This window comes from Blautia sp. 1001283B150304_161114_C9, assembly GCF_015668165.1.
Lineage (GTDB): Bacteria > Bacillota > Clostridia > Lachnospirales > Lachnospiraceae > Blautia_A > Blautia_A wexlerae.
Genome location: NZ_JADPGO010000005.1, coordinates 1 through 110,202, shown reverse-complemented (window position 1 = coordinate 110,202; position 110,202 = coordinate 1). Strand labels below are relative to the sequence as shown.

Annotated in this window: 99 protein-coding genes, 1 tRNA gene, 4 pseudogenes and 1 riboswitch; of the genes and pseudogenes, 95 read left to right on the top strand and 9 right to left on the bottom strand. The window is 41.6% G+C overall.

The window, feature by feature from the left end; translation table 11 throughout:
* The 11 genes and pseudogenes from I4V44_RS18105 to I4V44_RS04200 all read left to right on the top strand — a co-directional run.
* Positions 1-272, top strand: a pseudogene (locus I4V44_RS18105) (recombinase family protein); the annotation flags it as partial.
* Positions 273-950: 678 nt separating this feature from the next.
* On the top strand, positions 951-1,505 hold the full coding sequence (locus I4V44_RS04245; RefSeq protein WP_008705613.1) for a manganese efflux pump MntP: 555 nt from the start codon (positions 951-953) through the stop codon (positions 1,503-1,505).
* Between the two features lie 112 nt (positions 1,506-1,617).
* Positions 1,618-3,213, top strand: coding sequence for a DUF1002 domain-containing protein (locus I4V44_RS04240; protein WP_243280201.1), 1,596 nt, complete (start codon positions 1,618-1,620; stop codon positions 3,211-3,213).
* A complete protein-coding gene (locus I4V44_RS04235; protein ID WP_243280199.1) occupies positions 3,203-3,817 on the top strand; it encodes a GNAT family N-acetyltransferase in 615 nt (204 codons plus the stop codon). The genes I4V44_RS04240 and I4V44_RS04235 overlap by 11 nt, the downstream gene beginning before the upstream one ends.
* A 457-nt stretch (positions 3,818-4,274) precedes the next feature.
* Positions 4,275-5,477 (top strand): class I SAM-dependent rRNA methyltransferase, encoded by a 1,203-nt coding sequence (locus I4V44_RS04230; protein ID WP_196002380.1) that lies wholly within the window; start codon positions 4,275-4,277, stop codon positions 5,475-5,477.
* A gap of 125 nt (positions 5,478-5,602) precedes the next feature.
* Positions 5,603-6,112 carry a flavin reductase family protein gene (locus I4V44_RS04225; protein ID WP_119253864.1) on the top strand — a complete coding sequence of 170 codons (510 nt, stop codon included), beginning with the start codon at positions 5,603-5,605 and terminating at the stop codon, positions 6,110-6,112.
* Positions 6,113-6,148: 36 nt separating this feature from the next.
* Positions 6,149-6,559, top strand: a complete 411-nt coding sequence (locus I4V44_RS04220) for a hypothetical protein (RefSeq protein WP_022381070.1) — start codon at positions 6,149-6,151, stop codon at positions 6,557-6,559.
* A gap of 53 nt (positions 6,560-6,612) precedes the next feature.
* Positions 6,613-7,458, top strand: a complete 846-nt coding sequence (locus I4V44_RS04215; RefSeq protein WP_026648621.1) for a DUF5685 family protein — start codon at positions 6,613-6,615, stop codon at positions 7,456-7,458.
* A complete protein-coding gene (locus tag I4V44_RS04210) occupies positions 7,451-8,098 on the top strand; it encodes a DnaJ domain-containing protein (RefSeq protein ID WP_022381072.1) in 648 nt (215 codons plus the stop codon). The genes I4V44_RS04215 and I4V44_RS04210 overlap by 8 nt, the downstream gene beginning before the upstream one ends.
* Before the next feature lie 192 nt (positions 8,099-8,290).
* The gene (locus I4V44_RS04205) at positions 8,291-9,277 is read left to right on the top strand and encodes a diaminopimelate dehydrogenase (protein ID WP_196002379.1); all 987 of its coding nucleotides are present in this window, start codon (positions 8,291-8,293) and stop codon (positions 9,275-9,277) included.
* Between the two features lie 351 nt (positions 9,278-9,628).
* Positions 9,629-11,101 (top strand): N-acetylmuramoyl-L-alanine amidase family protein, encoded by a 1,473-nt coding sequence (locus tag I4V44_RS04200; protein WP_196002378.1) that lies wholly within the window; start codon positions 9,629-9,631, stop codon positions 11,099-11,101.
* Here the strand turns inward: I4V44_RS04200 and I4V44_RS04195 are convergent.
* Positions 11,094-11,267: a hypothetical protein gene (locus I4V44_RS04195; RefSeq protein WP_196002377.1), complete on the bottom strand. Its 174-nt coding sequence runs from the start codon at positions 11,265-11,267 to the stop codon at positions 11,094-11,096. The two genes, I4V44_RS04200 and I4V44_RS04195, sit on opposite strands and share 8 nt — an antisense overlap.
* 306 nt (positions 11,268-11,573) lie before the next feature.
* Between I4V44_RS04195 and I4V44_RS04190 the strand changes: the two genes are divergently transcribed.
* From I4V44_RS04190 to I4V44_RS04075, 24 genes are all read left to right on the top strand, one after another.
* A complete protein-coding gene (locus tag I4V44_RS04190) occupies positions 11,574-13,010 on the top strand; it encodes a C40 family peptidase (protein WP_196002376.1) in 1,437 nt (478 codons plus the stop codon).
* Between the two features lie 402 nt (positions 13,011-13,412).
* Positions 13,413-13,778 carry a BMC domain-containing protein gene (locus I4V44_RS04185; RefSeq protein ID WP_008705595.1) on the top strand — a complete coding sequence of 122 codons (366 nt, stop codon included), beginning with the start codon at positions 13,413-13,415 and terminating at the stop codon, positions 13,776-13,778.
* Between the two features lie 11 nt (positions 13,779-13,789).
* A complete protein-coding gene (locus I4V44_RS04180; RefSeq protein ID WP_008705594.1) occupies positions 13,790-14,218 on the top strand; it encodes a BMC domain-containing protein in 429 nt (142 codons plus the stop codon).
* An 88-nt stretch (positions 14,219-14,306) separates the two neighbouring features.
* On the top strand, positions 14,307-14,822 hold the full coding sequence (locus I4V44_RS04175; RefSeq protein ID WP_008705593.1) for a EutP/PduV family microcompartment system protein: 516 nt from the start codon (positions 14,307-14,309) through the stop codon (positions 14,820-14,822).
* 62 nt (positions 14,823-14,884) lie between these two features.
* A riboswitch (cobalamin riboswitch) is annotated at positions 14,885-15,079 on the top strand.
* Between the two features lie 413 nt (positions 15,080-15,492).
* On the top strand, positions 15,493-15,789 hold the full coding sequence (locus tag I4V44_RS04170) for a cysteine-rich small domain-containing protein (RefSeq protein ID WP_008705592.1): 297 nt from the start codon (positions 15,493-15,495) through the stop codon (positions 15,787-15,789).
* A 410-nt stretch (positions 15,790-16,199) separates the two neighbouring features.
* Positions 16,200-18,491, top strand: coding sequence for a C1 family peptidase (locus I4V44_RS04165; RefSeq protein ID WP_243280198.1), 2,292 nt, complete (start codon positions 16,200-16,202; stop codon positions 18,489-18,491).
* 19 nt (positions 18,492-18,510) lie between these two features.
* The gene (locus tag I4V44_RS04160) at positions 18,511-19,485 is read left to right on the top strand and encodes a hypothetical protein (protein WP_118758848.1); all 975 of its coding nucleotides are present in this window, start codon (positions 18,511-18,513) and stop codon (positions 19,483-19,485) included.
* Positions 19,486-19,977: 492 nt separating this feature from the next.
* Positions 19,978-20,361 carry a hypothetical protein gene (locus I4V44_RS04155; RefSeq protein ID WP_008705589.1) on the top strand — a complete coding sequence of 128 codons (384 nt, stop codon included), beginning with the start codon at positions 19,978-19,980 and terminating at the stop codon, positions 20,359-20,361.
* 383 nt (positions 20,362-20,744) lie between these two features.
* Positions 20,745-23,270 carry a glycyl radical protein gene (locus I4V44_RS04150; RefSeq protein ID WP_008705588.1) on the top strand — a complete coding sequence of 842 codons (2,526 nt, stop codon included), beginning with the start codon at positions 20,745-20,747 and terminating at the stop codon, positions 23,268-23,270.
* Between the two features lie 73 nt (positions 23,271-23,343).
* Complete coding sequence (locus I4V44_RS04145; RefSeq protein WP_118569393.1) at positions 23,344-24,135, top strand: glycyl-radical enzyme activating protein; 792 nt, start codon at positions 23,344-23,346, stop codon at positions 24,133-24,135.
* A 185-nt stretch (positions 24,136-24,320) separates the two neighbouring features.
* Entirely contained in the window at positions 24,321-25,184 is an 864-nt protein-coding gene (locus tag I4V44_RS04140) for a class II aldolase/adducin family protein (protein WP_008705585.1), read from the top strand.
* Between the two features lie 29 nt (positions 25,185-25,213).
* Positions 25,214-26,602, top strand: coding sequence for an aldehyde dehydrogenase family protein (locus tag I4V44_RS04135; RefSeq protein WP_008705584.1), 1,389 nt, complete (start codon positions 25,214-25,216; stop codon positions 26,600-26,602).
* A 27-nt stretch (positions 26,603-26,629) separates the two neighbouring features.
* Entirely contained in the window at positions 26,630-27,853 is a 1,224-nt protein-coding gene (locus tag I4V44_RS04130) for a zinc-binding dehydrogenase (protein ID WP_020993375.1), read from the top strand.
* Between the two features lie 95 nt (positions 27,854-27,948).
* The gene (locus I4V44_RS04125; protein ID WP_008705582.1) at positions 27,949-28,263 is read left to right on the top strand and encodes a BMC domain-containing protein; all 315 of its coding nucleotides are present in this window, start codon (positions 27,949-27,951) and stop codon (positions 28,261-28,263) included.
* 72 nt (positions 28,264-28,335) lie between these two features.
* The gene (locus I4V44_RS04120; protein ID WP_008705581.1) at positions 28,336-28,611 is read left to right on the top strand and encodes a BMC domain-containing protein; all 276 of its coding nucleotides are present in this window, start codon (positions 28,336-28,338) and stop codon (positions 28,609-28,611) included.
* 36 nt (positions 28,612-28,647) lie between these two features.
* A complete protein-coding gene (locus I4V44_RS04115; protein ID WP_008705580.1) occupies positions 28,648-28,950 on the top strand; it encodes a BMC domain-containing protein in 303 nt (100 codons plus the stop codon).
* Positions 28,951-29,147: 197 nt separating this feature from the next.
* A complete protein-coding gene (locus I4V44_RS04110; RefSeq protein ID WP_005427721.1) occupies positions 29,148-29,426 on the top strand; it encodes a BMC domain-containing protein in 279 nt (92 codons plus the stop codon).
* Between the two features lie 118 nt (positions 29,427-29,544).
* Positions 29,545-30,156, top strand: coding sequence for a phosphate propanoyltransferase (locus tag I4V44_RS04105; RefSeq protein ID WP_370792859.1), 612 nt, complete (start codon positions 29,545-29,547; stop codon positions 30,154-30,156).
* Between the two features lie 132 nt (positions 30,157-30,288).
* Complete coding sequence (locus I4V44_RS04100) at positions 30,289-30,555, top strand: EutN/CcmL family microcompartment protein (RefSeq protein WP_008705576.1); 267 nt, start codon at positions 30,289-30,291, stop codon at positions 30,553-30,555.
* 4 nt (positions 30,556-30,559) lie between these two features.
* Positions 30,560-31,888, top strand: coding sequence for a 4Fe-4S dicluster domain-containing protein (locus I4V44_RS04095; RefSeq protein WP_118569392.1), 1,329 nt, complete (start codon positions 30,560-30,562; stop codon positions 31,886-31,888).
* 16 nt (positions 31,889-31,904) lie between these two features.
* Positions 31,905-32,453 carry a BMC domain-containing protein gene (locus tag I4V44_RS04090; RefSeq protein ID WP_008705571.1) on the top strand — a complete coding sequence of 183 codons (549 nt, stop codon included), beginning with the start codon at positions 31,905-31,907 and terminating at the stop codon, positions 32,451-32,453.
* Positions 32,454-32,520: 67 nt separating this feature from the next.
* Positions 32,521-33,285 (top strand): DeoR/GlpR family DNA-binding transcription regulator, encoded by a 765-nt coding sequence (locus I4V44_RS04085; RefSeq protein ID WP_118569391.1) that lies wholly within the window; start codon positions 32,521-32,523, stop codon positions 33,283-33,285.
* 24 nt (positions 33,286-33,309) lie between these two features.
* A complete protein-coding gene (locus tag I4V44_RS04080) occupies positions 33,310-34,461 on the top strand; it encodes a 1-propanol dehydrogenase PduQ (RefSeq protein ID WP_118569390.1) in 1,152 nt (383 codons plus the stop codon).
* A gap of 68 nt (positions 34,462-34,529) precedes the next feature.
* Positions 34,530-35,612 carry a cob(I)yrinic acid a,c-diamide adenosyltransferase gene (locus tag I4V44_RS04075; RefSeq protein ID WP_055053737.1) on the top strand — a complete coding sequence of 361 codons (1,083 nt, stop codon included), beginning with the start codon at positions 34,530-34,532 and terminating at the stop codon, positions 35,610-35,612.
* A 119-nt stretch (positions 35,613-35,731) separates the two neighbouring features.
* On the opposite strand, the gene I4V44_RS04070 is transcribed toward I4V44_RS04075, so the two are convergent.
* A complete protein-coding gene (locus I4V44_RS04070) occupies positions 35,732-36,580 on the bottom strand; it encodes an AraC family transcriptional regulator (RefSeq protein ID WP_161233885.1) in 849 nt (282 codons plus the stop codon).
* Between the two features lie 229 nt (positions 36,581-36,809).
* Positions 36,810-36,962 (bottom strand): annotated as a pseudogene (locus I4V44_RS18100) (DUF6783 domain-containing protein).
* Here I4V44_RS18100 and I4V44_RS18095 point away from each other — a divergent pair.
* Together I4V44_RS18095 and I4V44_RS04065 are read left to right on the top strand one after the other, a co-directional pair.
* Positions 36,921-37,025 (top strand): annotated as a pseudogene (locus tag I4V44_RS18095) (DUF6783 domain-containing protein); the annotation flags it as partial. The pseudogenes I4V44_RS18100 and I4V44_RS18095 overlap by 42 nt on opposite strands.
* A gap of 43 nt (positions 37,026-37,068) precedes the next feature.
* Positions 37,069-38,865, top strand: a complete 1,797-nt coding sequence (locus I4V44_RS04065) for an L-fucose isomerase (RefSeq protein WP_022381348.1) — start codon at positions 37,069-37,071, stop codon at positions 38,863-38,865.
* A gap of 297 nt (positions 38,866-39,162) precedes the next feature.
* Here the strand turns inward: I4V44_RS04065 and I4V44_RS04060 are convergent, their stop codons facing one another.
* Positions 39,163-39,606: an RbsD/FucU family protein gene (locus I4V44_RS04060; RefSeq protein ID WP_196002375.1), complete on the bottom strand. Its 444-nt coding sequence runs from the start codon at positions 39,604-39,606 to the stop codon at positions 39,163-39,165.
* Positions 39,607-40,061: 455 nt separating this feature from the next.
* Between I4V44_RS04060 and I4V44_RS04055 the strand changes: the two genes are divergently transcribed.
* The 15 genes and pseudogenes from I4V44_RS04055 (at position 40,062) to I4V44_RS03985 (ending at position 59,405) form a co-directional block, all read left to right on the top strand.
* Complete coding sequence (locus I4V44_RS04055) at positions 40,062-41,681, top strand: response regulator (protein WP_118592774.1); 1,620 nt, start codon at positions 40,062-40,064, stop codon at positions 41,679-41,681.
* Positions 41,678-43,483, top strand: a complete 1,806-nt coding sequence (locus I4V44_RS04050) for a sensor histidine kinase (RefSeq protein WP_196002374.1) — start codon at positions 41,678-41,680, stop codon at positions 43,481-43,483. Before I4V44_RS04055 ends, I4V44_RS04050 begins: the two co-directional genes overlap by 4 nt.
* Positions 43,470-44,447, top strand: a complete 978-nt coding sequence (locus tag I4V44_RS04045) for a substrate-binding domain-containing protein (protein ID WP_022380185.1) — start codon at positions 43,470-43,472, stop codon at positions 44,445-44,447. Before I4V44_RS04050 ends, I4V44_RS04045 begins: the two co-directional genes overlap by 14 nt.
* A gap of 182 nt (positions 44,448-44,629) precedes the next feature.
* The gene (locus tag I4V44_RS04040; protein ID WP_008705559.1) at positions 44,630-45,607 is read left to right on the top strand and encodes an ABC transporter permease; all 978 of its coding nucleotides are present in this window, start codon (positions 44,630-44,632) and stop codon (positions 45,605-45,607) included.
* A 20-nt stretch (positions 45,608-45,627) separates the two neighbouring features.
* Positions 45,628-47,139: a sugar ABC transporter ATP-binding protein gene (locus I4V44_RS04035; RefSeq protein WP_008705558.1), complete on the top strand. Its 1,512-nt coding sequence runs from the start codon at positions 45,628-45,630 to the stop codon at positions 47,137-47,139.
* A gap of 11 nt (positions 47,140-47,150) precedes the next feature.
* Positions 47,151-48,131 carry an ABC transporter permease gene (locus tag I4V44_RS04030; protein WP_008705556.1) on the top strand — a complete coding sequence of 327 codons (981 nt, stop codon included), beginning with the start codon at positions 47,151-47,153 and terminating at the stop codon, positions 48,129-48,131.
* A 206-nt stretch (positions 48,132-48,337) separates the two neighbouring features.
* On the top strand, positions 48,338-49,453 hold the full coding sequence (locus I4V44_RS04025) for a substrate-binding domain-containing protein (RefSeq protein WP_118571276.1): 1,116 nt from the start codon (positions 48,338-48,340) through the stop codon (positions 49,451-49,453).
* Positions 49,454-49,755: 302 nt separating this feature from the next.
* Entirely contained in the window at positions 49,756-51,156 is a 1,401-nt protein-coding gene (gene rhaB, locus I4V44_RS04020; protein ID WP_025580508.1) for a rhamnulokinase, read from the top strand.
* Positions 51,157-51,372: 216 nt separating this feature from the next.
* Positions 51,373-52,557, top strand: a complete 1,185-nt coding sequence (locus tag I4V44_RS04015; RefSeq protein ID WP_118614478.1) for an ATP-binding protein — start codon at positions 51,373-51,375, stop codon at positions 52,555-52,557.
* A gap of 12 nt (positions 52,558-52,569) precedes the next feature.
* A pseudogene (locus tag I4V44_RS18090) lies at positions 52,570-52,653 on the top strand (AzlD domain-containing protein); the annotation flags it as partial.
* 12 nt (positions 52,654-52,665) lie between these two features.
* Positions 52,666-53,427 carry a nickel pincer cofactor biosynthesis protein LarB gene (gene larB, locus I4V44_RS04005; protein ID WP_020993373.1) on the top strand — a complete coding sequence of 254 codons (762 nt, stop codon included), beginning with the start codon at positions 52,666-52,668 and terminating at the stop codon, positions 53,425-53,427.
* A 2-nt stretch (positions 53,428-53,429) separates the two neighbouring features.
* Positions 53,430-54,782: a nickel pincer cofactor biosynthesis protein LarC gene (gene larC, locus I4V44_RS04000; RefSeq protein WP_144136936.1), complete on the top strand. Its 1,353-nt coding sequence runs from the start codon at positions 53,430-53,432 to the stop codon at positions 54,780-54,782.
* A 121-nt stretch (positions 54,783-54,903) separates the two neighbouring features.
* A complete protein-coding gene (locus tag I4V44_RS03995) occupies positions 54,904-55,626 on the top strand; it encodes a LytR/AlgR family response regulator transcription factor (RefSeq protein WP_055200685.1) in 723 nt (240 codons plus the stop codon).
* Positions 55,627-55,860: 234 nt separating this feature from the next.
* Entirely contained in the window at positions 55,861-56,868 is a 1,008-nt protein-coding gene (locus I4V44_RS03990; protein WP_182437841.1) for a sensor histidine kinase, read from the top strand.
* Positions 56,869-57,173: 305 nt separating this feature from the next.
* Positions 57,174-59,405, top strand: a complete 2,232-nt coding sequence (locus I4V44_RS03985) for a DUF2298 domain-containing protein (RefSeq protein ID WP_196002373.1) — start codon at positions 57,174-57,176, stop codon at positions 59,403-59,405.
* Between the two features lie 173 nt (positions 59,406-59,578).
* On the opposite strand, the gene I4V44_RS03980 is transcribed toward I4V44_RS03985, so the two are convergent.
* Complete coding sequence (locus I4V44_RS03980; protein ID WP_118521602.1) at positions 59,579-61,531, bottom strand: glycoside hydrolase family 31 protein; 1,953 nt, start codon at positions 61,529-61,531, stop codon at positions 59,579-59,581.
* A 344-nt stretch (positions 61,532-61,875) separates the two neighbouring features.
* Here I4V44_RS03980 and I4V44_RS03975 point away from each other — a divergent pair, with 344 nt between their 5' ends.
* The 12 genes from I4V44_RS03975 (at position 61,876) to I4V44_RS03920 (ending at position 75,447) form a co-directional block, all read left to right on the top strand.
* The gene (locus tag I4V44_RS03975) at positions 61,876-63,264 is read left to right on the top strand and encodes an alanine/glycine:cation symporter family protein (RefSeq protein ID WP_196002372.1); all 1,389 of its coding nucleotides are present in this window, start codon (positions 61,876-61,878) and stop codon (positions 63,262-63,264) included.
* Positions 63,265-63,421: 157 nt separating this feature from the next.
* Entirely contained in the window at positions 63,422-64,132 is a 711-nt protein-coding gene (tsaA, locus tag I4V44_RS03970) for a tRNA (N6-threonylcarbamoyladenosine(37)-N6)-methyltransferase TrmO (protein WP_173681782.1), read from the top strand.
* A 145-nt stretch (positions 64,133-64,277) separates the two neighbouring features.
* Positions 64,278-65,597, top strand: a complete 1,320-nt coding sequence (locus tag I4V44_RS03965; protein ID WP_008705535.1) for an aspartate kinase — start codon at positions 64,278-64,280, stop codon at positions 65,595-65,597.
* 357 nt (positions 65,598-65,954) lie between these two features.
* Positions 65,955-68,312 carry an ATP-dependent DNA helicase gene (locus I4V44_RS03960; protein WP_118574925.1) on the top strand — a complete coding sequence of 786 codons (2,358 nt, stop codon included), beginning with the start codon at positions 65,955-65,957 and terminating at the stop codon, positions 68,310-68,312.
* A 125-nt stretch (positions 68,313-68,437) separates the two neighbouring features.
* Complete coding sequence (locus tag I4V44_RS03955; RefSeq protein ID WP_243100265.1) at positions 68,438-69,931, top strand: serine hydrolase; 1,494 nt, start codon at positions 68,438-68,440, stop codon at positions 69,929-69,931.
* A 181-nt stretch (positions 69,932-70,112) separates the two neighbouring features.
* Complete coding sequence (locus I4V44_RS03950; protein WP_118574927.1) at positions 70,113-71,387, top strand: sn-glycerol-1-phosphate dehydrogenase; 1,275 nt, start codon at positions 70,113-70,115, stop codon at positions 71,385-71,387.
* Positions 71,388-71,389: 2 nt separating this feature from the next.
* A complete protein-coding gene (gene ispF / locus I4V44_RS03945; protein ID WP_008705528.1) occupies positions 71,390-71,872 on the top strand; it encodes a 2-C-methyl-D-erythritol 2,4-cyclodiphosphate synthase in 483 nt (160 codons plus the stop codon).
* Between the two features lie 27 nt (positions 71,873-71,899).
* Entirely contained in the window at positions 71,900-73,309 is a 1,410-nt protein-coding gene (gene cysS, locus I4V44_RS03940) for a cysteine--tRNA ligase (RefSeq protein ID WP_062807221.1), read from the top strand.
* On the top strand, positions 73,294-73,773 hold the full coding sequence (locus I4V44_RS03935; RefSeq protein WP_022380425.1) for a Mini-ribonuclease 3: 480 nt from the start codon (positions 73,294-73,296) through the stop codon (positions 73,771-73,773). The genes cysS and I4V44_RS03935 overlap by 16 nt, the downstream gene beginning before the upstream one ends.
* Positions 73,770-74,507, top strand: coding sequence for a 23S rRNA (guanosine(2251)-2'-O)-methyltransferase RlmB (gene rlmB, locus I4V44_RS03930; protein ID WP_019161073.1), 738 nt, complete (start codon positions 73,770-73,772; stop codon positions 74,505-74,507). Before I4V44_RS03935 ends, rlmB begins: the two co-directional genes overlap by 4 nt.
* A gap of 152 nt (positions 74,508-74,659) precedes the next feature.
* Positions 74,660-75,262, top strand: coding sequence for an RNA polymerase sporulation sigma factor SigH (gene sigH, locus I4V44_RS03925; protein WP_049947391.1), 603 nt, complete (start codon positions 74,660-74,662; stop codon positions 75,260-75,262).
* 113 nt (positions 75,263-75,375) lie between these two features.
* A tRNA-Thr gene (locus tag I4V44_RS03920) sits at positions 75,376-75,447 on the top strand.
* 495 nt (positions 75,448-75,942) lie between these two features.
* On the opposite strand, the gene I4V44_RS03915 is transcribed toward I4V44_RS03920, so the two are convergent.
* Positions 75,943-76,452, bottom strand: a complete 510-nt coding sequence (locus I4V44_RS03915) for a Uma2 family endonuclease (protein ID WP_118330050.1) — start codon at positions 76,450-76,452, stop codon at positions 75,943-75,945.
* A 402-nt stretch (positions 76,453-76,854) separates the two neighbouring features.
* On the opposite strand from I4V44_RS03915, the gene I4V44_RS03910 reads away from it, so the two are divergent.
* The gene (locus I4V44_RS03910) at positions 76,855-78,522 is read left to right on the top strand and encodes a glutamine--tRNA ligase/YqeY domain fusion protein (RefSeq protein WP_008705518.1); all 1,668 of its coding nucleotides are present in this window, start codon (positions 76,855-76,857) and stop codon (positions 78,520-78,522) included.
* A 109-nt stretch (positions 78,523-78,631) separates the two neighbouring features.
* Here I4V44_RS03910 and I4V44_RS03905 read toward each other — a convergent pair whose 3' ends face one another.
* On the bottom strand, positions 78,632-79,036 hold the full coding sequence (locus tag I4V44_RS03905; RefSeq protein WP_044956000.1) for a hypothetical protein: 405 nt from the start codon (positions 79,034-79,036) through the stop codon (positions 78,632-78,634).
* A gap of 219 nt (positions 79,037-79,255) precedes the next feature.
* On the opposite strand from I4V44_RS03905, the gene I4V44_RS03900 reads away from it, so the two are divergent.
* The 7 genes from I4V44_RS03900 (at position 79,256) to I4V44_RS03870 (ending at position 87,600) form a co-directional block, all read left to right on the top strand.
* On the top strand, positions 79,256-79,849 hold the full coding sequence (locus tag I4V44_RS03900) for a Maf family protein (protein ID WP_055057254.1): 594 nt from the start codon (positions 79,256-79,258) through the stop codon (positions 79,847-79,849).
* Positions 79,850-79,855: 6 nt separating this feature from the next.
* Entirely contained in the window at positions 79,856-80,521 is a 666-nt protein-coding gene (locus I4V44_RS03895; RefSeq protein ID WP_196002371.1) for an HAD family hydrolase, read from the top strand.
* Positions 80,514-81,317 carry an HAD family hydrolase gene (locus tag I4V44_RS03890; RefSeq protein ID WP_118521596.1) on the top strand — a complete coding sequence of 268 codons (804 nt, stop codon included), beginning with the start codon at positions 80,514-80,516 and terminating at the stop codon, positions 81,315-81,317. The genes I4V44_RS03895 and I4V44_RS03890 overlap by 8 nt, the downstream gene beginning before the upstream one ends.
* Position 81,318: 1 nt before the next feature.
* On the top strand, positions 81,319-81,576 hold the full coding sequence (locus I4V44_RS03885; protein ID WP_008705512.1) for a glyoxalase: 258 nt from the start codon (positions 81,319-81,321) through the stop codon (positions 81,574-81,576).
* A gap of 322 nt (positions 81,577-81,898) precedes the next feature.
* Positions 81,899-84,577, top strand: coding sequence for a COG1470 family protein (locus I4V44_RS17530; protein ID WP_243280197.1), 2,679 nt, complete (start codon positions 81,899-81,901; stop codon positions 84,575-84,577).
* Between the two features lie 267 nt (positions 84,578-84,844).
* Positions 84,845-86,917 carry a molecular chaperone HtpG gene (gene htpG, locus I4V44_RS03875; protein WP_062807214.1) on the top strand — a complete coding sequence of 691 codons (2,073 nt, stop codon included), beginning with the start codon at positions 84,845-84,847 and terminating at the stop codon, positions 86,915-86,917.
* Positions 86,918-87,270: 353 nt separating this feature from the next.
* Entirely contained in the window at positions 87,271-87,600 is a 330-nt protein-coding gene (locus I4V44_RS03870; RefSeq protein ID WP_008705507.1) for a sporulation initiation factor Spo0A C-terminal domain-containing protein, read from the top strand.
* A 13-nt stretch (positions 87,601-87,613) separates the two neighbouring features.
* On the opposite strand, the gene I4V44_RS03865 is transcribed toward I4V44_RS03870, so the two are convergent.
* Complete coding sequence (locus I4V44_RS03865; RefSeq protein ID WP_227227054.1) at positions 87,614-88,114, bottom strand: DUF5721 family protein; 501 nt, start codon at positions 88,112-88,114, stop codon at positions 87,614-87,616.
* 254 nt (positions 88,115-88,368) lie between these two features.
* Between I4V44_RS03865 and I4V44_RS03860 the strand changes: the two genes are divergently transcribed.
* Both I4V44_RS03860 and I4V44_RS03855 read left to right on the top strand, forming a co-directional pair.
* Positions 88,369-89,208 carry a DegV family protein gene (locus tag I4V44_RS03860; protein WP_008705503.1) on the top strand — a complete coding sequence of 280 codons (840 nt, stop codon included), beginning with the start codon at positions 88,369-88,371 and terminating at the stop codon, positions 89,206-89,208.
* Positions 89,209-89,282: 74 nt separating this feature from the next.
* Positions 89,283-89,756 (top strand): hypothetical protein, encoded by a 474-nt coding sequence (locus I4V44_RS03855; protein WP_020993366.1) that lies wholly within the window; start codon positions 89,283-89,285, stop codon positions 89,754-89,756.
* A gap of 132 nt (positions 89,757-89,888) precedes the next feature.
* On the opposite strand, the gene I4V44_RS03850 is transcribed toward I4V44_RS03855, so the two are convergent.
* Positions 89,889-90,089, bottom strand: coding sequence for a cold-shock protein (locus I4V44_RS03850; protein ID WP_008705499.1), 201 nt, complete (start codon positions 90,087-90,089; stop codon positions 89,889-89,891).
* A gap of 274 nt (positions 90,090-90,363) precedes the next feature.
* Here I4V44_RS03850 and I4V44_RS03845 point away from each other — a divergent pair, with 274 nt between their 5' ends.
* The 21 genes from I4V44_RS03845 to I4V44_RS03745 all read left to right on the top strand — a co-directional run bounded on the left by I4V44_RS03845 (position 90,364) and on the right by I4V44_RS03745 (position 109,407).
* The gene (locus I4V44_RS03845) at positions 90,364-91,650 is read left to right on the top strand and encodes a dihydroorotase (RefSeq protein ID WP_173700854.1); all 1,287 of its coding nucleotides are present in this window, start codon (positions 90,364-90,366) and stop codon (positions 91,648-91,650) included.
* Between the two features lie 33 nt (positions 91,651-91,683).
* Positions 91,684-92,610 carry an orotidine-5'-phosphate decarboxylase gene (pyrF, locus tag I4V44_RS03840; protein WP_008705494.1) on the top strand — a complete coding sequence of 309 codons (927 nt, stop codon included), beginning with the start codon at positions 91,684-91,686 and terminating at the stop codon, positions 92,608-92,610.
* 10 nt (positions 92,611-92,620) lie between these two features.
* Positions 92,621-93,409 (top strand): dihydroorotate dehydrogenase electron transfer subunit, encoded by a 789-nt coding sequence (locus tag I4V44_RS03835; RefSeq protein ID WP_008705492.1) that lies wholly within the window; start codon positions 92,621-92,623, stop codon positions 93,407-93,409.
* A complete protein-coding gene (locus tag I4V44_RS03830; protein ID WP_118409570.1) occupies positions 93,409-94,311 on the top strand; it encodes a dihydroorotate dehydrogenase in 903 nt (300 codons plus the stop codon). The genes I4V44_RS03835 and I4V44_RS03830 overlap by 1 nt, the downstream gene beginning before the upstream one ends.
* A 26-nt stretch (positions 94,312-94,337) precedes the next feature.
* Complete coding sequence (pyrE, locus tag I4V44_RS03825; protein ID WP_025579488.1) at positions 94,338-95,018, top strand: orotate phosphoribosyltransferase; 681 nt, start codon at positions 94,338-94,340, stop codon at positions 95,016-95,018.
* 78 nt (positions 95,019-95,096) lie between these two features.
* Complete coding sequence (locus I4V44_RS03820) at positions 95,097-95,249, top strand: hypothetical protein (RefSeq protein ID WP_022380872.1); 153 nt, start codon at positions 95,097-95,099, stop codon at positions 95,247-95,249.
* 25 nt (positions 95,250-95,274) lie between these two features.
* Positions 95,275-95,748: a VanZ family protein gene (locus I4V44_RS03815; protein ID WP_055053756.1), complete on the top strand. Its 474-nt coding sequence runs from the start codon at positions 95,275-95,277 to the stop codon at positions 95,746-95,748.
* Complete coding sequence (locus I4V44_RS03810) at positions 95,732-96,052, top strand: DUF6142 family protein (RefSeq protein ID WP_008705486.1); 321 nt, start codon at positions 95,732-95,734, stop codon at positions 96,050-96,052. Before I4V44_RS03815 ends, I4V44_RS03810 begins: the two co-directional genes overlap by 17 nt.
* Before the next feature lie 53 nt (positions 96,053-96,105).
* Complete coding sequence (locus tag I4V44_RS03805) at positions 96,106-98,124, top strand: aminopeptidase (RefSeq protein WP_044955998.1); 2,019 nt, start codon at positions 96,106-96,108, stop codon at positions 98,122-98,124.
* A 233-nt stretch (positions 98,125-98,357) separates the two neighbouring features.
* Positions 98,358-98,858 carry a 5-(carboxyamino)imidazole ribonucleotide mutase gene (gene purE / locus I4V44_RS03800; RefSeq protein ID WP_008705484.1) on the top strand — a complete coding sequence of 167 codons (501 nt, stop codon included), beginning with the start codon at positions 98,358-98,360 and terminating at the stop codon, positions 98,856-98,858.
* A 49-nt stretch (positions 98,859-98,907) separates the two neighbouring features.
* A complete protein-coding gene (gene purM, locus I4V44_RS03795) occupies positions 98,908-99,933 on the top strand; it encodes a phosphoribosylformylglycinamidine cyclo-ligase (RefSeq protein ID WP_008705483.1) in 1,026 nt (341 codons plus the stop codon).
* A complete protein-coding gene (gene purN, locus I4V44_RS03790) occupies positions 99,927-100,568 on the top strand; it encodes a phosphoribosylglycinamide formyltransferase (protein ID WP_025579492.1) in 642 nt (213 codons plus the stop codon). The genes purM and purN overlap by 7 nt, the downstream gene beginning before the upstream one ends.
* A gap of 19 nt (positions 100,569-100,587) precedes the next feature.
* On the top strand, positions 100,588-101,862 hold the full coding sequence (gene purD, locus I4V44_RS03785; RefSeq protein WP_055057206.1) for a phosphoribosylamine--glycine ligase: 1,275 nt from the start codon (positions 100,588-100,590) through the stop codon (positions 101,860-101,862).
* Positions 101,863-102,165: 303 nt separating this feature from the next.
* On the top strand, positions 102,166-102,936 hold the full coding sequence (locus I4V44_RS03780; RefSeq protein WP_118586948.1) for an SseB family protein: 771 nt from the start codon (positions 102,166-102,168) through the stop codon (positions 102,934-102,936).
* Between the two features lie 179 nt (positions 102,937-103,115).
* A complete protein-coding gene (locus I4V44_RS03775; RefSeq protein ID WP_020993363.1) occupies positions 103,116-103,493 on the top strand; it encodes a GntR family transcriptional regulator in 378 nt (125 codons plus the stop codon).
* Between the two features lie 8 nt (positions 103,494-103,501).
* Positions 103,502-105,964, top strand: a complete 2,463-nt coding sequence (locus tag I4V44_RS03770; RefSeq protein WP_118758866.1) for an ATP-dependent Clp protease ATP-binding subunit — start codon at positions 103,502-103,504, stop codon at positions 105,962-105,964.
* Positions 105,965-106,193: 229 nt separating this feature from the next.
* A complete protein-coding gene (locus I4V44_RS03765; RefSeq protein WP_008705473.1) occupies positions 106,194-106,607 on the top strand; it encodes a hypothetical protein in 414 nt (137 codons plus the stop codon).
* Entirely contained in the window at positions 106,601-107,977 is a 1,377-nt protein-coding gene (radA, locus tag I4V44_RS03760; protein ID WP_026650099.1) for a DNA repair protein RadA, read from the top strand. Before I4V44_RS03765 ends, radA begins: the two co-directional genes overlap by 7 nt.
* A gap of 114 nt (positions 107,978-108,091) precedes the next feature.
* Positions 108,092-108,745, top strand: coding sequence for an HAD family hydrolase (locus tag I4V44_RS03755; RefSeq protein WP_118586942.1), 654 nt, complete (start codon positions 108,092-108,094; stop codon positions 108,743-108,745).
* 109 nt (positions 108,746-108,854) lie between these two features.
* Positions 108,855-109,130, top strand: a complete 276-nt coding sequence (locus I4V44_RS03750; protein WP_118586939.1) for a BrnT family toxin — start codon at positions 108,855-108,857, stop codon at positions 109,128-109,130.
* Positions 109,117-109,407 carry a hypothetical protein gene (locus I4V44_RS03745; protein ID WP_118586936.1) on the top strand — a complete coding sequence of 97 codons (291 nt, stop codon included), beginning with the start codon at positions 109,117-109,119 and terminating at the stop codon, positions 109,405-109,407. The genes I4V44_RS03750 and I4V44_RS03745 overlap by 14 nt, the downstream gene beginning before the upstream one ends.
* Positions 109,408-110,202 lie beyond the last annotated feature (795 nt).

The window sequence follows — 110,202 nt, the reverse complement described above, 5'->3', positions numbered from 1 at the left end:
GGCAACAGAAAATATCAGAAGAAAACGTCTATCAATTTCTTTTATATTTTGATAAACTATATGATAAGTTCACCGACCTGGAGAAGAAAGAATTTCTTAACAGCTTTGTGGAACAGGTGGACATTTACGAGCAGGAGCAGCCAGATGGCAGATTCCTGAAGCACATAAAGTTCTGTTTTCCAGTGTATTTTGGAGACAGGGAGACACAGGAACTTTGTTGGGACAACGAAAGTACCGTTGAAAGTTGCGCTTTATTGTCTAAACTAGAATAAAAACTGGATGAGAAGGTGACTAGAATTCGAAGAATCGCCATATAAGTCAACAAATGCCGGGTAAACTGATGACTAGAATTCGAAGAATTGCCATATAAGTCAACGAATGCCGGGAAAGCAGATGACTGGAATTCGAAGAATCGCCATATAAGTCAACGAATATCGGGAAAGCATATGACTGGAATTCGAAGAATCGCCATATAAGTCAACGTATGTCAGGGAAACTGATGACTGGAATTTAAAGAATCATCATTTGAGTCAATACATGATTGATATTTGTTGACAAGGAGGTGCATATTTTTGGCATCGTGAAGCGTGTTGCTGTGAACAGTAACGAGGTGGTGCTTATGAGCTCCAGACTGACAAAAAATCTACTTGATAAATATAGATCAATATGATAAAATAAGGTCATTCTCCGCGAGGGAGTAATCGGCATATTCCGGAACATTTTTCAGATATGTTTTGAAGAGTGTGTAGTACTATCGACATAATGGTGCCATATGCACCCGGTATTACAGTAAACGATGAGACTCATGGACAGTTAAAACAGCTGTCTGTGTGTCTCTTTTTTTATGCTGTAGGAATATTATAGCAGTTCAGATAACATAAAAAAGTCTTCAGGGAAGGGTTCTATGTTACTGAAAAATTATTTTATACAGGAAAAGGAGCAAAAAACACATGAATATTTTTGAACTTTTTATACTGGCGATAGGCCTGTCTATGGATGCATTTGCAGTATCTGTCTGTAAGGGCCTTTCCCTGGGCAGAATCAATGCAAAGCATATGTGTATCGCAGGCGCATGGTTCGGGGGATTTCAGGCATTAATGCCCCTTGTGGGATATTTTGGCGGACGATTCTTTGCAGATAAGGTTACTCGATACAGTCACTGGGTAGCTTTTGTCCTTCTGGTGTTCATTGGTGCCGGCATGATCAAAGAATCGAAAGAGGAAGAACATGTAAATGCTGATATGGATATAAAATCCATGTTCATCCTTGCAGTGGCTACCAGTATTGATGCACTGGCAGTGGGAGTGACATTTGCTTTTCTGAAAGTAGAGATCGTATCAGCAGTATCCTTTATCGGTGTGATCACCTTTGTCTGTTCAGCAGCAGGGGTAAAGATAGGCAGTCTTTTCGGAATGAAATACAAATCCAAAGCGGAATTATGCGGAGGTATTATCCTTATCCTCATAGGTACAAAAATCCTGCTGGAAGGACTGGGAATGATATAAATAATAATTACAAATCTCAACGCAAACGTGTTATAATACTACTATCAATGAACAGGCATGAAATGATTATCCGCCTGAATAATTTAAATAACATATCAGGGAGGTTTCTATTATGAAAAAAGTAAAAACAGCAGCAGCACTTTTATGCAGTGCATGTCTGGTACTTTCAGGAACTGCTGTACCGACAATGGCAGATTCAGTGAAGGTTGTGACGCTGGGAGCTGATCTTACTCAGGACCAGAAGAATACAATGATGAAATATTTTAATGTAGACAGTAACCAGGTACAGATTCTCACTATCACTAATCAGGATGAGAGAGATCATCTGAGTGCTTATGTACCGTTAGAGCAGATCGGAACCAGAACAGTGAGCTGTGCATATGTAAAGCCGACTCAGTCAGGCGGTATCAAAGTAAGGACAGCCAATCTTAACTGGGTAACATGTAACATGATCGCAACGTCACTTTCCACATCAGGTGTCAAGAACTGTGAAGTGGTAGCAGCCTGCCCGTTTGAGGTATCCGGAACCGGAGCGCTTACAGGTATTCAGATGGCGTATGAGACAGCTACAGGGGAGCAGCTTGACAGCACGAAGAAAGAACTTGCTACAGAGGAAATGGTAGTAACAGGAAATCTGGCTGATGAGGTTGGAAAGAATGATGCAACTACTGTTATGAATAACTCCAAGATACAGGTTATCAAAGATAATGTCCAGAATGTGGATGATATCTATAATATCGTAGTAAATGTTGCTCAGCAGAATAATGTAAATCTGGATTCTGACCAGATTAATAAGATCGTAGAGCTTCTGGAACAGATTGCACAGCAGGAGTACAATTATGATGATGTAAAAGCAACACTGGAGCAGGTAGAACAGAATACATCCGGTGATAATGATGAGCTTGGTGATATTGATGATGAAGAGGATGACACTGTAAATGCAGGTGATTCCGCGGATGGTGATGATATCCTGAACAATGTGGATAACAGTGCTTTAGGCGGAGATATCGTAGAGAGTTCCACAGAGAATCCATCGCTGGAGGAGGATTCAGGTCTGATTGAGGACGACGGGGACGATCAGAGTGACGGAGACCTCAGCGAAACAGAGGAACCGCAGGAGCCGGATGGTGATGAAACTACAGATGACAGTACGCTTGGAAATACAGATGAAGGTGATACAGACTCCGATGAAGGAACAGATGATACAGAAAATGATACCACATCAGATGAATTGGATACTTCTGCACTGACAGAAGATCAGAAGGCCATGTTTGATAAAGCTGAGAATTTCTGCAAGGGAGAATATGAAGGCGATACCACTGCTCTTACAACAGCTATGGAAGATGAAACAGCAACAGCTTCCGTAACTCTTGATGCTGAAAATGGTGCAACTCTTGCTAAGAATGTGGAGAAGGCATATCTGAAAATTCTTACAGAAGGCACAGCTTCTTATCAGGCAGATGGAACAGAGATTTACATGAGCACAGAGCTCAATATGGTAGATAAGTCCATGAAGGAAATCTTCGGATTAAGTGCAGATGCACAGGCAAGTCCGGAACTTGGAGAACTTTCAGATGATGACAGACAGACCTTATATAATGAAACAATGAAATTCTTTGAGAAACTCTACGGAGAAAGCACAGAGACTTATGATACAACGGATGCAGATTCCACAGAGACTGCAGGCGGCGAGGAAAATGCAGAATAATCAAAGCATCATGCAGATTTCAGAGAATAAGGATGGTTCTGCAAAGGTATTGTTCAGGATACGAAAAGCAGAGATGACAGATGTGGATGAGATCATGGCTGTTATGCATGAAGCGAAGAATGATAAAGAGCATCCGGACTGGTTTGTATCTGATGATGAGGAATATGTCAGGACACATATAGAAAAACAGGGATTTGTGATCGTGGCACAGACAGCAAATGGTTCTGTTGCGGGTTTCTTCCTTATTAAATATCCTGAAAACAGGGAAGATAATCTGGGAACTTATCTTGATTTTGATGAGGAACAGCTTTCCCATGTTGCAGTCATGGATTCGGCAGTTGTGTGTTGTGCATACAGGGGAAACGGGCTGCAGGGGCATATGCTGGAAGAAGCGGAGAGATTGCTGGATACAGACCAATATTATTATCTGATGTGCACCATACATCCGGATAATCAGTTCAGCAGACATAATATGGAAAGCCATGGATATGAAGTTAAGAGAACGGCACTCTGTTACGGAGGTCTGCCAAGATGTATCCTTCTTAAGGATTTAACCGAATCAGGGAAGTCCCCTGCACAGGTTGTGAAAAGCAGCAAACAATAATAGCAATGGAAAGCAGTTGGTGAAATTTTTGTGATTTTGCCGGCTGCTTTTTGTTATGTATGGAAAAAATGAGATGAATGTGATAAAATGATGTGATTATAGCAATCCTCGTAAATAATGAATCTTAATCCGGCCCATCAGAGTGTGAAATCTGAAACTGTCTTAAATGCATTATTTATGTTACTGTTCACTGGTAGTATCCCGCGAGGTGTTTTTTGTGAGCGAAGGTCACAGAAAACCCGAGACATACTGCGCGAATTTATGCGATTAGCATAAATTAAGTTTGCGAAGCAAACGATACTCCTTGGGCATTGCACAAGGAGGTTCATATTTCCTGCATCGCGAAGCGTGTTGCTGGGAACGGAGTGAACAGTAACTTATTTATGAGGGCTGCTATAGAAAACAGAGTCATATAATTGACAAAAGATAAACATAAAAAATACAAGGAGAAATACGAATGGGAATGGCAGTAGTAACTCTGAAAAAGGGAGAGGGAAAACTTCTGAAATCCGGCGGAATGTGGATTTTTGATAATGAGATAGATACAGTCATGGGAAATTTCGAGAACGGTGATATTGTACTTGTCCATGATTTTGACGGATATCCTATGGGAAGAGGGTTCATTAATACTAATTCTAAGATTACGGTACGTCTTATGACAAGAGATGAAAATGTTGATATTAATGAAGAACTTTTGGAGAAGCGTGTACGTGATGCATGGGAATATCGTAAGAAAGTGGTAGATACAGGATGCTGTCGTCTGATTTTTGCAGAGGCAGATTTCCTTCCGGGAATTGTGGTGGATAAATTTTCGGATGTACTGGTAGTTCAGTCACTGGCTCTGGGGATCGATCGTTTTAAAGAAACAATCGTAGAACTCCTCAGGAAAGTCCTGGCAGAAGATGGGATCACTATTCGCGGTGTTTACGAAAGAAGCGATGTGAAGGTGCGCAAACAGGAAGGAATGGAAATGGTTAAGGGTTTTATAGGACCAGAGTTTCCAACACTTGTGCAGATTGAAGAAAATGGTGTAAAATATGAAGTTGACGTAAAAGACGGGCAGAAAACAGGATTTTTCCTGGATCAGAAATATAACAGGCTTGCAATTCAGAAGCTCTGTAAGAATGCGAAAGTTCTGGATTGCTTTACACATACAGGTTCTTTTGCACTGAATGCGGGAATTGCAGGAGCTGCGAGCGTAACCGGTGTGGACGCCTCTCAGCTGGCAGTAGATCAGGCAACCGCTAATGCGACATTGAATGGTTTATCCGACAATGTGAAATTTATTTGCGAGGATGTTTTTGAACTGCTCCCTGAGCTGGAAGAGAAAGGTGAGAAATTTGATGTTGTAATTCTTGATCCTCCTGCATTTACCAAGTCCAGAAATTCTATTAAAAATGCAGTAAAAGGATACAGAGAGATTAATCTGCGTGCCATGAAACTGGTAAAAGACGGAGGTTTTCTTGCAACCTGTTCCTGTTCTCATTTTATGGACTATGAATTATTTACCAAAACCATCGGACAGGCAGCAAAGAATGTACATAAAAGACTTCGCCAGGTAGAATACAGGACACAGGCACCGGATCATCCAATCCTGTGGGCGGCAGATGAGTCTTATTATCTGAAGTTCTATATCTTCCAGGTATGCAATGACAGATAATTATATAATATGATATCAGAGCCAGAGTGTACTTGCACGATAAGATTTTTGAGAAAACAGGGATTTCTGTAACAGAGCAGAGGATTCCGGATATTTGAGAATAAAGAAAGAGAGGAAATAATATTATGAGTTTCAGAGAAGTAAAAGCAGAAGAACTGACAATGAATCCATTTACCAAGATTGGAAAGGAATGGCTGCTGATCACAGCCGGAAATGAAGAAAAATGCAATACCATGACAGCAAGCTGGGGTGCAATGGGTGTTATGTGGGGAAAGAACGCAGTGACAGTGTATATCCGTCCTCAGAGATACACCAAGGAATTTGTGGACAGGGAAGATACATTTACAATTTCTGTTCTGGGAGAAGAGTATCGCAAGGCATTAAATTATTGCGGAAAGGTTTCCGGAAAAAATGCGGATAACAAGATTAAAGAAGCAGGACTGACTCCTTACTTTACAGACGGAACAGCCGGAATTGAAGAAGCTGACATGATCATGATCTGCAAAAAAATGTATCATGATGAGATTAAACCGGAATGCTTTGATGCCGGGGAAAACGACGGTAAGTGGTATCCGCAGAAAGACTACCATACCATGTATATTGCAGAGATCCTGAAAGTTCTTGTCAGAGAGTAAAAAATGCATTACAAACAGTAAAAAAGAGGTAGTTTAATGAAAGACAAATTAAACAGATTCATGCAGGGGCGTTATGGAGTGGATAATTTTGCAAGATTCACTCTCGGTGTGGCACTTTTCGTCATTGTTGTAGGTTCTTTTATGAGACAAAACGCAGCCGGAGGCGTTCTGGATACAGTTGGATTTATTCTTATCATTTATACATATTTCAGAATCCTTTCCAGAAATATCTCTGCACGATATGCGGAAAACCAGAAATATCTGGGATATACTCAGAAAATCCGCAGCCGGTTTACCAGAGAGAAAAATATGATGGAGCAGAGAAAAACACATCATATCTATACCTGCCCGGGTTGTGGACAGAAAATTCGTATTCCCAGAGGAAAAGGACAGAAGGTAGAGATTGAATGTCCGAAATGTCATGAGAAGTTTATCAAAAGACGTTGATTTGCTGCAAACACGCTCTGGCAGATCATCATAAGTTATGGGCTGGAGGAATTATGTTTGGTTATATAGTAATGAATAAGCCTGAAATCAAGTTTAAAGATTTTGATCTGTACAGATCCTTTTACTGTGGATTGTGCAGAGAACTCAAAAGTAAATATGGAATATCAGGACAGATTTCTCTGACTTATGATATGACATTTGTGGTGATTCTTCTCAGTGCGCTTTATGAGCCGCCCACACAAAAGGGAAGCACAAGATGTATCATTCATCCGGTCTGTAAACAGCCGGTCAGAAGAAATACAGTGACAGAATATGCGGCAGATATGAATGTACTTCTTACTTATTATAAATGCCGGGACGACTGGGAGGATGAAAAAAAAGTAACTGCTCTTGGTTATTCAAAAGTTCTTCAGGGAAAAGTGAAAAAACTGGATCAGAAATATCCGGATAAATCCCGAAGAATACAGAAGCTTCTCAGTGAATTGTCTGAGATGGAGAAATCCGGAGAAAAAGACATTGACAAAATGGCGGGCTGTTTCGGAAAAATTATGGAAGAGATTTTTGCATGGAAGCAGGATGTATGGGAAGATACTCTGCGCAGAATGGGATTTTTTCTTGGCAAATTTATTTATCTTCTGGATGCATACGATGATGTGGAAGAGGATATAAAAAATAAAAATTACAATCCTTTTTCAGAACAATATATAATAGAAGGGTTCGATGAGCAGGTACGCCGGATTCTGATTATGATGATGGCGCAGACCTGCAGGGAGTTTGAGAAACTTCCTATTATAAAATACACTGATATTTTGAGAAATATTCTTTACTCAGGGGTATGGTGTCGGTTTGAGGTGATACATAAGAAGAGAAAAGAAGCAGGAGAGAAAGATAATGATTGATCCGTACAGTATACTGGGGATTTCCAGAGATGCATCCGATGAGGAAGTGAAGAAGGCATATCGTAAGATGAGCAGAAAGTATCATCCGGATGCCAATATTGACAATCCGAATAAAGAACAGGCTGAGGAGAAATTTAAGCAGGTTCAGCAGGCTTATGAGCAGATTATGAAGGAAAGAGAGCAGGGAATCGATTACGGGAATTATGGCAGCAATAATTACGGTGGTTTTGGCGGATTTTCCGGACAGGCAGACTCTGGCTATCAGGATGAAGAGTCTATGCGCAGGCAGGCGGCAGCCAATTATATCCAGAGCGGTCATTATCGTGAGGCTATGAATGTTCTGCAGTCACTTTCACAGAGGAACGGACAGTGGTATTATCTGTCTTCCATGGCAAACATGGGACTTGGAAATAACGTAAATGCATTGAATGATATTAAGCAGGCTATCCGTCTGGAACCGGATAATGTACAGTATCAGATGGTTTTGCAGCAGATGGAAGGCGGAGGAAACTGGTATCAGGAGATGCAGAATCCTTTTGGAGGTATGCCGACAGGCGGTGATGATTATTGTATGAAGCTGTGCCTGGCAAATATGGCATGCAGTTTGTGTTGCCCGGGAAGCGGCATATTTTGCTGCTAAAACGTTATTGTTCACTCCGTTCTCAGCAACGTAGTCAAAATTCATTCCAGATTGCCTGCGGCAATGGAATTTTGGTAATAATTGGATTGACAATTAAAAGTGAAAATATTACTATAGTAAAGTGATAATGTGCAACTGTAATGATATGCAACAGTTGCGAACATATAATTAAGGTTACAGGAGGAAATCATAATGAGTATTCGTATTGGTATTTTAGGCTACGGCAATCTTGGCCGCGGTGTAGAGTGCGCAATCAAACATAATCCGGATTTGGAGCTTGTTGTTGTATTTACACGTCGTGCTCCGGAAACTGTTAAAATCCTTACAGAGACAGCAGCGGTATATTCTGTCAATGATGCCGAAAAAATGAAAGATAAGATCGATGTACTTATCATCTGTGGCGGAAGTGCAACAGATCTCCCGAAACAGACACCGGAATATGCGAAGATGTTTAATGTAATTGACAGCTTTGATACACATGCAAGAATTCCTGAGCATTTTGATTCAGTAGATGCAGCTGCAAAAGAAAGCGGTCATATCGGAATTATTTCAGTGGGCTGGGATCCGGGAATGTTCTCACTGAACCGTCTCTATGCAAATGCAATCCTTACAAACGGAAAGGATTATACATTCTGGGGCAAGGGTGTAAGCCAGGGACACTCAGATGCAGTACGCCGTATCAAAGGTGTAAAAGATGCAAAACAGTATACAATTCCTGTTGAAGCAGCACTGGAAGCAGTGAGAAACGGAGAAAATCCGGATCTTACAACAAGACAGAAACATACAAGAGAATGCTTTGTAGTTGCAGAGGAAGGTGCGGATCTGGCACAGATTGAGAATGATATCAAGACTATGCCTAACTATTTCTCTGACTATGACACAACTGTACATTTTATTTCTGAAGAAGAACTGAAGCGAGATCACAGTGGAATCCCACATGGCGGTTTCGTGATCCGATCCGGAAAAACGGGCTGGAATGATGAGAACAATCATGTGATCGAATATAGTCTGAAGCTGGATTCCAATCCGGAGTTTACATCTTCTGTACTTGTTGCATATGCAAGAGCTGCATATCGTATGAATAAAGAAGGACAGAGTGGTGCGAAGACCGTATTTGATGTGGCACCTGCTTATTTATGTGCTGCTGATGGTGCTGAATTAAGAAAGCATCTGTTGTGATCAGGGATATAAGATAATATTCTGTCTGTTGAAAAAATAAAGAGAAAACAGGTATACAGGTTATATTTCACAGTGTTATCTTGTGAAAAGAGACAAAGTATTTGTGTACTTTGTCTCTTTTTTTATGGAACAGACTGTGAAAAATTAGTGAATGTTTAACAGAATTTTACTTGTCTGTTGACGGGATATTTAAAGTGTAATATAATAGAGTCATAGAAACGTAATAACATTGTAAAAAACTTTGTTAAACTTTAGAGCGTATCTGAGAAGTATGTGAGATATCAGAGCGATACCCACGATTCATACTTTTCAGACACGCTCTGATAATGAAAAAAGAAAAGGAAGGTATGTATGCAAAACGTAAACAGGAAGTTTAAAATCTGGGGGGCACTTCTGTTTCTGCTGTTTTTTGCTGTGGGAGTTTCCATGTATTTTACTGCGGCAAATGTACAGGCTGCAACGAAAACAGGTTTTGTAACTATTAACGGAGATTCATACTACATAAATGAAGATGGCTCTAAACAGAAGGGTTGGCTGGAACTTGAAGGAAAGAAATATTACTTTAACACAAAGACCGGTGTTCAGGTAAAGGGCTGGGTTACTGACAGTAAAGGACGAAAGAGATATTTCAGTAAACAGGCTGGTATCATGATGACAGGCTGGGTCACTGATTCAAAGGATCAGAAAAGATATTTTAATCCATCTACTGGATTCATGCAGACGAAATGGCTGACACTGAAGGGAAAGAGATATTATTTCTACAGTAACAGTGGAGTGGCTGCCTGCAAGACATTCCTTACAGACAGTAAGAAAAATACCAGGTATTTTACAAGTGCATGTTATATGCTTACCGGCTGGACAAAGAATTCCAGCAATGAATACAGATATTTTGAAACTGAAGACGGAATTATGGCAAAAGGTTTCCAGACACTCGACGGAAAAAAATATTATTTTAATACAGGCAGCGGCAAGATGGCTGTAGGCTGGACGACAATTGATGGAAATAAGTATTATTTTGATAAGGAAACCGGTGTGATGGCTACCGGAGATGTAACAATTGATGGACAGAAATACCATTTTAATTCCAATGGTATATTGAGCAATACTACAAGTCCGACCGGTTCCAGAACAATCAAGAATTATCTGGCAGGTGCATTACAGCCTGTTGGTCAGGCTCTGTACGTATGGGGTGGCGGATGGAATGATTCCACCAGAAAAGGAACAAGTCAGACAATGATTGATTTCTATAACAGTCAGAGCAGCAGTTATGATTACAATAACTACAGAGATCTCAGCACAGCCAACAGAGCAAAAGGTTTTGACTGTTCCGGTTTCGTAGGATGGTCAGCTTATCAGGTAATGCAGAGTAAGTCCGGTGTAGGAAGCGGATATACAGTAGTTTCCGGTGAGATTGGTTCTTATTATAAGTCCATGGGCTGGGGAAGTATTCTCACTCAGGCGAATCTGGCAAGTGATGACTGGACAGTATATCCCGGAGATGTGGGATATGACAGTGGACATACATGGATCATTCTCGGACAGTGTGCTGATAAGAGTGCAGTGATCGTGCATTCTACCCCGAATGCAGGTGTTCAGATTGCAGGTACACCTACTCCGTCCGGTGGTTATTCCAGTCAGGCGATTGCACTGGCACAGAAGTATATGTCAAGATATCCGGGATATACCAAATATGATTATCATACTTCATCTGGTAACTATATCAGAAGAGGTAATTATCTGAGATGGAACAGAAGTACGCTTTCTGATCCGGATGGATATATGAATATGACCGCAGACCAGATCCTTGCAGATCTGTTTAGCTGAGAAATGAATAGTTAAGAAAATGGAAGCAGCTTTCGAATGAGGAGGCTGCTTCTTTTTTGCGTTCTGTAGTAATTTCATAAATAATGCAAACAATCCAGTCCACTATAGCGTGAAGTCCTGCTACGTTGCTGTCCACTCCGTTCACAGTAACGTAGCCAAAATTCATTCCAGATTGCCTGCGGCAATGGAATTTTGGCTTGTATGTCTCGGGATAGTGGTGTGTGAACAGTAACCCTGCATCAGATATCTTTGTCCTGTGTCAAATTATTACAAACATGAAATGGAATATGTTTGAATTGTAGAAAGAAATGCGAAGAATAACAAAAAGATTAATAAATGTTACAGAAATATAAAATTTATGGTAATTAATCCTTGCGTTTTTGAGTGCAGTGTGTTAATATGTATAAGAATTAACTTAGATATTGCAAAAACATTAAGATATAGAAAGAAAATGTTACGAGGGTGAGAATTCATGAAGAAAAGAATTGTATGTCTTACATTAGCACTCCTGATGAGCGCAACACAGGTTGTTAGTGTAAGTGCTTCAAGAGAGGATGAATTGAGAGAAGAGCAGGCGATCACAAGTCAGCAGCTGGATGCGACATATTCCAGAATGGATGAGCTTGCATATGCGAAATCACAGCTTGAGAATGAGATTTCCGAACTGGATTCCAATCTTGTAAGTGTTATGGTTTCTATTGATACTCTTAAAGGAGATATCGATAATAAAGAAGTAGATATTATTAAGACAAAACAGGATCTGGCTAAGGCTCAGAAGGCGAGAGATAAGCAGTATGAGAGCATGAAGCTTCGTATTCAGGCACTGTATGAACAGGGTGGGGATGCAGCGTGGTTTCAGATGATGCTTAATTCAGAAGATTTAAGTGAACTTCTGACACGTGCTGAGAATACACAGCAGATGTATGAGCAGGACAGAAAGAATCTTGATAAATATGTGAATACTATTAATGAGGTGAATAATCTAAAGATTCAGTATGAATCTGACAAAGCAGAACTGGAAGAGATGAAGGCTTCTTATGAACAGCAGTCTTATGATCTTCAGTGCCAGATCGATCAGAAGAAATCTGAATCAGCCGATTATGAGAATGAAATTGCATATGCACAGCAGCAGGCGACAGAATATGCAAATCTGTTAGCGGAACAGACAGCTGAAATTCAGAGATTGGAAGCTGAAAGAATCGCAGCAGAAGAAGAGGCAAGACGACAGGCTGAGGAAGAGGCTGCAAGACAGGCGGCAGAAGAAGAGGCAGCAGCAAAAGCTGCAGAGCAGGAACAGGACTACGAATCAGAAGAGGAAGAAAATGTAGAGTATGATGAAGACGGAAATGAGATTGAGAATACTGATGATGCGGATGATGAGTCTGAATCAGATGATGGTGTAGAATATGATGAAAATGGTGATCCTGTTGACAATGCAGGAGCTTCTGATGATGTAGAGTACGATGAGTATGGCAATGTGATTGATTCTGATAATACAGTTTCACCAGATGATTATGAGAGTGAACAGTCATCTGATTCAGATAGTTCTTCATCTTCAGGTTCAGGATCAGGATCTTCTGTAGTAGACTTTGCAACACAGTTTGTTGGCAATCCATATGTATGGGGCGGTACAAGCCTTACAGGTGGAGCTGACTGTTCAGGATTTACACAGAGTGTATATGCAAACTTCGGAGTAAGTCTTCCGAGAACTTCTTATGAACAGCAGAATGCCGGTACAGAAGTATCTTATGCTGATGCACAGCCGGGTGATTTAATCTGCTACGGTGGACACGTTGCAATCTATATGGGGAATGGACGTATCGTTCATGCATCGAACTCTGTAGATGGAATTAAGATCAGTGATAACGCAGCGTACAGAACAATTGTTTCTGTAAGAAGACTGGTATAATTAAATAAGTATAAATAATTAAATTTATAGGGGTTGAAAAGGAGCATCGCTAAGGGGGCTGATGCTCCTTTTCTTTATGTATAAGTTACCATTATTCCGCGAGGTGTTTTGGCATGAATATGCCAAAATTCCGAGACATACCGTGCGAATTTATGCGATTAGCATAAATTCTATGCATCGCGAAGCGTGTTGCTGTGAACGGAGTGAACCGTAACCATGTATAATATTTTACCGATTTTCAGGTGGATTTTACCTTGACATAAAATTGGATGGATAGTACAGTTTATGTAATTGAAGAGATACATATAAAATTTTAAATCTGTTTTTGGAGACATCAGTGGGAAAGAATATTCTCATGAATTATCCGGATTATAGTTGAATAGTGAAAGCGAGGAATGATAAATGGCAAATGACCATGTAGAACACATAAGAATTGTACAGGAAACAGTTGCTGGCAAGGAGATTACTTTTGCACATGTAATGGGAGGGCCGGCTCCGGTCATATACCAGAAGCTTGGACTGAATCCGCAGGTGGATTACCGTTCATCTGCAATCGGAATTATGAATATGACACCGCCTGAATCTGCAGTGATCGCATCTGATATTGCGGTAAAAAGCGGAAATGTTTATCTGGGATTTGCAGATCGATTTACAGGCACACTGATCATTACGGGAGAGATTTCCGATGTAATGTCAGCGATGACTGAGGTTGTGGATTATTTCAGAGACACTCTGGGTTATGTAGTCTGCAAGATTACCAAAAGATAGGAAGTGTTGGGATGGCAGGGATGACAACCAGAGAATTACTGGAAAAGCTTTATAACCAGGATTATGAGAAACTAAAGGGAAAAAAGCTGCGTATGACCAGGGTAAGGGTTCCGGGAAAGGAAGTGTGCCTAGCGCATGTGATCAATCCTTCACAGAGCTGTATTTATCAGAATCTTGGTCTGCATATTGGAGTCCATGAGGGAGAAGACCACACAGGAGAAGCAATCGGAATGATTCGTTTTACCCCATGGGAAGCAGTGGTTGTAGCTGCTGATATTGCAGTGAAAAGTGCAAATGTGGAGATTGGTTTCATGGATCGCTTCAGCGGATCATTGATCCTTACGGGAGGTCTGACGGAAGTTCAGACTGCAGTGGAAGAAGTGGTGAAATTTTTTAGAGAGGTGCTTGGCTTTAAGACTTGTGCAGTTCACAAAAGTTAAAACATACGAAAAGTCAGTTATTCTGTACCGATGGTGCTTATGTAATTGCCGGAATAGCTGAGAGAAGTGAAAGGGACAGACATTAAATATGAAGAAAATATTTCTGATGGGCAGAAGTGAAGCAGGTAAGACTTCATTAACGCAGGCATTAAAAGGCGAAAAACTTCATTATGTAAAAACGCAGTATACGAATACGGATGATGATACCATTGATTCGCCGGGAGAGTATGCAGAGTCCAAGCATTTCAGCGTAGGGCTGGCCTGTTTTTCTTTTGAAGCAGATGTGGTGGCAATGGTACAGTCAGCAGATGAACCTTTCAGTTTGTTTGGCTATGGCAGTAATGCATTTATTCTGAGACCACTGATAGGAATCATTACGAAAATAGATTCTCCTTATGCGAATGTTCCAATGGTGCGTCAGTGGATGCTGAATGCAGGATGTGAAAGAATTTTTCTGGTAAACAATGTGACCGGAGAGGGGATTGATGAGCTGAGAGCGTTTTTGAATGAGGATGTTCCAAAGCTGAGTCTGGAAGAAGCAAAATTCAGACAGAGTCTTGGTCTGAATGAATGGGATCCGCTGCCGGAAGGTGTGGAATATTGAAAAATATATTGATAAATAGTTGACAAGCTTGTTGCAGGGTGTTATTATAATGACAGTATAATTCCATACAGAACATATTAAGTGCTGATACTGTGAGAAAGAGCAGTACAGAAAGAGGGAATCAGGTGAGAAACCTGAGCGATCCGGTCACTGTAACAGAGGAGCAAATCTCAGAATGTCCATTGTGCCATAGCATGAGAAGGAGAGAGGAGCGATGAGCCTGGAGCCAGGAAACCTGCTTGGTATGGCGAGGTTAAACTTCCGTGTAAAGTGTAACAACCAACTCCGTTGAATCCGCAGCTTCGGAGTGTTGTCTGCTTTTATCGAAGGCAGACATTTTTTATGGAATGCGCCTGTTCTTTATGAATTATACATGATTAAATGGCAGGCGATACTACTTCGGATTTATTCGTTCCCTCCGCGCACTCATGAACGGATTTTTTTCTACCCCGGGGTAGCATCGCTCCCTCTTATTAATTTTAAATGTATGATCTGTGAAAAATACTGTAATGAATTTTCAATGCTTTGTTATGTGAAGAGAAATTGATAATTTATTAGAGTATTTTTTTTATTTCGTCCTCTGTCCTCTGATGGGTGGGATTGATGGAGACTGAGAAAACGGAATTATTCTGGAAAGATAAAAACTTGCAACAGGAGAGGAGAGGTAGCAATGGAGAAACCTTATTGGGAAGGGAAAGAATATTCTTATTTCAGCCATAAGAAATGTGAATTTTTTCCGTGTCATAAGAATGCAGATCCGGATGATTTTAACTGTCTGTTCTGTTATTGCCCGCTATATGCCCTGGGTGAGAAATGCGGTGGGAATTTCCGGTATACGGAAAAGGGAATTAAAGACTGCACAAACTGTATGCTTCCGCATAAGCGAAAAAACTATGGATATGTCACAGGAAAATACCAGGAACTGGCTGATATGATGAAAAGAGCAAAGGAAAGTATCAGCAAATAAGAGGAGAATGCGTTGCTGCTTAGAACGGAGTGAACAGTAACAATGTGTCAGATTAGCACAAATAAGAAAGAACGATTTTCATTGTAATACAATGCTTGTTCTGCTAGAATAAGGATAGCAAAAGAGAAGAGTCTGTAAGATTTTCAAGTCTGTTCTGAGTTAGTATATAAAGCATTTCACACACATTTTCCACACTTTTCACATGCACAGAAGAAAATGCATCACAGGCATTTGACGTCTTTTCCTGGCGACATTTTCTTGTCGGCAGAGCTCTGCATTTCTACATAGAGCCGTCGGAAAACAGGGAAAATTTACTGTTTTCCGACGGTTTTTGTCATTGATCATGGTTGAAAAACAAAAAAGATACTGATATAATAATATTATATTTACGCAAGGGAGTTAACTACTACATGAAAAAAAGAAATACAGCGATACGCGCATTGTCAGTTTTTCTGGCTTATGCAATGGTTTGTACATCGGTACCCGTTGCGGGTCAGGAAATGTTTGGATCCGGAGTCAACAGAGAGACAGAAGAAAATACATCAGATCTGAAAGAATTTCAAAGTTCACAGGCAGATGAATTTGGAACAGATACGGAATCTGATGCAGAACTGTTCGGAAGCGATGATGCAAAACAGGAGTTCCAGGATGGAGAAGCAACGGAAGAAAATACAGATGGAATTCGATATATCAAAGGTCGTCCGTTGACAGAAGAGGAAAGAAAAGAAGAGTTAGAACCTTTTAAAAATTTAAAACCGATAGATCCGGGACCTGAAGTAGAGAGTGATCTGACATCAGTTTACGCTGCATATGGAAGCAGAGAAACAGCATTTCCATCCTCCTATGATTCCAGAAAAGAAGGACTGGTTACTTCTGTAAAAAATCAGAATCCATTTGGAACCTGCTGGGCTTTTGGGATGGCGGCAATTATGGAAACTTCACTTCTGGCACAGAATAAAGGAACTTATGATCTGTCAGAGGAACACTTATCATACTTTTTTTCAAACAGACAGAATGATCCGTTGGAAAATACTCCCGATGATGTGAACTCGGTACTGGGAGATTATCATGAGATAGGAGGCAATGATTATCTGGCGGCTATCTATCTCAGCACCTGGTCGGGAATGACTACAGAAGATGATGTGCCGTTTCCTACGGATTCTTTGCATCAGCAGAATCTGAGTGTACAGATTCCGGAGAGTAAGGCTTATAATTCTGTGGCATATCTGAAAAATGCATCTTTTTCCAAATACAGTGAGGAACGTATGAAGGAAATGCTGCTGAATGATCATGCAGTATCCATAATGCTTTATATGAAAGATAATTATGCAAATCCAGATACGGCTGCATATTGTTATCCTGTTGGAAAATCGAGTTCGACTGTGATTAATCATATTGTAACAGTCGTAGGATGGGATGATAATTATTCAAAGAATAATTTCCTGCCTGTTTCCAATGTGACATCAGATGGTGCCTGGATCATAAAAAACAGTTGGGGAGAGAACAAGGGAGATGGGGGATATTACTATCTTTCCTATCAGGATCCCAATATCAGTAATCTTGTAAGTGCAGAGGCAGTGACTGTTTCTGATCAGAAATATAATAATAACTATTTTTATGATGGTTCTTCAGCTATTTCTTCTATAAAAGTACAGCCTGGACAGTCAGTATCAGTTGTTTATGAAACGAAGGCAGGGAATGGAAACGAAGAGGCTCTGGGAGAAATCAATGTAGTTACCATGAATGATAATGCTTCATATAAAATACAGGTATATACAGATCTTACAGATCTTTCAGATCCGGAAAGTGGAACTGCTGCGTATACGCAGCCCTGTGAAGTTGAACAGCCAGTGGCAGGGGTGCAGACAGTTACTGTACCGGAAGTAATGCTGAAGCAGGGGAGCAGGTATTCGGTAGTGATTACTAACAGTGGAATCAGTTATATCAGTTTTGGTGTGGAAGCAAATGCCGGTTATAAGACATCAGGTGGAAGCAAATGGTTTACTTCCACAGCAGGGATAGAGTCAGGACAGACTTTTCATAAGGGTGCATTAGCAACAGCAGAATGGTCAGATGGAAAGACAAAAAACTGGACTGTAAGGATCAAGGCACATACGAGAACTTTAAATCAGTCATGGGTGCCGGATACGCCGGTATTTCAGGTGAAGGCTTATAATTCCGGGTATAATCTTGTTTCATGGAAAAAGGTTTCGAAAGCTACTGGATATTATGTGTACAGAAAACCTGCTGCAGGAGGAAAATGGTCAAAAATCGCAGATGTCGGGACTTCCACATTAAAATATAAGGACAGTAAAGTTAAAGCCAATGCTTCATACCGTTATACGGTAAAGGCATATTATGAAGCATCCGGAAAAAGATACTACAGTAAATATACAACCGGCGATGTGGTTAAGGCGGCACCTTCGTTGCAGAAGATTTCCTCTGTGAAGTCTGAAAAGAAGGGAATCAGAATCAGATGGAATCCACAGAAAAAATGTAACGGATATTATATATACAGAAAGAAAAAAGGAGGTTCTTATCAGTTGATAAAGAGAATTTCCGGTGGAAATCTTTCTTCATATCTGGACAAAAAAGCACAAAAAGGTGTATCATACTACTATGTAGTAAAAGCATACGTGAAAGAGCCTTATGGGAACACATACAGCAAATACAAAAGTTCATCTGCTGTAAAAAGAAAATGAGAAATGAAGGAAAGAGATTATGAAGAGAAGGTTGGGAACAGTATTGGCAATATTGCTGTGCATTATTGTGACAGCGGTTTCTGTTTATGCTGATGATGGAAAGAGCCAGAATCCGGATTATGCAACAGATTATTACATGATCGTACAGAGTGCACAGGGTGGAGCAGATATTTATGATGAAGCGGATCCGAAGGGAATTAAACTGAATGACGGTCAGATTCCGAATGGAACTGCAATCCATGTTCTGGGTGAGAAAGATGGAACGGACGGCAAAAAGTGGGCATATACCCAGTATCATGGGATGAACGGATACATTCCTATGGATGATCTGGATCCGGCTTCCAGGGCAGACGCAGTGAATGAAGAGTATCGTACTTTTGGCGGAAAAGATGTGGATTTTGAAGTAAAGATTCAGGGAAATGGCGGAAATGTACCGGTTTATAACGGACCTGGAGAGAAATTTGATGAAGTTTCAGGAGCAGACGGAATTGCGGATGGGACAAGCGTACATATTTCTCAGTATATGCGGGGAGAAGACGGAACAAACTGGGGGAAAACAGACACAGATGGTGTGACACAGGGATGGCTGAATCTTGACAGGGATACAGATTATGTGAATGAAAATGTATCCGGAGATGCACCGGAGGCTGCAGGTACCTCAGGAAATGTCCCGGCTGCTGCTGATATTGTTACACCGACACCGGAAGCAACTCCAACTCCGAAAACAACACCGACACCGGAGGCAACACCTACAGAAGAAGCAACACCGACACCGGAGGCAACACCTACAGAAGACGCAACGCCAACACCGGAAGAAACAGAGACGCCTGCTTCGACAGAAGACAAGGAATCCGATGATAAGCAGAGTCAGAAAACATCAGGAAAGAATGTAAAAGCAGATTCAGGAATGAAGAATCCTGTAATCTGGATTAGTGGTATCGGGATTATTGTTATCATAATTTTACTTATTTATTTCCTGAAGAAGAAAAAGTAAGAGTTAAAATCATTAAAGAATGCCGTCGACGGCAGAGAACAGTTACAAAATAAACAGTGGAACTAAAAGAGCAGCGCATCGGATGATGCAGCTGCTCTTTTTAGAAAATGTGTGTGTATAATTGAGACGTTATGAGGAAACCTCAAATCAGTCTTAATTAACAAAAACTATTAATGTGTGTGCATATATAGTCTACAATTTTTTTGCAATTTAATCAAGATGGAATTTTATAGAACGTGATATATTTTTGAGGAAAGGTTACTGTTCACACACCACTATCCCGCGAGGTGTTTTGGCATGAATATGCCAAAATCCCGAGACATACGAGCCAAAATTCCATTGCCGCAGGCAATCTGGAATGAATTTTGGCTACGTTACTGTGAACGGAGTGAACAGTAACGAGGAAAGAGGCTATTCAGACTTTTTACTTGCGTAACTCTGGCGGGAAACGTATAATAGGAAAAAGCAATACTCGAGGGTGAGGAAAAGAGGATGAAGATAACAGAAGAACTGTTAAATGAGATGAAAATTAAGGATGAGAACTTTTCTGACGGTCTGATCAAGCCGGACGGCGATTACGTAAGAATACCCAGAGGACATCTTCATGGAATGATGGAATTGCTTCCATGGACAGAGAACGAAATCTGGAAAATGATCCCGGATGATGATTCTCCGCTGTTCTGGCTGATTGAGAAAACAGGATGCGTTCTTACGGATTATAATAATTCTATTGGCATGAAGATGACACCTGCTCAGCAGACTGTGTTTGATATGATGCGAAAACATGGGGTTCTTACAGATGATTATTACGATCTGACGAAACAGAGGGAGAAAGTAAGAGAAGCCAGAGAACAAAAAGAGAACAGGAAACAATAGTTAAGTGTATATGAATATATGGGAGTGCAGCGATGGAAAAGCATGCTCATTAAAGCCATCCGATGCAGAAAAAACAATATACGATATTAAAAAGCAGCATATCAGAGTTATGGATCATAACCTGATATGCTGCTTTTAACGTGTCTGAAGAAAAATGAAATGTCAATCATAAAAACAAAACAAAAACAACCAGAACGGAAGAAAAAACAAATAAAAAACAACATAAAAGTTCAGGATACACATGTTGATTTATGTTGACTTCGCGATAGCCATAAGGTATAATGAATCTATATGAAAACATGGAGGATATTGCTGTCAGAATGATACCGGAATGTATTGGGGTCTGGTATGGGTGCAGCTTTTATTCATGAGAAAGGAGTAACATGGAAAAATTTCAAACATCAGATATTCCTAAGTCTCCCAGAATTCAGAAACTGGTAGATGCATTGTATGAACATATGCCGGTGATCGAATCAGCCAGAGCAAAGCTGATCACAGAATCTTATAAGGAAACAGAAGGAGAACCGATCATCACACGCAGAGCAAAGGCTTTTGCGCATATTCTTCATAACATTCCGATCATTATCCGTGACAATGAACTGATTGTCGGAAGCAGTACGATTGCGCCGAGGGGATGTCAGACATTTCCGGAGTTCTCTTATGAGTGGCTGGAAGCTGAACTGGATACAGTTGCGACCAGAACTGCGGATCCTTTTGAGATTGCTGAGGAGACCAAAGCCGAACTTAAGGAGGCAGATAAGTACTGGAAAGGGAAAACAACCAGTGAACTTGCAACTTCCTATATGGCACCGGAAGCAATCAAGGCAATTGAACACAATATTTTTACACCTGGGAACTATTTTTACAATGGTGTAGGACATGTAACAGTTAAATACTGGGAAGTACTGGAAACCGGTTTTGAGGGAATCATGGAGAAGGCTCAGAAAGAGCTGGATGGATGCAGTGTCGGTGACGGTAATTATGCAAGAAAGTCTCACTTCCTTGAGGCAGTGATTTTAAGCTGTAAGGCGGTGATCGATTATGCAGGCAGATATGCAAAACTTGCGCAGGAAATGGCGGCACAGACAAGTGATCCGGTAAGAAAACAGGAACTTTTTGTTATCGCAGAGAACTGCAGCAGGGTACCGGCAAAGGGTGCACAGAATTTCTATGAGGCATGTCAGTCATTCTGGTTTGTACAGCAGCTTCTTCAGATGGAATCCAGTGGACATTCTATTTCACCGGGTCGCTTTGATCAGTATATGTATCCATATTATAAGAAGGATATGGAAGCAGGAACAATTACCCGAGAGTTCGCACAGGAATTGATGGATTGCATCTGGGTTAAATTAAATGACCTGAATAAATGTCGTGATGCGGCTTCAGCGGAAGGATTTGCAGGATACAGCCTTTTCCAGAATCTGATCGCAGGTGGTCAGAATAAAGAGGGAGAGGATGTAACTAACGATCTTTCTGTTATGTGTATTCAGGCATCTATGCATGTGCATCTTCCGGCTCCATCACTTTCTGTGAGAGTATGGAATGGTTCTCCGCATGAATTCCTGATAAAGGCAGCCGAGCTTACGAGAACAGGAATCGGACTTCCTGCATATTACAATGATGAGGTGATTATTCCGGCACTGCAGAACAGAGGCTTATCTCTGGAGGATGCCAGAGAGTACAATATTATCGGATGTGTGGAACCGCAGAAAGCCGGTAAGACAGAAGGGTGGCATGATGCCGCATTCTTTAATATGTGCAGACCTCTGGAACTTGTTTTTTCGAATGGTATGGATAAAGGTGAGATGGTGGGAATCCCTACCGGCGATGTCACTCAGATGAAGACCTTTGATGAATTCTTTGACGCATATAAGAAACAGATGGAATACTGCATTTCTCTGCTGGTGAATGCAGATAATGCTATTGATGTAGCTCATGCGGAACGCTGTCCGTTACCATTCCTTTCCTGTATGATAGATGACTGTCTGAAAGAAGGCAAGTCTGTCCAGGAAGGTGGAGCTGTTTACAACTTTACAGGTCCTCAGGGATTTGGAATCGCCAATATGGCAGATGGACTTTTTGCAATCCGCAAACTGGTCTATGAGGATAAGAAAGTATCTATGAAAGAACTTAAGGAAGCTCTTGCATGGAACTATGATAAAGGACTGGATGCGCAGTCCGCCGGTGATATGACAGAGATGATCATGAAGGCAATGCAGAAAGCAGGCAGAAATGTGGATGCTTCCACTGCAGAAGGACTTCTGAAAACTTTCATGGGAATGAAACCGGGTGAACAGAAGACACAGAGATTCAAAGAAATCCACGATATGATCGATGAAGTTCCGAAATTTGGAAATGATATTCCGGAAGTTGATTATTTTGCAAGAGAAGTTGCCTATACATATTCCAAACCGCTTCAGAAGTATAACAATCCAAGAGGCGGAAAGTTCCAGGCAGGTCTGTATCCTGTATCTGCAAATGTACCGCTGGGCGGACAGACTGGAGCAACACCGGATGGAAGATATGCACACACACCTGTTGCAGACGGCGTTTCGCCATCTGCGGGCAAGGATGTAAAGGGACCTACGGCAGCGGCAACTTCCGTATCCAGACTGGATCATTTTATTGTATCCAACGGAACACTCTTTAATCAGAAATTTCACCCATCCGCACTTTCAGGAAGAGAGGGACTGGAGAAATTCGTTGCACTAATCCGCGGATACTTTGACCAGAAGGGAATGCACATGCAGTTTAATGTAGTTGACAGGCAGACACTGCTGGATGCACAGGAACATCCTGAGAAATACAAACATCTGGTAGTACGCGTGGCAGGCTACAGTGCACTGTTTACGACACTTTCCCGTTCCCTTCAGGATGACATCATCCGTCGTACAGAACAGGGCTTCTGATCCAGACGTTTTTTGCAGGAAGTAAAAGTGACAGGCAAAGGATGTATGGATAACAGAATAAGAAAGGAAAAGCATGGACTATTTGGATACAAAGGGCAGAGTGTTTGATGTCCAGAAATATTCTATTCATGATGGACCGGGTATAAGGACGATCGTATTTCTGAAAGGTTGTGTCCTGCGGTGCAAATGGTGCTGCAATCCGGAATCTCAGGAATATAAGATCCAGACAATGAAAGTGCAGGGAGAAGACAAGGTCATCGGACGTGATGTGACAGTCAGGGAGATGATTGAAGAAGTTGAGAAAGACAGGGTATACTATTACCGCTCGGGCGGAGGTATGACTCTTTCCGGCGGAGAATGTCTCTGTCAGCCGGAATTTTCAGGAGCACTTCTGAGAGCTGCCAAAGAGAGAGGGATTTCTACTGCGATCGAGAGTATGGCATGTGCAAAATGGGAGACGATTGAGACAATCTTACCGTATCTGGATACTTATTTAATGGATATTAAACATATAAATCCTGCGAAACATAAAGAATTTACAGGACGTTCCAATGAACTGATGATGGAAAATGCCAGAAAAGTGGCGCTTTCCGGTAAAACCAGGCTGGTAATCCGTGTACCGGTGATACCCACATTTAATGATACAGTGGAGGAAATCCAGGGGATTGCAAGGTTTGCAGACACACTTCCCGGAGTGGACAAGATTCATCTTCTTCCGTATCACAGACTTGGACAGGATAAATATGAGGGACTTGGCAGACCATATCTGATGGGAAATGTGGAACCACCGTCCAAAGAACATATGGAAACATTAAAAAAGGCAGTACATGCGGTCTGCGGTCTGGACTGTCAGATCGGTGGATGAGGCATTTTTTGCATCTGATACGATTATTGGAATAAAAAAAGAAAAAAACAAACAAAAACAACACAATAAAACCCGTAAAAACAACATAAAACAACGGAAATGTATTGACTTTTTATGACCGATAGTGTAAAATCACAGGTAGAAACGTCAAAAACTATATCAATGCCTTAAGGAGGAAAATGAGCATGGTAAACGAATATGAAATCAAAAAACAGATCTGCGACATCGGAAGAAGAATCTACAGCCGCAACATGGTAGCTGCAAACGATGGTAACATCTCTGTAAAACTGAACGACAACGAATTTCTTTGCACACCTACAGGTGTATCCAAAGGTTTTATGACACCGGAGTATATCTGTAAAGTAGACAGAGAAGGAAATGTGATCCAGGCTAACCCGGGATTCAAACCATCCTCTGAAATCAAAATGCATATGAGAGTTTATGAGAAGAGACCGGACGTAGGTTCTGTTGTGCATGCTCATCCGATTTATGCAACATCTTTTGCAATTGCAGGTATTCCGCTGACACAGCCGATCATGCCTGAAGCAGTTATCTCACTTGGATGCGTTCCGATCGCTGAATACGGTACACCATCTACAATGGAGATTCCGGATAATCTTGAGAAATACCTTCCATATTTCGATGCAGTTCTTCTTGAGAACCATGGAGCACTGACATGGAGCACAGACTTAAACGCAGCTTACATGAAGATGGAATCTGTTGAGTTCTACGCACAGCTTCTGTATCAGTCAAAAGTTCTTGGCGGACCTAAGGAATTTGATGAGAAGAACATTGAGAAACTTTATGAAATTCGTCGTAAATTCGGTATGGCTGGTAAACATCCGGCAAACCTCTGCCTGAACAAAGACGGCAAGAACTGTCATAACTGCGGTGGAGCATGTCAGGACGGAGAATTCAAGAAATTCCCTGGATATCAGTATGATTTCGTAGGTGGAGATTCAAAACCGGCAGAGAATAATGCTGCATCTGATGCACAGTTAGTTGCTGAGATTACAAAACAAGTAATGGCTCAGTTAGGAATGAAATAAGAGCATAGATAATCAAGGAGGACAGTCTCATGCCAATTAATGAGAATATGGTACAGGAAATTGTACAGGAAGTTATGGCAAAAATGCAGATAGCAGACGCTCCGACTGGCAAACATGGCATTTTTAAAGAAATGAATGATGCAATTGAAGCTGCCAAGAAATCACAGCTTATTGTAAAGAAAATGTCCATGGATCAGAGAGAAAAAATTATTACCTGCATTCGTAAGAAAATAAAAGAAAATGCAGAAGTAATGGCACGCATGGGTGTGGAAGAGACCGGTATGGGAAATGTAGGAGATAAGATTCTCAAACATCATCTCGTAGCTGATAAGACACCGGGAACAGAAGTTATTACAACAACTGCATGGTCAGGAGACAGAGGATTAACTCTTATTGAAATGGGACCTTTCGGTGTGATCGGTGCTATTACTCCATGTACCAATCCAAGTGAAACAATTTTATGTAATACAATGGGAATGCTTGCAGGAGGAAATACAGTTGTATTTAATCCTCATCCGGCAGCAATCAAGACTTCCATTTATGCGATCAATCTTCTGAATGAAGCATCATTAGAGTCCGGCGGACCGGATAATATTGCGGTTACTGTAGAGAAACCTACTCTTGAAACCAGCAATGTAATGATGAAACATAAAGACATCCCGCTTATTGCAGCAACCGGGGGACCTGGAGTTGTAACTGCAGTTCTTTCTTCCGGCAAACGTGGCATTGGTGCAGGTGCAGGAAACCCTCCGGCACTTGTTGATGAAACAGCTGACATCCGTAAAGCGGCAACAGACATTGTAAACGGATGTACATTTGATAACAATCTTCCATGTATCGCAGAGAAAGAGATCGTAGCAGTTTCTTCTATCGTAGATGAGTTGATGCATTATCTTGTAACTGAGAATGATTGTTATCTTGCATCTAAAGAAGAACAGGATAAACTTACAGAAGTAGTTCTGGCAGGCGGAAAACTGAACCGTAAATGTGTCGGACGTGACGCAAGAACACTTCTTTCCATGATCGGTGTCAATGCACCGGCAAATATCCGCTGTATCGTATTTGAAGGACCGAAGGAACATCCGCTGATCACAACAGAGCTTATGATGCCGATCCTTGGTGTAGTAAGAGCAAGAGATTTTGATGATGCAGTGGAACAGGCAGTATGGTTAGAACACGGAAATCGCCATTCTGCACATATCCATTCAAAGAATATTGATAATATTACAAAATATGCGAAAGCAATTGATACAGCAATCCTTGTAAAGAATGCACCATCCTATGCTGCATTAGGATTTGGCGGTGAAGGCTATTGTACATTTACAATCGCAAGCCGTACAGGTGAAGGTCTTACCTGCGCAAGTACATTTACCAAGAGAAGACGCTGCGTAATGGCAGACAGCCTTTGCATTCGTTAAAGATGATGAGTTAAGGAGAGAAAGAACATGGACATGAATAATGTAAATATAGAAGAAATCGTGAAACAGGTTCTCTCCGGCATGACAGGAAATGCACCGGCAGCAGCAACAGTTTCTGCACCGGCAGCAACAACTGGAATCCCGAAGACAGCCAGAGTAGCTGTATTAACTGAAAAGGAACATTTCGAACTGAAAGAATATCCGATTCCTCCGATTGGAGATGACGATATCCTGGTTAAAGTTGAAGGATGCGGTGTGTGTGGTACAGATGCACATGAATTTAAAAGAGATCCATTTGGCCTGATCCCGGTAGCACTTGGACATGAAGGTACAGGTGAAATCGTGGCTATGGGTAAGAATGTTAAAGTAGATACTGCAGGAAAACCTGTAAAGGTTGGCGATAAAGTCGTTACTTGTATGATCTTTAAAGATGATCCGGAAATCACAATGTTCGACCTGAACAAGAAGAACGTAGGCGGAGCTGATGTATACGGACTTCTTCCTGACGATGATGTACATCTCAACGGATGGTTCTCTGATTACATCTTCTTAAGAGGCGGAAACTTCGGAACTACATTCTTTAATGTAAGTGATCTGGATCTGGATTCCCGAATTCTCATTGAGCCATGTGCAGTGCTTGTACATGCAGTAGAGAGAGCAAAAACAACCGGAATCCTTCGTTTCAACAGCAGAGTTGTAGTTCAGGGCTGCGGACCAATCGGTCTGATCTGCATTGCAGTACTTCGTACTATGGGCGTAGAACATATCTGCGCAGTAGACGGAAATGAGAAACGTCTTGAATTTGCGAAGAGAATGGGAGCAGATACAAGCGTTAACTTCATGAACTTCAAAGGAATCGAAGCACTGACAGAGGCTGTAAAAGAAGCACAGGGTGGACACCTTGCAGATTTTGCATTCCAGTGTACAGGAAATCCAAAAGCTCATGCAAATATTTATAAATTTATCCGTAACGGCGGCGGCCTTTGCGAACTTGGTTTCTTCATCAATGGTGGAGATGCTACAATTAACCCGCACTTTGATCTTTGCTCCAAAGAAATCAATCTGGTTGGTTCCTGGGTTTACACTCTCAGAGATTATGTTACAACATTTGATTTCCTTAAGAGAGCAAATGCAATCGGTCTTCCAATGTCTGAGTTAATTACAGACAAATTCCCGTTAGAGCAGATCAACGAAGCTCTTCAGACAAACTTGGCAATGACAGGTCTTAAGATCGCAGTTGTAAACAAATAGTTACTGTTCACCGGTAATATCCCGCAAAGAGTATTGCTGTGAACGGAGTGAACAGTAGCAACAAATAATAAGCCTGGCAATAGAGGAGAAAAGAAATGGCAGAAGCTGTAGGAATTTTAGAGGTATTCGGGCTGGCGACAGCCTTTGTAGCAGGCGATGCCGGATGTAAGGCAGCAAATGTCCGCCTGGAGGTTTTTGATAAAAACAAACCAGCCAATGCTGACAGCCTGCCGGTACCGCTCCTTGTCTGCATTAAATTCAGAGGAAGTGTAACTGATGTTACAGCGGCTGTGGAAGCAGGCATGGAAGTTGCAAACAGAATGACTGGTGTGGTACAGCATTATGTGATCCCGAACCCGGAAGAGGGAACGGAAAAAATGCTGAAGATCAGCGCCCTGGATAAGGATTAGCAGTTGCATATCCATTGGGCATCAGTTAAAATATAATCAGATATTTATTTGTAGATTCAGGAGGAAGCAGAAATGGCACAGGAAGCATTAGGAATGGTAGAAACCAGAGGACTTACAGCAGCAATTGAAGCAGCTGATGCAATGACAAAAGCAGCTGAAGTAGCATTAGTAGGAACAGAGAAGATCGGATCCGGACTTGTAACAGTTATGGTACGCGGAGACGTAGGAGCTGTTAAGGCAGCAGTAGAAAGCGGAAGCGCAGCAGCATCCAGACTTGGCGAATTAGTTGCTACTCATGTAATTCCGAGACCTCATACAGACGTAGAGAAAATCCTTCCAAGCATCTGACCAGCAGATTGAGAAGTGTAAAAAAGGAGTTCGCTCATGAGTAAATCATATGGATTTATAGAAATCACTGGTGTCGTTGCAGCAATCGATGCACTGGACATCATGTGCAAAACTGCAGACGTTGAGCTGGCGTCATGGGAACGTAAGCTGGGCGGACGACTGGTTACTATTATAGTTGAAGGCGATGTATCTGCCGTTACAGAAGCAGTAAATGCAGCAGCGACAGGTGCGATCAAGAAACCGGTAAGTTATGCAGTAATTGCACGTCCCCATGAAGAAATCGTCAGAATGGTGGAATTAAGTGCAAGTCGCTGGAAGAACAATCAGGGGGATGAATAATGGCTGAAGAGAAGAAACCGGAAGCAGATAAAAATGCCCCTAAAAAGGCAGCCGCTCCAAGAAGAACGAAAGCAAAAACTTCTTCAAAACCGGAAGTAAAAGCTCAGACGGCAGATACGGCGGCAGAAACAGCAAATAAAACAGAATCCCAGAAAGAACAGATAAAGGAAACAGTATCTCATAAGGAGGAGAAAGTTATGACACAGGAAGCATTAGGAATGGTAGAAACCAGAGGACTTACAGCAGCAATCGAAGCAGCAGACCAGATGTGCAAGGCTGCTAACGTAGCATTAGTAGGAACAGAGAAGATCGGATCCGGACTTGTAACAGTTATGGTACGTGGAGATGTAGGAGCTGTTAAATCAGCAGTAGAAAGCGGAAGCGCAGCAGCATCCAGACTTGGTGAATTAGTTGCTACACACGTAATCCCAAGACCACATACAGATGTAGAGAAAATCCTGCCTGTATTAAAATAGTAATCCATCGTAACTGTCCGGTATCTGCACAGCAGACTGCCGGATGGTTATAATCCGTCATATTTGACAGAAAGCAGGTGTATTCTTGGAATCTAATAATATTGAACTGATTACCAGAATGGTCATTCAGGCAATCAATCAGAATGAAAAAAAAGGCGATGGATTCATGGTTCCCATCGGGGTTTCCGCAAGACACATTCACCTGACACAGGAACATGTAGAAGCATTGTTCGGACCCGGATATCAGCTTACGAAGAAGAAAGAGCTGATGGGAGGTCAGTTTGCTTCTAATGAAACAGTTACCATTGTGGGACTGAAACTTCGTGCCATTGAGAATGTAAGAATCCTTGGACCGGTGCGTAAAGCTTCACAGGTTGAGGTATCTGCGACAGATGCCATTAAGCTTGGAATGAATGTTCCGGTTCGCGAATCCGGAGACGTTGCAGGAAGTGCACCAATCGCAATCGTAGGTCCAAAAGGAGCCGTTTATCTGAAAGAGGGATGTATCGTGGCAATGCGCCATATACATATGTCTCCGAAAGATGCACAGGCTGCAGGTGTGAAGGACGGTGATATCGTATCAGTAAAGGCAGATAATGAGAGAGGAACCATCTTCAATCAGGTCAAGATCCGTGTAGACGACAGCTTTACACTGGAAATGCATATTGATACAGATGAAGCAAATGCAGCAAAGATTGCTACAGGCACTACCGTAACAATAATTAAATAATATCGGGGGCCAAAGGTCAAAAAGCCGTTCGTGCCTGCACGATAAGGTTTTTGAACAGAAACCCTTAAGCGTTAATTGGGGGCAGAAGTATTTGCCCCCAATATTATTATCAGAAATAATTTGGAGGCTCATATGATCGTAGGCAAAGTTGTAGGAAGTGTGGTATCCACACGAAAGAGTGAGAAGTTGATTGGAAGTAAATTTATGATTATCGAGCCTGTGCATCATATGAAAGGCGACCTGAGCCAGCTGGTTGCGATCGATATGATCGGAGCCGGAGTTGGTGAATATGTATTGGTGGCACAGGGAAGCGCAGCAAGAATAGGCTGCGGCGTAGAAACAGCACCGGTAGATGCCGCAATTGTCGGTATCATTGATGACGGTGCAGGATTGGAGTAACGCCATGGAAATCAAAGAATTACAGGATATTATACAGCAGAATGGTGTGGTAGGTGCCGGCGGAGCCGGATTCCCTACTTATATGAAGCTTACAGACAAGGCCAATACCATTCTTATGAACTGTGCAGAGTGTGAACCATTACTGAAATTACACAGACAGTTATTGGAAAAACACGCATATGAAATTATGAAAACATTCCATATGATCCAGGAGACGGTTGGTGCTTCTGAAGCAATTATTGGAATTAAGAAGTCTTATGTACAGACAATTCATGCATTAAATCAGCATATTGAAGAATTTCCTGGCATGAGGCTGCATCTTCTGGACGAAGTTTATCCGATGGGAGATGAGGTTGTACTTATTTATGAGGCAACCGGAAGAGTAGTACGGCCGGGAGGACTGCCGATCGAGCAGGGAGTAGCCGTATTTAACGTTGAAACTGTATACAATGTATATCGTGCTGTGGAAGAGAAGCAGCCGGTTACAGACAAATATGTATCTGTTGTTGCAGAAGTAAGTGATCCTGTTACAGTGAGAGTTCCCCTGGGATGTACTCTGGAGGAAGTGGTAGCACAGGCAGGCAGCACAACAGTGAAGGATCCTGTCTATTTCGTAGGCGGCCCGATGATGGGGCGTATCGGAAATGGTTCAGATCCGGTGACAAAGACAACAAATGCGATTTTGGTCCTTCCAAAAGACCATCTTATTGTAGCGAAGAAGCAGCGGACTTCTTCCATAGATTTAAAACGTGCAGCATCTATCTGCTGCCAGTGCAATACCTGCACAGATTTATGTCCGAGACATAATCTGGGACATCCGATCGATCCGGCGAAATTTATGAGAGCTGCATCAAATAATGATTTCAGAGACCTGAATCCATATATAGATGCTTCCTTCTGCAGTTCCTGCGGTGTATGTGAGATGTACTCATGTCCGCAGAGTCTTGCACCGAGAAGTCTTCTCGCAGATATGAAGGGCGGTCTGAGAAAAGCAGGTATCCGTCCTCCGCAGGGTGTACAGCCGAAACCGGTACAGGAATCCAGAGAATACCGTAAGGTTCCGGAAGAACGTCTGATGGCGCGACTTGGTCTTACGAGATATGACAAGGATGCTCCTCTGAAAGAAGAACTTGTACAGGTTAAGAAAGTAAGGATATTATTGAGCCAGCACATCGGAGCACCTGCACAGGCAGTGGTCAAAGCCGGTGATGAGGTAATAAGAGGGCAGATGATCGCACAGCCGGCACAGGGCTTAAGCGTTGGTATTCATGCTTCTGTCAGCGGTAAAGTAACAGAAGTAACAGACCGTTACATTATTATTGCAGTAAAGTAGAAAGGACGTGCACAAAATGAGTAAAGCAATCGGAATGATTGAATTTAAAACCACATCTACAGGCGTTACTGCAGCAGATGCTATGGTAAAAACATCTGAGGTAGAGATCGTCGAGGCACAGACCGTATGTCCTGGTAAATATATTGCAATTATTACCGGTGACTTAAGTGCGGTAAAGGCCGCCGTTGATACGGCAGTAACTACATATGAGGATAAATGCATTGACAGCTTTGTGCTGGGCAATCCGCATGAATCCATTTTCCCGGCAATTTACGGAACTACTCAGGTAGAAGATATCAGTGCGCTGGGAATTCTTGAAACTTATGATGCAGCTTCCATTATCGAAGCAGCAGACCAGGCAGCTAAGACTGCGATCGTAGATCTGATAGAACTTCGTATTGCCAAAGGTATGTGCGGAAAATCATATATGATGATCACCGGTGAAGTTTCTGCGGTAGAGGCTTCCATTGACAGGGCAAAAGAACTTGTAGCTGCCAAGGGTATGTACCTGGATTCTTCCGTTATCGCACATCCTGACAGAAGAATGATCGACAGTATTTTATAATATCTGGGGTAAGAAGTTTCTGCCCCTGACACTTATAAAAAATTTCTCGAAAAAAGGAGGCAAAGATATGCTTGCACTGGAGAGAAGAAATCTGATTCTCGAAAAATTACAGGCAGAAAAGCGAGTGGTGGTCAGCGAGCTGAGCCAGCTTTATGACGTCTCTGAAGAGACCATACGCCGTGATCTGGATAAACTTGAAAAGGAAGGACTTGCGATAAAAAGTTATGGCGGTGCTGTGATCAATGAGGATGTAAGCATTGATTTGCCTTTCAATGTACGTAAGAACCAGAATGTTACAGGAAAGCAGAAAATGGCTGAACTTGCAGCTTCCCTTGTGAAAGACGGAGATCATATTTTCCTGGATGCGAGTACTACGGCAGTTTTTGTGGCGAAAGCATTAAAGGAAAAAGAACGTCTTACCGTAATTACCAATTCCATGGAAATACTTCTGGAGTTAGCTGATGTATCCGGGTGGAACATTATCTCCACCGGAGGCGTAATGAAAGAAGGATATCTGGCTTTTCTTGGATCAAAGACAGACGAATCCATACGTTCTTATTATGTAGATAAGGTTATCTTTTCGTGTAAGGCACTGGATCTGGAATGGGGGATTATGGAATCTCAGGAAGCTTTTGGATCTACCAAGAGAGCGATGATCGGTTCCGGACGAAAGAAAATTCTGGTTGTTGACAGTTCTAAATTTGATCAGACAGCGTTTTCCGTAGCAGGAAGCATGAAAGAAGTAGATATTATAGTGACGGACAAAGAACCGACAGAACGCTGGAAGAAGCACTTTGAGAAATATAATGTAAAATGCCTATATCCTGTCTGACAAAGAAAATAGGAGTATGATACAATGAATACTTTTGAGATGAAAACCGCGATCCATTTTGGGGATAACGCGTTAGACAGATTAAAAGAGATCCCGTATAAAAGGGTTCTCATTATAACAGATCCATTTGTGGTACAAAGTAAAATGATCGATCTGATCACTGCTCCTTTAAACAGTGCAGGTATTGAATACGATATTTTCCATGACGTTGTGCCGGATGCACCTGTGGACAAGATTGCAGAAGGGGTAAAGAAGTTCCTGGAATATCAGCCGGAAGCAGTTGTTGCAGTCGGTGGTGGTTCTGCGATTGATTCTTCCAAGGCAATCAGAGAATTTGCACTGAAGATCAACAATTACGGAAAAGTAGGTCTGATCGCAATTCCGACTACAAGTGGTACCGGATCAGAAGTTACTTCTTTTGCAGTAGTAAACGATACTGCAGCACATGTAAAATATCCGCTGATCTCAGAGAGCCTTACAGCAGATGAAGCAATTCTGGATGCAGAGCTTGTAAAGAGTGTTCCGCCGGCCATCACAGCAGATACTGGTATGGACGTGTTTACACATGCGCTGGAATCATACGTAAGTACTGCACATAATGAATTCTCTTCTGCACTTGCGGAGAAAGCCATTGAAATTTGCGGAGTATTCCTGCTGAGAGCATATCTGGACGGCAGTGATATGCATGCGCGTAAAAAAATGCATGTAGCTTCCTGTCTGGCTGGTTTATCCTTTAATACAGCAGGTCTTGGAATCACTCACAGCATGGCTCATCAGCTGGGAGCAATGTTCCATATTCCGCATGGAAGGGCAAATGCTATGCTGCTTCCGCATATCGTAGAATTTAATTCTGATATCAATAAGCACAGTAAGAGCCAGAAAGAGTATCTTCCGGCTGTAAAGAGATACGCCAATGTTGCGCACATTCTCGGACTGAGCAATTATAATAAAGTAATGACGGTCCGTTCTCTGGTAAACTGGATTCAGTTTATGCAGAAAGAGATGAATATTCCGCTGACGATTCAGGAACTGGGAACAATTGCACCGGAAGAATATTTTGCAGCAATTGACAAGATGGCAGACGCAGCACTTGCAGATGCCTGCACAGTGAATAATCCGAGAGTTCCGACTAAAGAAGATATTATAAAGATTTATACGAAATTATGGTCATTCTGAAAATGAAGACAATAATTTCCGGCAGATGCTGACTGCCGCTGAAATCAGATACAGGAGATGGAGAAGAGATGAGTATTTATACAAAAAGAGGAGACAGAGGAATTACAGATATGGCTCATGCCGGTAATATTTCCAAGTCTGATGACCGTATCCGCCTTATGGGTGAGGCTGATGAACTGAATAGTCATATTGAACTTGTAAAAAGTATGCTCCGTCAGTCAGAAATACTTCAGCTTCTTGAACGTATTCAAAAGAATCTTGATCTGATCGCAGCGGGAGTCAGTAACCCATATGATCGTGACTGTAAAGTCAGTGAAAAGGAAACAGCAGTGTTGGAGGCGGAAACAGATAAACTGGAAGCACTGTGCGAAAAGCCTGTTCCGGAGAAGCTTACAGGAAAGAGCCGACTGGCTGCAGAGATAGATATTGCACGTACTGTTGCCAGAAGAACAGAGCGCTGCCTTGCACAGGTCAGCGTGAAGTTTGGCGCAGATACAGAGAGTAAGAGATTTCTTAACCGCCTTTCGGATTATCTGTATATTTTGGCGAGATATATAGAGTATTACTCTGATCTTTCAGTGGAACTGTCTGATGATCATGCGGGTGCATTGGCGAAAACGTCTGATAATAATACAGATGCATTGCCGGAACCGTCCGACAGTAATACAGATGTATTAAAAAAGACGGCAGATATCAATGAAGCCGTCATCCAGGAGGTTCTTAAACGAATGGGAATTCAGAGCAGGATAACATTGGATACAGCGAAGAAACTGATCGAGAGACTGGAGCAGGAAGCTGTGCGCAGAGGGCAGCGTGCGGTAATCGCGGTCTGCAATCCGGAAGGAAATCCGGTTGCGGTCCATGTGATGGATGGAGCATTCCTTGTAAGCTTCGATGTTGCAATGAAGAAAGCCTATACTGCAGTGGCAGTGAAGATGTCTACAATGGAACTTTCGAAGATCGCACAGCCCGGAGGAACCTTTTATGGCGTTGACAAGCTGGATGGTGGAAAAATCGTTATTTTCGGCGGCGGTATTCCGCTGAAGTCCGGAAATACAATTATCGGTGGACTTGGAATCAGTGGCGGTACAGGAGAAGAAGACCATAGTCTGGCAGAGTATGGTCAGTCTGTGTTAAATGAAATATTGTAAGATGGATGACAACTATTTGGCAGTCCGCTGTTGAAGGCACCAGACAGTTGCGAAGGAGTATTAAAAAGATCAGAACAGTTCTGAAGAGAGCTGTTCTGGTCTTTTTGCGATGTACTGATTTATCTTCGCTTATATTTCCCGGGAGTCATGCCTTTGTATTTCTTAAAAGTACGTATAAAATAACTCAGATCATTAAATCCGTTCCTGTAAGCAATTTCTGTGATTGAATCATCAGTAGCCGCCAGTTGTAAACAGGCTTCTTCAATTCTCTGTCTGTTCAGATAATCCACAGGAGTCTGATGGGTCATTTCCGAAAAGAACCTGCAGAAATATTTCGGTGACATAGAGACAGAAGCAGACAGTTCCTGAAGTGTGATAGGATTGGCATAATTTTTTTCGATAAATTCCAGAACCTGCTTCAACTGGAGAATACGTTTATAGTCTCTGCGCGTTCGGGTAGGATTTTCGATAAAGTAATGATTACTGAAAATCAAACCAAAAAAGTGGTAAAATTGTCCAAATACAGTCAGCTCATATCCGGTATCTTTTTCATACATGGCATCAAACAGAACAGAAATACAGTTCAGAATCTGTGGATGCTCATCTGAAAAATGTGGAAAAAGCATTGTTTCCTGATGCAGGATTTTCTGGATATATTCTCCGCATACAGGATTGTTTTTCAAAAAAGTGTTCATATCAAAAACAATGCACTGATATACACAATCATGGGGAATTCCTGAATGAAGGATTCCACTATGTACAAAAATGACATCATTCTTAACTGCTGTAAAACTTTTTTCGTCTAAAGTGACGGTAAGAGAACCTTCCAGAATACGAATTATTTCATATTCCACATGCCAGTGATAAGACATGACATATCTGGGATGTGTATGATCGATGTGATGAAACTCAAATGGAAACTCATAAGTGCCTCTTGGACGGTCTTCATTATGGTTTAAATCATGCAAAAGAACTTTCCTCCTTACAAAATTTACAGAAATTTTATGATTAAAACAGAAAAAGTGAATATTGTACTGTTTTTTGCTATTATAACACAAGTAATTTTCTGAATGCAATTATATAATAGATATCAGTAACAAAGTTGAGTGGTCAGGCTGCTGTGAACGGAGTGAACAGTGGTTATCGGGCTACTTGGCACAACAGGTGTAGAGGTTATTATTTTTGTTATATTTGCAGTCAGAAGATGCTGCGAAAAGTGAAAATGTAATCTTGGGGGTTAGAGCGTGTCTGAAAAATCATTCCCGCAATCTGCACGCCCCACTTTGCGGGATATTTCACCCGAATTCAGTTGCCGTAGCCCGCTACGGCGCCCTCATCCGGGCAAAATATCCCACAAATTGTGACGCACATCTTGCAGAAAGCCTTTTTCAGACACGCTCTAGCAGGAAATGATCCTGCGGGAATATTACAATAATTTATCAGGAGGTATTTTATTATGGCAAAGAGCAGATTAATTGGCAGCTATCCGGTAATTGGTATCAGACCTACTATCGATGGTCGTAGAGGAGCACTGGATGTTCGTGGATCTCTGGAAGATCAGACAATGAATATGGCGAAATCAGCTGCTAAATTATTTGAAGAGAATTTAAGATATTCCAACGGTGAACCGGTTAAAGTTGTAATCGCTGATACAACCATCGGACGTGTTGGAGAGAGCGCTGCATGTGCAGATAAATTCCGTAAAGAAGGCGTAGATATCACTCTTACAGTTACACCATGCTGGTGCTACGGCGCTGAGACAATGGATATGGATCCACAGACGATCAAAGCTGTATGGGGATTCAACGGAACAGAAAGACCTGGTGCTGTATACCTTGCATCTGTACTTGCAACACATGCACAGAAAGGACTTCCGGCATTCGGTATCTATGGACATGATGTTCAGGAAGCTGATGACACATCTATTCCGGAAGATGTTAAAGAAAAACTGTTAAGATTCGGCCGCGCAGCAGTTGCAGCAGCATCCATGAGAGGAAAATCCTATCTGCAGATCGGTTCTGTAACAATGGGTATCGGCGGATCTATCATTGATTCCGATTTCATCGAATCTTATCTTGGAATGAGAGTTGAGTCTGTTGATGAGGTAGAGATCATCCGTCGTATGACAGAAGGTATCTATGATCACGCAGAATTTGAGAAAGCTCTGAAATGGGCAAAAGAAACCTGTAAGATTGGCTGGGATAAGAACCCTGAAGAACTTCAGTTCTCAGCTGAAAAGAAAGAAGAGCAGTTCGAGTTTGTTGTTAAGATGGCAGTTATCATCAAAGAACTGATGAACGGCTGTGACAACCTTGATCCTAAATTCTCTGAAGAAGCAATCGGACACAATGCTCTGGCAGCCGGTTTCCAGGGACAGAGACAGTGGACAGATTTCTATCCGAACGGTGACTTTGCAGAAGCTATGCTGAACACCTCCTTTGACTGGAACGGAGCACGTGAACCATACATCCTGGCTACAGAGAACGATGTTCTTAACGGACTTGGAATGCTGTTCATGAAACTTCTTACAAACAGAGCACAGATTTTCGCTGATGTTCGTACATACTGGAGCCCGGAGGCTGTTAAGAAAGCTACAGGATATGACCTTGAGGGCGTAGCAAAAGAAGCCGGCGGTTTCCTTCACCTGATCAACTCCGGTGCTGCCTGCCTTGATGCTAACGGAGAAGCAAAAGAAGCTGATGGAACAGCTGTTATGAAACAGTGGTGGGATATCACAGAAGAAGACCAGAAAGCAATCATGGAAAACACAGAATGGTGTATGGCTGACAACGGATATTTCCGTGGAGGCGGATACTCCAGCCGTTATGAAACACGTGCCCAGATGCCTGCAACAATGATCCGTCTGAACCTTGTAAAAGGACTTGGACCGGTTCTGCAGATCGCTGAAGGATGGACAGTAGCTCTTCCTGAAGAAGTATCTGACAAGCTGTGGAAACGTACAGACTATACATGGCCATGTACATGGTTTGCTCCAAGATGCGATGGCAAAGAAGGACCGTTCAAGACAGCTTATGATGTAATGAACAACTGGGGTGCAAACCATGGAGCAATCTCCTACGGACACATTGGTGCAGATCTTATCACAATGTGCTCTATGCTGAGAATTCCTGTATCCATGCACAATGTTCCTGAGAAAGATATCTATCGTCCGGCAGCATGGAATGCATTTGGAATGGATAAAGAAGGTGCAGATTTCAGAGCATGCAAGAATTATGGACCTCTTTACAAATAATAAATAAAACCGATATGTAAGAATGTATATCGGCCGCCCGGAGTTGGAGATGATCTGACTTTGGGCGGCTGTTTGTATCAGGGGGAATCAAAAAAAAACAAACTGATATCTGTGTGTACAGATACCAGCCTGTTGTATATATATGTATGTGTGATGTGTGTATAATGTGTAAAAATGATATTTGGCATGAATATGCCAAAATCCCGAGACATACAAGTCAAAATTCCATTGCCGCAGGCAATCTGGAATGAATTTTGGCTACGTTACTGTGAACAGTAACGAAAAGATAAAGCAAAATCAGTTGTTGATTACAACACCTTTCTGAAGCATTATATTTGCATACAGAGCTTTTTCGCTTGTGGAAATAATGCAATATGCAGTTTTGGCTTCTTCATAGAAAGCGAAACGTTCAATATTTCCAACCGCTTTATCGCCGCGCTCGTCATATTTGGCAACGATTTCTTTATATGTATCCCAGATTGGTGTTTCTACATTATCGCCAGGCATAACTTCCATGAGATTTATAGGATGCTCTACATAAGTATCCAGTGGAAACAGTTTGAGGATCGCATCCAGGATTTCCGGTACACCATGTCCGTCACAGCGGATAGTGATGGCATTCTTTCCCATAGATTCAACAGGGAAGTTACCGTCTGCGATAACAAGACGATCGCTGTGGCCCATTTCACATAAAACTTTTAATAATTCCGGTGATAAAATTTCAGGAATTCCCTTTAACATAATTTGTATTCTCCTTTCAAAATTCTGAAAATCATTGTAAACAGTTTAATGAAAAAAATCAGATTATTCAAGGCAATATTTTACGCAAAAAGAGTAAATTTTTATAGTTTACAGCGGAGGAAACAGTAACACACAGAGTTGTATGAAATGCACAAAAATATATTGAAAAAATTGAAAAAATAGTATAAATATGCTATTATCATTATAGCGAATCAAGCGGATATTTGAAATTTACTTTGCTGTTTGCTCATAACCGAATAGCTGCCTGGCAGAGGACTTACCTGATTCGGTTAAATAAGTAAAAGGATGTAGTAGTTTTAAGCCAAAATTCCATTGCCGCAGGCAATCTGGAATGAATTTTGGCTAAGTTAGTGTGAACGGAGTGAACAGTAACATTTTTATTTGGGTTATCAGGCAGGGGATGATGCCTGATCTTATGGGGGATAAAACTTAATATGTACAAAATATTATTGGTAGACGACGAAATCCTGGTCAGGGATGCAATCAGGGAGAACATTGACTGGAAAAGCCTGGACTGTGAGCTTGTGGGGGATTGTGAGAATGGCAGACAGGCAGTGGAATTTGTGCAGAGCCACAAGGTGGATGTTGTATTGACAGATATCTGTATGCCTTATATGGATGGTATGGAACTGAGCGAGTTTCTTCATGATAATTATCCGGATATTCTTATTGTTATATTCAGCGGTTTTGGGGAATTTGAATATGCGAAGAAAGCAATCCGTTATAATGTAAGTGAATATATGCTCAAACCTGTCACAGCAATGGAACTGACAAAAGTGCTCCGGAATATGAAAGAGAAACTGGATTCCAGAAAAAAAGAACAGAAAAAAATGGAATCCCTGTCGCAGACTTCAAAGGATTACCACAAGAATGTGGATGTCATCCGGTCGAAAGCACTGGAGACTCTTGTAAATTGTACCAGAGATGTACAGGTAAGTCTTCTGGAACTGAAAAAGCTGGGGATCAGCTTTGACTGTTCGAGCTACAGAGTAGCTGTTTTTGATATGGACACTTACTCAGAAATGTATCAGGTAGATATGCATAAACAGCAGGAAAGCGCACTGATGTCCTTTGTACTTTTTAATATAAGCAATGAAATTGTGACCAGAGAGAACGCAGGTGTTGCTTATCAGGAAGGCAGCAATCGGGTATGCATTATATTTACAGGATGCAGATCCAGAGAATTCGGAGACAAAATACATAGTATCTGTCAGGAAATCCAGCAGAAAGTAAAAGAAGTGATCGGGATTGAAACTTCTATAGGAATCGGAAGCTGGGTGAGATCACCTCAGGAACTGGTCTATTCCTATAAGCTTGCTGAGAAAGCCATTGGCTATCGGTATCTGCTGGGAGGCAGCCTCCTTTTGGATATGGAAGAAAAGAAAACGGACAACAGTATTAATCTTATAAAATCTCTGGAAACACTGACAGAAGAGATAAAGGTCGGAAACAGGCAGAAAGTGACAGAAATCCTGGAGCAGATCGAGCATGAGATCAAAGGGGCACTGGTGGAGAAAAGCTATGCCTGCATTTATCTTCAGCAGGTGATACGTGCCATCGGAAATACCTGCCAGTCCCTGAGTGATGATCCGGAAAAGATCATTGCTCAGAGAGAGAAGCTTCTGAAAGAAGTTTCTCAGGCAAAAACCTTTGATAAAGCAGTGACATTGGTGAAGAAGTATGCTGAAGGAGTTTTTGAATCACTTCAGGATCTGAATAGTTCCAGCGGCCAGAGGCAGGGAATGATGGCTATGGATTATATCCGGAAAAATTATATGGATCCGGATCTGAGTCTGAACAGTATCTGTTCTTATCTGAATATCAGTACCAGCTATTTCAGTACTATTTTTAAGGAGATGACAGGGGAAACATTTATCGAATCACTTACCAGGATCAGAATGGAGAAGGCGAAGGAACTCCTGGAGAATACAACTCTGAAGAATTATGAGATTGCGGAAAAAGTAGGATTTTCAGATCCACACTATTTCGGAATTTCATTTAAGAAGATGACAGGAAAAACACCTACCGAATATGCAAGGGAGAAACGCCGATGAAGATTTCTTCAAAATTTAAGAGTATTCAGAGTTCTATTTTCTGTGCGGTGTCGATCCTGGTATTAAGTGCTGTGCTGGTTGTGACAGTGGTATCTCTGAGATATACGAATTCATCTATTTATGAAAATTCTGTCATGTATACACAGACGATCATCAAACAGCTGAATCAGAATATAGATTCGTATATCAGTTATATGGATAATATTGCGTCAGTGATCGCGCAAAGCGGTGATGCTTATAAATATCTGTACAGTGAAAAAGGACATGGAGCCACAAAGGATGAAAATTACAGTGAATACAGACAGCGTCTTGTGGAACAGTTTAAAACGATCCTGAAGGGCAGGGCGGATATCAGAAATATCGGGATTGTCAGAGAGGATAAGAATACTCCATCTCTGTTTGACAATGGATTATCTGTGAGAAATACATATGTAGATCTTAATACACAGCCATGGTATGCAGATGCAGTCGGAAAATATGACCGGTATAATCTGACATCATCTCATGTGCAGAATGTGATAAAGGGAGAAAGACCATGGGTCATCACACTCAGCAGAGGAATCCGCAATTATACAGGAACAGAAGCAGAGGATGGAGTAGTTTTTCTGGATCTGAATTACAGTGCGATCAGTGAACTCTGTGCGCAGAGCAGCATGGGAGATAAAGGATATGTTTTTATTCTTGATCAGAATGGAAATATCGTTTATCATCCACAACAGCAGCAGTTATATAATGAACTGCAGACAGAGAACATTTCACTTGTTATGAATGCAAAATCAGATATTGTTACTGTCGGAAAGGGAGATGACGAGAAAATTTATGCACTGTCCCATTCTGATATCACAGGATGGACTATTGTGGGATGCATGAATATGTCTGAACTTTTACGAAACAGCAGACAGACAAGAAGTATTTATGTGCTGGTAGCAGTGGGGTTGATCATAGTTGCTCTTCTGATTTCCAGCCTGATTGCCAGGAATATTACGCTGCCGATCCAGAAGCTTCGTGATTCCATGAAAAGTGTGCAGAAAGGAAATTTTGATATTGAAGATATAGAGGTGATTTCCGACAATGAAATAGGAAGTCTTACCAGATCTTTTAATGTGATGACGCACAGGATATGGGAATTAATGGAGCAGAATGTAAAGGAGCAGGAGCAGAAGAGAAAAATAGAACTGAAAGCCCTGCAGTCGCAGATCAATCCACATTTTCTGTATAATACGCTGGATTCTATTATCTGGATGGCTGAAGGAAAGAAGAATGAGGAAGTGGTGATAATGACGGCTTCTCTGGCGCGACTGCTCAGACAGAGTATCAGCAATGAGGATGAGCTTGTAACAGTCGGACAGGAGATTGAATATGTCAGAAGTTACCTCACGATCCAGAAGATGCGCTACAAGGATAAGCTGGAATTTGAGATAAAGGCAGATCCATCCATTACACAGGTACCTATCATTCGTCTGGTATTGCAGCCGCTCGTGGAGAATGCAATTTATCATGGCTTAAAATATAAAGACAGTAAAGGACTGTTGACAGTACATGGATATATGAAAGGTGAGAATGCAGTAATCGATATTACGGACGATGGTGTGGGAATGGATGAGGAAACCCTGAAACATATTTATGATAAGCATAAGGTGAATTACCGTTCCAATGGAGTTGGGGTGTACAATGTGCAGCAGCGTCTGGTTTTATATTATGGAAAAGATTATGGCATTATCTATCACAGTGAAAAAGGAAAGGGAACCACAGCATCTGTTGTAATTCCCGGAATACAGGAGGAATCCCATGAAAAGTCATAAAAAAGAGATTATAACAGTTGCAATCCTTATGGCGGCAGCAGTGGTGATTTTTGCCGGAATCCTGAAACCGGAGGCAACACAGACGAAAAAATGCTCCCTCATTTATATTCCAAAGATCAGGGATAATACCAATGATTTCTGGACTTCGGTAATATCCGGCTGTAAGATGGCGGCAGAGGAATATGAATCTGACCTTGAAATCCTGGCTCCGGATAAAGAAGAGAATATAGAAGAACAGAATAAACTTCTGAAAAAAGCCATTGAGCAGAAACCGGATGCGATTCTGTTTTCCCCTTCCAGCATGGATGCATCAGATGAACTTCTGAAGGAAGCAAAAGAAAAAGGAATCCGTATTACCTATATTGATTCCTATACAAAAGAAGAATTGCAGGATCTTACAGTTGCCACAGATAATGTGAATGCAGGCAGGATGTTAGGAGAGTATGCCAGAAAATTAATCGATAAAGATTCAAAGATAGCCATTGTCAGCCATGTAAAAGGTGTTTCCACGGCTGTGGAGAGAGAACAGGGATTCAGGGAAGGTCTTGGTGACTATGCTGATAACATAGTAGATATTGTCTACTGTAACTCACTCTATGAGAAATCCTATGAACTGGCGCAGGAACTGATGAGGAAATATCCGGATCTGGAACTGATTGCAGGAATGAACGAATATTCTGCAGTTGGTGTGGGAAGAGCAGTCAGTGATGCAGGAGCGAAAGATAAGATCGCAGTAGTTGGTGTGGACTGTTCTCAGGAGGCCATCAATCTTATGGAAATGGGCGTTTATAAGGGAATTATTGTGCAGAAAGCATTCCGGATGGGGTATATCGGAGTGGAAGAAACCATTCATATGCTTAACGGGGATGCAGTAGAGAAGAATATTGATTCAGGATGCGAGCTGGTTACGCCGGAGAATATGTATAACAGTGATATTGAACGGCTGATCTTCCCGTTTAGCTGACTGACGCGTTGAAACGACTGCATAATATAAGGATAAAAGAAGCAAAAAGGTTAAATATTTCCGGATGAAAAAAAGGAAATATTTAACCTTTTTTTGGAAGATATTTCATTACAATTATCCGACAGGTAAGGTAAGATATAGAAAACAAAGAGATACGAAATAACGTAAGGAGGGTGAAAAACTTGGAAAAGTTGAAACAAAATCCAATTGTGAAGAAACTCGGTCTGAACAGAATCCTGTTAGCATGTATTCTGGTTCTTATGTTCGTAGTCTTCAAAGTAGTTCTGGGAAGTAAGTTCCCTGTAGGTGACAGTATCAAATCTACTTTGAACTATGTATACTTCCTGGGCTTTCTGTCACTTGGAGTAACATTTGTAATTGCCACTGGAGGAATCGATTTCTCCATTGGACCTGTAATGTTCTGCTGTGCCCTGATCTCAGGTTACTGCATGACATCTTATCATGTACCTTGTGCAGCAGCAATGGTGATCTGCATTCTGATCGGATTTGCATTTGGCGTGTTTAATGGCTGGATGGTATCTTATATGTCAGTTCCGCCATTTATCATTTCCATGGCATCTATGAACATTGCAAAAGGTATTGCATCTGTATTTACAAAGACACAGTCCGTCAGCTGGCCACTGGGAAGTGATCCTGTAAACGGATGGTTCAGAAATCTTATCTCCTATAAGGGATTCCCTGTAGGACTTGTGATTTTCCTGGCAGCAGCAGTGATCTGTGGAATTATTCTTTATAACACAAAACCGGGACGTTATATCCTTTGTCTTGGTTCTAACAGCGAAGCAGTAAGACTCAGCGGTGTTAATACAAAAAAATGGAGAATGCTTGCTTATGTGATCTGCGGTGTTCTTGTAGGAATCGGAGCAATTTTCTTTGTTGGTGCTTATACAACTGTTCAGCCTGGATACGGCGATCAGTACAACAATGAAGCGATTGCAGGCTGTGTAATGGGTGGTACATCCATGGTTGGCGGACTTGCTTCTATCGGCGGTACAGTCATCGGTGTATTTATCATTTCTCTTCTTCAGCAGGGTATCATGGCATTTGGTCTTGGTAAAGGTCAGCAGATGATCATCACAGGACTTATCGTAATTGTAGCAGTTTATGTCGACGTTTCTGCAAGACGCAGAAAGAACTGATCGGAAGGGAGGATGTAACAATGGGTGAAGTTATTTTGACTATGAAGGACATTGATAAGTCCTTTCCTGGAGTTCATGCTCTGGATCACGTTAATTTTGAAGTGAAACGCGGCGAAGTACATGCTCTTATGGGAGAAAACGGTGCCGGAAAGTCTACATTGATGAAAGTTCTTACCGGTATTTATCAGAAAGATTCAGGATCCATTACCTATAAAGGAAAGGAAACTGAATTCCATAACACAAGAGAAGCGCAGGATGCAGGTGTTGTAATCGTGCATCAGGAGCTGAACATGGTAGGTGATCTTACCGTAGCTCAGAATATTTTTATCGGACGTGAACCAAAGAAAGGGTTCAGCATTGATGATAAGAAAATGATCGAAGATTCCAAAAAACTCTTTCAGGAACTGAACATTGAAATCAATCCAAAAGAAAAGATGAACAATCTTACCGTCGGAAAACAGCAGATGTGTGAGATCGCAAAGGCTATTTCCCACAAAGCAGAGGTTATTATCTTTGATGAGCCGTCAGCAGCACTGACAGAGAAAGAGATTGCAGACTTATTCGAGATTATCCGTGATCTTCGTAAGAAAGGTCTTGGAATCGTTTATATTTCCCACCGTATGGATGAGATCAAAACGATCACTGACAGAGTAACAGTCATGCGAGATGGTGGTTATGTAGGAACGCTGATCACAGCAGACAGTACAAAAGAAGACATCATCAACATGATGGTTGGACGTGTCATTTATGAAGATCCTAAGGAACACAGCATGGTTGCACCGGATGCACCTGTTGTTCTTAAGGTAGAGAACCTGAATGCAGGTAAGATGGTTCAGAATGTAAGCTTTGAACTTCGCAAAGGTGAGATTCTTGGTTTCTCAGGACTGATGGGAGCCGGACGTACTGAGACAGCAAGAGCACTGTTTGGTGCTGACCCGAAACAGAGTGGAAAGATCTCTATAAGGGGAAAAGACGGACAGCTTCGCGAGGTAACTATCAACAGTCCTCAGGATGCAGTTAAATATGGTATTGGTTATCTGTCAGAGGACAGAAGAAGATATGGTTGTGTCGTACAGAAATCTGTAACAGAGAATACTACGCTGGCAACCATGGAAGAATTTACCAGTGGTATCTTCATTAATAAATCAAAAGAAAAAGAAGTTTCAGAGAAATACGTTAAAGAGCTGGCAACCAAAACTCCAAACTGCGAGCAGCTGGTAGTCAATCTTTCCGGTGGTAACCAGCAGAAGGTCGTTATCGCAAAATGGCTGACACGAGACAGTGAGATTCTTATTTTTGATGAGCCGACCAGAGGTATTGATGTTGGTGCCAAGAATGAAATTTACAAGTTAATGAACAGACTGGCTGCAGAAGGTAAATCTATTATCATGATTTCTTCTGAAATGACAGAAGTTCTCCGTATGAGTGACCGTATTATCGTTATGTGTGAAGGTAAGATTACAGGAAATATTGATATTTCCGAAGCTACACAGGAACACATTATGAATCATGCAACACGGAACATCAATTAAGGAGGAAAGTCATGACTAAGAAGAAAAAAAGTATTTTAAGTGATCAGAGATTTATTGTATTACTGGTTATTATTGTACTGTTTGCAATTTTCTCCTTTAAGAGCAGGGAGTTCAGACAGTATACCACAATCCTGAGTATGCTGGATTTCTCATATTATGATCTTCTGATGGCAATCGGTGTTACATTCCCTCTTATTACAGGAGGTGTAGACCTGTCAATCGGAACAGGTATGGTATGTTACGCATTGATCGCAGGATCTCTGGTAAGAAATAATAATCTTCCGGTTGTACTTGCAATGTTACTTTGCATTGTACTTGGAATTATTGTAGGAGCAGCAAATGGTGTGCTGATCGGTATTATGAACCTGCCGCCATTCCTTGCAACACTTTGTACCTGTATGATTACCCGAGGTGCAGGATCCCTGTGCAGTGCCACTCCCTGGCCGGGACTTACACAGGAGGGCGGATGGTTCCATTCAATCTTTAAGATTACAGTTGGAACAGGAAGAAGTGCTTCCCGTTATCCTATCGGTTTCTTATGGATGATCATTCTGGTCCTTGTAATGGAATATGTTCTGAATCATACAAAATTCGGTCGTTATACGATCGCGATCGGTTCCAATAAAGAAGCAGCAGCTCTTTCGGGAATCAACGTTAAATTCTATCATGTTATGGTATATGTAGTATGCGGACTCTTCACAGGTCTTGCAGCTATCGCATATGCGGCAGTTACACCAACTGTACAGCCTGGTACCGGTGCTGGACTTGAAATGGATGCCATCGGTGGAGTATTCGTAGGTGGTGTTGCAGCAACAGGTGGTTATGGATCAGTAATCGGTACTTTAGCCGGTATCTTCGTTATCATGCTTCTGAAAACCGGTCTTCCATATATCGGACTTCAGGCAAACTGGCAGCAGATCATTACAGGTGCAGTTCTTATCATTGCAGTACTGATCGATATCATGAAAGAAAAGAAAGCAGCAGCAAAATAATTTTCAAAACTGAATAAAGAAAAATGCATCTTACGACAGATGCAAAACAGCAGGATATGAAACAACGGAGGGCTTCCAGGGGATGTTCGGCGACAGTATTGTCATATGTGTATTTTGGGGAAGGCGGAACGAGAGAGGAAGCCTCCGGGGTATCATTTATAAAAAAACTATATTAAAAATGTATATTTAAAAGGAGGAAATTTTAAATGAAAGCAAAAAAAGTGATCGCATTAGTTATGTGTGCAGCAATGGTAGCAGGAATGTCCGCATCAAGCGTTATGGCAGCCGATATGCCGGAACAGTTCAAAGATCTGAAAGCTAATGAAGCTTATGATTTCCCGATGATGGTTAAATCTTTCCAGTCTACATACTGGGATGCAGCTCAGGAAGGTATGAAGAAAGCTGCTGATGAACTTGGTGTTACATACAAGGCACAGGGACCAAACAGTGAATCTGATATCGCTGACCAGGTTAACATGATCAACACAGCAATCGCTGCAAAGCCGGCAGGTTTAGGTCTTGCTGCATGCGATACTTCTTCCGTTCTTGATGCACTTCAGGAATGCGTTGACAAAGGAATCCCGGTAGTAACATTTGATACAGGTATCGCTGACGCTCCGGAAGGCTCTGTAGTATGTGAAGTTTGTACAGACAACGCACAGGCTGGTTCTGTTGCAGCTGAAAACATGTACAATGCGATCAAAGATGTTGTAGCTAATGCAGATGGACAGGTTATCATCGGTGAAGTTAACCAGGATGCTACAGGTCAGAATATTCAGCAGCGTGGCGGCGGATTTATTGACAAAATGATCGAACTGCTTCAGGCTGACGGAAAAACAGTTGCAGTTAAAGGTAACGAGTTCTATGTAAACGCAGCTAAAGGTGCAGATGCAAAAGAAGCAGACGCAGACGTTGTTATCCAGGTCGCTGTTCCTGCACAGACAACTGTAGAGCTTTGCTCAACAGAGGCTCAGGCAATCCTTTCTCAGGAAAACTGCATCGCTATCTTCGGTTCCAACCAGACAGCAGCAGAAGGTGTTCTTGCAGCTAATGCTAACCTGAACGTTCTTGGTTCTGACGCAGGAGCAGGCGATGTTATCGGTGTTGGTTTCGATGCTGGTTCTATCATTAAAGCCGCTGTACAGGATGGAACATTCATCGGTGCTGTTACACAGTCTCCTCTGATGATGGGTTACTATGCAATCTACGCTCTGACAGCAGCAGCTAACGGACAGGAACTTGAAGATGTTCCTACAGATGGATACTGGTATGATTCCACAAACATGGACAGCGAAGAAATCGCTCCTAACCTTTATGACTAATCGATAAGTAAATATCGAGAGGAAATGAATCCTTAGAATTAAGTATTAATTATTAATACAAATACAGACGCCGCACTGCCGTATGGCAAGTGCGGCGTTGTTGTTCAAACAATAAAACAATGATTGGAAATGATGATTTTATTAAGTTGTAAAGATACTTATTTCGACGATAGATTTCAAAATAGCAAATAAGGACACTTTTTCAGACAAACAAGGTTCTTATTTTGGGGGAGTAAGTTGAGATAAAATGAAATCATCAGATATGAAGAGCGTATAAATTCATATATTGAGGAGGTTTTGCAATGGCAGCATATTATTTAGCAGTAGATATCGGAGCATCCAGCGGACGTCATATCCTTGGACATATGGAAAACGGAAAAATGGTTCTGGAAGAAATTTATCGTTTTGAGAATGGAATGGTAAAGAAAGACGGAGAACTCTGCTGGGAATTTGACCGTCTTTTCAAAGAGGTAGTAAATGGTCTGAAGAAATGTAAAGAAATCGGCAAGATTCCGGTAAGTATGGGCGTGGACACATGGGGCGTTGACTTCGTACTTCTGGACAAAAATGACAATGTTCTTGGAAATACAGTAGGATATCGTGACCACCGTACAGAGGGAATGGATAAAGAAGTTTATAAGGCAATTTCCCTGAAAGATCTCTATGCAAGAACAGGTATCCAGAAAGCTGATTATAATACGATCTATCAGCTGATGGCAGTGAAAAAGAAACATCCGGAATATCTGGAACAGGCGGAGACACTTCTTCATGTGCCGGATTATTTCCATTTCCTTCTTACAGGACAGAAAACCTGTGAGTACACAGAAGCTACGACAGGACAGCTTGTAAGCCCGATTACTAAGGACTGGGATTATGAACTGATCGATATGCTCGGTTATCCGAGAAAAATGTTTCAGAAGCTGATCATGCCCGGAACAGGCATCGGACATTTGTCAGATAAGATCAGAGAAGAAGTGGGCTTTGATCTGGAAGTGGTTGCACCTGCAACACATGATACAGGATCCGCTGTACTGGCAGTTCCTGCAAATGACGATGATTTTATCTACATCAGCTCCGGAACATGGTCACTGATGGGAATTGAGAGAAAAGAAGCTGACTGCTCTGAGAAGAGCTGTGAGATGAACTTCACAAATGAAGGCGGTTATGCAGGCCGTTTCCGTTACCTGAAGAATATCATGGGACTCTGGATGATCCAGTCTGTGCGTCATGAAGTAAATGATGCATACAGCTTTGCAGAAATCTGCGCAATGGCAGAGGAAGCAAAGGATTTCCCGTCAAGAGTAGACGCAAATGATGAGTGTTTCCTTTCTCCTGACAATATGACAGAGGAAGTTAAGGATTACTGCCGCAGAACAGGACAGAAGGTTCCGGAAACTCTGGGAGAGATTGCAACAGTTATCTACACAAGTCTTGCGGAATGCTATGCAAAGACAGCAAAAGAGCTGGAAGAGATGACAGGCAGGACTTACAGCCGTATTCATATCGTGGGCGGCGGTTCCAACGCAGGATATCTCAATGAGCTGACTGCAAAGGCAACAAAGAAAGAAATCCATGCAGGTCCAGGAGAGGCAACTGCAATCGGAAATATCACAGCACAGATGCTGAAAGCAGAAGAGTTTAAAACCATTGAAGAGGCTCGTACTATCATTCATGAATCCTTTGGTGTAAAAGTTTATAAATAATAAAAGGGGAACAGGGCATTGGCTCTGTTCCTTTTGTGTTACTGTTCACTCCGTTCACACAGTAACGAAACAGGGACTGTTACGAGTCAACGGCAAGGGAATATGTTGACTATTATGGGGTTTCAAAGTATAATGATGGCTGGTGAATTGGGCGGAAATACAGGGTGATTCATCAGAGGTAAGTGATTGATTTTAATAGATAAAGGCAGGTTATATATGAATACAATTAGTGTGGAAGAGCTGGAGAAGATTGATTCTTCTAAGATTACGATCGTGGATGTGCGGCCGGCGGATCAGTACAGCAGGGGATCTTTTCCGGGGGCAGTGAATATTCCGCTGGATGAGTTTGAGGAAAGAATGGAGTCTGTGGACAGGGAGAAGATGGTGTATGTTCTCTGTCATACGGGGGACAGAAGCCGGGACTGTGTGGAGAAGCTGAGTGATGCAGGGTATGAGGCTGTGAATATTGAAGGTGGATATCGTGCCTATCTGAGACTTTCTCTGAGCCGTTTTATGGAGAATGATGCTAAGGAGCAGAAGGAACTGAAGACGAAAGAGATTGAGCACAGTATTATCAAGACGTTCAGAAAGACAGTCTGGAGACCGTTTACCAAGGCTTTGAATCAGTATCAGCTGATTCAGGAGGGAGATAAGATTGCTGTCTGTATTTCAGGTGGTAAGGACTCTATGCTGATGGCGAAGCTGCTTCAGGAGCTGAAGCGTCATGGGAAGATTCATTTTGAACTGGTGTTTCTGGTAATGAATCCGGGCTATAATGCGGATAACTGGAAGATTATTCAGGATAATGCAGAGCTTCTGGGAATTCCTCTTACGGTTTTTGAAAGTGATATTTTTGATACAGTGGCAGAAATTGAGAATAATCCCTGTTACCTGTGTGCGAGAATGAGACGTGGTTATCTGTATTCTCATGCCAAGGAGCTGGGATGTAATAAGATTGCGCTGGGACATCATTTTGATGATGTGATCGAGACAATCCTCATGGGTATGCTGTACAGTGGTAAGGTGGAGACTATGATGCCGAAGCTGCACAGTCAGAATTTTGAGGGAATGGAACTGATCCGTCCTATGTATCTGATCAAGGAATCTGCGATCAAGGCATGGAGAGATACTAATGGGCTGCACTTCATTCAGTGTGCATGCCGTTTTACTGAGAACTGTGTAAGCTGTGGGGGCGGACGTGGTTCCAAGCGTGATGAGATGAAAGAGTTGGTTGCACAGTTTAGAAATACAAGCAGTGTGATCGAGACGAATATCTTTAACAGTGTGCGGGATATTAATCTTCGTACTGTTATGGGATATCATAAAGATGGAGAATACTACAATTTCCTGGATGACTACGATCAGCGTGGAAATAAGGGCGCTGATAAGGAAAAAGAATGATAACAGCAAAATCTTCATTTGTGGAAGAGAAATACACTGCTCAGTATTATAGTGGGAACGGTTGTCTATATGTTTCTGGTGCAGGTGGTGTTCTAAAAGGAGGAATCCATGACCTTACAGGAGATTCTTGAAAGTGTAAAAAGTGGTTCTGTATCTGTGGAGGAGGCAGAGCGAATCCTTAAGAAAGAAAGTTATGAAGAAATGGGATATGCGAAGCTGGATACAAGCCGCAAGGCAAGAACCGGTTTCGCAGAAGTAATCTACTGCAGTAATAAGGCAGATGAACATCTTCTGAATATTTTTGAAAGATTATACAGAGAAGACGGTGAGGTATTCGGAACCAGAGCTTCCCAACATCAGTATGAACTGGTGAAGGAGAAGTTTCCGGAGACAGAATATGATCCGATCTCGCGTATCTTAAAGGTTGAAAAGAAAGATAAGAAGCGTATTGGTAAGATTGCGGTGTGTTCAGCAGGAACTGCAGATATTCCGGTTGCTGAGGAAGCTGCACAGACAGCGGAATATTTTGGCACAAATGTTGAACGGATTTATGATGTGGGAGTCAGCGGAATGCATCGTTTATTCTCCAGACTGGAGACGATCCAGAGTGCGAACTGTGTAATTGCAGTTGCGGGAATGGAGGGAGCTCTTGCCAGTGTGATGGGCGGTCTGGTGAGCAGACCGGTGATCGCAGTACCGACATCTGTGGGTTATGGTGCAAGTATGCATGGTCTTTCGGCACTTCTTACTATGATCAATTCCTGTGCGAATGGGATTGCTGTGGTGAATATTGATAACGGCTACGGTGCCGGCTATCTGGCAACGCAGATCAACCGTCTGGCAGCAGGTACAGATGAGAAAGGAAATTGATTATGGGAAAAACATTATATCTGGAATGTTATTCAGGGATAAGTGGTGATATGACGGTTGCGGCGCTTCTTGATCTGGGGGCTGACCGTTTAGTGCTGGACAGGGTGCTGAAGAGTCTTAAGGTATCAGGATTTGAGACAAAGATCAGCAGAGTTGTGAAGTCCGGAATAGATGCATGTGATTTTGATGTTGTGCTGGATAAAGAGCATGAAAATCATGACCATGATATGGAATATCTGCATGGACATCATCATGAAGGCCATGAGAGCAATCACGCCCATGGCACAGGAACAGCGCAAGACCATCACCATCACGAACACCGTGGAATAAAAGAAATTACCTATATTATAGAGCATAGCGCAATGACTGAGAATGCAAAGAAGATCGCATTGCGTATATTTGAAATTCTTGCAGAGGCAGAGAGTAAAGCACACAATGTGCCTGTGGATCAGGTGCATTTTCATGAGGTGGGAGCAGTGGACTCTATTGTGGATATTGTGTCTGTGGCAGTCTGCTTGGATAATCTGGATGTTACAGAGGTAATCGTTCCTGTTCTCTGTGAGGGACGGGGAACTGTCCGTTGTCAGCATGGCATCCTGCCAATCCCGGTTCCGGCAGTTGCAAATATAGTAAGTGCCAATCATTTATATCTGAAAATGACAGAGGTAGAAGGTGAACTTGTAACGCCTACAGGTGCGGCGATAGTGGCAGCAGTGAAAACAAAGGATAAACTTCCGGAAACATTTGAAATCCAGAAGATTGGAATCGGTGCAGGTAAACGCCAGTATGAGTGTCCGGGAATCCTAAGGGCAATGATTATCTCACAGAGCGCAGAAATAGATGAAGAAAAGGCTCAGACAGAAGAATTCAAAAACCCGGAAATCGGAAATAATCCGAAAGCTGAAAATCAGGAAACCAAAGATACGATTATCAAGATGGAAACAAACATTGATGACTGCAGTGGAGAAGTTCTGGGATTTGTCATGGAACGTCTGATGAAAGCCGGTGCCAGAGATGTGCATTATGTGCCTGTTTTTATGAAAAAGAACAGACCTGCATGGGTTCTGAATGTGATCTGTAAGGAAGAAGATATGGAAACGCTCCAGAATATTATTTTTGAAGAAACTACTACGATTGGAATTCGTTATAGCATAATGGAACGTACGATTCTTCCCAGAGAAACGAGAACCCTTTCGACTCCATGGGGAGAAGTTCAGGTAAAGGTATGCACTTTGAATGGAAAAGAGCAGCTTTATCCGGAATATGAGAGCGTTGCACAGTTGAGCAGAGAAAAAGAGATCCCGTTTACAGAAATTTACCGTTATATTGTTTTGGCAAATAAAGACAAAGAATAACTTTCATATATGAACCCTTTGGTTTCCCTGAGAGTACTCCACGCGAAATCAAAGGGTACTTTTGTCTTGAAGTAGAGTTGTAAGAGCTGTATACTGCATGTAGTATGAAAGGAGAAAAGAAATGTTTTGTATTGGCATTTGCGATGATGATGAAGGACTCTGCGGGGAACTGGAAAAAATGCTTTATGATTATGGAAAAGAGAATAAACTTCAGATGAATATTGATATCTGGTATCAGGGAGAAAGCCTGTGCCGGTTCTTGAGAGAAAACAAGAAGATTCTTGATGTGTTATTTCTGGATATAGAATTACTGACAACAAATGGAATTGAGGTGGGACGTTTTATAAGAGAAGAACAGGAAAACATGGAAACTGCAATTGTTTACATTTCAGCGAACAGCAGTTATGCGATGGATTTATTCCGTGTACAGCCTACAGATTTTCTGATCAAACCTTTAGACAAAATAAAAGTTGGGAATGTCATGAACAGGATTCAGAAAATTTCGGAAGTCAGAAAAGGTATTTTCGAGTACTTTGGCAGTGGATATTATTTCAAGGTGCTGTATAAAGATATTCTGTATTTCAGCAGTCAGAATAAAAAAGTGCATCTGGTTTTAAAAGACGGACAGAAAGAATTTAATGGCAAACTGAAAGAAATAGCAAAGAAAATTCCGGGAAATTTCATTCAGATTCATCAGTCGTATCTGATTAATTTTGATTATATCGAAGAATGTTCTTATGAATCTGTGAAAATGAAAAACGGAGATACAATTCCAATCAGTCAGCCATATAGGAAATCAGTGAGAACGCAACTGGCGGAACGTGTGTGGAGGGAAAGAGAGTAAATGTTTGCGTTGATAACTACATTAAGCACGAATCTTTTGCGTACATATATAATCTATCGCTTTATGAGGTTGTTCTTTTGGACAGATATTGAGGAAAAGAAAAAAGAAAGAGCCTGTTATGTATTGTTTTTTATTTTGACAGCAGGAGTGCATTTGATATTTTGTTCGCCAGGTATGAGTGTGATAACAAATATAGTGCTGATTTTTTTGATTACAGTGTGTTATGAAGGAGCATTGAAAAAGAAAATATTTGTGACACTACTTGTATATGGAACTAATATGGGATGTGATTTAGTAGCTGTTCATTTACTGACAGATTATTCAATAACAGGGAAAGTCGGTGAATGTGCTGCGTATATAACTGTACTATTATTGCTGATTTGCGATGTTATTTCAGAAAAAATCTTGATTAAGAATAAAGGAGAAGATAAAACTCCGCATGGGATGATACTGGCGGTTATTTCAGCACTTTGTCTGGCAGAATTGCTTATTGTTGAACAGGAACTAAAAAATCGTATCCTGCTGGTGTTATTTGGATGTTGTGTTTTGGCAGTTGTATTATTGATTTTCTATTTATATGATGTTCTGATAAGTGCGTATAAGAAACTGGAAGAACAATCTCTTATGGAAAAACAAATGCTCATTTATTCTCACCAGTTGGATGTGTTGATGCAATCGGAAGAGAAAGTAAAAGCTCTACGCCATGATATGAAAAATCATCTGGGAGAACTTGCACTTATGGCTGGAAATCAGAATAATGAAGAAATTCGGAAATATATACAGGACATGGGGGAGTATATGCAGAACCAGTCTGAACTGGTCAGCTGTGGGAATAAGAATCTTGACAGTCTGCTGAATTATCTTCTGGGACAGGCAAAAAAGAAGTTGAATCATGTAGAGTATGAGGTACGGGTACCATCTGATTTGTGTATATCAGCATTTGATCTAAATGTGATTTTGGGAAACCTGACAGAGAACGCAATAGAAGCAGCAGAACAGACGAAAGATAAATGGATGTCAGTGGATATATACTATGAAAAGGGCATGCTTTCCATGGAAATAAAAAACAGCTTTCAACATGAATTGGCTGTAGAGAAAAATAAATTATTGTCAACGAAGGAAGAAAAAGGACATGGCATTGGTCTTGCAAATGTCAGGAAGATGGTAGAGAAATATCAGGGATTTATGGATGTTTCGAATACAAATCAGATTTTTATTGTAAAGGTAATGCTGTACTTATAAATTATGTAGAATCTATAAAAGATAGTGTAGTGGAGGACTGCGCTGTCTTTTATTTTGCAGAAAATTAGTCAAGAGGGAAAATATTGTGACAGAAAACCTTATAAAAAACCACAATATGTTTTCGAAAAACGAATTTCGCCAATTTATATATGAATTTCGTCATTTTAGAAAATTTTGCAATAAATATGATATTATTCAAATACAAATGATGAAAAAAAAGATATAGAGCTATTGTAGCTTATATGATGAAGTGACTGGTATATTTTTTGCTTAATTATATAAAAAATATGGAGAAATATATTATTATGAAAAAAGTAAATAAATTTAAATTACTGGCAGCAGGGCTATTGATAGGAGTTGCTTTTTGGCTGTTAGGATCCGATTTCTTTACATTCATGATATGGTGGGAAATTTTATGGATTCTTGGATTGGTATTTATGCCGATAACGGCTCAGATATTCAAAGGTTTTGATGATAATGGATGGATGTATTCAAAGGTTATAGCAATAGTGATATGCGGATATGGAGTATGGATTTTGACTTCTATAAAAGTGGTTCACTTTACCACATTGAGTTCTGTCGTAATTACTACCTTATGTGGGGGGAGCAGTATTGCTTATGGAATATATGGAAAACAAAGAAAGATTTTTCCGTGGAAACATAAGGAACTTGTTTATTGGGAAGAAGTGATTTTCTTTGTTGTATTTCTTTTATGGACATATATGGCAGGATTTCATCCGGCAGCTCATGGAACTGAAAAATATATGGATTTTGGTTTTATGAAGTCTATGATGCATAGCACAACACTTCCGTCAGAAGATATGTGGTATGCTGGCAAAGCTTTTAACTACTATTATGGTGGTCAATATTTTGCGGTGTTTCTTACGAAACTTACAGGAACAAAGGTAGAGATTACATACAATCTTATGCGTACCATGATAGCTGCATTTGCGTTTGTATTGCCATTTAGTCTTGTGCGCCAGATGCTTAAGGATAAATTAGGTAAAAGGGGAAGAGCATGGATAACAGATTTTGGAGGTATTTTAGCAGGTTTATCTGTATCCATGAGTGGAAACCTTCATTATATTATATATGGAAAAATTTTTACATTACTGGGGATAAGAGAAGATTACTGGTTTCCAAGCACAACACGATTTATAGGATTTGATCCACCTGTGACAGGGGACGAGACAATTCATGAATTTCCTTCATATTCTTTTGTTCTTGGGGATTTACATGCGCATGTGATTAATGTGTTTTTTGTTTTGGCAGTATTGGGGATTTTATATGCATGGATAAAAAGAAATTCCGGTAAAAGCTGGAAACAGAAAGAGATATTTCTGCTGGGACTGTTCCTTGGAATTTTCCTGTTTTCAAATACATGGGATTTTATGATTTATTATGTTGTAATATGTGGAACACTGTTTTTTGGAAATTTGAAGAGATATCTTAATTTTACAGATATGAAACCTTCAGATATGAGAACCGGTATAAAATGGAGCGTTGTGCAATGGATAGAACTTCTGCTGACTGCGGTGTTGATTTCGTTACCATTCCATTTACAGTTTAAAAGTGTTATGGTACAGGGAATCGGAATTGTGAAAATTCATACGGCGTTTTATCAGTTTTGTGTATTATGGGCTTTTCCATTGCTTATATGTGGATTATTTGTCGTATCTACGCTGATAAAAAATAGGAATTTTACAAATAAAAAAAACAGGAATTTATTTTACAAAATTAATGTTTCTGATTTATACGGAGTTGTACTTTCTCTTTGTGCAATGGGACTAATATTGATTCCGGAAATCGTTTATGTAAGAGATATCTATGAAAAAACAGCACCAAGAGCAAATACTATGTTTAAGCTGACTTATCAGGCATATATACTTTTTGCGCTTATGATGTCGTATATTCTGGTATTTTTTGTGGCAGACAGAATAAAAATTTTGCAAGAAACTAAATTGGATAATAGATATGAGAAAAAGGTAAGATTATCAAAAGTGCAGATAACCGTTGGGGGAATGGCAATAATACTTCTTATATCTACCTGTGGATATTTCGTAAATGCTACAACAAATTGGTTTACAGGTTTTCCTCTGAAAAATAAATACCAAACTCTCAATGCAACTGCTTATATAGAAAATGCCATTCCTGAAGATGCGGCAGCAATACGATGGCTGAATAAAAATATTACAGGTCAGCCAACCGTTCTTGAAGCTTGCGGCGACAGTTATAAAGACTATGACAACCGGGTTTCTGCTATGACAGGATTGCCGACGGTATTGGGATGGTATGTTCATGAATGGTTATGGCGAAATAATCTTGATGAAGAAAACAAAAGAAGAACAGACGTGGAAACTATTTATACTTCAACAGATAAAAAAGAAGTACAGGAACTGCTTGATAAATATGAGGTGAATTATATTTTTATTGGAAGCTGTGAATATCAAAAATATGAAGGGGTTAATGTAGCACTTTTAAGTTCATTGGGAGAAATAGTTTTTAAAGAGGAAAATACAATGATTGTGAAGCTGTAATAAAACAGATTTCCCAAAGAAAACAGCCACATAACCGAGAGAATATATTGATATTCATTGGATATATGTGACTGTTTCTTTTTATTTTTTATGAGGTGACATCTCGTTCAATTCTAACTGCTGTCTGGTAATTCCTGCAATTGAGGCAGGTAAATCTGATTGATTTGGTTAAATTACAGAGCACTTACTCCGTCATCATCATAACGGTCATATTCAGCTCCCTCATATCCGATCATGCGGATCGTAGCCGGATTGATATCCTTTACTGTCTGCGCAACATCAGCAACCGGGATTGCTTTTCCTTTGCGAATAAACAGTGGAACTTCATTCAGGGCAACTTCTACATAGTGATGTCCTTTTTCAAGAATCTCCTGAGAAATTGTTCCGTCAGGCAGGAATTTTACGAACATCATTTCTTCTGGCAGATATACATAGCGGCCTTTTGCATTCTGTGTATAAACAGGTGCGATCATGATTTCGTTTCCGAGAAGAAGCTGATCTTCTACCTGAGTTGCGAATGCATCGTCTGTGTAGTCAAATGCCAGCGGACGGAACATCATGTCATCGTTTAATGCTGCTTTCATGTATTCGCTGTACAGATATGGAACAAGACGATATCTGACACCGATTACATGACGGAAATCTTCGATATTCTCGAACTGGTAAGCTTCCTGTTCTCTGGTTCCCAGAGCGGAGTGGTTTCTCATAAGAGGTGTGAATACACCAAGTGCCAGCCAGCGCAGTACCAGGTCACGTGTGGTATCTGCACCGAAACCGCCCAGATCTGCACCTGTGTAAAGGAAACCGCACATATTCAGGGATGGAAGCATCTTTAAGTTCAGAAGGATGTGTGACCACCAGGATTTGTTGTCTCCCATCCAGATTCCACCGTATCTGTGCATTCCCACATAGGAGGAACGGGAGAACATCAGAAAACGTTTGCCAGGTGCGATTTTTTCAAATGCTTTACCTGCTGCACGGGTCATGTTATAGCCAAACAGGTTATGTACCTTGTCGTGGCGGATTTTCTGACCGTTTACATTGTGATAGAAGCGTTTGTAATCTTCCGGATTGTTTGCAAGGGCGTTTACTTTATCACCGAGTGTAAATCCAGGTGCTTCTTCCTTGTCCATGAAGTTGTCTTTGATGTATTCTTTTAATTCAGCAACGCCTTCCGGTGTACAGAACATTGCAGGTTCGTTCATGTCATTCCAGAAACCGTCGATTCCCTTTGAAATGAGACGTTCGTATTTCTGTCCGAACCATGCTCTGGCATCTGCATTCAGGACATCAGGGAAATGAGTCCAGCCCGGCCATACAGCGGAAACGAAATCACTTCCGTCTTCACGTTTGCAGAAGTAGTTCTTCTCAACGCCTTCTTCATAAACATCATAGCCAGCTTCTACCTTGACACCTGCATCGATGATCGGGACAAGGTGGATACCTTTTTCTTTCATTTCATTGACATAGGCTTCGAAGTCAGGGAAGTTTTCCTGATTGACTGTGAAATCTTTGTAGTCTTCCATATAATCGATATCCATGTATACCATATCGATCGGAATATTGTTTTCACGATATCCGTCAGCTGCTTTTCTGAAATCGTCAGCAGTTGTATATCCCCAGCGGCTCTGACCGAAACCAAAAGCGAATTTAGGCGGAATATAGCTTCTTCCGATGATTTTACGGAACTGTTTTACGATATCGTAAGGAGTTTCGCCCTCAATCACATACAGATAAAGGTCTGCATCCTCACAGGTGATCTTTAACTGGGAAGAGAGTGTGTAACCGATATCAAACTTCAGTTTTCCGGGATAATCAACGAAGAGACCGAAAGTCTGCTTTCCGGAGATTACGATGAAGTTGTGTGCTCCATAGAGGGAGATTTTATCCTCTGTATGGTTTGGCTGGTCGGAACAGTTGCTTTCATAAACATATCCACGTTTGTTGATTCCGCGGTTTGATTCGCCCAGACCATAGACAACATCGTTGTCATCCATGTCATAAGTAAAAGAGAAGCCGTTCTCTGTGGAGATAGTTCCGTATGCAGGAGTTCCCTCAGAAGCCGGGATGGAAGTTACGATGGCATCGGTTTCAAACGGGGTTCCGTAAGTATATTTCTGAATCATTTTGTCATATCCTCCTTAGGTTGAAAAATGTTAAACTAATAACTGAAACGTTTAAGTACTGTTGGAAAATACACAGGTGTTTTCCTTGATTTTCTATCTACAATAATAGAGGTCTGAGTGGAGAAATGCTACTGAAATTATGACAAATTTATACGTTATTTTGACTTTTGTTCAAACTGTGAAGTAGTGATATGGGTATAGCAAGCAGTGGAGCGGATGATCGTATCTGTTTGCGCTGTTAACCTATTGTGCTTTAATGCTTTATCTTAATAGAATTTTTTCTGTACATACGGTGAAAAAAGTGCTAAAATGTTACTATTACACGAAAGAAAGGTTTGTTTAACATGCTTCAGACAATTGAATCCATCAATAACGTCGTAAATAATTTTATCTGGGGTGTCCCGGCTATGATCTGTATTATCGGCGTAGGGCTTTACCTGAGCCTGCGGACCGGTTTTGTCCAGATCCGCAAATTCCCGTATGCGCTTAAAACCACACTGGGAAGAATTTTTAAGAAGAAAGAGGCTTCTGACGGTTCCATGACACCTTTCCAGGCAGTCTGTACTGCATTGGCAGGTACAGTAGGTACCGGAAATATCGCCGGTGTTGCCGGAGCTATCGCCATCGGCGGACCGGGAGCTGTATTCTGGATGTGGGTTTCCGCAATCCTTGGAATGTGTACGAAATTTACAGAGGTTACACTGGCAGTTCATTTCCGTGAGAGAAACAGACATGGAGATTATGTAGGCGGACCTATGTATTATATTAAGAATGGTCTGGGAAAGAATTGGAGGTTTCTTGCAGTTCTTTATTCTGCATTCGGTGTACTGACTGTATTTGGAACAGGTAATGCTACTCAGGTAAATACTATTACAACAGCAATTGATACAGCTCTTATTAATTTTAATGTGATCTCAGAGTCTTCCACAGGCAGACTGAATCTAATCCTTGGAATTGTGATCACGCTGCTGGTTGGTATGGTACTGCTGGGTGGTATCAAGCGAATTGGAAGTGTTTCCGAGAAGCTGGTGCCCTTTATGGCATTGTTTTATATTGTACTTGCATTGGGCGTTGTGGTCTTAAATATCGGAAGAGTTCCGGCAGTTTTCCATGATATTGTTTATGGAGCCTTTAATCCGTCAGCAGTGACAGGCGGTGTGATCGGAAGCTTTTTCCTCAGTATGAAAAAGGGTGTTTCCAGAGGTATTTTCTCCAATGAAGCCGGACTTGGTACAGGGTCTATTGCTCATGCCTGTGCAGATACAAGCAAACCTGTAAAACAGGGTATGTTTGGTATCTTTGAGGTATTTGCAGATACGATCGTGATCTGTACTCTGACAGCACTTGTAATCCTTGTAAGCGGCGTGCCGGTAAATTACGGTGCAGCGGCAGGTGCAGAACTTACAATTTCCGGATTTACTTCTACATACGGAGGCTGGGTTTCCATCTTTACGGCAGTTGCCATGTGTTGCTTTGCGTTCTCAACGATTATCGGATGGGGACTTTACGGAGCTCGCTGCATTGAATTCTTATTCTCTGCAAAAGTTATCCGCCCATTTATGATCGCCTATTCATTAGTGGCAATCCTTGGCGCAACTGTAGATCTGGGACTTCTCTGGAGCATTGCTGAGACATTCAACGGTCTCATGGCAATCCCCAACTTAATTGGTGTATTTCTGCTTTCAGGAACTGCCATTACACTTACAAAAGAGTATTTCGCACAGAAGAAATAACAACAATAGTCCGGAGAGTTATTTTTCCGGGCTATTATTTTATGAGAATTGCGGGAGCTGATTTGTAGCGGAGCAATTCGTAGATATCAAGTTAGGGGCAAAATGCCTTTTGATCCTAACATCATTTTATGAAAAAGGTAAAAAGGAGAATAACACAATGATTCCAATCGCACATATAGAAAATGATTTTCCAACCAAATTCGGTATTCCCAGGCAGAGTGGACGTGTAGGGGCGCTTAAAGCGAGAATCGTATTCGAACCGGAATATCGAAATGTGGATGCCTGCCGTGGCCTGGAGGAGTTTAGTCATATCTGGCTGATCTGGGAGTTTTCGGAGGCAAAGAGGACAAAGTGGTCACCGACTGTCCGCCCGCCCAGACTTGGGGGAAATGTGAGAAAAGGAGTTTTTGCCACAAGATCTCCCTTTCGTCCCAATTCCATAGGATTATCCTGTGTGAAGCTTGAGAAAGTAGCTCTGGATGAGCCGGACAGCCCTGTACTCTATGTAGAAGGTGCAGATCTGATGAATGGAACACCGATTTTCGATATTAAACCATATATTCCTTATGCAGACTGCCATCCGGAAGCAACAGGAAGTTTTACCGAATATTCCAAAGATCATCATCTGAATGTAGAATTTCCCAAGGAGCTTCTGGAAAGAATACCCGGGGAAAGCAGAGAGGCTCTGATCGCAGTTCTTGCAGATGATCCCCGTCCTGCTTATCAGAATGATCCGGAACGGTCTTACGGAATGCCTTTTGGAGAGAAGGATATTCATTTTCGGGTGGATGGAGATATCCTTCGTGTTTATAATGTGACAGAATTTGTAAAAAAACAGCAGGAATCTTCGGCAGATTGTGGAAAATAACCATTTTCGGATATTTCTGTAAGAAAGGCTTGCAAAATTGGCGTTTATTCAATACAATATTAAACAGACTTTATGTTGGTAGAGTGACAAAGACTGATAGGAGATTGGTCTGAAAATATTTAGTGACATATGAGGAGCAGGAAAAATGAAGAAAATTGTTAAATTCGGAGGAAGTTCTCTGGCAAATGCAGAACAGTTTCAGAAAGTAGGGGAGATCATCAGAAGTGATGAGAGCAGACGTTATGTGGTTCCGTCCGCTCCCGGAAAGAGATTTGACGGAGATACAAAGGTTACAGATTTACTTTATAAATGTTATAATACTGCAGTTGAAGGGGAAGATTTCATCCCGATTCTGCAGGAGATCAAGGGAAGATATTATGAGATTATCCGCGGACTGAACCTTGATCTTTCTCTGGAAGATGAATTTGCTCAGATCGAAGCTGATTTCAAGGCACAGGCAGGCACAGACTATGCAGCATCCAGAGGAGAATTTCTCAATGGTAAGGTGATGGCAGCATATCTGGGTTATGAATTTGTTGATGCAGCAGATGTGATCCGTTTTGATAAGAACGGAAATCTGGATGCCGAGAAGACAGACAGACTTCTGTCCAAAAAGCTGGCAAAATGTGAACATGCCGTTATCCCTGGATTTTATGGCGCTGGTGAAGATGGAAAAGTTAAAACTTTCTCCAGAGGAGGTTCTGATGTAACCGGTTCTCTTGTGGCAAAGGCTATTAAGGCAGACCTTTATGAAAACTGGACAGATGTTTCCGGTTTCCTGGTAACAGACCCACGTATTGTTAAAAATCCGGAAGTGATTGAGAGCATTACCTACAGAGAACTCAGAGAGCTTTCTTATATGGGTGCAACCGTTCTTCATGAAGATGCGATCTTCCCGGTTCGTAAAGAGGGAATTCCGATCAACATCAAAAACACAAACAGACCGGAAGACAAGGGTACTTTTATTGTTGAGAGTACATGCAAGAAACCGAAATTTACAATCACAGGTATTGCAGGTAAGAAGGGATTCTGTTCTATCAATATTGAGAAATCAATGATGAACAGTGAGGTTGGTTTCGGACGTAAGGTACTTCAGGTATTTGAAGATCAGGGAATCAGTTTTGAGCATGTTCCATCAGGAATCGATACAATGACTGTATATGTACATCAGGATGAATTCGAAGAGAAAGAGCAGCAGGTAATCGCAGGAATCCATCGCGCAGTACAGCCGGATTTCGTAGAAATGGAATCTGATCTTGCGCTAATCGCTGTTGTAGGACGTGGTATGAAATCCACCAGAGGTACAGCAGGAAGAATCTTCTCAGCACTTGCTCATGCAAATGTAAATGTGAAGATGATCGATCAGGGTTCCAGTGAGCTGAATATCATTATCGGTGTGGAGAACAGAGATTTTGAGACTGCGGTAAAGGCTATTTATGATATCTTTGTAATTACCCAGATCTAATTGAGAATTGCAGGAGCTCCTTCACAGCGGAGCAATTTGTGGATATGATGTTTACCAATCATAGGATAAATAAAATAATGGACCGTCAGAAATCAGCATAGAGATTTCTGGCGGCTTTTTATATTATAGGAAATTACTCCGTAATGTTCCTATAACATAAAAAAGCCCTCCGGGCAGGATCGCACTGCGACGGAGCGGAATTATGTCGCTGAAGCGACCTGTTGTAGGCGGAGAATCCTGCAAGCAGGATTCTGTCTTGAATTCAGGAGTTTTTACATGATGATGAATTCTGTGCTATAATGAACGGACGATGTTGGGTAACTATTTGATAGCTATTGTTGCGTGAGGTGTTTTCATATGGATAAGCCGGTGGTTCGTATTTCCGTCAGAAATCTGGTGGAGTTTATATTAAGAAGCGGGGATCTTGACAATCGGGGAGGATCTTCTGACAGAGAAGCAATGCAGAAGGGCAGCAGACTGCACAGAAAAATACAGGGCAGGATGGGAAGCCATTACAGAGCGGAGGTTTCTCTTAAATATAAAACAGAATATGAAGATGTAGGTATCCAGGTAGAGGGCAGAGCTGACGGAATCTTCACAGAAGATGGACAGTGCTGGATCGATGAGATCAAGGGTGTTTATGCAGATGTCAGTCAGTTGGAGAAGCCTGTGGAGGTTCACCGTGCACAGGCAATGTGTTATGCCTGGATCTACGCACAGAAGCAAAAATCGGAGAAGATCGGAGTGCAGATGACATATGGGAATCTGGACACAGAGGAGCTTAAGTTTTTCAGAGAGGAATATACGCTGGAAGAACTCGGACTGTGGTACCAGAAGCTTCTGGACAGGTATCATAAATGGATCGCATACCAGCTTGCATGGAAAAAAGAACGGAATGCGTCCATGAGTGATCTGGAGTTTCCTTTTGAATATCGTGAGGGACAGCGAAAAATCGTATCCGGTGTATATCACACGATATCCACAGAAAGACAGATTTTTGTCCAGGCACCAACAGGAGTAGGAAAGACCATGTCCACGATCTTTCCTGCAGTGAGAGCAGTTGGTGCAGGGCTGGGGGAAAATATTTTCTATCTTACAGCAAAGACCATTACCAGGACTGTGGCTGAAGAAGCTTTCTCTATATTAAAGGCGCATGGACTGAAATTTAAGGTGATTACCATTACTGCGAAGGAAAAGCTGTGCTTCTGTGATAAAACAGAATGTAATCCTGAGAACTGTCTGTGGGCGAGAGGACATCTGGACAGAGTGAATGATGCTGTTTTTGAACTGTGGACTACGCAGGATAGCTATGACAGGGATACTTTGCTGGAATATGCGAAGAAATGGCAGGTGTGTCCCTTTGAAATGTGCCTGGATCTGGCAGTCTGGGTGGACGCTGTGATCTGTGATTATAATTATGTATTTGATCCCAATGTTTATCTGAAAAGATTTTTCGGGGAGGGTACTTCCGGAGAATACATTTTTCTGATTGATGAGGCTCATAATCTGGTGGACAGAGGAAGGAAAATGTATAGTGCCTATGTGGACAGAGCAGATGTACTGGAGGCAAAGAAGCTGGCTGTTGATTACAGCAAAGGTCTAGTGCGTGCACTGGAAAAAGTGAACAGACAGCTTCGAACTCTGGAAAAGGAGTGTACAGAATTCGAAATCCTGCCAAATCCCGGAGCAGTTTCCCTGGGAATGCTTCAGGTAATGGGGGAGATGGATAAGCTTCTGGAGGAGCTTCATGGAAAGGAACTTCCGGAGCAGCTGCTGGAATTTTACTTCTGTGTGAGAGATTTTCTGAACATTGATGAACTTCTGGATGAAAATTATGTGGTTTATACAGAAATAGGAGAAAGGGGAAAGGTGATTTTGCGGCTTTTCTGTGTAAATCCTGCAGCAAATATCCACAGATGTCTGGAAAAGGGAAAAAGTGCGGTTTTCTTTTCTGCGACCCTGCTTCCCATGGACTATTACCGTACACTTTTAAGCACCAGAAAGGATGACTATGGGATTTATGTGACCTCCCCTTTCCGGCAGGAGAACAGGTGCATTCTTACAGGACGGGATGTGAGCAGCAGGTATACCAGAAGAGGATATGAGGAATATCACAGGATTGCATCTTACATTGCCAGAACTGTATGGACAAGAAAAGGAAATTATATGGTATTCTTTCCTTCTTATAAATTTATGGAGGATGTTCTGGAGGTGTATGAGAATGAGTTTTCGGCAGAATGGGTTCGCTGTATTTCGCAGACATCGGGAATGAATGAGAGGGAGAAAGAGGAATTTCTGGAGGAATTTTCTGCATCAGAGGGAACACTGGTGGGATTTTGCGTAATGGGCGGGATTTTTTCAGAGGGGATTGACTTGATGGGAGAGAAGCTGATCGGAGCGATCATTATAGGAACCGGTCTTCCTCAGATCGGAACAGAAAGGGAAATCCTCAGACAGTATTATGATAAAAAAGGTGTGAACGGATTTGATTATGCATACAGATATCCGGGGATGAATAAGGTGCTGCAGTCAGCCGGGCGTGTGATCAGAACTCAGGAGGACACAGGCATCATACTTCTGCTGGACGAGAGATTTGCAGGGGGAGATTACAGGAATCTGTTTCCTGCTGAATGGTCTGACAGGGGAAACTGTACTTTAAATACTGTGGAAGAACAGCTGGGAAGCTTCTGGAACAGGACCAGAGAAAAGGACTGAGTTGTAATACTGGAATCCTGGTCTTTGCTGGAAAAGAGATAAAAATCTTGATATCCTGAATAAAACAATATATACTTTGCTTACTGTGAATGGGATGTGAAAAGAAACCGTAAAAGGAGTTTTGCATGAGAAAAAATAGACAAACAGCGAAATATTATATTAAAAGTTATATCATAGCCGGAAGTCTGGCCGGAGCCATTTCCATGGCACTGGCTTTGGCGGTTCCTGTTATGGCTGCACAGCAGAGCCTTGCATCTGTCACCGGGCAGGCACAGATTCAGCCAATGGGAGATGGAAGCGGGAAATATATGATGAAGAGTGACGGATTTTACTGTCTGGATGTGAACGGTGCCGGAAGTACCCAGGCGGAGATCCATTATTTTCAGAATTATGAAATAGACGGAACTGTATTTGACGGATATTATTATCATGATACAGATGGGAAATTCAAAGCCTGCAGTCCTCATATGGAGCATCTGAAAGGTGTTGCAGTGTTTGGGGATAAGACAGATGAGGAAGCTGATACACAGAATGCCCAGGAGGCAGAGAAATTTGACGGATATTACTTTGTGAACAATCTGGGGCGTCTGTCAGCAGCACCGCAGGTAAGGTATATTGACAATCTGGCAATAGACGGGATTACTCTGAATGGATATTATTATTTTGATGAAAATGGCAGACTGGTAACAGAACCTGGCATCCATTCGCTTGAGATGGACTGTTATGAGATGAATTTTGACGGGAGCTATTATTTTGGCGGTACAAATGGCGCCCTGCTTCAGGAAAGCACAGTGACGGATGATGGTTTTATTGTGGATGATACGGGAAAGATCGTGAATATGGATGATCTTGGGATAGATAATCTGAAGCCTCAGCTTGAGAAGATGCTGTCCGGATATCAGGGAACCTGGAGTGTTTATGTGAAAGACCTTAATGAAGAAAAGGAAATCCTGATCAATGATACTTCCCTTTATTCTGCAAGTCTGATCAAAGCCTTTGTAATGGCAAAGACCTATGAGGACATGGAGCAGGTAAAGGCAGATGAGGCAAAGAAATTAAATACTGCAGATACAAAAACTGTAGATGTAAAATTAAATGACCTGCTGTGGAATATGATCACAGTCAGTGACAATGAATCCTGCAATGAACTGGTGAAGCTTCAGACAGATTCCCTTGATTTCAAAAAAGGTGCGGAGGATATTAACAAATATCTGGAAAAAGAGGGCTATACAGAGACAAGTGTGCAGCACACCCTCCATCCTGCAGCATCCGCACAGGAGAGTCTGGGTGGCAGAAACATGACTTCTGTAAAAGATTGCGGCACTCTGCTTGAAAAAATCTACAAGGGGGAATGTGTCAGCAAAGATGCATCAGAAGAAATGTTAAATCTTCTGTCAAATCAGGAAAACACCTGGAAAATCCCCCAGGGACTTCCGGATGGAATAAAATCTGCCAACAAGACCGGTGAGACAGATCAGGATCAGCACGATATCGCAATTGTCTATGGCGAAAAGACAACATACATTCTGTGTATTATGTCAGAAGGCTGTCCGGAGGAAACGGCGGTGACGAATATACAGAAGATTTCAAAGATTGTATATAATTATTTGAACCTGTAGCCGCCAGACCTGCGCGGAATGATTGATTTTTATAGGAAAATCATGTATAATACCAACGAACTATGCCTATAGAAAAAAGTTTAACCGAATCAGGCTGTGAAACAATTATTCAATTATGAGCAGATAGTCAAACGGATGATTTTATCCGCTTGATTCAGGAAAGTCAGGAGGAAGAATTTAAATGCGAGTTGATGCGGACGATTTTGCCCGACCTTGCAGCTGCGGCAGGGAACACCAGATTGCAGTGAAAGAGATTTTGATAGAAGCCGGAGCTGTAGAGAAGCTTGAAGAAGAGATGTCAGAGGGAATGCTCAGAGAGTACATATCCCCGCTGGTCATCTGCGATACCAATATCTATGCGGCAACAGAGGAACTTATGGAGGATATCTATGACAGGTGCCAGGTACTTGTTCTGGATGCAGAGGGACTTCAGGCAGACCGGCATGCAATAAAAATTGTGGAGAACAACATGGAAGAGGACATTGACCTGATCCTTGCAGTAGGAGCAGGCACGATCCATGATATCAGCCGTTATATTGCACATAATTACAAAGTACCTTTCATTTCAGTGCCTACCGCAGCAAGTGGAGATGGATTTGTAACAACAGTAGCAGCAATGACCCTGGATGGAGTAAAGAAGACTGTGCCTTCAGTAGCTCCAATCTGTGTATATGCAGATACAGATATTTTTTCAAAAGCACCACAGCGCCTGACTGCAGCCGGGATTTCAGACCTGATGGCGAAATACATCTGTCTTGCAGACTGGAAGATCGCGAACCTGGTCACCGGAGAGTATTTTTGCCGCGAAACTGTAAAGCTGGAAGAGAAAGCGTTAAAAACTGTGAAATCTTCGATTCAGGATATTACAGAGGGAGAGGAAGATGAATGCGAACAGCTTATGTATGCATTGATTCTTTCCGGACTTGCAATGCAGATGATTGGTAATTCAAGGCCTGCGTCCTGTGCAGAGCACCAGGTCACACATCTGTGGGATATGGAAGTGATCAATGGTCCGCTGGATGCACTCCATGGAGAGAAGGTTTCTGTAGCAGCACTTCTTGTACTGGAAGAATACAAGCGTATCGCTGCAGCCATCACACAGGGAAGATGTCACGCAAAACCCTATGAGAATGAAGACGAGGAGCTTCTGAAAGAAACTTTTGGAAAAAAAGGACTTCTGGAAGAAATAAGAAAAGAAAACGAGCCGGAATTGTTAGAAACTATTTCACCCCAGCATCTGGAAAAATGCCTGAACGGGATAGAGGAGATTATTGATGAGCTTCCCAGTGAACAGACTATGTTCCGTTTGCTGGAGAAAGCCGGATGCGCGAAAACCGTTTATGATATCGGACTCGATGAATCGGCTGTTTTGCCAAGCCTCAGACTTGCTCCTTATACAAGGAGACGGTTAAGCTTATTGAGAATCAGCAAGATGCTGGATATAAGAGGAGAATGATTATGCGTGTTGGAATGGGATATGATGTACACAGACTGACCGAAGACAGAGATCTGATCTTGGGGGGTGTGAAGATAGACTGGGAAAAAGGTCTCCTGGGACATTCAGATGCAGATGTACTGATCCATGCAGTTATGGATGCACTTCTGGGAGCTGCTGCACTGGGCGATATCGGAAAACATTTTCCGGATACAGACCCTGCATATAAAGGAATTTCCAGTATTCTGCTGCTGGAACATGTGACGAAGCTTTTGAGAGAGCACCATTATGAGATCGGAAATATAGATGCAACGATTATTGCACAGAAACCAAAGATGGCACCTCATATTCCACAGATGAGAGCCAATATGGCGAAAGCAATGGGAATCAATGAGTCTCAGCTGAACATTAAGGCCACTACAGAGGAAAAACTGGGATTTACGGGAAGAGAAGAAGGAATTGCGTCTCAGGCAATCTGTCTTCTTAATGAAAGAAAAGAGAGTTAATGATAGAGAAAACTGGAGGAATAGAACATGAAACTTTTTAACACACTGACACGTAGAAAAGAAGAATTCGTACCTCTCGAAGAGGGAAAAGTTCGTATGTATGTCTGCGGTCCGACTGTATACAACCTGATTCATATCGGAAATGCACGTCCGATGATCATCTTCGATACCGTACGCCGATATATGGAATACAAAGGCTATGAAGTAAACTATGTTTCCAATTTTACAGACGTAGATGACAAGATCATCAAGAAAGCAATCGAAGAGGGCGTAAGCGCACAGGAAATTTCCGAGCGTTATATTGCAGAGTGTAAGAAAGATATGGATGGCATGAATGTAAAACCTGCCACAACCAATCCACAGGCAACACAGGAAATCGACGGAATGATCAGTATGATCCAGACTCTGGTTGATAAGGGATATGCTTATCCGGCAGCAGACGGTACTGTTTATTTCAGAGTTAAGAAGTTCAAAGAATATGGCAAACTTTCGCACAAGAACCTGGATGATCTGCAGTCCGGCTTCCGTTCTCTGCAGGTATCCGGTGAAGACCAGAAAGAAGATCCACTGGATTTTGTTCTCTGGAAACCGAAGAAAGAGGGAGAACCATCCTGGCCTTCACCATGGTGTGACGGACGTCCGGGATGGCATATTGAGTGTTCTGTTATGGCGAAAAAATACCTTGGTGATGAGATTGATATCCATGCAGGCGGAGAAGACCTGATCTTTCCTCACCATGAGAACGAGATTGCACAGAGTGAATGCTGCAACGACAAAATCTTTGCAAAATACTGGATGCACAATGCATTCTTAAATATTGATAACAGAAAAATGTCCAAGTCTCTTGGAAACTTCCGTACTGTTCGTGAAATCAGTGAACAGTATGACCTGCAGGTGCTTCGTTTCTTCATGCTGAACGCACATTACAGAAGTCCGCTGAATTTCAGCGCAGATCTGATGGAAGCTGCAAAGAATGCATTAGAACGTATCACAGATGCAGCAGCAAACTTAAAGGACAGAAAAGCAGCAGCACAGACAGAAACTGCAACAGATGCAGAGAAAGAACTGCTTGCACAGGCACAGGAATTCGTAAAGAAATTTGAAGAAGCTATGGATGATGATTTCAACACAGCAGATGCACTGGCAGCAATTTTTGAACTGGTTAAATTTGCAAATACAAATGTATCAGAGGCAAGTTCCGCAGAATTTGCAGGAGCACTTCTTGACACAATGGTGAAATTATGCGATGTACTTGGTCTGAAGGCTGTGAAAACAGAAGAAATCCTTGATAAAGAAATCGAAGACCTGATCGCAGAGCGTCAGGAAGCAAGAAAAGCAAAGAATTTCGCAAGAGCAGATGAGATCAGAGATGAGCTTCTGGCTAAGGGAATCATCCTTAAGGATACCCGCGAGGGAGTAAAATGGAAACGAGCTTAAATGATATGAGTGAAACAAACGGACTTAATGAAGAGAATTTGAGTAGTTTGAAAGGCATGCTTCATCAGTTGTTTCATTTGGAAGATAAAGACTTGCGAACCTATTCTCCGCTGACATTGGCGTATATCGGAGATGGCGTCTATGAACTGGTAATCCGCACGATCCTTGTAAAAAAAGGCAATTGTCCGGTGAACCAGCTTCACAGAAAAGCCAGCAGTCTGGTTAAGGCAGGAACCCAGTCTTCCATGATGGAAGTGATTGAACCCATGCTCACAGAGGAGGAACACAGCGTTTACAGAAGAGGAAGGAATGCTCATTCTCCTACAATGGCCAAACATGCAACTATGGCAGACTACCGCAGGGCAACAGGGTTTGAAGCTCTGATGGGCTATTTATATTTAAAAGATGATTTCAGCAGGATCATAGAACTGGTCCGTGCAGGGATCGGAGAGGATAAGATATGAGTGAACAGATAGAAGGACGCAATGCGGTTCTGGAAGCGTTTCGTTCCGGCAAATGTGTAGATAAGCTTTTTATCCTGGACGGATGCCAGGACGGACCGGTCCGCACTATTGCCAGAGAGGCAAGAAAAAAAGATACGATTATTAATTATGTGGCAAAAGAACGTCTGGATCAGTTAAGCGAGACAGGCGCACATCAGGGCGTGATCGCTCAGGTGGCAGCCTATGAATATGCAAGTGTAGAAGATATTCTTGCGAAGGCAAAGGAAAAAGGAGAAGATCCCTTTATCTTTATCCTGGATAATATTGAGGATCCTCATAATCTTGGTGCAATCATCCGTACAGCAAACCTTGCAGGTGCACATGGGGTGATTATTCCCAAGAGAAGAGCAGTTGGCCTGACTTCCACAGTTGCCAAGACTTCAGCAGGTGCATTAAACTATACACCTGTTGCAAAAGTTACCAATCTGGGACATACCATCGATGAACTGAAAGAACAGGGCATGTGGTTTGTATGTGCAGATATGGGCGGTGAAACCATGTACAATCTTAACCTGACAGGTCCGATCGGCGTAGTGATCGGCAATGAAGGTGAAGGTGTAAGCAGACTGATCCGTGAGAAGTGTGATTTCGTGGCATCTATTCCTATGAAGGGTGACATTGATTCCCTCAATGCATCTGTGGCAGCCGGAGTACTTGGATATGAGATTGTACGTCAGAGACTGCAGAAGAAGTAAGTTTATCTCAGACTGAGATAAAGGCTTCGTGAGGATGTGCAGCGATTATTAAGAGGAATTTTTGCAGCAGAAAATTATTCCACAATATTGTTATGTTATAAGAAGCCCTCTGGGCGAATGATAGAGATTTTCAGAAAAACGGAAGGGTTAAATTGATGAAACAGTATGACGGAATTAAAGATGAAGAATTAATTTCCCGTTTCAAAAACGGGGAATCAGAAATCCTCGACTATCTGATGGAAAAATACAAGAACATGGTCCGCAAGAAAGCAAGGACCATGTTCCTGATAGGCGGGGAGAACGATGATTTGATACAGGAAGGTATGATCGGACTGTTTAAGGCAGTCCGCGATTACCAGCCGGACAGAGATGCTGCATTTCAGACCTTTGCCAGTATATGTGTGGACAGACAGATCTACAACGCCATCCAGAGTTCCAACAGGCAGAAGCACCAGCCACTGAATTCCTATATTTCCCTCAGCGAACAGGATGGGGAAAATGAAGAACATCTTGGAGATAACTGGGGAGAGAACCCGGAGTCTATCATTATTGACCAGGAGAATGTCCAGGATCTGGAGCAGGAGATAACAGCAACGTTAAGTCCAATGGAGAACCAGGTTCTTGAATATTATCTGGCAGGAAACGGATACGGAGAGATTGCCCGGATCATGGGAAAAACACCCAAATCCATAGATAATGCATTACAGCGTATCCGAATCAAGATCAGAGAGCAGTTGGAGCAATATCAAAAATAGAAAGATATCTGTATAAAACCCAAAAATAAAAATCAAAAAGTTAAAAATAGGGATTGACAATACAAACAAGTTCTGATAGTATATTTAAATGTGAGCGGTAAATCCGACACAATGCTGATGTGGCTCAGAGGTAGAGCACTTCCTTGGTAAGGAAGGGGTCACGGGTTCAATTCCCGTCATCAGCTTTTTTTATTGCTTAAAAATAAAGGATTTCTTGAACTTCAGTAACTCAAAAGTAATCAGAACAGAAGTTTTGATATACTTCTAAGAACTGTTTGTACTTCCAGAATGACAAGAGATATGTTATACTTACAGTGTTGTCCAACCGATACCCGGCAACGGGAGGAGATGAAGCCTATATGGAGAATCTTGCTATTTCTTTTCTTGTCTCCTTTATGGCAAGCATAGCCGCCTATTATGTTTGCAAATGGTTAGACGGAGATAAGTAGGGCAACACTAACCTGGCAGTTTCTTGTCTGCCATAAAAAATAAGAAGAAGCCCCCAGTATTCGCACTACTGAGGGCTTCATTCTTTTTGTCTACATGGACTTGCTATTTCTTTTCGCCTACTGGCATTATAGCATATGCAGATCAGGAAATCAATATGCAAGTGATTCTGAAACATTCTGAAACAAATAAAAAAGAGTAAACTATCTCCTTGGTTTATGCCTTATTTTTCGTTAATATTCACCAATGTCGAACAGCTCGTCAAAGGTTATCTTCAAATTCGGAAACATAACCAGATGTAAATCTTCTTTATTCTGGGCTGTGACAGTCTTATAAAGATACGGATAACCAGTGCCATCTTCTTTGAAATCGAAGAGATAAATCTCTACAGATTTTTTTCTCCAGTCAACGATCCAATACTCAGAGACACCGACCTTGCAATAAATATCCATCTTTTCATGTCGATCATATTCTTCTGTGGCATTGGACAAAACTTCCATCACAAAGCGGGGAATGCCAGTGAAAGAAATGTTCTTACGGTCTCTCAGGTTACAGATGATTGATACGTCAGGAATGATTACTTTATCATCATTTTCACGCCATTCATACTGAACACCGTCACCAAAGACACGACATAAGCTGTCTTTGATTTGGCTGCCGATCTTGATAACAAAGTTATTGATAACCATAGAATGTTCCAGGTAAGTTTTACTTAAATCTTCAATTGGTAGTGCATTACTCATATTGCCGCACCTCCTTGATATGTTGATATAATTATAATATTTTGCAAGATGTTAGTCAAGGATATGAGCTGCTGAAAGAGAGTGCAGATGAGTCTGAGAGTTACTGTTCACACACCACTGTCCCGCGAGGTGTTTTGGCATGAATATGCCAAAATCCCGAGACATACAAGCCAAAATTCCATTGCCGCAGGCAAACTGGAATGAATTTTGGCTACATTACTGTGAACGGAGTGAACAGTAACGTCTGAGAAATATAAGGCCTGTCACTGTTGTGTAAACGGTTGACAGATGGAATTTCCAATGATAATATAAATTCATTCGACATAAAAAATATTCAGTTGTATTTTTTATATATAGATGTGTGAAAAAACAGTATAAAATACGACAACAGGAGGGAAAAAGATGGAGAACGAAACAGTTTCCAAAAATTTTATTGAGAATATCATTGATAAAGATTTAGCAGAGGGTGTTTATGACACCGTGCATACGCGTTTCCCGCCGGAACCGAATGGATATCTTCATATCGGTCATGCGAAATCTATTCTTTTAAACTATGGTCTTGCACAGGAATATAACGGCAAGTTCAACATGCGTTTTGATGATACAAACCCGACCAAAGAAAAGAGTGAGTTTGTAGAATCCATCAAGGCAGATATCAAATGGCTTGGTGCAGACTGGGAAGACAGACTGTTTTTTGCATCTGACTATTTCGGACAGATGTATGAAGCTGCTGTAAAGCTGATCCAGAAAGGCAAAGCCTATGTATGTGACCTGACAGCAGATCAGATCCGTGAATATCGTGGAACTCTTACAGAGCCGGGTAAAGAAAGTCCATACAGAAACAGAAGTGTAGAAGAGAACCTGCAGCTTTTTGAAGAGATGAAAGAAGGCAAATATGCAGACGGAGAGAAAGTGCTTCGTGCCAAGATCGATATGGCATCTCCGAACATGAATATGCGCGACCCGGTTATCTACCGTGTTGCTCATATGACTCACCACAGAACAGGTGATACATGGTGCATCTATCCAATGTATGATTTCGCCCATCCCATCGAGGATGCGATTGAGGGAATCACACATTCCATCTGTACTCTGGAGTTTGAGGATCACAGACCACTGTATGACTGGGTTGTAAAAGAATTGGAATACCCACAGCCGCCGAAGCAGATTGAGTTTGCAAAACTGTATCTGACAAATGTAGTTACAGGTAAACGTTATATCAAGAAATTGGTAGAGGAAGGCATCGTAGACGGATGGGATGATCCGCGTCTGGTTTCCATCGCAGCACTGCGCCGCCGTGGATTTACACCGGAATCCATCAAAATGTTTGTAGAACTCTGTGGTGTATCCAAAGCAAACAGCTCTGTTGACTATGCAATGCTTGAATACTGCATCCGTGAGGATCTGAAACTGAAACGTCCCCGTCTGATGGCTGTTCTTGATCCGATCAAGCTTGTGATCGATAATTATCCGGAAGGCGAAGTGGAATATCTGGAAGCTCCGAATAATATGGAGAATGAAAAACTGGGAACCCGTAAAATACCGTTTGGCAGAGAACTCTATATTGAGAGAGAAGACTTCATGGTAGATCCGCCTAAGAAATATAAGAGAATGTTCCCGGGCACAGAGGTTCGTCTTATGAACGCATATTTTGTAACCTGTACAGGATATGAAGCTGATGAAGATGGAACTGTACGTGTTGTACACTGTACTTATGATCCTGCAACAAAGGGTGGCAATGCGCCGGATGGCAGAAAAGTAAAAGGAACCATTCACTGGGTAGAAGCAAGTCAGGCAGGAAAAGCAGAAGTACGTCTCTATGAGAATATCGTAGACGAGGAGAAGGGTGTATACAACAAAGAAGATGGTTCTCTGAATGTAAATCCGAACTCTCTGACAAAAGTTACTGCATATGTAGAACCAGCACTTATGGAAGCAAAAGGCTATGACAGCTTCCAATTCGTAAGAACAGGATTTTTCTGTGCAGATATCCATGATTCTAAAGAGGGTGCACCGGTATTCAACCGTATCGTGTCTCTGAAGAGCTCATTTAAACTTCCGAAAGCATAATGAGACTGAAATAGTAATATAATCAGAATAAAAAGGGAATGTTGCTTCTACGATTGTATAATCGTGAAGTAACATTCCTTTTTGGTTACGTTACTGTGAACGGTAACGTTTATTCTTCAGATTCAGATGCAGCGTCCATAGTCTCTTCAAAATTCTCGGGTTCATCGGCATCTTCTTCCTCTTCTGCATCTTTAATCTCAACTTCAGCAGCTTTATCGGAAGACTTCTCAGAATCGTCTGTATCAGCAGCTTCTTCAGCTTCTTCGCTTTCGGTGTCATCTGTTGCAGACTGTTCGCCTGTATGTTCCCAGGACTGGAAATCTTCGGCAGGTTCCTGATCTTCCTTAGCAGTTTCCTTTTCATCAGTCAGATCGAAATCATCAAAGTCATCTTCAAAATCAAAATCCTCTTTACAGGATCCTTTTTTGGCAATAAGGGCAGCTACAGCACCGGCAGCAGCTGCTGTAAGGGCACCTATTGCAACATATCCCCAGTATTTATTAATTTTAGCCATGATAATCATAAACTCCTTTCTGATATTCTCCTATTTTTGACAGCGAGTCAGGATAAAAATATCTTTTACTCCTGACACCATTTTATTCAGCTATAGGTTATTGTTATTTTAATACTTTTCAGATAAAAAGAAAAGCGAAATTTTATGGAAAGAGTTAATGAAAGCAGTTGCATACCAAAAAGATACAAGGTATACTATGACAGGAAAGAAGAGGTTATTATGAGAAAAATTATTTTGGCATCTGCTTCACCCAGACGAAAAGAACTGTTGGAACGGGCTGGCGTGGATTTTGAAGTGCTGCCTGCATCAGGTGATGAGAATCGTATCTCAGACAATCCGGGAGAGGCAGTAAAACAGCTGGCTTCGGATAAAGCAGCTTCTGTTATCCGTACTATGAAAGATAGTGCCGACGGAACAATTGTGATCGGATCTGACACAGTGGTAGTGTTTGAGAATGTGATCCTTGGCAAACCTCATGATACAGAGGATGCAGTGAATACATTAAAGAAACTTCAGGCAAATACTCATCAGGTATATACCGGCGTTTCTGTATGGGAAAAGAAAGAAAAAGTCTGGACAGAACATACTTTTTATGAAAGTACAGATGTGACGTTTTATCCGGTTTCAGATGAGGAGATCAGAGAGTATGTTGCTACAGGAGAGCCTATGGATAAGGCTGGAAGCTATGGCATCCAGGGACTTTTCGGAATTTATGTAAAGGGGATCAGCGGAGATTACAATAATGTGGTAGGACTCCCGGTTGCCAGATTATTTTATGAAATGAAGAAATCAGGAATTAACTTAAGAGGATGACAAAAGATGATTAAAGCATGTATATTTGATTTGGATGGAACACTGGCTGATACGCTGGATTCCATGGCTTATGTGACTAATATTATTATGGAAAAATTCGGGTTGAAAACACTTCCGGTGGATAATTTCAGATATTACAGCGGAGAAGGGGCAAATATGCTGATCCGCCGCGCACTTAAGGATGCGGGGGATCCGGAACTTGCGCATTATGATGAGGGACAGAAGCTTTACCGGGAAATGTTTGAAGCAGATCCGATGTATAAAGTAGTTCCCTATAAGGGAATTCCGGAAACCTTAAAGAAATTGAAGGAACATGGAATGAAGCTGGCAGTTTGTTCAAATAAACCTCATCCTGCAGCTGTGAAAGTAATTGCGCAGCTTTTTGACGGGGAATTTGATATGGTAGTTGGTCAGAGTGAAGCAATCCGCAGGAAACCGGCACCTGATGGTCCGCTTATGGTTGCGGAGAAATTTGGTGTAAAACCGGAAGAATGTATGTATGTGGGAGATACAAGTACAGATATGAAGACCGGTAGAGCAGCAGGAATGTATACAGTAGGTGCGCTATGGGGCTTTCGTGACCGAAAAGAACTGAATGAGAATGGAGCAGATCTTGTCGCTGAGAAACCGACAGATCTGGTAAAAATTTGCGAGGAACATGGAAATGATTAGGTTGGTTGCAAGTGATCTGGATGGGACGTTACTTTTACATAAGGCACAGTCTCTGCCTGAAGAAATTTTTTCGCTGATCAGGCAGTTAGAGGAACTGGGGATTATGTTTGTAGCAGCCAGTGGAAGGCAATATCCGAATATGACAAAGCTGTTTGCGCCTGTTGCTTCAGAGATTTCCTATATTTCGGAGAATGGTGCACTGGCAGTGGATCATGGAGAGGTACTGTATCAGGATTCTTTTGACAGAAAGCTGGCAGGGGAGATTATTTCTGCAATCCTGGAAAAGAAGGATGCCGAGTTTACCTGTTCTGCAAAGGATTACCACTACCTGATGCCGAAGACAAAGAGATTTCATGACCATATGTTATATGAAGTAAAAAATGAATGCAGATTTGTAAACAGTATGGAAGAGATGACGGCTCCTATCATGAAGCTGGCTGTGTTTGAACCGGCCGGCCTTACAGAAGAATCTGTGAAATACTGGATGGACAGATTTGGAAAAGAATGTGTTGTTGTCACTTCGGGAAATGAGTGGATCGATTTTATTCCTTTTGGAACAAACAAGGCAAAAGGAATCAGAGAATATCAGAAAAGATATCATATTTCGCCGGAAGAATGTATTGCGTTCGGAGACGAATATAATGATATAGAGATGCTTAAAGCGGTAAAATATGGCTTTGCCATGGAGCATTCCAAGGAGGGGGTACGGGCAGCTACGTCCTATATGACAAAACAGGTTGAACCGGTCCTTGAGAAGCTGATCCGGGCAAAGGGAAAGATTGAGGAGGTTATTTAAATTGTTTACAGAAGAATGTATTAATACGTTTCTTGAAAATCAGGAGCAGCTTTTTCCACAGGCGGTAGCAGAATCATATGAAGCAGCGGAAGCATTCCTTGAGGATTGCATGGCGCAGGTTGTGGATTCTATTGAAGAAGTGAGAGAATATCTGGAAGAGTCAGGCGCTGATGTGGAAGGAATGTCAGATGAAGAACTGGAAGATGCAAGTGAAGTATTTGCTCTGCCGGATGGAAAATATCTGATAGTAGAAGGATAAAAACTGTTCGGTCAAATTATGGATATCACGTGATATATCGGAGAAATAACTGTAAAACACAGTTCGGTCCCTGAATATTGGAGAAAATTGAACTCTGATACTCAGGGGCTGAAGTTGTTTTAAGGGAGAAAATACAGATTACATTTCCGGAAAATGTGATGCTATAATGCTTTTATACAGAGAAAAACGATGTTGTGGTCTGTGATGGGAATGAAAAGGGCAGACAGACACAGAAGCATCACAGAACTGTAATTATTCAGTACCTTCAGAGCGGCTGCTGAATAATTACAAATCTTATTATAAATGAAAAGGAGGACTACAGATGGAGAGAAAGAGATTTCTTGCAGTTGTAATGACTGTGATGATGGTTATTTCAATGATTCCATCCATGGTTTTTGCGGCAGCTCCGTCAGGAGAATTGGGCGGTAAGCTTAAGATTAAGGGACTGGCAGCTGTAGGCGTAGTAGTGAGTGCAGATTATGCAAAGGTTACACCGGAAGAGGTTACAGATGAAGATTTCACTTTTTCCTGGTCAAGACAGACAGGGGAGAAGGAGTTAACACAGGTAGGTACTGAGAAGACCTATACGATCACTCAGGATGATCTGGGATGCAGACTGGTGCTTGATCTGACCCCTGTAGATGGAAGCGGACTGACAGGTATTCTTACTGCAAAGACGTTAGAGGTAGCTGCAACTGAAGAAGAGGCGAAAGCAGTGGAACAGGAAGCAGAGGATACACAGCAGACAGAAACGGCAGATGGAACAGAGAATGCACAGTTGGAAGAAACGGCAGATGGAACAGAGGAGGCACAGCTGGAAGAAACAGCAGATAATGCAGAAGGCAGTCAGGATTCTGAAAATCAGGATGTAGATAGAACAGAAGATGTACAGCAGAATGCAGGGAATGAACAGGAAGATGACTCTCAGAACACAAAAGGTCAGCCGGAGGAAACAACAGAAGGTACTGATGATTCCCAGATGAAAATTTATACAGAAGATCAGCTGCAGGTGGATGAGAACGGAAATGTGCAGACAGATGGATCAGAGAAAGATCAAAAGACTTACGAAGCGACTGCCACTGTAGAGGACAGCGAAGATCAGATTTGTGATTTTGGAACAGTAAAGAGTGATCTTGAGGATGTGGAAGCACAGTATGTGCAGATTACGAACACCGGAAATGAGAACTTGAATTTTCAGGAGATCAGTCCGGAACATTTTATGGTTCAGGATATTACAGAACCGCTGAGTGCAGGTGAATCTGTAAGCGTATGGATACAGCCGAGGGAAGGGCTGGAACCGGGTGAATATGATGATATGATCACATACCGGACGGAAGAAGGTATTGAGGTTTCTTTTGAAGCGAAGATCGCAGTTGAAGGTGAGGATGATTCATCAGATGACGAAGATCTGAAGCCTTCGGATGAGCCTTCTGCAGAACCGACAGAGACGCCGGATGACAGCGAGGCTCCATCGGCAGGTGACAATGCAGATGCATCTCTTGAGGCACAGTCTCTTGATGTAAATACAGGAAGTCTTAATTTCAGCGATATCGAAGAAAATTATACACAGGCCAATGAGACACTGTCCGTAACCGTAACAAATACAGGGGATGGAACTGTCACTTTAAAGATACCGAAATCAGATTATTTTGAGGTGATGAACGAAGATGGAAGTGAAGCTGTATCAGGAATACAGATTGCAAAAGGTGATTCTCTTATGTTCATGGTACAGCCAAAAACCGGTCTGACGAAGGGTGATTACAGTGATACCCTGATATTTGAAAGTGAAGAGGATTCGGAAGTAGCAGTGCAGGTAACGGCGGAAGTATCTGTAAAAGAGGCAGAACAGGAACAGATCACAGCAGTTCAGGCAGATCCGGAATCTTTCAGTTATGATGATCTGAAGGAAGGTTATGATACTCCTGAGGCGACGACCATTACACTTACCAATACAGGAAATACAACTGTTTCGCTGATGCAGCCATATGCAGAGTATTTTGATATTGGGGAACTTTCGGCATCAGTGCTGGAGCCGGGAGATTCTGCTGCATTTACAGCAGTACCGGTGAACGGTCTGAAAGTCGGCAATTACCTGGACAGTATTCAGATAGCCCAGACCAGTTCGGAAGGACAGGAGGATGTATTGACAACAATCAAAGCTTCTGCGACTGTTTCGGAAGTGAAAAAGATTTATAAATTATCCGTAACACCGGAAGAACTGAATTTTGGAAAAGCAAAAGAAGGATATAGTGAGGCACCGGAAGCGCAGAAAGTTACAGTGACGAATGAGGGGAATACAAATGTAACTTTAAATGCACCGTCAGGTAAAAACTTTAAAATCGGGAAACTTTCAGCCACAGAGCTTGCACCGGGGGAGAGCTGTACATTTAAAATCCGCCCGAAGGAGGGTTTAAAGGCCGGCTCCTATACAGAGTCAGTTGTGATTGATAATAAACAGCAGATCAGTGCAGAAGTGAAAGTTCAGTTTACGGTTAAAGCTGCCCGCAAGGCGAAAATTGCAGATCCGACAGATAATAAGATTACAGGAATCAGTTCAGATGGATACACAACACAGTCAAAGATTACATTTACAGCAGTCGGAGCGGGTATGGACAATGAAAGTCCGGGAAAGGGAGATGTCCGCTATGTACCGTATAACTGGAAAGTGATCAATACAAATAGCTGGAGCAGTGCACCTTATACTGCTGCATTTGGAATTACGAAGGCCGGAACCTACACATTGACAGTTACATTTGACCGTCAGAAGTATAATGGAAGTGAATGGAAGAATACAGGGGAGCAGGATACTAAACAGGTGAATTTCAGTATTACACAGGCGCAGACTGTAACTGCAACTCCGACTCCACAGCCGAATGGAGCAACTGCGAAATCAGCGGTAAAGACAGGAGATACGACTAATATCACACCGTTTGTGATTATTCTGGCGATTGCAGCAGGATGTATTGTGGGAGTTGTGGTATACAAAAGACGAAAGAAATAAGAGTTATCTGAAGAAAAAATACAGGGGAATATGTAAAATATAAAATTATTAGCACTCATTTTTGGTGAGTGCTAATTTTTTCTTGACTTTTGGAATAAATGGTATTACTATATCTTTCAGAGAAGCAACTTACAGGAGTCAAAAGCTATTTCAAAGGATAAACAGGAGAGGATAGTTTTGGCTTCGGAGGCAGAGCAGATAAGAATGCAGTATATTGACAGATAAAGTTGCGGCAAATGATTAAAAACAAAAAGGAGTGTGGACAGCATGGCTGTAAAACATGGAAATTTATCAATTAACAGTGAAAATATTTTCCCAATCATCAAGAAATGGTTATATTCCGATCATGATATTTTTGTAAGAGAGCTGGTCTCCAACGGATGTGATGCGATCACTAAACTGAAAAAACTGGAAGTAATGGGAGAATATACTTTTCCGGAAGGATACAAACCGGAGATTCAGGTAATTGTTAATCCCGATGAGAAAACTCTGAAATTCATCGATAATGGTATTGGCATGACTGCTGATGAAGTAGAGAAATACATTACCCAGATTGCTTTTTCAGGTGCAACTCAGTTTCTTGAGAAATATAAAGACAAAACTACAGATGATCAGATGATCGGTCATTTTGGACTTGGATTTTATTCTGCATTTATGGTGGCGGATGAAGTGCATATTGATACACTTTCCTATACAGAAGGTGCACAGCCTGTACACTGGTCCTGCGATGGTGGAACAGAATATGATATCCAGGAAGGTAACAAGAATACGATTGGTACAGAAATCACCCTGTTCCTGAATGAAGACTGCCTGGAATTTGCAAACGAGTACCGTATGCGTGAGATTCTTGAGAAATACTGTTCCTTCATGCCGGTTCATATTTACCTTTCCAAAGCAAATGCACCTCAGGAATATGAGACAATTGATGAATCTGAGTTAAGAGACGATGATGTAGTTGTTGAACATATTCATGAGGAAGCAAAGACAGAAGAAAAAGAAAATGATAAAGGTGAAAAGGAAGTTGTTGAAATTTCTCCTGCAAAGGATAAAGTAAAGATCAATAAACGTCCGGTTTCCATCAGTGATATTAATCCGCTCTGGATGAAGCATCCGAATGAATGTACAGATGATGAATACAAGGAATTCTACCGCAAGGTATTTATGGATTATAAGGAACCGTTATTCTGGATACATCTGAATATGGATTATCCGTTTAATTTAAAAGGTATCCTGTACTTCCCGAAGATCAATACAGAGTATGATTCCATTGAAGGAACGATCAAACTTTATAACAATCAGGTATTTATCGCAGATAATATCAAGGAAGTAATTCCTGAATTCCTGCTTCTTCTGAAAGGTGTGATCGATTGTCCGGATCTTCCATTGAACGTGTCACGAAGTGCATTGCAGAATGACGGATTTGTACAGAAGATTTCTGAATACATTTCCAAAAAAGTGGCAGATAAGCTTACCGGAATGTGCAAGACTGACAGAGAATCTTATGAGAAATACTGGGATGATATCAGCCCGTTTATTAAATATGGCTGTATTAAAGATGCTAAGTTTGCAGAGAAAATGGGAGATTATGTACTCTTTAAGAATCTTGATGGCAAATATCTCACATTAAAGGACTGCATTGAAGAGAATAAAAAAGAAACAGAAGAAACTGAGGCTCAGACAGAAGAAAAGAAAGAAGATGCAGCAGAGTCTGAAAACAAAGACAATGCGGAAGCGAAAGAACCTGAGAAGACAGTAATTTTCTATGTAACTGATGAAGTTCAGCAGAGTCAGTATATCAATATGTTTAAGGAAGCAGGAAAAGATGCCGTTATCCTGAAACATAATATTGACAGTGCATTTATTTCCAGTCTTGAGCAGAAACATCAGGAAGTACAGTTTAAGCGTATTGATGCGGATCTGACCGAAGAAATGAAGGGTGAGGGTACTGCCGATGAAGAAACTGTCAAAGCACTGACAGAACTTTTCCGCAAGAGCCTTAATAAAGATAAACTGGAAGTACATGTTGAGAATCTGAAAAATGAAAATGTATCAGCAATGATGACTCTTTCCGAAGAGAGCCGCCGTATGCAGGATATGATGAAGATGTATAATATGTATGGAATGGATCCGAATATGTTTGGCGGACAGGAAACACTGGTTCTGAATGCGAATCATCCATTGGTTAAATATCTGGCAGAGAATCAGGAATCTGACAAGGCTCCGCTTATCTGTGAACAGTTGTATGACCTTGCGATGATGAGCCATAAACAGCTTTCACCGGACGAAATGACCAGATTTGTTCAGAGAAGCAATGAAATTTTGCTGATGATTGCAAAATAAGATAGAAAGCAGGCAATTTGCCGGCAGATCAATGAGAGGACAGATACGCCTGTCAGAATAGCAGAATATCAAATAAGGAGCGGAGAATAACTTTTGCTCCTTATTTTTGTGGAAAACAATTACATTGGTATTGACAAATGTCTTATGAATTCCTATTATTAAGTTGCCGATATTTTAATGAATATGCCGAATCCGCAGAAGATATAACGGGTTACAGAGAATAGTGACTGCAATGGTGCTTCCGGGCAGCCAATATCGTGACTTTCATTTACTTATAGAGAAATGTGTGTAAATAAATGAGATATCCAAATCTGTAAAAACACAGATTATGGAAGTTACAGGAGGAACGATGTATGAGTGCAGTTTATGGAGTTATTAGAAAATTGGGTGCAACATCAAAGTATAAAGGATATTATTATGTTGTGGATGCAGTAGAAATGGCACAGAAAATTTATGAGCGACCGGTAAAAGTCACCAAAGATATTTATCCGGTCATTGCAAGAAAATATAAATCAACGCCGTCTAATGTAGAACACAACATAAGAACACTGGTAAACTTATGTTGGATGAATCATAAGGATACACTGGAAGAAATGGCAGGATGTACAATGGCAGATAAACCGACGAACAGTGAGTTTATAGATATTCTGGTCTATTATCTGCGTTATTCGGATAAAGACTGATAACAGAATCTACTCATAATTTCTCACAGGGAATGTGATGACTGGAGAGAAAAACAGTCATGGAATCATCCCAGAGATGTTCCAGACGTTTATCCGGACTGAATGAAGTATAAGAAACACCTGTTGTACATAAAAGGGACTGGTTCTTGTACCGGATATTCAGATAAAAGCTTTGCACAGGAATATCTGCAATATGCCGTTCATTTTTTAACAACGACTGTGTCTGATCATGAGAAAGTTCAAATACAATCCTGAAATTCAAAGGTGTGCGTCTGCCGCGTATGATAGAAAAACAATAAGGTTTTACATCATGCCAGAGGGAATATTCTGTGGAATTCTCCTCAAAAGCAGCCTTTGTGTCAGTATCAAAGAAATCGTAATGAAGTTTTCCGTTTATGGTAAAAGTGTTGAAGGTTGTCACAGATGCCTCGACAAGAGAAAAACGGTCAAATACCTCACCGATCAGGAGTTTATTCATAAAATCTTTTACATCAGTAATTTTTAAAGCAAGCATACAACACCTCTCTGATAACATGATTTACAGCTGTTCAGAATTAAAAAAATACTTCTGGATTGCTGCATATTTCTGAACATATTTTGTGGATTAGGCAGCGCTTCCTGCACTTTGCGGGAAGCGTCTTTTTATTATAAAGCACTTTTGAAAAAAAGAACAGTGTTTTTATTAAAAAGTCTTTTCAAACGTAAAGCGGTGTGATAAGATATATCTGGTATTGAATACTACATATAATGGAAAAGAGGACGATATAATTGAGATATAAGATTATCATAGATAGTTGTGGAGAACTTTTGGACGAATGGAAGAAAGATGAATGTTTTGAATCCATTCCACTGACTCTGATGGTAGGAGCTGAACAGATCATAGATGATGAAACATTTGATCAGGCAGAGTTTATTAATAAAGTGGCAGCCTGCCCGGAATGTCCGAAATCAGCCTGCCCGTCACCTGAGAGATATATGAGAGCATATGACTGCGAGGCTGAGCATATTTATGCAGTGACTTTGTCTTCTGAGCTGAGTGGTTCCTATAACAGTGCGTTGCTTGGCAGAGATCTTATTATGGAAGACCATCCGGATAAAAAAATACATGTGTTTAATTCACGTTCCGCATCCATCGGGGAAAGCCTGATCGGAATGAAGATACAGGAATGCGAAGAAGCAGGGATGAGTTTTGAAGAAGTTGTTTCAACTGTGGAACATTATATTGAAGGACAGCATACATTTTTTATACTTGAGAATCTTGATACTTTGAGAAAGAACGGCCGTCTGAGCAAAGTGAAAGCGTTAGTGGCCAGTGCATTGAAAATCAAACCGGTCATGGGTTCTACGGATGATGGAAATATCTGCCAGCTGGATCAGGCAAGAGGCATGAATCGTGCTCTGATCAAGCTTGTAGAGCAGGTAATCGAGAAAACTCCGGACAGTGCAGAGAAGGTTCTTGCCATCAGTCACTGCAATTGTCCGGCAAGAGCACAGGTGCTCAAAGAGGCTTTTGAAGAGAGAATGAAACTTGCAAAGATCGTAGTCCTTGATACAGCGGGTGTAAGTTCTATGTATGCAAATGACGGCGGAGTGATCGTTGCAGTATAAACTAATTGTTTTCTTTTGCAGTAAAGTGTGCTATAATCAGAAAATACGAAATATTGATGCAAAGGAGATCTATCATGAGCCAGAAGAAAGTCGATGCTTATAAGGCCAGAAAAGGACTGCATAACAAAACAGACAGAAAAGAAAAAGTACTTTTTGGACTGGAAATGTTTGCCTGGGCATTCATTTGTGTTGTGATTGTTGCATGGATTGGTTATTCTGCATATGTAAAAGTGACAGGAGCCAAAGAGAATGTGGTTCAGAATACAGTAATGGATACTACTGCACTTGACAATTACATTTCGAATCTGTCAACAGATGCATCCGATGGTACAGACAGCACTGATGCAGATACAGCGGAGGAAGAAGATACAACAGCTTCCACTGATACAGACAGTGAAGATGCTGATGCAGCAGACACAACCGCAGATGATTCTGAAACGGAAACCGCAGATAAATCTGAAGAAGCAGATGATACAAATGTAGCAGACGATAAAGCTGCAGAAACAGCAGATTCAACAACGGATGCAGACAGCGCAGATGCTAAATAGAAATTGAATCTCTGATGGATTCACAGAAGAAAAGCAATAAAAAATCCCCGGATGATCCGGGGATTTTTTTGAGGTTTAATCCGTATAGAAAAGTGCGGAATTCAATCCTCTCGCGTTAACAAAAATTATAAATTATAATTTTGTAACGTTTGCAGCCTGCATACCACGAGCACCTTCTGTTAAGTCGTATGTTACAGCCTGTCCTTCTTCAAGGGATTTGAATCCTTCACCATTGATAGCGGAGAAATGTACAAATACGTCTGCACCGTCTTCACCAGTGATAAATCCGTAACCTTTTTCTGCGTTGAACCATTTTACAGTTCCCTTGTTCATGTTGTTACCTCCATAAAAAATAAAAAAATTATATAGTTTCTGGCAAATAAAAAAATCACCAGATTTTACAGATTATATACTGTTATATAATCTCTAAAAACCAGTGACTATACATTAAATAATCCAGATATGAACTGATTATATCTCCCGCATTTTGAATTGTCAAGCAAAAAAGACTGCACATCAGTAAAAAAAGGCTTTATAAAAGAAGAAGTTTCGTGTATTATGTATATCAGAAAGTTATTGTCAAACGACAACGAAGGGAGAGAATTGCATGGGTATTCTGATTCAGGGAGGACGTATCGTAGATGCGGCTACTGACACTGATAAAAAAGGCGATATTTATCTGGAAGATGGCGTGATCACCGAGATCGGTGAGAAACTTAAAATAAAAGATAAAAGCGACAAAGTAATAGATGCGAAGGGATGTCTGGTAATGCCGGGACTGATCGATCTTCACGTTCATTTCAGAGATCCGGGACAGACACAGAAAGAGGATATAGAGACAGGTTCCCGGGCTGCTGCAAGAGGTGGTGTGACAACGGTTGTTGCAATGCCGAATACAACACCGGTAATTGACAGTCCGGATCGTGTAAATTATGTGTATAATAAGGCAAAACAGCTTGCCGGCATTCATGTGCTCCAGGCAGGTGCCATTACGCAGGGGGAGAAGGGACAGGAACTTTCTGATATCGAAGGAATGGTAAAAGCGGGAATCCCGGCATTATCTGAAGACGGCAAATCTGTTATGAATACCAGACTTTGCAAAGAAGCTATGGAAGTGGCAGAGAAATTCAATGTTCCGATTTTTGCTCACTGTGAGGATATTGATCTGCGCGGTGATGGATGTATGAATGAGGATGAGAATGCGCGGAGACTTGGTCTGCCAGGTATCTGCAATGCAGTTGAGGATGTGATCGCAGCGAGAGATATTCTTCTTGCCAGAGAGACAGGGGCAAGACTGCATCTGTGCCATTGTTCCACAGAAGGTGTTGCGAAGATGATGGAGATTGTGAAGGAAGAGGGATTGGACAATATCACAGCAGAGGTTTGCCCGCATCATTTTATCCTCACTTCCGATGATATTAAATGTGATGATCCAAACTATAAGATGAACCCTCCTCTTCGTACGAAGAAAGATGTAGATGCACTGATCCGAGGACTGAAGGATGGTTCCTTTAAAGTGATCAGTACAGATCATGCACCTCATGCAGTGCCGGAGAAGACAGGCTCTATCCGGAATGCGGCTTTTGGCATTGTGGGAATTGAGACAAGCTTTGCATTGTCTTATACTGCACTTGTAGAAACTGGAATTCTTACAATCTCACAGCTTATTGAGAAAATGAGCTGGAACCCAGCACAGATTCTGGGAAGTGACAGAGGTACACTTCAGAAGGGACATCCGGCAGACATTGTCATTGCAGACATTGATCACGAATATAAAATAGATAAAAATGAATTTGCTTCCAAAGGACGCAACACACCATTTGACGGATGGAAAGTAAAGGGAAAAATTCTCTATACAATCTGTGATGGAAAAGTTGTATACCAGAATGCATAAAAATACCATATCAATATTCAGGAGGAAAGACTCATGATCAACAAACTTATTGAAAACATTAAAAAAACAAACGCTCCTATCGTAGTAGGACTGGATCCGATGCTCAACTATATCCCGCAGCATATTCAGAAGAAAGCTTTTTCTGAACTGGGGGAAACATTAGAGGGAGCAGCAGAAGCTATCTGGCAGTATAATAAAGGAATCGTTGATGCGATCAGCGATCTGATCCCTGCAGTGAAACCACAGATCGCAATGTATGAGCAGTTTGGTATTCCGGGCTTAATGGCATATAAGAACACCATTGATTATTGCAAAGAAAAAGGTCTGGTAGTTATTGGAGATATCAAACGAGGTGACATTGGTTCCACATCTGCTGCATATGCAGTCGGACATCTGGGTAAAGTTCAGGTGGGAAGTAACAGAATCGCAGGTTTTGACGAAGATTTTGCGACAATCAATCCATATATGGGATCTGACAGTGTCAACCCGTTTATCGATGTATGTAAAGAAGAGAACAAAGGGCTTTTTGTACTCGTAAAAACATCCAATCCGTCCAGCGGAGAGTTTCAGGACAGAATCATTGACGGACGTCCGCTTTATGAGTGGGTTGGAGAGAAGGTTGCCCAGTGGGGAGAATCACATATGGGAAATGAATACAGCTATGTAGGTGCTGTAGTAGGTGCAACCTATCCGGAAATGGGAAAAACTCTCCGTAAGATCATGCCGAAAACCTTCATCCTGGTACCGGGATATGGTGCACAGGGCGGAAAAGGTGCCGATCTTGTTCATTTCTTTAATGAAGACGGACTTGGTGCGATCGTCAATTCCTCCAGAGGAATCATTGCAGCTTACAAACAGGAAAAATATGCTTCCTTTGGTGAATTAAATTATGCAGATGCATCCCGCCAGGCGGTAAAAGATATGATCGAAGACATCAGTACTGCTTTAAACAATCGCTAGGAGGCATGAAATGAGCGAAAAGACAAGAGAAATCTGCACTGTTGTAAGTCAGGAGAGCATTGGTGCAGGCATTTACAGTATGTGGATCCAGACTGACAGAATTGCAGCAGATGCGAAACCAGGACAGTTTGTATCTCTTTATACAAATGATAAATCCAAAATTCTTCCCAGACCGATCAGTCTTTGTGAGATTGACAAAGAAAATGGCCGTCTTCATCTGGTTTACAGAGTGACCGGACAGGGAACCGGAACCGATGAATTTTCACAGATGAAAGCCGGAGATACCATTCCGGTACTGGGACCTCTGGGAAATGGTTTTCCTGTAGAGAAGGCTGAGGGGAAAAAAGTTTTCCTTATGGGTGGTGGAATCGGTGTTCCTCCGATCCTGGAACTTGCAAAGCAGATGAAATGTGAGAAAAAACAGATCATTGCAGGATACAGGGACTGTCATACGTTCCTCAGAGAGGAATTTGAGGCGGCGGGAACACTTTATATTGCCACAGAGGATGGCAGTGTGGGAACAAAGGGCAATGTTATGGATGCTATCAGAGAGAATGCTCTGGAAGCGGACGTGATCTATGCCTGCGGACCAACTCCGATGCTTCGTGCAATCAAGAAATATGCCGAAGAAAATGGGATTGAATGTTATATTTCCCTGGAGGAACGTATGGCATGCGGAATCGGTGCCTGCCTTGCCTGTGTGTGCAAATCCAGAGAAAAAGATGCACATAGCAATGTGAATAATAAGAGAATCTGCAAGGATGGCCCGGTATTTCTTTCTACGGAGGTGGAAATCTGATGGATATGAGTGTAAATATTGCCGGCGTAGAGTGGAAAAATCCGGTAACAGTGGCATCCGGAACCTTTGGTTCAGGAGCAGAATTTGCTGATTATGTAGATATTAATAAGCTGGGAGCAGTGACAACCAAGGGCGTAGCCAATGTCCCGTGGGTCGGAAATCCGACTCCGCGTGTGGCTGAAGTTTACGGAGGCATGATGAATGCGATTGGTCTGCAGAATCCTGGTATCGATCTTTTCTGTGAGAGGGATATTCCTTTTTTGAAACAGTATGATACAAAGATCATTGTAAATGTATGCGGTCATGCGCCGGAAGAATATCTGGCAGTGGTGGAACGTTTGGCAGATCAGCCAATTGATATGATGGAGATTAATATTTCCTGCCCGAATGTAAACGCAGGATTCCTTGCATTTGGTCAGGATGCACATCATGTAGAGGAACTTACCGCTCAGATCAAAAAGATTGCAAAACAGCCTGTGATCATGAAGTTAACACCGAATGTCACAGATATCACAGAGATTGCAAAAGGTGCACAAGCAGGCGGTGCAGATGCGGTATCCCTGATCAATACACTGACAGGAATGAAGATTGATATCAACAGGAAGACTTTTGCGCTTGCAAATAAAACCGGTGGTGTTTCCGGACCGATCGTGAAACCGATTGCTGTCCGTATGGTTTATCAGGTTGCACAGGCAGTCAATATCCCGATCATCGGAATGGGCGGAATTTCCTGCGCAGAGGATGCAATTGAGTTTATTCTTGCAGGAGCCAGCGCAGTATCTGTGGGTACGGCAAATTTCCACAATCCGGCAGTGACACTGGAAGTGATCGATGGAATTGAAGCGTATATGAAGAAGAATGGATTCAATTCCGTAAAAGAGATGGTTGGTATTGTAAAATAAAACAGATACAGGAGGCATAACATAAGATGGAACAGTATAAACAGGAATTTATTGAATTTATGGTAGACAGTGAAGTTCTGAAATTCGGAGAATTTACCCTTAAAAGCGGAAGAAAGTCCCCGTTTTTTATGAATGCAGGCGGATATGTGACAGGTTCTCAGTTAAAGAAACTGGGTGAGTACTACGCACATGCCATTCATGATAAATATGGCGATGATTTCGATGTGCTTTTTGGACCTGCATATAAGGGAATCCCGTTAAGTGTTGTAACTGCAATTGCATTCAGCGAATTATATGGAAAAGAAATCCGCTACTGTTCAGACCGTAAGGAAGAAAAAGACCATGGTGCAGATAAGGGAAGCTTCCTCGGAAGTAAATTAAAAGACGGCGATCGTGTAGTGATGATCGAAGATGTAACAACATCCGGTAAATCCATGGAAGAGACAGTACCGAAGGTAAAAGGTGCGGCTGATGTGGAAATCGTCGGTCTTATGGTTTCTCTGGACCGCATGGAAGTCGGAAAAGGCGGCGTGAAGTGTGCCCTTGACGAAGTCCATGACCTTTATGGGTTTGAAACAAATGCGATTGTTACAATGAAAGAGGTCATTGAACATCTTTATAATAAAGAATATAAAGGAAAAGTAATCATTGACGATACATTGAAAGCCGCAATCGACGCATATTATGAGCAGTACGGTGCAAAATAAGCAAATACAGGTAACAGCGATTTATAAATAAGATATCATGATCTGCGAAAGCAGATCATGATACTGATGAGGACGATTATGAACGAAAAAATTTATAAAACCATGTCTTCCACAGGAGCCTGCAGTCTGACAGTCGGGATCATTGTACTGGCAACGGGAATCGTAACAGGGATCATGATGATCGTAAACGGTGCAAGACTGCTGAAAAAGAAATCAGAGATATTGATATAAAAGGCTTCAGAAACAGGAGAAAACATTGAAAAAAGAAACGAAGCATATCATACGGACACTGGGAACCATTTTGTTTATCCTGTATGTTCTGGCACTGATTTATTTTCTGTTCTTTTCAGAAGAATACGGAAGAGCAGCAATGGAAGAAAGACAGTACAGATATAATCTGATACCGTTTGTTGAGATAAGGCGTTTCTGGGTATACAGGAAACAGCTTGGACTTATGGCGGTAGTTACAAATCTTTTTGGAAATGTAATTGGTTTTCTTCCATTTGGATTTATACTGCCGGTTATTCTGGACAAAATGAGAAGCGGATGGCTGATCGTACTGGCAGGATTTGGGCTTAGTGTTACGGTAGAGGTCATCCAGCTTATTACAAAGGTTGGGTGCTTTGACGTAGATGATATGATATTGAATACAGCAGGGGCGGCTCTTGGATATCTGCTTTTTGTTATCTGCGATCACCTGAGGAGAAAAATTTATGGCAAAAAGATATAGATATGCGTTTGCAAAGAAAAGAGAGGCACAGCAGGGAAAACTGTCAGCAGTGCTGGCGGCTGTTTCACTGGTTTTATTTGTGACTGCAGTTTTGCTGGCATTTTTTTTGCAGGGACAATACGGATATATTGTAGGCGGGATCAGTCTTTGCGCAATGCTTCTGTCTGTATATGGATTTGCGATGGGACTGAAAAGCTTTTCAGAAGAAAACCGGACACACAAAGCAGGTATGATCGGCTCTATTGCAAACGGAATCATAATGATCGGATGGCTGGGAATCTTTCTGATGGGAATTTCCGGCTGATTAACAGGGAAGTCTGATAGAAAAAGGAGAAATATAGTTTGGACGAATGGGTTATGGAACGGTATGAACTGGCGAAAGAAAGAATCGCTCAGATACCGGACGAGAAAATGGCAGAAGAACCGTACTGCGATTTTTTTACAAAAGAAGCAATGTTTTTACAGCAGGTGATTCATGTGATGGACCATGGAATTGCGGGGAAAAATCTTGAAGAACTTCAGGAACAGAATCATGAATTATATCAGGATATTCTGCCCGAAAATTATGAAAATTCTTATGGAAATCCTGCATATGCACAGAAAATGCTGGGAGAATACGGAAAAGTATTTACCTTTCTTTATACAGAACTTCATGGCACGATTGCTTATGCGTTTGAAAAAAAAGCATGGGATCTTACGGTTGTACTTGAATTGTTTCTGGAAATCTATTCTGCATTTACGCAGGAAGAAATTCCTGCTGAGAAACAGGTGAAAGAAATTCTCGTTTCCTATGTGAATGACTACTGCCAGGATATGGTGGAAAATCGGATCAGAGAGGCGATTGATCCTGAGAATAATTTTGTGGTTGAAATGATCATGGATTCTGATCTGAGCGATCTGAGTTATCTGTATCAGTCCGGCGAATATGTATCGGAAAATGAACTGAAAACAGCAGAATTTATGAATTCACTTTCCCAGAGGGAAATTGATGAGATGGCACGTACTTATACAGAAGGCTATCGGATGGGATTCATCACAGGAAGAAAAGATATTACAAAGAAGAAAACGGTTAATATACGTTATCATCTTGGCTTTGAGCGTATGGTAAAAGCGGCTGTTCTTCAGTTCCGGGAGATGGGGCTGCAGACGGTTATTTACCGCCATGCACTTCATGCGGTGAACAGACGGAATCAGTTCAGAAATGGATTTACAGGAGGAATTGCAAATCCGCAGTTTGATTATGACCACAGACAGGACAGTGCGCTGTTTCTGGATCCGGATTTTGTAAAGCGTAAACTTCGTGCCATGCAGACTTCTTATGATGAATATGCAGATCTGGCAGATGTACATGGCGGACCGGCTGTGATCGAGACATTTGGAGAGAAGCCGTTTTCACCGGTAAGTAAACCGGAAAGCTGGGCGTTTACAGAAGCACAGCAGAAGCTTCAGCTGGAACTGGACAATGAATCCGGTCAGATCACAAATCGTTATATCAAAGGTGAGGAAAGAAGTTTTACGATCATTGCTTATCCGATACCTGAGATCGGAGAGGATTTTCCGGAAATTTTCCGTGAGATCGTAAAGATCAATACATTGGATTATAAGAAATATCAGAAGATCCAGCAGACGATCATAGATACTCTTGATACCTGTGAATGGGTGGAAATCAAGGGAAAGGGAGAGAATGAGACAGATCTGCTCATTCATCTTCATACATTAACAGATGCGAAAACACAAACAAATTTTGAGAACTGTGTGGCAGATGTAAATATTCCTCTGGGTGAAGTATTTACTTCACCGGTGCTTGCAGGAACAGGCGGAATGCTTCATGTTTCAAAAGTATATCTTAACGGACTGCAGTTTTGTGACCTGAAGCTTGTGTTTGACTGCGGACAGGTGATTGATTACAGCTGTTCTAATTTTGAGACAGAGGAAGAGAACCGTAAATATATTGAAGATAATATTCTGTTCCATCATCCGAAACTTGCAATGGGAGAATTTGCGATCGGAACTAATACAACAGCTTATGTGGCAGCGCAGAAATATAATATCGCAGACAAACTTCCGATTCTGATCGCGGAGAAAATGGGACCGCATTTTGCAGTTGGTGATACCTGTTACAGCTGGTCAGAAGATACTCCGGTCTATAATCCGGATGGTAAAGAGATCATCGCAAGGGACAATGAGATTTCCGAGATGCGAAAAGAAGACGTCAGCCTTGCTTATTATGGATGTCACACAGATATTACGATTCCATATGACGAACTGGGAAGCATCCGTACGATTGATGATGAGGGGGATATGATCTCTATTATTGAAGATGGAAGATTTGTCCTTCCGGGTACGGAAGCTCTGAACGAGCCGTTTGGGGAATAAAGGCATTTTCCTGTTAAGTTCGGAATACAAAAAAATTTATTAGTTCGTTAAAATATTTCTTTGCATTAATTTTATTGACAGAAAAAGGGAATCTTAGTAGAATCTACGGTTAGAGAGGGTTTTGATAAAATCTTTTCTGACCGTACTTTTTTTATCAATAAAATAAAAACAAAGTCCCGGACAGATAAAATCTGGTCTGTCTGAGAATACTTGAGAAGAAAAGGAGAATAATCATGGCAAAAGTAGGAATTGTGATGGGCAGCGACTCAGATATGCCGATCATGAGCAAAGCAGCAGACATTCTGGAGAAACTGGGAATTGATTACGAGATAAAGATCATTTCCGCACACAGAGAACCGGATGTCTTTTTTGAATATGCAAAAACAGCAGAGGAAAAAGGCTTTAAAGTAATCATCGCAGGTGCCGGAATGGCAGCACATCTGCCAGGAATGTGCGCGGCAATCTTCCCGATGCCGGTTATCGGAATTCCTATGCACACAACTTCCCTTGGAGGAAGAGATTCCCTTTATTCCATCGTACAGATGCCATCAGGAATCCCGGTTGCAACAGTCGCTATCAACGGAGGCGCAAACGCAGGACTTCTGGCAGCTAAGATACTTGCAACATCAGATGAGGAACTTCTTGCAAAATTAAAGGCTTACAGCCAGGAATTAAAAGAACAGGTGGAAGCAAAAGACGCAAGATTACAGGAAGTCGGATATAAAAATTACTAAGATAACTCAGGTCCATAAACAGGATCAGGGGTAAAAACGGAGGATTATCATGGATTACAAGACCGCTGGAGTAGATATTGAAGCAGGATATAAATCAGTAGAGCTGATGAAAGAGCATGTAAAGAGAACCATGCGTGAAGAAGTGCTGGGAGGACTGGGAGGATTTTCCGGGGCCTTTTCTCTTGCTAAGATCAAAGAAATGGAAGAACCGGTATTATTATCAGGTACAGACGGATGTGGAACTAAAGTAAAACTTGCTATGGTTATGGACAAGCATGACACCATTGGCATTGATGCAGTTGCCATGTGTGTCAATGATATTGCATGTGCAGGCGGAGAACCATTATTCTTCCTTGATTATATTGCATGTGGTAAGAATTATCCGGAAAAGATCGCAGCTATCGTAGGCGGCGTTGCAGAAGGCTGTGTGCAGTCAGATGCAGCTCTGATCGGCGGTGAGACAGCAGAGCATCCGGGACTGATGCCGGAAGACGAATATGACCTGGCTGGTTTTGCAGTAGGTGTCTGCGATAAAAAAGAGATGATCACAGGTGAAGAACTGAAAGCAGGAGATGTTTTGATCGGTATGGCATCCACAGGTGTTCACAGTAACGGATTTTCTCTTGTCCGTAAAGTTTTTGATATGACAAAGGAATCTCTTGATACTTATTATGAAGAACTTGGAACAACACTTGGTGAAGCACTTCTGGCACCAACCAGAATCTATGTAAAAGCATTAAAGAGCATTAAAAATGCCGGAGTTCGTGTGCACGCATGCAGTCATATCACAGGCGGCGGTTTTTATGAAAATATTCCGAGAATGCTTAAAGAGGGAACACGTGCAGTTGTGGAAAAGAACAGCTATCCGGTACTTCCAATCTTCAAACTTCTTGCTGAAAAAGGCAATATTGATGAACAGATGATGTACAATACTTATAACATGGGACTTGGAATGATCCTTGCTGTAGATGCAGCAGATGTGGACAAAACAATGGAAGCGATCAAAGCAGCAGGTGACACTCCGTACGTAGTAGGACGTATCGAAGATGGTGAAAAGGGAGTGACTTTATGTTAAAAGTCGGTGTACTGGTTTCAGGAGGCGGCACGAATCTGCAGGCTATCCTGGATGCCATTGACTGTGGAAAGATTACAAATGCAGAAGTTTCTCTGGTTATCAGCAATAATCCGAAGGCTTATGCGCTGGAGAGAGCAAAGAACCATAACATAGAAGCTGTATGTATTTCCCCAAAACAGTTTGAGAACAGAGAAGAATTTCACAGGGCACTTCTTGCGAAGCTGAAAGAAAGTGGCGTAGAGCTTATTGTTCTGGCGGGATTTCTTGTGGCTATTCCTCCAATGATCGTGGAAGCGTATCCAAATAAGATCATCAATATCCACCCGTCACTGATTCCGTCTTTCTGTGGAGTGGGCTATTATGGATTGCATGTACATGAGAAAGCTCTGGAAAGAGGCGTACGTGTGACAGGTGCGACCGTACATTTTGTTGACACAGGTACAGATACAGGTCCGATCATTCTTCAGAAGGCCGTAAAGATTAAATCTGATGATACCCCGGAAGTTCTTCAGAGACGTGTTATGGAGAAAGCGGAGTGGAAGATTCTTCCGAAAGCTATCAATCTTATTGCCAATGACAAAGTGAAAGTGGTGGATGGAAGAGTAGAAACAGAGGAATTTGATACAGAAGAGTAGATAAAGGAGCAAAAATAAAATGAAAGTCTTGATCGTAGGCAGCGGTGGAAGAGAACATGCCATTGCATGGAGTGTTTCAAAGAGTCCGAAAGTGGATAAAATTTATTGTGCACCTGGAAATGCAGGGATTGCAGAACTTGCAGAATGTGTAGATATCGGTGCTATGGAGTTTGAGAAACTTGCTGATTTTGCTCAGGAGAAAGCAATCGATCTTACCATTATCGGTATGGATGATCCTCTGGTTGGCGGTGTGGTAGATGTATTTGAAGCACGTGGCCTGAAAGTCTTTGGCCCGAGAAAGAATGCAGCTATCCTTGAAGGCTCCAAAGCGTTCTCAAAAGATCTGATGAAAAAATACAATATTCCCACAGCGGCATATGAGAATTTTGATGATCCTGAGAAAGCACTGGAATATCTCCGCACAGAAGCCAGGTTTCCAATTGTCCTGAAGGCTGATGGTCTTGCACTCGGCAAGGGAGTACTGATCTGTCAGGATCTGAAAGAGGCAGAAGATGGCGTAAAAGAGATCATGGAAGATAAGAAATTCGGAAATGCCGGAAATACCATGGTCATTGAAGAATTTATGACAGGACGTGAAGTCTCTGTGTTATCATTTGTAGATGGAAAAACTATCCGTACAATGACATCCGCACAGGATCACAAACGTGCTCAGGACGGTGATCAGGGATTGAATACGGGCGGAATGGGAACTTTCTCCCCGAGTCCGTTCTACACAGAAGAGGTAGATGAATTCTGCAGGAAATATGTATATCAGCCGACAGTAGATGCAATGGCTGCAGAAGGACGCCCATTTAAGGGAATCATTTTCTTTGGTCTTATGCTTACCGCAGATGGCCCGAAGGTATTGGAATATAATGCACGCTTCGGAGATCCGGAAGCACAGGTAGTCCTGCCACGTATGAAGAATGATATCATTGAAGTAATGGAAGCTTGCGTAAATGGAACACTGGACCAGGTAGACCTTCAGTTCGAGGATAATGCAGCAGTGTGCGTAGTACTTGCAAGTGATGGATATCCTGTAAAATATGAAAAAGGTATCCCAATGTACGGCTTTGAAAATTTCAAAGGCAAAGACGGATATTACTGCTTCCACGCAGGAACCAAACTGAAAGACGGTCAGATTGTTACTAATGGTGGCCGTGTTCTGGGAATTACTGCGACAGGCAAAGATTTAAAAGAAGCAAGAAAGAATGCATATGAAGCTACAGAGTGGATCACATTTGCAAATAAATATATGCGCCATGATATTGGTAAGGCAATTGATGAAGCATAAATAATTTTGAGGTGCTGCAGTTTCAGAAAAAATATATTTTGGATGATTACTGTAAAACAGATCAGAAAACAGAAAGGTTTAAAACCAGACCGGACTGTTTTCTGATTTTTTTGTAAATGTTTTTGCATAAATAATATAGGCTATTTTCTTTACTTTTTATGTAATCTGTTATAAAATAAAACAGTGCTGTAAAACAGAAACGTAATCGAACTCCGGACAGCAGGGGAAAATTTATGAACAGAAATTATGTAGATAAGAAAATACAGAAGATCATAAAAGAAATGAGACAGAGAGGATAAGAGCATGGGAATCAGCAAAGAAGAAGCAATCAAAGAATTACAGACCAGAGAGGAGATTTTTGTGGCATATTCACAGGCTACAAAGCTTCCGTATGTGAAATGTGATGAAGAGACATTTAATGATCAGGCATGGATTTTTTCAACAGAAGAAGGAATCAAAGAATTCGGCAAAAAAATGCTGGAAGAAAAGGTTCTTCTTATGGGTATGAAATTTACCAAGAAGGATTATCCCAGATTATATGGAACTTTCTATGCAATTGGCGTAAATACAGTTGTATGGGTAGATGGTGAAGATAAAATTGAGATTGATCTTCCGGATGTTGCAAAACAGGCAGATATGAGCAAGATTGAGCCGGCTAAGAGACCGCTTCTGAATCCTACACTGGAGCTTTCCGGCATTTACTTTATGCAGGAACTCCGCCGTCCGGTAGAGAAGGATCAGCATGGAAATCTTCGTGAGCTTGAGGAAGAACTGATCGTAAACCTGAAGAAATCAGAATATCTGGTTGCTATGAATGTAGATCCTGAAGATCCTAAGAAGATCAATATTCCGTATCTCAAAAATAAAAAAGAAGAAATTCTCCAGCCTGTATTTACAGACGTTATGGAACTTGAGAAGTTTACAAAAGGTCAGAAGCTGCGTATTGCGAAAGTACCGTTTGCAAAACTTCCGGAGCTGTTAATCGATAAGGCAATGGCTTATGCAGTTAATCCATTAGGCTTTAACCTTGTTCTGAACAGAGAACAGCTCAATAAGATCATTGGCTTAAAATAATCAAGTCATGTAGATGAAATTCAGTTGACAGAAAGAAGATAAAGGGTGTGCATGCTGTGTGAGAACATGGCTGTACACCCCTTTTTGTTTTGAAAAATAATAAAGCAATACGTCTTTCTGTTGCAAAAAATGTTGGTTTGTGCTAGGATATGTGTAACACAAAAAGGAGAAGAAAACGTATGATGATAGAAATAGATTTCAGCAGTGATGAAGCCATTTACATCCAGCTGACCAATCAGATCATCATGGGGATTGCTACGTCAAGACTGCAGGAGGGAGATACACTGCCATCAGTGAGACAGCTTGCAGATACAGTTGGGATAAATATGCATACAGTAAATAAAGCATATTCACTGTTGCGACAGGAGGGATTTGTCACTATCGACCGCAGACGTGGTGCAGTGATTTCTATTGATGTAAATAAACGGAAAGCATTGGAAGAACTGAAACAGAATCTCATGGTGGCGCTTGCGAAAGGATGTTGCAAGAGCGTAAGCAGAGAGGAAGTACATCAGCTTATTGATGAGATTTTTGACGAATATGATGAAAACAGATAGGAGAGGACATGGAGAGACAATTTACCAGACAGGCAGAGAATGCCCTCAAATTGGCAAAGACAACTGCGAAATCCTGTGGACATGGATATATCGGAACAGAGCATCTTCTTGCAGGTCTTTTGAAAGAACCTGAAGGTACTGCGGGAAAAGTGCTGCAGGAATTTAACGTAGAAGAAGAAAAACTCAGGGAACTTATCAGCAACCTGGTTACGCCGGTTCAGGGCAATACTGCGGCAGCAGAAACGAAAGATCCCCAGTACAGCCCAAGAGCAAGAAGGATCATTGAACAGGCGAAGGAAGATGCTGAGAGCATGGAATGTCTTTGCGGAACAGAGCATCTGTTGCTTTCGCTTCTGAAAGAGACAGACTGTGTAGCGACCAGACTGCTTTTTACAATGGGAGTAAATATCCAGAAGTTGTTTGCGGCTATCCTGACAGCTATGGGATTTGACAATGATACCATTGCAGAGGAATTTCAGTACGCAAGGAATGCGGGAAACAAAAAAGTGACCAGTACCCCTACGCTGGATCAGTACAGTCGTGACCTGACACAGCTTGCAGCAGAGGGAAAACTGGATCCTGTGATAGGGCGTGATAAAGAAATTACCAGACTGATCCAGATTCTGAGCAGACGTACGAAGAATAATCCGTGTCTGACAGGGGAACCCGGAGTAGGTAAGACTGCCATTGTAGAGGGACTTGCACAGCGCATCGTTATGGGAATGGTTCCGGATACAGTGAAGGATAAGCGTCTTGTTGTGTTAGATCTTTCCGGCATGGTTGCGGGAAGCAAATACAGAGGTGAATTTGAGGAACGCATTAAGAATGTAATCCAGGAAGTAAAAGAACATCAGGGAATTCTGCTGTTCATTGATGAAATCCATACCATCATCGGAGCAGGTGGAGCGGAGGGAGCACTGGATGCTTCTAATATCCTGAAACCTTCTCTTTCCAGAGGTGAGATTCAGCTTATCGGCGCGACTACTCTGGAGGAATACCGTAAATATATTGAAAAAGACGCAGCACTGGAACGAAGATTCCAGCCTGTGACAGTGGAAGAACCATCTTCAGAGGAGACTGTTGAGATCCTTAAAGGTCTGCGTCCATATTATGAGAAACATCATGGGGTAAAGATTGAAGATGAGGCACTTGAGGCAGCAGTAAAAATGTCACAAAGATATATCAATGACCGTTTCCTTCCGGATAAGGCAATTGATATTATTGATGAAGCAGCATCAAAGGTTCAGCTTGCGGGTTATCAGTCAGCACCTGAAATGGAACAATATGAACTGGAACTGAATGAACTTCGTGAGGAGAAAGAACAGGCAGTTAAGACTGCAGATATTGAACGCGCAAAAAAAGCACAGGTACGCCAAAATGAAGTGGAAGTCGAAATGGAGAAAATCCGCATTAAGACTGAACGTAGAAATAAGAGGAAGAAACTTGTTGTAGATGAAGCTGCTGTTGCAGAGACGATTTCTGACTGGACAAAGATTCCTCTTCAGAAACTGACAGAGGGAGAAACCAAACGTCTTGCTCGTCTGGAGAAAGAACTTCATAAACGTGTGATCGGACAGAATGAGGCAGTGAAAGCTGTTGCGCAGGCAGTGAAACGGGGAAGAGTAGGACTTAAAGATCCGAACCGTCCCATTGGTTCTTTCCTTTTTCTTGGACCTACAGGTGTTGGTAAGACAGAACTTTCCAAGGCTCTGGCAGAAGCTGTCTTTGGAAGTGAACAGGCGATGATTCGTGTAGATATGTCCGAATATATGGAGAAACACAGTGTCTCCAAGCTGATTGGTTCTCCTCCGGGATATGTAGGATATGAAGAAGGCGGCCAGCTCAGTGAGAAGGTCCGCAGAAATCCGTACAGTGTATTGCTTTTTGATGAGATTGAGAAGGCACATCCGGATGTGTTTAATATACTTTTACAGGTGCTGGATGACGGTCATATTACAGATGCACAGGGAAGAAAAGTCGACTTCAAACAGACGATTATTATTATGACTTCCAACGCAGGGGCACAGGCGATCATGGAACCGAAACGTCTGGGATTCATGTCTGATAATGATGAGAAGAAAGACTATGAACGAATGAAAGGCGGTGTGATGGAAGAAGTGCGCCGGATTTTCAAACCGGAGTTTCTGAACCGAATTGACGATATCATGGTGTTCCATGTGCTGAATAAAGAAGATATCCGGAAAATTGTGACATTGCTTCTTAAAACACTGGAGAAACGATGTGCAGAACAGATGGAAATTCATCTTACAGTGACAAATGCTGTGAAAGATTTTATTGCAGAAAAAGGTTCTGATAATAAATATGGTGCCAGACCGCTGCGTCGTGCAATTCAGAGTAAGATAGAAGATGCGCTTGCAAACGAGATTCTGGAAGGCAGAGTAAAACGTGGAGATAGTGTACAGGTGAAACTTCATAAAAACGAGATTGCATTTGAAGTGAAAAAACAGTAGAAATCTCTGAGCAGACAGATATTTACAATTAAAGCAGAGGACTCACATGATTCACAGAAATTGTGAAATTAGTATAAAAAAATCAGTGAGATACTGGTCAAAAAAGTGAATGTATTATATAATAAGCACATAAAATGTCGGAAAAGTACAGAGATAGTGAAAAACTGTACGGCATCGGCAGATGAACCGGTGGAGCGGCAAACAAAAGAGTCTTAGGAGGACATAGGAAATGGCAGTAGTAAAAGAATTAATCCGTACAGAAGAGAATGGAGCAATCAGCTTTGGTGACTATGAGCTTGCACAGAAGTCTAAATTATCAGACTATCAGCATCAGGGCGATATGTATAAAGTAAAAACTTTTAAGGAGATTACCAAGCTCGAGAGAAACGGAATGTTCGTTTACGAATCAGTTCCGGGAACAGCAGTATTTAATCTTACACAGAGTGAAGCTCAGATGGATTTCCATGTAGAGGGACCGGAAGATGCACAGATCACAGTGGAGATGGAGCCGGATACAGAATATGAAGTATTTATTGAGCAGGCAAGCACAGGTAAGATGAAAACAAACCTGGGCGGTAAACTTTCCTTTAGCGTGGAACTTGGCAATGCTGCAAGAGTAGAAGTAAAGATTGTAAAATGCTGAAAAATAAAAAGACGGTATATTTTTGCCAGGAGTGCGGATATGAATCCGCAAAATGGATGGGGCAGTGCCCGGGATGCAAGTCCTGGAACACCTTTGTGGAAGAGACAGTTTCCACAAAGAAGCCATCCTCTTCTGGAGCAATGAAATCATCAGAAAAAAGGCAGGAACCGGTGATCCTTAAAGACATCAGCCTGTCAGAAGATGAACGGCAGACAACTCAGATTGGTGAACTTGACAGGGTGCTGGGCGGCGGTATCGTCCCCGGCTCCCTTGTTTTAGTGGGAGGAGATCCGGGAATCGGAAAATCAACGCTGCTTTTACAGGTGTGCAGGAATCTGGCAGAGAAGCAGGTTTCGGTTCTTTATATTTCAGGCGAGGAATCTCTGAGACAAATTAAGCTGAGAGCTAATCGTATCGGGCAGTTTACGGATAAGATGCAGCTTTTATGTGAGACGAACCTGGAAGTGATACGTGAGGTGATCGAGCGCAGAAAACCGGATGTGGTTGTGATCGACTCCATTCAGACTATGTTTCACGAAGATGTAAGTTCGGCACCGGGAAGTGTCTCTCAGGTGAGAGAATCTACCAATATCCTTATGCAGATCGCAAAGGGGATGGGGGTGTCCATTTTTATTGTAGGTCATGTGACGAAAGAAGGAAATGTGGCAGGTCCGAGGGTTCTGGAACATATGGTGGATACAGTGCTTTATTTTGAAGGCGACCGGCATGCTTCTTATCGTATCCTGCGTGCGGTGAAGAATCGTTTTGGATCTACGAATGAGATTGGTGTTTTTGAAATGTGTAATACAGGTCTTGAGGAGGTGAAGAATCCGTCGGAATATATGCTGAATGGCAGACCGGAGGATGCGTCGGGTTCTGTTGTGGCGTGTTCTATGGAAGGAACCCGGCCGATTCTGGTTGAAATCCAGGCACTTGTGTGCCAGAGTAATTTCGGTATTCCGAGGCGGACAGCGGTGGGAACTGATTTTAACAGAGTGAATCTCCTTATGGCTGTGCTTGAGAAGAAAGTAGGACTCCGTCTGGCTGCATCGGATGCTTATGTCAATATTGCAGGGGGAATGAAGATGACAGAGCCGGCAATTGACCTTGGGATCTGTCTGGCGATTGTTTCCAGTGCGAAGGACATTGTGATTCCTGATAATGTGATGGTATTTGGCGAGGTTGGTCTGAGTGGTGAAATCCGCGCAGTGAATATGGCAGGCCAGCGTGTGCAGGAGGCGAAAAAACTGGGATTTGGAACAGTTGTGCTTCCGGAAGTGTGTAGGTCTTCTGTTGGAAAAGTGGAAGGAATCAACTTGGTTTATGTGTCGCAGATTCGTGATGCGATTGGTTATATTATGAAAAAATAGATTGTCAGACTACTGGCTTATATATGGTTTGAATAAGTCGATCAGACTGTCGTCAAAGATATTTTTGCCTGAGAAAGTCTGCTGACAGAGAGAAAGAGGAAAGGATCAAAAGTTATGGCGAGTGGGATTGATACAGTGATATTTGATATGGATGGAGTGATTTTTGATTCGGAGATTCTTGTGCTTCAAGCGTGGAAAGAAGTGGCAGAACGTCATGGAATCGCAGGAGTTGAGGCGGCATGTCATGAGTGTCTGGGAACAAACAGTGTTGTGAGTAAAGGGGTTTTTCTGAAGCATTATGGTGAAGATTTTCCGTATGAGGAATATAAAGCGGAGATGGCAGAGGTGTTTTTCAGTCATGCTTCCGGAGGTAAACTGGCAAAGAAGCCGGGGGTTGAGGAGCTTTTGAAATATCTGAAGATGAGGGGATTTAAGATTGGGCTTGCCAGTTCTACCCGGGAGGTACTGGTGCGTTCGGAGATTTCAGATGGCGGGCTGCTGGGATATTTTGATCAGATTATCGGGGGAGATATGGTGGAACGGAGTAAGCCGGAACCGGATATTTTTCTGGAGGCTTGCAGACGACTGGAATCAAAACCGGAAAATTGTTATGTGATAGAAGATTCTTATAATGGGATCAGGGCAGCACATGCAGCAGGGATGCATCCTATTATGGTGCCGGATCTGATGGAACCGACGGAGGAGATGAGGGTGTTGGCAGAGAAAATATTGAGGTCGTTGTATGAAGTTAAAGAGTATATACGATAAAAGTTTATAAAAAATTTCTTAAATACTTATAATTCTTTTATTGAAGCATAATCTGAGGGATGATAAGATATAAGAGTAAATCATCAATAGTCTTTAAGAGGAACTGGATATGTCTCTGATTTTTGAATGGGATGAGGATAAAGAGGAGATAAATATGCGAAAGCATGGAATTTCTTTTAAAATAGCTTCTAAAGTCTTTTTGGATGAGAATCGTATAGAAATATACGATAAAACACATAGTATAGATGAAGATCGTTTTGTAACTATAGGTTCTATTGGTGAAATATTGTTTGTGGTATACACAGAACGTGATTCTAGAATACGAATGATTTCTGCAAGATTAGCAACAAATAAGGAGAGGAGGATATATTATGGTGACATTTGAATTGAGGGAAAATACACAGCTTGACGAAAGAGAAAAGCAAATGCTTGAACAAGCTAAAAATGTACCTATTGTATTTGATAGTGATTCTCCTGAGTTGACTAAGGAAATGGAAGATGCTTTTAGACAGGCGAGAATAGAAAAGCCATATAAAAAAGAGGCAATTACGCTTTATGTCTCGTTGGATACGATTGAGAAGGCAAGAAGTCTTGGGACAGATTATATTTCGATTTTGGAAAATGTATTAGACAAGGCTATGAAAGAGTATAAGGTTTCATAAAGAGGTACGCCAAGTCCGTCAGATCATTCCTGTTGGGGCGGTTTCGGGGGATAAGGTACGCCAAGTCCGTCAGATCATTCCTGTCGGCTCGGTTTCGGGACTTAAGAAAAGCTAAGCCCCGGGAAATCCGCTAAAAGCATTCGCAGATAACTCAAACTCGCTGCGCTCAGACAGTGAGTGATCTGCTCATAACGCGGATTTCCCGGGGCTAAGTTTTTCTAAAGTCCCTGCAAATGTCGCTCGACAGGAATGATCTGGCGGGCTTGGCTGGCTGTTGGTAGTGGAAAAGTGGCGGTGGGAAGTTGTTCATTAATAGATTGGTTTTCTTATAGGTAAAAGGGAATAGGTGGGTGGATAAGATAAATGGAAAGGGGAAAATAAAAAAAGTTTGTCAAATTATGAAATTAACTGTTGACATTGTGATCTTTGGGTGTTATATTAGTTGAGCTGTCGGAAATAATTGTTTCTTTAAATGAGACAATTTAGTATGATTTCTGAAAGAAAAAAGAAATTTAAAAAAGTGCTTGACAACTTGAAATAAACGTGTTAAACTAAACAAGTCGCTTGAGCAGAGCCGACAATCACAGATCAGAAGAACAGTCCGGAAATCCGGAAGAGTTTGAAAAACTTTGAAAAAACTTGAAAAAAGTTCTTGACAAAGAAAAAGAGATGTGGTAAAGTAAACAAGATGTCGCAAGACAGACAACCTTGATAACTGAACAGTGAAACACATACGATTCTCGAAAATTCTTTACATTTTTAAGAACGGTTTGAAAAACCAAAAACAGTAAAACG

Excerpts from the sequence above, each read along its gene's own strand:
- I4V44_RS04245 (WP_008705613.1), top strand. The coding sequence starts at position 951 with ATGAATATTTTTGAACTTTTTATACTGGCGATAGGCCTGTCTATGGAT.
- I4V44_RS04240 (WP_243280201.1), top strand. The coding sequence starts at position 1,618 with ATGAAAAAAGTAAAAACAGCAGCAGCACTTTTATGCAGTGCATGTCTG.
- I4V44_RS04235 (WP_243280199.1), top strand. The coding sequence starts at position 3,203 with ATGCAGAATAATCAAAGCATCATGCAGATTTCAGAGAATAAGGATGGT.
- I4V44_RS04230 (WP_196002380.1), top strand. The coding sequence starts at position 4,275 with ATGGGAATGGCAGTAGTAACTCTGAAAAAGGGAGAGGGAAAACTTCTG.
- I4V44_RS04225 (WP_119253864.1), top strand. The coding sequence starts at position 5,603 with ATGAGTTTCAGAGAAGTAAAAGCAGAAGAACTGACAATGAATCCATTT.
- I4V44_RS04220 (WP_022381070.1), top strand. The coding sequence starts at position 6,149 with ATGAAAGACAAATTAAACAGATTCATGCAGGGGCGTTATGGAGTGGAT.
- I4V44_RS04215 (WP_026648621.1), top strand. The coding sequence starts at position 6,613 with ATGTTTGGTTATATAGTAATGAATAAGCCTGAAATCAAGTTTAAAGAT.
- I4V44_RS04210 (WP_022381072.1), top strand. The coding sequence starts at position 7,451 with ATGATTGATCCGTACAGTATACTGGGGATTTCCAGAGATGCATCCGAT.
- I4V44_RS04205 (WP_196002379.1), top strand. The coding sequence starts at position 8,291 with ATGAGTATTCGTATTGGTATTTTAGGCTACGGCAATCTTGGCCGCGGT.
- I4V44_RS04200 (WP_196002378.1), top strand. The coding sequence starts at position 9,629 with ATGCAAAACGTAAACAGGAAGTTTAAAATCTGGGGGGCACTTCTGTTT.
- I4V44_RS04195 (WP_196002377.1), bottom strand. The coding sequence starts at position 11,267 with ATGAATTTTGGCTACGTTACTGTGAACGGAGTGGACAGCAACGTAGCA.
- I4V44_RS04190 (WP_196002376.1), top strand. The coding sequence starts at position 11,574 with ATGAAGAAAAGAATTGTATGTCTTACATTAGCACTCCTGATGAGCGCA.
- I4V44_RS04185 (WP_008705595.1), top strand. The coding sequence starts at position 13,413 with ATGGCAAATGACCATGTAGAACACATAAGAATTGTACAGGAAACAGTT.
- I4V44_RS04180 (WP_008705594.1), top strand. The coding sequence starts at position 13,790 with ATGGCAGGGATGACAACCAGAGAATTACTGGAAAAGCTTTATAACCAG.
- I4V44_RS04175 (WP_008705593.1), top strand. The coding sequence starts at position 14,307 with ATGAAGAAAATATTTCTGATGGGCAGAAGTGAAGCAGGTAAGACTTCA.
- I4V44_RS04170 (WP_008705592.1), top strand. The coding sequence starts at position 15,493 with ATGGAGAAACCTTATTGGGAAGGGAAAGAATATTCTTATTTCAGCCAT.
- I4V44_RS04165 (WP_243280198.1), top strand. The coding sequence starts at position 16,200 with ATGAAAAAAAGAAATACAGCGATACGCGCATTGTCAGTTTTTCTGGCT.
- I4V44_RS04160 (WP_118758848.1), top strand. The coding sequence starts at position 18,511 with ATGAAGAGAAGGTTGGGAACAGTATTGGCAATATTGCTGTGCATTATT.
- I4V44_RS04155 (WP_008705589.1), top strand. The coding sequence starts at position 19,978 with ATGAAGATAACAGAAGAACTGTTAAATGAGATGAAAATTAAGGATGAG.
- I4V44_RS04150 (WP_008705588.1), top strand. The coding sequence starts at position 20,745 with ATGGAAAAATTTCAAACATCAGATATTCCTAAGTCTCCCAGAATTCAG.
- I4V44_RS04145 (WP_118569393.1), top strand. The coding sequence starts at position 23,344 with ATGGACTATTTGGATACAAAGGGCAGAGTGTTTGATGTCCAGAAATAT.
- I4V44_RS04140 (WP_008705585.1), top strand. The coding sequence starts at position 24,321 with ATGGTAAACGAATATGAAATCAAAAAACAGATCTGCGACATCGGAAGA.
- I4V44_RS04135 (WP_008705584.1), top strand. The coding sequence starts at position 25,214 with ATGCCAATTAATGAGAATATGGTACAGGAAATTGTACAGGAAGTTATG.
- I4V44_RS04130 (WP_020993375.1), top strand. The coding sequence starts at position 26,630 with ATGGACATGAATAATGTAAATATAGAAGAAATCGTGAAACAGGTTCTC.
- I4V44_RS04125 (WP_008705582.1), top strand. The coding sequence starts at position 27,949 with ATGGCAGAAGCTGTAGGAATTTTAGAGGTATTCGGGCTGGCGACAGCC.
- I4V44_RS04120 (WP_008705581.1), top strand. The coding sequence starts at position 28,336 with ATGGCACAGGAAGCATTAGGAATGGTAGAAACCAGAGGACTTACAGCA.
- I4V44_RS04115 (WP_008705580.1), top strand. The coding sequence starts at position 28,648 with ATGAGTAAATCATATGGATTTATAGAAATCACTGGTGTCGTTGCAGCA.
- I4V44_RS04110 (WP_005427721.1), top strand. The coding sequence starts at position 29,148 with ATGACACAGGAAGCATTAGGAATGGTAGAAACCAGAGGACTTACAGCA.
- I4V44_RS04105 (WP_370792859.1), top strand. The coding sequence starts at position 29,545 with ATGGTCATTCAGGCAATCAATCAGAATGAAAAAAAAGGCGATGGATTC.
- I4V44_RS04100 (WP_008705576.1), top strand. The coding sequence starts at position 30,289 with ATGATCGTAGGCAAAGTTGTAGGAAGTGTGGTATCCACACGAAAGAGT.
- I4V44_RS04095 (WP_118569392.1), top strand. The coding sequence starts at position 30,560 with ATGGAAATCAAAGAATTACAGGATATTATACAGCAGAATGGTGTGGTA.
- I4V44_RS04090 (WP_008705571.1), top strand. The coding sequence starts at position 31,905 with ATGAGTAAAGCAATCGGAATGATTGAATTTAAAACCACATCTACAGGC.
- I4V44_RS04085 (WP_118569391.1), top strand. The coding sequence starts at position 32,521 with ATGCTTGCACTGGAGAGAAGAAATCTGATTCTCGAAAAATTACAGGCA.
- I4V44_RS04080 (WP_118569390.1), top strand. The coding sequence starts at position 33,310 with ATGAATACTTTTGAGATGAAAACCGCGATCCATTTTGGGGATAACGCG.
- I4V44_RS04075 (WP_055053737.1), top strand. The coding sequence starts at position 34,530 with ATGAGTATTTATACAAAAAGAGGAGACAGAGGAATTACAGATATGGCT.
- I4V44_RS04065 (WP_022381348.1), top strand. The coding sequence starts at position 37,069 with ATGGCAAAGAGCAGATTAATTGGCAGCTATCCGGTAATTGGTATCAGA.
- I4V44_RS04060 (WP_196002375.1), bottom strand. The coding sequence starts at position 39,606 with ATGTTAAAGGGAATTCCTGAAATTTTATCACCGGAATTATTAAAAGTT.
- I4V44_RS04055 (WP_118592774.1), top strand. The coding sequence starts at position 40,062 with ATGTACAAAATATTATTGGTAGACGACGAAATCCTGGTCAGGGATGCA.
- I4V44_RS04050 (WP_196002374.1), top strand. The coding sequence starts at position 41,678 with ATGAAGATTTCTTCAAAATTTAAGAGTATTCAGAGTTCTATTTTCTGT.
- I4V44_RS04045 (WP_022380185.1), top strand. The coding sequence starts at position 43,470 with ATGAAAAGTCATAAAAAAGAGATTATAACAGTTGCAATCCTTATGGCG.
- I4V44_RS04035 (WP_008705558.1), top strand. The coding sequence starts at position 45,628 with ATGGGTGAAGTTATTTTGACTATGAAGGACATTGATAAGTCCTTTCCT.
- I4V44_RS04030 (WP_008705556.1), top strand. The coding sequence starts at position 47,151 with ATGACTAAGAAGAAAAAAAGTATTTTAAGTGATCAGAGATTTATTGTA.
- I4V44_RS04025 (WP_118571276.1), top strand. The coding sequence starts at position 48,338 with ATGAAAGCAAAAAAAGTGATCGCATTAGTTATGTGTGCAGCAATGGTA.
- rhaB (WP_025580508.1), top strand. The coding sequence starts at position 49,756 with ATGGCAGCATATTATTTAGCAGTAGATATCGGAGCATCCAGCGGACGT.
- I4V44_RS04015 (WP_118614478.1), top strand. The coding sequence starts at position 51,373 with ATGAATACAATTAGTGTGGAAGAGCTGGAGAAGATTGATTCTTCTAAG.
- larB (WP_020993373.1), top strand. The coding sequence starts at position 52,666 with ATGACCTTACAGGAGATTCTTGAAAGTGTAAAAAGTGGTTCTGTATCT.
- larC (WP_144136936.1), top strand. The coding sequence starts at position 53,430 with ATGGGAAAAACATTATATCTGGAATGTTATTCAGGGATAAGTGGTGAT.
- I4V44_RS03995 (WP_055200685.1), top strand. The coding sequence starts at position 54,904 with ATGTTTTGTATTGGCATTTGCGATGATGATGAAGGACTCTGCGGGGAA.
- I4V44_RS03985 (WP_196002373.1), top strand. The coding sequence starts at position 57,174 with ATGAAAAAAGTAAATAAATTTAAATTACTGGCAGCAGGGCTATTGATA.
- I4V44_RS03980 (WP_118521602.1), bottom strand. The coding sequence starts at position 61,531 with ATGATTCAGAAATATACTTACGGAACCCCGTTTGAAACCGATGCCATC.
- I4V44_RS03975 (WP_196002372.1), top strand. The coding sequence starts at position 61,876 with ATGCTTCAGACAATTGAATCCATCAATAACGTCGTAAATAATTTTATC.
- tsaA (WP_173681782.1), top strand. The coding sequence starts at position 63,422 with ATGATTCCAATCGCACATATAGAAAATGATTTTCCAACCAAATTCGGT.
- I4V44_RS03965 (WP_008705535.1), top strand. The coding sequence starts at position 64,278 with ATGAAGAAAATTGTTAAATTCGGAGGAAGTTCTCTGGCAAATGCAGAA.
- I4V44_RS03960 (WP_118574925.1), top strand. The coding sequence starts at position 65,955 with ATGGATAAGCCGGTGGTTCGTATTTCCGTCAGAAATCTGGTGGAGTTT.
- I4V44_RS03955 (WP_243100265.1), top strand. The coding sequence starts at position 68,438 with ATGAGAAAAAATAGACAAACAGCGAAATATTATATTAAAAGTTATATC.
- I4V44_RS03950 (WP_118574927.1), top strand. The coding sequence starts at position 70,113 with ATGCGAGTTGATGCGGACGATTTTGCCCGACCTTGCAGCTGCGGCAGG.
- ispF (WP_008705528.1), top strand. The coding sequence starts at position 71,390 with ATGCGTGTTGGAATGGGATATGATGTACACAGACTGACCGAAGACAGA.
- cysS (WP_062807221.1), top strand. The coding sequence starts at position 71,900 with ATGAAACTTTTTAACACACTGACACGTAGAAAAGAAGAATTCGTACCT.
- I4V44_RS03935 (WP_022380425.1), top strand. The coding sequence starts at position 73,294 with ATGGAAACGAGCTTAAATGATATGAGTGAAACAAACGGACTTAATGAA.
- rlmB (WP_019161073.1), top strand. The coding sequence starts at position 73,770 with ATGAGTGAACAGATAGAAGGACGCAATGCGGTTCTGGAAGCGTTTCGT.
- I4V44_RS03915 (WP_118330050.1), bottom strand. The coding sequence starts at position 76,452 with ATGAGTAATGCACTACCAATTGAAGATTTAAGTAAAACTTACCTGGAA.
- I4V44_RS03910 (WP_008705518.1), top strand. The coding sequence starts at position 76,855 with ATGGAGAACGAAACAGTTTCCAAAAATTTTATTGAGAATATCATTGAT.
- I4V44_RS03905 (WP_044956000.1), bottom strand. The coding sequence starts at position 79,036 with ATGGCTAAAATTAATAAATACTGGGGATATGTTGCAATAGGTGCCCTT.
- I4V44_RS03900 (WP_055057254.1), top strand. The coding sequence starts at position 79,256 with ATGAGAAAAATTATTTTGGCATCTGCTTCACCCAGACGAAAAGAACTG.
- I4V44_RS03895 (WP_196002371.1), top strand. The coding sequence starts at position 79,856 with ATGATTAAAGCATGTATATTTGATTTGGATGGAACACTGGCTGATACG.
- I4V44_RS03890 (WP_118521596.1), top strand. The coding sequence starts at position 80,514 with ATGATTAGGTTGGTTGCAAGTGATCTGGATGGGACGTTACTTTTACAT.
- I4V44_RS17530 (WP_243280197.1), top strand. The coding sequence starts at position 81,899 with ATGGAGAGAAAGAGATTTCTTGCAGTTGTAATGACTGTGATGATGGTT.
- htpG (WP_062807214.1), top strand. The coding sequence starts at position 84,845 with ATGGCTGTAAAACATGGAAATTTATCAATTAACAGTGAAAATATTTTC.
- I4V44_RS03870 (WP_008705507.1), top strand. The coding sequence starts at position 87,271 with ATGAGTGCAGTTTATGGAGTTATTAGAAAATTGGGTGCAACATCAAAG.
- I4V44_RS03865 (WP_227227054.1), bottom strand. The coding sequence starts at position 88,114 with ATGCTTGCTTTAAAAATTACTGATGTAAAAGATTTTATGAATAAACTC.
- I4V44_RS03855 (WP_020993366.1), top strand. The coding sequence starts at position 89,283 with ATGAGCCAGAAGAAAGTCGATGCTTATAAGGCCAGAAAAGGACTGCAT.
- I4V44_RS03850 (WP_008705499.1), bottom strand. The coding sequence starts at position 90,089 with ATGAACAAGGGAACTGTAAAATGGTTCAACGCAGAAAAAGGTTACGGA.
- I4V44_RS03845 (WP_173700854.1), top strand. The coding sequence starts at position 90,364 with ATGGGTATTCTGATTCAGGGAGGACGTATCGTAGATGCGGCTACTGAC.
- pyrF (WP_008705494.1), top strand. The coding sequence starts at position 91,684 with ATGATCAACAAACTTATTGAAAACATTAAAAAAACAAACGCTCCTATC.
- I4V44_RS03835 (WP_008705492.1), top strand. The coding sequence starts at position 92,621 with ATGAGCGAAAAGACAAGAGAAATCTGCACTGTTGTAAGTCAGGAGAGC.
- I4V44_RS03830 (WP_118409570.1), top strand. The coding sequence starts at position 93,409 with ATGGATATGAGTGTAAATATTGCCGGCGTAGAGTGGAAAAATCCGGTA.
- pyrE (WP_025579488.1), top strand. The coding sequence starts at position 94,338 with ATGGAACAGTATAAACAGGAATTTATTGAATTTATGGTAGACAGTGAA.
- I4V44_RS03820 (WP_022380872.1), top strand. The coding sequence starts at position 95,097 with ATGAACGAAAAAATTTATAAAACCATGTCTTCCACAGGAGCCTGCAGT.
- I4V44_RS03810 (WP_008705486.1), top strand. The coding sequence starts at position 95,732 with ATGGCAAAAAGATATAGATATGCGTTTGCAAAGAAAAGAGAGGCACAG.
- I4V44_RS03805 (WP_044955998.1), top strand. The coding sequence starts at position 96,106 with ATGGAACGGTATGAACTGGCGAAAGAAAGAATCGCTCAGATACCGGAC.
- purE (WP_008705484.1), top strand. The coding sequence starts at position 98,358 with ATGGCAAAAGTAGGAATTGTGATGGGCAGCGACTCAGATATGCCGATC.
- purM (WP_008705483.1), top strand. The coding sequence starts at position 98,908 with ATGGATTACAAGACCGCTGGAGTAGATATTGAAGCAGGATATAAATCA.
- purN (WP_025579492.1), top strand. The coding sequence starts at position 99,927 with ATGTTAAAAGTCGGTGTACTGGTTTCAGGAGGCGGCACGAATCTGCAG.
- purD (WP_055057206.1), top strand. The coding sequence starts at position 100,588 with ATGAAAGTCTTGATCGTAGGCAGCGGTGGAAGAGAACATGCCATTGCA.
- I4V44_RS03780 (WP_118586948.1), top strand. The coding sequence starts at position 102,166 with ATGGGAATCAGCAAAGAAGAAGCAATCAAAGAATTACAGACCAGAGAG.
- I4V44_RS03775 (WP_020993363.1), top strand. The coding sequence starts at position 103,116 with ATGATGATAGAAATAGATTTCAGCAGTGATGAAGCCATTTACATCCAG.
- I4V44_RS03770 (WP_118758866.1), top strand. The coding sequence starts at position 103,502 with ATGGAGAGACAATTTACCAGACAGGCAGAGAATGCCCTCAAATTGGCA.
- I4V44_RS03765 (WP_008705473.1), top strand. The coding sequence starts at position 106,194 with ATGGCAGTAGTAAAAGAATTAATCCGTACAGAAGAGAATGGAGCAATC.
- radA (WP_026650099.1), top strand. The coding sequence starts at position 106,601 with ATGCTGAAAAATAAAAAGACGGTATATTTTTGCCAGGAGTGCGGATAT.
- I4V44_RS03755 (WP_118586942.1), top strand. The coding sequence starts at position 108,092 with ATGGCGAGTGGGATTGATACAGTGATATTTGATATGGATGGAGTGATT.
- I4V44_RS03750 (WP_118586939.1), top strand. The coding sequence starts at position 108,855 with ATGTCTCTGATTTTTGAATGGGATGAGGATAAAGAGGAGATAAATATG.
- I4V44_RS03745 (WP_118586936.1), top strand. The coding sequence starts at position 109,117 with ATGGTGACATTTGAATTGAGGGAAAATACACAGCTTGACGAAAGAGAA.